This is a genomic window from Alkalihalobacillus sp. NPDC127517 (assembly GCF_050276055.1).
Classification (GTDB): Bacteria; Bacillota; Bacilli; order Bacillales; family Bacillaceae_D; genus Alkalicoccobacillus.
In genome coordinates this window covers 221,953-329,341 of the sequence record NZ_JBNNQX010000001.1, presented here as the reverse complement: position 1 = coordinate 329,341, position 107,389 = coordinate 221,953, and the positions used below count along the sequence as shown (strand labels likewise).

Genomic DNA, 107,389 nt, shown 5'->3' with positions numbered 1-107,389 from the left:
AAAAGCTGAAATGCGCAAAAATCCGGTCTCTATGCTCAAAAAAGCCAGAAATGCGCAAAACCCGAGGTCCTGTGCTCAAAAAAAGCTGAAATGCTCAAAATTCCGGGTCCTGTGCTCAAAAAAAGCTGAAATGCGCAAAAATCCGGTCTCTATGCTCAAAAAAGCCAGAAATGCGCAAAACCCGAGGTCCTGTGCTCAAAAAAAGCTGAAATGCTCGAAATCCCGGGTCCTATGCTCAAAAAAAGCTGAAATGCGCAAAACCCGACCCCCTCCGCTCAAAAAAAAGTAATACACACCCCCCAGCTCCTCCGCTCCAAAACAAAAAAACCTCCTCCCCACAAAGGAAGAAGGCCAACACTCATTAATTCGAAGTCACTTTTTCAAAGTACGTTTTCATTTCTGAACTCACTTGCTCAAGCTCATTAATGAGCTGACTAAAATCAGTAACGAGACCTGACTGTTCGTCAGAGGCTTGCTTAATTTTGCTTACACTCTTTACGAGAGCTTCCATGTGACTTTGGATATCTTCGAGAGATTCATTGATTTTACCGGTTGTTTTTGTCGTTTCGTCTGATAGCTTTCGAACTTCTCCTGCGACAACGGCAAATCCTGCTCCGGCTTCTCCAGCTCGAGCTGCTTCAATTGAAGCATTCAAGCCGAGTACCTTGGTTTGGCGTTGGATGTTTGTGATTTCTTCTGCGGATTCTACTGTTTGATCTGTCAAAGTTAAGGATTGAGTCGATTGGTGAGAAATCTGTTCACTTGATTGGGCTAATTGTTTTGAGTGATCGGCGACAACCTTTGAAGCCTCTTGAAGTCCATCAATGATCCCACCAATTGTATGCATATATTCATCAAGCTGTCGTTTTGATTCCAATGAACGAACCGCTGCGAATTGCCCAATCACTTGACCTGTTTCATCCTTAATCGGAAATGCACGCACAAATACAGGAACACCATAAACTTCCTTAGGCAAGGTTTCGGATGTGTATTCGCCAGCGAAAACCTTCTTTGCATTGGTATCATCCTTGGCTAGTGGACTTCCAACAGGTATATCTAAATCGATTTCTGTACTCGGAAGGAACGATAGAAACTTCTCTCGATCTGTAATCACAATTAAGATATCCTTCCCAAACACGGTTTGAATATCCTCTGCTGCATGTACTAAACTCTCTAATTGATTCAACTTACTTTCATCCTCTCATTGCCAAGCTACTTTACTTATCGACTTAATCTAAACAACATTTTTTGCACAAAATTTGACAATGAGCATTACTGTCTACTCAATATATAATCGAATCACTTAACTATGATTCTCCATCACAAGGTCAAATGTACTATTACTCTATACCCTGTTTTTGAAATTTTAATAGGCTAACTTATAAGAAAATCCACGTTTTTCCTAATCTACCTCAGGGAAAAGATTAATATCTTTAAAAAAGAGGTGAGACGATGAGACAGCTTTCCACAATTCACAAGGCTTTACTTGGTCTCTTACTAGTTATTCTCATCTTAGAATTAGTCGGGGTCATTTCATTTATAGGTGAGCCAATCATCCAGCATTCTATTCGTGCTGGTGTTATCCTCATGCTTATCTACCAACTCTTCATAGCCAAACAACAAGAAAAAAACCAATCTCACCAGTAACCAAGCTAGCTGCCACCCACCCGGGTGGTTGCTTTTTCTTGTGGTTGGACACGCTAACTTGGTAGGATACATAAGTACGTATTTTGACATTGGAGGATCAACCATGAGCAACGATATTTTCCGCATCGCGACAAAAGAGGATGCGCCTGCTTTTCTTGAATTAATGAATACAGCCTTTAAACCACTCGCCGACATGGGCATCGACTGGCCTTCCACTCGCGCAACGCTTGAGATGGTCACTGAAAATATAGAGAAATCGACAGCGGTTGTGCTTGAACGCGATGGTCGACTTGTATCAACGATTACAATCCGATTCCCTTGGGAGAGCACCACACCTGTTTCCGGTTATCCCTTTGTCTGGTGGTTTGCGACAGCTCCTGACTTAAGTGGTCAGGGCGTTGGCAACAAGCTGATGGACTATGTGGAGAACGAGCTCCTTATAAATACATTTAAGGTACCAGCCTACGTGCTCGGCACCTCAGGCCGCAAGCACCCGTGGCTGCTAGATATGTATAAGCGTAAGGGGTATGTGGATTACTTTAGTCATGAGAATGACAACGGGGATCTTGGTGTGTTGATGTACAAGGTGTTGATTCCGGAGCGATTTGATAAGGATGTTCTTGGAACGCCGCCGATGGGGAAATAATAAAAGAGTATTTAGCCAAACCGCACACCACTCGTGCGGTTTTTTAGTTGCAAAAGTACAGTGTTACTGTACTGTGTGAAAACGTTACAAGTGTGCATAGAATCAAGGTTTTCCAAATAAATAAGCACATTGGTAACTATGTAATATTGATACTTTCTTTTACAAACTGTACTAAATAAATAGTTACTTTTACATAGTTCTTTTGTATAATGGAAAAATGTGTTTATAAAATGGAAGGGGAGTGGATTGAAATGAGTACAAGCTGGAAAGAAAAGATGGAGGAAGGTCTCTCCAAGGTTCAAGGTGGGATTGATCAAGGAAAGCAGAAAATCCAAACCACTCAAGAAACGATGAAAATCAAACGTGAGATTCAAGAGCAGTCTCGATTAAAGGCAGAAGCCTTACTGAAATTAGGTCAATTAACGTACAAAAAGCTACGCGCAGGATCTATTCAAGATCGTGAATTACTTGATGCGAGCGCTGAAATCGTTGAGCAGGACACGTTCATCTACCAAAAAAATAAAGAACTCTCACTTCTGAACGAACAAGCAAAAGACGGGGCGGTTTGTGAATCATGTCAAAAAGTGAATGATGCGAATGCAGCGTTCTGCGGAGGCTGTGGCGCAGAAATGAAAAAGCAGGATCAACCTGAGGCAACAACTGTTACACCTTGTCCGACTTGCAAAACAGATATGCCTGAAGGGGCAAACTTCTGCCCATGCTGTGGAACGGCAACAACAAATTCAACAACCATCTAAGACGAGACGGAGGAAGCTATGTACTGTAAACAATGTGGAACAAAAAACGCGGCAGGTTCCTTGTACTGCCAACATGATGGAGTCGAATTAGAGGCTTCAGTGAAAGAAACAAAAACCCCTATATTAAGCGCGCAAAAAATGGCTCACTGTACAACATGCAGCCACTCGTTACCAACTGATGCTCTGTATTGCACACATTGCGGGATGTCGACGGAGACGGTTGAGTCAGTTAACACACAATCTCAGCCTGCGGATACACCAAATGCAGCTCCGGCACAACAACCATCAGAACCAATCTCATATGTAAAATTAGCGATTTATCCAGTTATTGCACTTATTATATTAAGCATTATTTCCGCTATGGTAGCAGGATTGTTTAATCAAATTCTAGCTGATGAACTGTTTGGGATGGGTAGCTTAGGAGTAAGTATTTTCTCATTTCTAGATATTCTTCTTATTCTTCATTTTGTGAGTACAGTGTTCAGTTTAGACGGTGGGTTTATAGATGTGTCTCTCGTCATGCAAGGAGGTTTTATCCTTTATCTAATCGTCCCAGCTCTTGTATTTACAGTGATCGGCTTGTTGTTAGGGAAGAAGAGTCGAGGAATCCTACCTGTGAAACTAACTCGCACAATCGTGATTCCAGCAGCAATCTATTCACTTCTCCTAGCTGTCCTTAGCTTATTTGCGTCCAGGTCGATTGAAGTGATGGATGGTGGATTTGTATCCGTGTCCGCGACAGCATCCTATGGATTTTTTAGTGCAATCATTCACGCCTTTGTCATCAGTGCGTTATTTATGCTCATTGGTTTAACGATCAGCCGTAAATTCTATGAATTTAGTTATCTAGCAGCGTTTAAACGTGCAATGATTCATTCTGCATTATGTGTTGCGTTACTCCTGGGAGTGGCTGGACTGACTACTGCTTCAGATAGCGGATCAAATGATGGGGCTGAAACGTTCGTAACAGCAACGCAACTAACGGCTTACTTCTGGCATGTTAGTCACTTTCTTACCATTTCAGCTGATGCCTATATAGATTATGAAAGCTATACGATTAGCTATAACGCGTTAACAGGAGCGAAGTCGTCAATCGGCGATGAATATGAAGAAGAAGAAATCAATGAATTAGCAGGAATGGCCAGAATCTTGTTTATCATTCCTCTTATTGCACATGGATTAGCAGGATTCTTATGGATCGCTAAGCAACAGGTCCCATTACGTCGTTCAATCGGTGCATATGCAATCTCGGCTGGACTCATTCATATGGCATTCATTTGGCTGTCCTCGATTAATATCTATTTCCTGGAATACACCGCAGTAATTGGAGCTTCTTCAATATTAGGCTTCATCTTTACTATGATTATTGCTGGAGCAGCTGCGTGGGCAGGATATCAAATCAAACAAAAATTCTTTGCATAAGAGTGGAGTGAGCTAATGAAGAAACTAGCAGCCCTAGGTTTCCTCTCTGTAAAGTAAAATAAATAAATATCAACCAGGAGTGAACACTATGCAAAAATGCCCTGAGTGTAATCAACTTAATAAAGATCAATCATTCTGCAGTAAATGCGGAACGAAATTACCAGAGCTCGTTACAACAAGTAAAGGCAAAACACCAATGAGCAAGAAAACAAAAATCATGGCAGCAACGGGTGTAGGTGTCGTTGTTTTGGCAACGGCCTTTGTTTTCACTGGGAAAGCCATGGCAGATAAAGAGAAAGTGCTAGATTCGTTTGTTGAGGCATTAAACGAAGGAAACGTATCAAAAGTGAAGAAGAATCTTGCTTCAAGTAACAAAGATTTAAAAGTGACGGATCAGCATGCAGAATCTTTGATTGCTTACATGAAGCAGGATGAGGGTGCTTTTGTAGGGCTAGAGGGTAAATGGGAAGCGGATGCTGGTATGTTATCAAAATGGGACTTAGAAAATGAGTACTATTATTACAGTTACTATGAGGACTTCCCAGTAACCTATGAAAAAGTAGGGAAAACGTGGTTATTCTTTGATAACTACGCGTTTGTTTTAGAAGCATCTCCGGTAATTGTGCGAAGCGAATCGCCTGATCTGACTCTCACGGTTGACGGTGAAGCAGTTGATTCAACGTATAAAGATAGTGAATACAATCTTGGCGAATACTTGCCTGGACTCTATAAGCTTGTAGGTAAAGTAGAGAATGATTTTGGAACAAATGAAAAAGAAGTAGAGCTTAATGTATATGACTCTACTACCCATTATATGGACTTTGATTTAAATACAGCCACATTTATCACAGACAACTATATCGCTGGGACGAAACTTATTTTTGAAGATATTGACAAAGAACTAGACGTGACATCTGGATACTTTGAGTTTGGTCCATTACTAACTGATGGAACCATATCCTATCACATTGAATCTGAGACACCGTTTGGGAAGTTGTCCAGTCCAGCTCTCACCATCGATGAATCAACATTTAGCGCAGCTTTGGCACCGGATGATGAATTAAAACAAGAATTGACGAGTGCTATCAGTGGCGCTCTATTGTCAAAGCGAACTGCTTACCAAGAACAAGATACAAATAAATTAGATTTTCTAAGTGGAGAGTCTTTAGAGGAAGCCAAGGATCAAATTGAATATTCCATTGATTACGAGCATTACTACGCGGGATATTTAAATCAAATCGGAATTGATTGGAATAATACAAGGCTATCTCCAGTGGGTACCATTTGGAAAGCAATTCTTCCAACCAAGATCGTCTGGGAACAGTCTTGGTATTATAAGGGAGACACACCGAATATTGAACCATTAGAAGAAGAAGTGGAATTTGAACTCATCTATAGTGAAGAAGGCTGGAAAGTAACATCAAAGACTGATGCAAGTTATGTTGAGTCAACAGAGACCTATAATTTTACTCGTGACGAGCAAAACGAGAGTTCATCAACAGAGGCCTCGATTACAGAAGGACAAAAGAACAAACTGTCAGAGAACGCGGCAAGTGCTTTAATTGAGAATTTTGGTTTTTACTATGCGAACGCTGTAAATTGGGGTGACGCAGATTATCTTGATGATGTTGGGACAACTGAATTCAAAAAATATATGGAAAAAGATATTCTTGATTTTTATAAAAAAGACATCTCTGAAAGCTTTGTAGAAGCAGAAGTAACAAGCAGGTCTGAAAACGAAGATGGAAGCTATACCATTCAAACAATAGAAGTCTATGAGATCTACCATCCAGAAAATGGTAACAGTGAGAAAACATTTACTGGAACATACAAAGCAATATATGACGAAAAGAACGAGACTTGGCTGTTGAATGAGCTAGTTAAAATCGATACAGTTAGTAGTGTGGATTTGTAATATAGAAGAGCGCATGGTTGGGGTCACTCAATCCATGTGCTTTTTTTCAATAAAAAGATTAAAAAACCCTTAAACATCCTCACGCCAAGTCCGATATAAACAAAGAACACGCCATAACAGGCTGTTACAATCAAACAACAAACCCAACACAAGGATGTGTCACGGGTCAAAACTCAAGGAGGAACTATCACATGATTATTAACCACAATCTATCCGCAATGAACGCGCACCGTCAAATGGGCGCAAACCAAGCAAACGGAGCAAAAGCTCAAGAAAAACTATCTTCAGGTCTTCGCATCAACCGTGCAGGGGATGACGCTGCAGGTCTTGCAATCTCTGAAAAAATGCGCGCTCAAGTACGTGGCTTGGATCAAGCTTCTCGTAACGCACAAGATGGTATCTCTCTAATTCAAACAGCTGAGGGAGCCCTTACTGAAACTCACAACATCCTTCAACGTATGCGTGAACTAGCAACTCAATCTTCAAATGATACAAACACTGAAGTAGATCGTAATGAAATCCAAAAAGAGTTAAGTCAATTAACAGATGAAATTGATCGTATTGCAAACTCTACTGAGTTCAACAATCAAAAACTTCTAAATGGTGAAAAAGAAGGACTAAAACCTGCTTCTGCTGGTACTCACTCAATTCAGAATAACAGTCAGGCTGATGTTAAATTAACTGTAGATGCAGATGATGATTTAGATTACACTGGAACGATAATTATCACTCGTAATGACAAAGCTGCAGATGCACCAGATGATGCTGCAGATGAGTTTACAGTTACTGTTCCAGATGGTTCTACTATTACTTTAAATGCAGATGCAACTGAAATTGTAGGTGTTAATGCTGGAGATAACGTTGCTATCTCAGGTCTTGCTAACATGGCAGTTGGAGAAAGCGTAACAATCAGCTTTAAGAAAGCTGAGGATGCTAAAACTGATCTTGGGGATTCTCTTTCTTTCCAAATCGGAGCTAATAGCGGTCAGAACATTAAGGTTGGTATCAATGACATGCGTGCAGAATCTCTTTCGCTAAGAAGTACTGATGGAGAAGCATTAGATGTTACTGATGGTGACAAAGCTACTGCAGCCATCACTACAATTAATAATGCTATCGAAACAGTTTCATCTGAGCGTTCTAAATTAGGTGCTGTACAAAATCGTCTTGAGCATACAATTTCTAACCTAAACAACACTTCTGAAAACTTACAAGCTGCTGAGTCTCGTGTACGTGACGTTGACATGGCGAAAGAAATCATGGAGTTCACTAAGAACAACATTCTTTCTCAAGCTTCTCAGTCTATGCTTGCTCAAGCAAACCAAGCTCCACAACAAGTTCTTCAACTTCTTGGATAATTTATCCTACTTATAAGACTTCGGTTCTTCCGGAGTCTTATTTCTTTATCTTGTATATCCTTATTTTTGCATTTTATGGAGATACTACTTCTTAAAGGAGTGTGTTCATTGAAACGAACAAGTGTGATGAATTTGGCATTGTCTGTTTCTTTTATGTTGTTAGCAGAGGAACGAACCTCTCGACATGGTGAGGCTATTGCGGAGTATATCAAGGGATACAGAGGATACACAGGTTTAAATGGAAAGCATGTGAAAGGATTAAAGGATGTTTCACAGATGAAAAGCAGTAGTCATCAAAATATCCTTCAACAAGCTGGTTTTTCGGCTGAAATCTTTAGTGAGGCTAAAACAAATGCAGATAACATTCTAAATAAGAATTCTAATCGTGTAAGAAGAACGGATGGTATAGGTTCCGTTAATCATACCTCCTTTGATCAATTAGCTGTGGATTTAAATGGCCAACCTCTACTAGATTCTAATGGCCAATGGCTCAATACTTCACAAATGAAATTTAGAGCGAGTGTGAAAACAAACGTTCAAAAATTAATAAGTAAAAAAGAGTTTGATAAATATAAAAAAGCGGAATTCTTGGATATCCCATCAGACCAGTTTGTAGAGAGCCTGGATTTACTTAAACAACGTAGACAGGACTTGGAAAATCAGATCTCGGTTCTAGAGAAACTCGATAAGCCAGAAGATCTTGCTAGTAAAAGAGAACAACTTGGTAGATATAAGTCAGTTGAAAGTCGTCTTAGAGACAGTAAAGTAACCAGAGATCAAGCCGAAAAACTTAGGAAACAGCCTTTAAAAGAGACGATAAAACAAGTAAGTCAAGTTTCGCATCAGGCCGCTTTCAAACAAGGAAGAGATTCTGCCATTATTGCCGCACTAACGTCTTTAGTTCATCAAACTATCCTGCTATCAAAACAAGAGAAACCGGATTATATTACGGCTGCAAAAGCTGTACTGAAGGAAGCTAGTTATGCATTTGGTACAGCCTACTCCGTTACATATGTAAGTTCTCTATTAAAAGGTTGGTTGACGGCTTCACAACATCAATTAGTTAAGTCTGTTTCAAAATCAAATGTAGTTACATCCTCCTTATTCGAACTTTCTAACTTGATCATTAAATATATTCGAACTCCTGAATATACGTTGAGAGACTTATTTCTTGATTTAAGCGACAAGACCATTGCAGGATTCATAGGTTCCTTTGCTAGTGGTGCAGCATCTCTTGTGTTATCAGCAGTCTTAGGGCCAATGGTTGCAGGGGCTGTGGGATTCTTTGTGGGAACGACTGTTTACTCTTGTGTAAAACAAATCATGAAAGAAGCATCCGACTCGACGCTACAATTAAAAGAGTTAGAGATTCGTGCTTACCAAGTGAAAACAGAACTAATTAAAAGGCAGAAAGCATTAAAAGAGATGTGTGACAAGTATTTAGCGGATAAAACAAATCGATTAATGGAATGTATTGATACAATATCTGAGTCAATGGAAAGTCCTGACCATGATCGTTTTATAAAAGGTTGGGAGAATCTTGCGGCCCAATTTCAGATTGAGCTTCAATACGTGAAACCGAAAGAATTTGATGAATTTATGAATGATTCTACACAATCATTTGTCTTATAAATTGGAGGGGAAAGCATGCCATTACCATTATTATTAGTGCCAGCAGCAATTACAGCGGCAGTTGGAATTGTAAAAGGTAAACAAGCAATAGACAGGACTAAAGAAAGTAAAGAAGTATTTGGTAGTGCAAACGACCTAATTGAAGAATGGAACACTAATGTTCATGCTTCCAGAGAAAGGGCCAATAATGAACTTGATGAATATGGGCGCTATAAAATGGAAGTCATCTCTACTTCTATTCGAGACTTTGTCGATGTGTTCAAACGGATAAAAAATATTGAACTAAATGATACATCACAAGGACTGGATGAGCTAAATATAGAAAGTGATTCAGAGGAACTATTAACTGAATTAGAATTTAGTGTAGTCCAACTTGCTAAAATACTTGGTGGTGGGATTGCTTCTGTTGGTTCTGGTGCAGCCGTTGCCTTTGGAGCCTACTCAGCAACAATGGCTTTAGGAACAGCATCAACTGGAGCTGCTATAACTGGATTAAGCGGAGTGGCAGCAACGAACGCAACATTAGCTTGGCTTGGAGGCGGAGCACTAGCAACAGGTGGAGCTGGAATAGCAGGAGGTACATTAGTATTGGGTGGATTAGTTCTCGGACCAGCATTAGCTGTCGCTGGAACCGTTCTCTCAGCTGCAGCTAAGAAAAGACTAAATGAAGCGAAGGCATCACTTGTTAAAGCGGAGACATTTAGAGAAGATGCTAAATTATTCATTATCAATCTAGATAACATTCAAGATCGAGTTGCAATTGTTCATGATACATTACTAAGTGTGAACAAACACTTTATTAAATACAATGAAAAAATGAAAGACATACTCTTTCAAAATGGACTTAACTGGGCAGATTATACTGCAGAACAAAAAGCGATTATCCATCGTACATTTTTAATGGCTCAAGTAGTGAAAGGTATTATTGACACACCTATCTTATCTGAAGATGGCGAACTGACTACTAAGTCTTTAGAAATCATAAAGTCTTCAAAGTTATCTGTTCAAGAAATTATGGACCAGCAAATGTCTTATTAATCTGAAATGAGAATAAACGTAACATCAAGAGTAGATAAACGAACTCTTGATGTTATTTTTTATGGTCTTAGAATTATTTCTCCGATTCCGAATCTTACTCTGCATAATTAAATATAACCTCTTATTCATACCTTATACTGTTATTGTTCTACCAAAACAACTTTTCTTCATGGATCGTCTTAGGTACATTTTGATCATGTCAAATTAATTAAAGAGGGTCTTATGTATGTTTCTCTTATAGGAAAAGACTTTATTTACAGTCTAGCAGGCTTTATAATGTCTCTTGTTTTAGCAATATACTGATGTTTCCAACACCACAATTGGTTTAATAAGGAATATACATAACTATTTTCTTGGAATACCTGTAACTATTTCTGAGCTCCATTCGTGGATTCAGTGTAGAGGGGGAGCAGCATGGATTTGGATCAGATCTACCTGGATTATTTTAATGATCTTTATCGTTATCTTTATTTCCTATCTAATGATCATCATCAGGCTGAGGATTTGGCGCATGAGACGTTTTATCGTGCTTTCTTAGAAATGAGGAGTTCAGACATAGATGAGGTGAGACCGTGGCTTTTTAAGGTTGGCTATCATGTTTTCATTGATGTCACGAGGCGTCATAAACGAATGGTTGTAAGTGATCATGTTACGAAGCGAATAACCGAAAAGATTGAAAACGGTTTATCTCCTGAGCAAGCCTTTTTACAAAAAGAAGGGCTTCACGAATTACTTCACTATCTTGAACAACTATCCACATATGAAAAACATGCCATCCTCTTATGCGACTTTCATCAATTAAAGGAGAGAGAAGCGGCAGAGATCCTAGATCTGAAACTGAACACGTTAAAAAGTCATATTTACCGTGGGAGAAGAAAAATGATTGAGATGATTGAAGGGAGCGAGCGGTGTGAAGGAAGATGATCAGAAATCAATGTATGAAAAGAAAATACATGAGGCTACTGCACAGTTTGAAGGGATGCCTGTAAACAAACAAAAGAGACTGATTAAGAAAGAGCGGCTTCGTGCCAACGTAACAAATGTAGTCAGAAGTATCAGTGTCCTTTTATTAATTCTTCCGCTTATGACGCTAGGTTCTTATATCTATTACGGGATCACTGATCGGGCTAACAATTATATTGAAGTTGCGTTGAACGCAATGTATTTAACAAAACCAAATACGGATGTCTTTAACATTGAAAGTCAAATCGGGATATTCACCATCGACCTAGACCTAGAGATGAGCAAACGAATTGGTCAATCAGATTATCACACTGGAGACTATTCATATGCCATGTCTTTTAATGAACTGATTGATGTGAAGGAACGAAGCTATGATAGGCAGCCAATAGAGGATATGCAAAAAAGCGGACCTACATTTATTCATTCGTATAAAGGCGGGATGATTGATTCACCTGGAGCAGAGATCCTTTTGAGTTTGCCAGACAGCTATGTGGCTGAAGTGCATATTTCCTTTGAGGACGTGTACTTAATTGAGGACGCGGGAAGCTTTCTACCAGATGGAGCTGAGCCTGTTTGGTTTGCGGTGGATACAGGGAGAGATGATTCGATTGAAGGAAGTAATGTTGTGAAGGTGCCTTTTGGTTTCCCAGTTTACACGATGGATTATTGGTCAACTGTATTTTCACAGGAAAACGATCGTTCCGAGGCATTTCTTCAAGCGTTGAAGTCGTTATCGGAACATCAAGACTTTACAGAGTCGTTATTTAGCTCTAACAAGTTATTGATTGATGAACGAATTGAGTATGTTGAAGAAAAGGGTGTTTTCGTTTATGGAGCGACGGTTACAGGTTCTGTAGAAGATCTAAGGGAATTAACCGATGTTGAACAGGTGCGGAATATTGAAGTGGGGGAGACTCATTATGGTGACCAGTAAGAGACATCGTGTTGCAGACGTTTTAGGATTTGGCGCGTTCTTAGTTGCCATCGTCAATCTGATATTAATAAACTTTGTTGTTCTTACGAGTACATCTGGGGGCTCGACTTTTATGTTCTATTCACCGGTTTATGGGTTGGTTCTTGGGATGGTATCACTGCTGTTTAAGAGGAGAAGGAATGTGTTTGCGATGTGGGGAATGTTTTTGTGTTTGTTTTTGATTGTGTTTACCTTTCTGATGTTTGGGTTATCTTGGACGATTAATCCGAGGATTTAGTGGGGGAACATAATTTGAAAAAGCGCATAGCGAAGGACATTTAGAACGGGACAAAACTTGATCTTGAGCTTGTTAATCAGACGATCGTCATTAAAAAAGCTAAGGAAAAAGAGACTTTAGACGAACGCTTACAAACATACGACTGTAAAAAAGAGCATAAGGAACGGGATTGGGGAAAACCGGAGGGGGAGGAAATGTGGTAATGATTGTAGCAGAGCTCTTATCTTACTAGATGAGAGGATTGTTCTTGCTAATGCTCAGAGGTATCTTGGTGTTTTCTCCAGTTTTCTTGGTAAGGAGCTCTAGCGCCTTGCTAACAGGGGGCGGATCTTGATAAGTGTGCGTGTGACCTTGGTATCGGACCTCACTTCTTGGTGGACCCCCTTAGTTTTCTTGCTAAAAAGAGCATATATCTTAGTAAAGGCTCTTGGATCTTAATTAACATGCCCTTTTCCTTAATAAGAGGTTTAAAGATCTTGAAAAGGCTCTTGTTTTTTAGATATCGGGGTCGTTCTTACTAATGCTCAGATGTATCTTGGTGATTTCTCCATTCCTCTTGGTATGGAGCTCGAGCTCCTTGCTAACAGGGGTCGGATCTTGATAAGTGTGCGCGCGATCTTGGTATCGGACCTCACTTCTTGGTGGACCCCCTCAGTTTTCTTGCTAAAAAGAGCATACATCTTGGTAAAGGCTCTTGGATCTTGATTAAAATGCGCTTTTCCTTAATAAGAGGTGTAAAGGTCTTGGTCATTGAGTTTATGAAATTTTCTTACTTCACCGCGCTAACGCTTTCATCCAGACCCCGCTTGATATTCGTACACCTTGTGTGTTGAACTGCCCAGATTCCTGTCGAATTATCTGTTGCAATCTCTGCTTCATCCCATTAAACTTAACTCTTATTCATTGAATTATCTGAATGTTAGGTTATCTGACATGCAATCATTGTGTTGCTGAGAGGGAGTGGATGGATGTTTAAGAGAGGGTTTGATCGAGCGCTTGTTGGAGTGGAGAAGGTAGGAAATCTCTTGCCACAGCCGATTACAATTTTTCTAATTTTGATTGGGTTGCTGCTTGCGATGTCGACTGCTTTTTCGCTAGCGGGGTTGTCAGTAACGAACCCGGCAACGGAAGAGGTTACCGAAATCCGCAGCTTGTTAAGCGGTGAAGGGATTACATTTATAACGAGTACGATGGTTCAGAACTTTACGGGGTTTGCACCTCTTGGGGTCGTGCTGACAATCATGCTTGGAATTGGGCTTGCAGAGCGCGTGGGGCTTTTGTCTGCGTTTATTAAGAAAGTCATGCTTGCAGCACCCGTTTGGCTTGTGCCGTATGCGATCTTTTTTATGGGGAATTTTGCAACAATTGCTGCGGATTCGGCGTTTTTGATTGTCCCGCCGCTTGCTGGAGTGATTTATTATTCGCTTGGTAGGCATCCGATTGCAGGAATCGTTACAGGATTTGTTGGTGTTTCATCTGGCTATGCGACGGGGGTCATCATCACGTCGAATGAGCCGCTACTTGCGGGAATTACAAATGAAGCGATGGCGGTGCTGAGTCTTGAGGGTACGGTGACGCCGATTAGTAACTACTTTTTTATGATTGCTGGAGCTGTGATTTGTACAATCATTGGTGGAACGATTACGCGAAAGATTACGGAACCGCGCTTAGGTGCCTATACTGGTGATGAGGTGGATTCGACGGAGCCTGTTTCTAAGGAGGAAACATCTGCTCTGAAGCTAACTGGACTGGTTGGGCTCGCGTACATTGCCATCCTTGTTATTGGTATGCTCGTTCCGAACAGTATTCTTTTAAATGAAGAAGGAGGATTAACTCCGTCTCCATTTTTAAATGGAATTGTCGTCTATCTCTTAATCTTGTTTGCATTAATAGGTTTGACTTATGGAATAAAGATGAAGAGGATTACTGGAATGAAAGATGTTGCGCACTATATGGGTGAAGCTGTCGGTAGTATGAAGAATTTTATCGTGCTGGTCTTTTTTATTGGACAGTTCACGGCGTTTTTCTCTTGGTCAGGAATTGGTCTCTGGGTTTCTGTTAATGGAACGAATTTGTTAGAGGCAATGAATTTCACAGGAATTGGACTTATTATTAGTTTTATTTTAATGACTGCCGTTTTAAATTTAGTGATTACGAGTGGTTCGGGTCAGTGGGCAATCTTTGCGCCGATTTTTATTCCAATGTTTATTCAGCTTGGGTATGATCCAGCGTTCACGCAAATGGCGTATCGAATTGGTGATTCTTCTACAAATATGATTACACCATTGTCCGCATATACGATGATTGTTTTAGAGTTTATGAGGAAATATCAGAAGGATGCAGGGCTTGGGTCACTGATTTCATTAACGTTGCCTTACTCTATATGTATCTTAATTGGAACGACATTATTGCTTGTTATGTTTTATCTATTTGGCATTCCGGTCGGTCCTGGTGCAGAAATTCGATTGTAAAAGTAGACAATATCCTTAATTTCCACTCGGATTGGGCGTAATCTATCCCTCTTTTCCTACTCTCCAATACTATACATAAGCTCCACATTTTTTAGTTTGAAGTAGGAGGGGAAGCAATGATCATTAACAAAATTGTTAATGGTGGATTCGAAACGGGTGTTCTTACCCCATGGGTATCCGTTAACGGATTCGTCACGTCTGCTTTTAGTCACACTGGCTTCTATGCCGTTCAATTACCACCAATTGTGGGAAGTAGTCTTTCTCAAAATGTACCAATTGAAGCTGGAGACAGTTTCGAGGTATTGGCTTCACTAGCAAGAACAACTGGATTACCATCTCCACAGGTTGTATTAACTGTACAATTCTTTGATGCAGCGTTTAATGCTGTAGGGGCAGCTACTTCGGTAGTCATTGAGACTTCTGGTCTGCCGGTTGTTGAAAATGAAACATGGTTAACCGTGTATGAAACAACACCAATCGCACCAGTGGGAGCAGTCTCAGCAACTATTATTTTCAGTATTGCTGCAACCGTAGTTGGTTCAGACATCGTGATTGACGATGTTGCCATGATTTCATCATCTTCTGGATTTATTCCAAGTGGCCCTCCAGGAACAGGAGCTACAGGCCCGACTGGTCCAACAGGTCCAACAGGTCCAACGGGAGTAACCGGCCCAACAGGAGCAACGGGAGCGACGGGACCTGCAGGAACAGGAGTAACCGGTCCAACGGGAGCAACAGGAGCAACAGGACCTACGGGGCCAACAGGAGCAACGGGAGCAACCGGTCCAGCAGGAACTGGGGCAGGAGTAACGGGAGCGACTGGTCCAACCGGTCCGACTGGAGCAACAGGAGCAACGGGAGCAACAGGTGAGGGAGTAACCGGCCCAACCGGAGCAACGGGACCTACCGGGGCGACTGGAGCGACTGGCCCAGCAGGAACTGGGGCAGGAGTAACGGGGGCAACAGGCCCGACTGGTCCAACCGGAGCAACAGGAGACCCAGGCCCGACCGGAGCAACGGGAGTAACCGGCCCGACGGGAGCAACCGGATTAACAGGACCTACGGGAGCAACAGGATTAACAGGACCTACGGGAGCAACAGGTGTAGGAGCAACGGGAGCAACGGGAGCAACGGGACCTACCGGGGCAACGGGAGCAACAGGCCCAGCAGGAACTGGAGCAGGAGTAACGGGAGCAACCGGTCCAACAGGTCCAACAGGCCCGACAGGTGAAACTGGACCTACTGGGTCAACAGGTCCAACTGGATTGACAGGAGTAACGGGAGCAACCGGACCTACTGGAGCAACAGGAGTAACAGGAGTAACGGGAGTAACTGGCCCGACCGGAGCAACAGGAGTAACGGGAGCGACTGGTCTTACTGGAGCAACAGGAGCGACTGGGGTAACTGGAGCAACCGGTCCGACAGGCTCTACGTTACAGCCATTCTTTAATAGTAATATGCAGCCGCAAACGGTTGCAGTTGGTGGAGTAGTAACAGGTCTGAACCCATTTGCATTATCGGGTGTCACGTATACTGCTGCAACGGGTACGTTCACGTTCGTCACAGCTGGTCTTTACTATATTAGTGTAACGATTAACACTGCGGCAACGACACCGGCTAACCCGGTATTCGCGTTAATAGTTAACGGTGGAGCAGTTCCAGTAGCACCTGGTACGAACTCAGATGCTGGTGGTGGTCAGTTAACGATTGTCCGTGTACAAAGTTACGCTGCGGGTGATTCTTTCACAATTAATAACTTATCGACATTCCCAGTAACCATTGTTAACGCACCAAACGAAATAAACAGTGCTGGACACGTAACGATCCATCGCTTTGCTGATGGTCCAGTGGGTCCAATTATTACAGGTTAATCATTTGTTTGAGGCACATCAACATTATGTTGGTGTGCTTTTTTATGTCATTTTGGCTTATTTCTTGGTAAAGGATGATTTGATCTTAATGAAGGTATAGAAGTTCTTAAGATCGTTACGGATTCTCTTGCTAATAGGGGTTGATTCTTATTAAAGGGACTTTATTTCTTGTTAATGGACCTTGTTTCTTAGTGGAGATGTCTGGGTGCTTGCTTAAATGCTTATTCTCCTTGCTAAATGTCTTTTGTTCTTAGTTAAAATTTAATTTTCCTTAATAAATCATGTGAACTTCTTGCTAACTCTCCTCGCAAGTCTTGTGTGTAAAAAACGAGAAATCGGGTATACATAAAGTGTATGACCAGTTATTCAACTTCAAAATGAAAGTGATTGGGGCGTGTAAAATGTTTAAGAGAATACTGGTAGCGACGGACGGATCACTGCATGCTAGAAAAGGGTTGGAAAAAGCAGTAAAAATGGTTGAACCATACAAGTCTGAGGTTCATATTGATCTTGTGTATTGTGTCGATGTAAAAGATAATTCTCAAATCCTCCGTTATAGTGATAATCGGGAAGCAGACGCGCTCTCCAAACGAATGGTAGCAGAGAGCATGGATTATCTGCATCATGAGGGTATTTCTTCATCTAGCTTTTATTTACGTGGAGAGCCGGCTCGAATGGTTCTACTTTATTTAAAGGAACATGATTATGACTGCTTGGTTGTTGGAAGTCGTGGAAGAAACGATCTACAGACCCTTGTACTCGGTAGTGTTAGTCACAAATTAGCGAAGCATGCAAAAATCCCTGTGCTCATTGCAAGGTAAATAGAATGCATCAGACCTCGTCTACAGGACCGAGGTTTTTTTGATGTCTAAGAAGTTTTCTGTCATACTCCCCCATCCTTTTATGATTACTGGTACAATAAGTAAGACTTAGATATAGAAAGAACGGTGATCGATTGAACGAACGTATAAAGTTGCTTTTAACAGTAGCGCTTCTATTTGGTGTTATAGGGCTAATTTTCTATTCAACATCTCAGCCATATTCGAACCAGGATATTAGACCTACTTTAAATAAGCTGCCTATTCATTGGTTAGAGGATACATTTTTAAACAAGATTTCATTTACATACGGGTATCAAGAGAGAAGTATTGAAGCGAATGGTGTTGCGGGATTTCTTGAGTTTTTTATACGTAAAGGCTCTCATCTAACCGTGTTTGCACTGGTTGGATTTCTAGCCACAAGGCTACTCGCTTTTTTTGTTCGCGTAAGAGTGGCCGCGCAGATTACATTCTTTACGGTACTGATTTATGCTAGTATTGATGAAACTAGGCAATATTTTAGCGCGGAGCGTCAGGGGTTAATTGGAGACGTAGTGATTGATACGATCGGTGGTTTGATAGGAATTCTATTGATGGTATGGTGGTTATCGAGAAAGAAAAGGGTGCGCAGTTCCTGAGTGGGACTGTGCTTTTTTCTGTTTGTTTTCCTAAAAGTGTAAAGGGATGAGCAAAAAACCGATAAAAAGGAAGACTGCATATTTTACATATGGTTAAAAAATCAAACATTTTATTTGATCTTTTTTCACATTTTTCTAACCAAATGCCAATTTCTGTAGTATAATTGGACTGGTTTCTAAGATATGCAACTTTATAACTACTAAACGGAAGGGGTTTGATATGAAAAAATTAATCAGTTTGTTTGTTGCTTTTTTGCTTTTGTTTAATCTTTTGTCACCCTATGCTGCGCTTGCAGAGTCTAACACGTCATTTGAGCCTAAAGAAATCGAGGAACCGATTGAGATTCAAGACGATACATATGAGCTTGAGCACGTGAATGCTTGTTTGTCTGACTTACTTAATCGAGACGAGATTAATAAGGACGATCTAGCAGACTTTCATCTAGATCAACTTGAATTGACAGAAGAGGAAGTATTGACTCTTAAAGACTGTTTATCTCTTCTATTATTAGAAGAAGAGGAAGCTGCAAACGAAGAAATGGCGACTGAAGAAGAAGCAGTGGAAGAAGCTGTTGTTGAAGAAGAAACAACAGAAGACGCTGTGACTGAAGAAGCAGTAGAAGAAGTTGTTGCTGAAGACGAAGCAACAGAAGACGCTGTGCCTGAAGAGGAAGCGGTGGAAGAGGTTGTTGCTGAAGAGGGAGCAGCGGAAGAAGCTGTGACTGAGGAAGTAGCAGAAGAGGTTGTGACTGAAGAAGAAACAGTAGAAGAAGCTGTGACTGAAGAGGAATCAACAGAAGAAGTTGTGGCTGAAGAAGAAGCCGAGGAAGAAGAGCTTGTTCTTGAAGAACTTGAAGAGAGCCCAATGATTATGTTCTCTACGCGAGTGATGGAAGAGCCTGTTAAGAAGTCTACAAGTCGATTGGGGCACCTTTACCGCAGTGCGACTGTTTACAAAGATTTAGATCAGTCAAGTACTTTAAAGCTTTCTGATCTACTTGACACGGTCTATTACATTAAGCAACAAGCTACTTATCAAGGTGAGACTTTCTATTTAATAAGTAAAGAACCAAGTGCTACAAAAGGAACTGTTGGATGGGTAAAGAGCTCTGATATTCGCTCCTATACTCACACGACCACTCATAAAAATAAAAGCACGTATTATGTAAATGGTTCAGGTAAGGCCTATACAAAAGCGTCAGGTGGTTCGAAAGATGAAGTTTACAGTAATCTTTCCAATCAAAAAGGCCAAGAATTTCATGTTCATTTAACTGAAAAAGCAGGAAATGATACATGGTTCCGTGGGACTCTAAATAACAAGACTGTTTGGATTAAGAGTTCAGATGTAAGTGAAAAAGCTGTAACTGGAAAGAAAACATCTACAAGTAGATTAGGACACCTATATCGCAGTGCAACTGTGTACAAAGATCTTGGAAGCTCAAGTAAATTGAACCTTTCAAATCTATTAGATACAGTTTATTACATCAAACAACAAGCCACATATAACGGCGATACCTACTACTTAATTAGCACGCAACCAAGTGCTACTAAAGGTACAGTAGGCTGGGTGAAAAGCTCTGATATTCGCTCATATGCTCATTCGACTACTAATAAAAATAAGACTACTCTATATGTAAAGGGTACGGGTAAAGCCTATACAAAAGCATGGGGTGGGTCAAAAGATGAAGCTTACAGTGATCTTACCAGTCATAAAGGTAAGAAGCTAGAAGTAAACTTAACTGAAAAAGTAGGAAATGATACGTGGTATCGAGGGAAGCTAGATAATCGTACTGTATTTATTAAGAGCAGTGACCTAAACGATAATAAAGTGACAGATAAAAAATCCACTAGTAGATTAGGTCATTTATACCGCAGTGCAACTGTTTATAAAGACCTTGGAAACTCAAGCACATTAAAGCTTTCTAATTTGTTGGATACTGTATATTATATTAAGCAACAGGCTCAATATAATGGAAATACGTATTACTTAATTAGTAAGAATCCAAGTACCACAAAAGGGACTGTTGGTTGGGTTAAAAGCTCAGACATCCGTTCTCATGCTCATACAACTACTGATAAAAAGAAACATACATTCTATGTAAATGGGACAGGGAAGTCTTATACAAAAGCATGGGGTGGATCAAAGGATCTGGTTTTCAATTTATCAAGCCATAAAAATAAAGAATTCGTCACCAACTTAACTGAAAAAGTAGGTAACGACACGTGGTATCGTGGTACGTTAAGTGGGAAAACTGCTTGGATTCATGCAAATGACCTTTCAGAAAAACTAGATACGAATTCGAACTACAACATCACCCTAGACCAAGCAGCTAACATGCAAGTTGGAGCAAATGCGCAGACTGACCGTTATACACAGTATGTGCACAAAGACTTCGTAACAAGAAGCGGAAACAATTATGTTGTTAATGCTTCTGCGCTAAACGTTCGCAGTGGCCCTGGAACAAACTATCCAGTGGTTGGACAATTAAAAAATGGTCAGCGCCTTTCTATTCGTAGTACAAGTGGCAGCTGGTATCGATTGTTCTGGGTAGATGCAACGAAAAAAGACATTGTGTACTACTTAGATCCTAAGAATTTCATTAATGATCCCATTCAGCAGTTCCAATTCCTTGATCTTGCGAAAACAAGTGGAGCAAGTGAAACGTCTCTTAACAACTACTTACGCGGAAAAGGAATTCTTGCTGGGCAAGGTAAAGCATTTATTGATGCTGGACGTATACATGGAATTAATGATGTGTACTTATTATCTCACGCACTACTTGAGACAGGGAATGGATCGTCTACCCTTGCAAAAGGCGTGAAATATAACGGCGTTACGGTTTATAACATGTACGGAATTGGTGCACTAGATAGTTGCCCAATTGATTGTGGTACAAAGTATGCATATGATCAAGGCTGGACTACACCATACAAATCTATCGTTGGTGGAGCAGCGTTCATTGGCAATAGCTATGTGAAATCTGGTCAAAACTCATTGTACAAAATGCGTTGGAATCCGGATGCAATGGTTCGAAATGGCCGTGCGACACACCAGTATGCAACAGATATTGGCTGGGCTTCTAAGCAGGTTCACAGCATGTACAATCTATACCAAGGAATCGGTTCTTACACATTGAACCTAGATGTCCCGGTATACAAATAATGTAGAAACTCCGACTTTGTGGTCGGAGTTTTTTTGTGCAATGGAAGTTGAGTCTTGGTAAAAAGATCATTCTTCTTGCTATCGGTATATAACGCGATGTAAATGTGTCTTGAGTGGATGTATTATAGGTAACGTTCTTAGATACGGTATGAATCTTCTTATTAACCGCTCAACTCTCCTTGTTTTGGCTTCTAATCTTCTTGCTAACGTACCCTCTCCGCCCAACTTGCATAAACTACGTCTAACGGATAAATGTAGGAGGGATCTTTTTATGAAAGGTGTGATCTTAGCGGGAGGTACGGGTTCGCGGCTGCTTCCGCTGACGGCGACAATCAATAAGCATATGCTGCCGGTTGGGCGGTACCCGATGATTATGCATGGGTTGGCCCGGTTAAAGGAGGCTGGGATTCTTGATGTGTTAGTGGTTGTCGGAAAGCGGGACGGAGCGCCAATCCTAGGCTTGCTTGGGAACGGGAAACGTTACGGGATGAACATAACATACCGAGTACAGGAGTCGCCTGGTGGAATTGCGGATGCGCTTCGGTTAGCAAGGGAATTTGTCGGGCGTGACCGGGTAACTGTTTTGCTTGGGGATAACTTGTTTATTGAGCCCATATTAAGTGCGGTACGCCACTTTCAGAACGAAGAGCATATTGATGCAATGGTGATGCTAAAAAAAGTGGACGATCCGGAACGATTTGGTGTGGCGACCATTGAAGACGGCATGATTACTTCTATTGATGAGAAGCCTTTGCTGGCTCAGTCAAATGACGTGGTGACTGGGCTCTACCTGTACCGGTCTTCTGTATTTGACATCATAGAAACATTACTTCCGTCAGCCAGAGGGGAGTTAGAAATTACAGATGTGAACGTGGCTTATCTTGCAAATAAAAGACTTGGTTATCAATATGTGCAGGGAGAATGGATTGACGCAGGGACTCATGAGTCTTTGGCCAAGGGGCATCAGCTTGCTGCGACGATTGATCTTGACCCGATACTAAGTCGAACCTATGAGGTTGTCTCAGTATGAAGGTGATTGAGCTTGAACTGGAGGGTGTAAAACTGATTGAGCCGACCGTTCATCTGGATGAACGTGGCTACTTTCTAGAAAGTTATCAACAGGTTGCCTGGAACAGCGCAGGGATTTCCACATCGTTTATTCAAGATAATCACTCTTACTCCGTTCAGTCTGGTGTGTTAAGAGGGCTTCATTTTCAATTGGGTGAAGCTGCGCAAACCAAGCTAATACGGGTTCTAACTGGGGCGATCTATGATGTAGTTGTGGATCTTCGGCCTTCTTCTACTACTTTTAAAAAATGGATTGCGGTTACACTGCGTGCAGAGAATCATCAGCAATTGCTTGTGCCAAAGGGTTTCGCGCATGGGTTTTGCACACTTTCTCCACATACACAGGTTTTTTATAAGGTGGATCAGCTGTATAATCGAGAAATGGAGCGCGGTGTGAATTGGGCGGACCCTGAGCTGTGTATAACATGGCCCACATCATCGCCAATTCTTTCAGAAAAGGATCAACAGCTACCGACGCTTTGTAAGGTGTTAGAGGAGGAAGGGATTGTATGAGGCTTTTAGTGACTGGTGGAGCCGGATTTATTGGCAGTCATTTTATCCGATATATACTGAGGGAATATCCAGACTATCATATCATTAATGTGGATGCATTAACGTATGCGGCAAACCTAGCGAATCTTTTGTCCATTGCGGATGTAGACAGATACCAATTTATCCATGTGGATATACGCAATTTGAGTAAAATGGAGCACATTCTCTCTACTAACAATATTGATGCGGTTGTGCATTTTGCCGCTGAGACGCATGTTGATCGAAGTATTCATGCACCTAGCACGTTTGTGGAGACCAATGTTCTTGGAACACAGAATTTGCTAGAATGTGCACGGGCGCATCACGTGAAAACCTTTGTGCACATCTCGACGGATGAGGTATATGGAACACTTGGGAGTGAGGGATTGTTTACAGAAGAAATACCTCTCGCGCCAAACAGTCCCTACGCGGCAAGCAAGGCAAGTGCTGACTTCTTCGTAAGGTCCTACTATGAAACATATGGTATGGATACGCGGATTACGCGGTGTTCCAACAATTATGGACCGAATCAATATCCGGAAAAGTTGATTCCAGTCGTCATTCATCAAGCATTAAAAGATGAGAAAATTCCTTTGTATGGTGATGGACAGAATGTTCGCGATTGGCTTCATGTGTATGATCATTGCACGGCTATTGACCGTGTTCTTCATAAAGGTAGCCCTGGATGTGTGTATAATATCGGTGCAAACAACGAATGGAACAACAAAGACCTTATAGAAGAAATTCTTACTCTTATGCAGGTTTCGAGAAGTCAGATCGAATCGGTACCTGACCGATTAGGGCATGACCTGAGATATGCGATTGATGCGTCGAAGATAAGAAATGAGCTGGGGTGGCAGCCGGTTTGTGATTTTCGTAACGGGTTAAAAGAAACAATTGATTGGTATGTCAGTCAAGAGTCAAACAAATAATATACATCGCAAAAAATCATGTAAATCCTTCTTTATTTGTTCAAACGACTCGATCTTCGGGTATGATATACAACAATAAGGAGGGATTCACGATGGTACAACAAAAAGGATTTGCCCGTGGATTGTTCTATGGCATTCTCATTAACATTCCACTTTGGGGCCTTATTATTGGAACAATCGACTGGATAGTTTCTTAAGAAAAGGTTAATGTTTACAAATGGTTAAAGGTTCGATAAGATAAAAGAAATAAGTGATAGGAGGTGGGTAGTATGAATCGTTCGATTGGGAGTGAGTCTGATTTCTTGGCATTTTTGTTGATTTGTCGGGCTCTATTTTCCGCAGCAGTTACCAAATTGGATCAGTCTGTCCAATTTACTAAGGTAACTGTATAGGAAATCCCAACGGAAGAGACATATGCCCACAGACGGTGAAGGTGGCAGAGACGCTCTGCCACCTTTTTTGGTATGCACATTTGTCTCTTTCTCACCTGGAAGGAGAGAGCAAGATGACTATTTTTTATATGAAGGATGTATCACAAACATACGGAGTACACGTGATTTTTGAACGTTTATCGCTTGAAATAAAGCAAGGAGAGCGAGTGGGTCTAGTCGGGCGAAATGGAGAAGGTAAAACAAGCCTCCTTCACATCATCGCAGGCATGAAGGAACCAGCAAGTGGATCAGTTGGTTGGAAAAAAGGAGCCACCAAAGGAGCGCTCGAACAGCAACCCGAGGTTAATAACAATCGAAGCTTACAGGAACAATTGAAGCAGGTATTTACAGATTTAATTGAAAAGGAAAAGGTTATGCGCCAATTGGAGGCACAGCTGCAAGAGCTTACCGATTCTAAAGCATTGGAGCGTTGTTTGGAGAAATACGGAACCCTCCAAGAGGAGTTCGCCGAACAAGGCGGCTATGAAATGGATGCGGATATTCGCAGAGTCAGTGCGGGTTTGGGCATTCAGTCGTTGCTTTTGAATCATTGGAATGAGTTAAGTGGTGGAGAGAAAACGAAGGCAGGTCTTGCCAGGCTTTTGTTAACGAAGCCTGATCTACTCCTACTTGATGAACCGACCAATCATCTTGATTTAAAAGCAACAGAGTGGTTAACTGACTGGGTCAATCAATATGCGGGAACGGTTGTTGTGATCTCGCATGACCGAGTATTTCTGGATGAGACGGTGACGCGAATCATTGAGATGGATAGCGGGGAATTATCCTTTTACGAGACGAATTATTCAGGATACGTGGTGGAGCGGGAGCAACGACTTCTCCTTGAATTCCAGCAGTATCAGGATCAACAGAAAAAGCTGAAGAAAATGCGCGAGACGATTAAGCGTTTAAAAGAGTGGGCCAATCGCGCTAACCCACCAAATGCCGGAATGCACCGCCAGGCAAAAAGTATGGAAAAGGCGATGAACCGGATTGAACGTGTGAAAAAGCCAGTAATGAATCGTAAGCAAGTCCAGCTTGATTTCGAGCAAGGAAGCAGGAGTGGAACAGACGTTGTTCAGCTTGAATCTGTTTCAAAATGCTTTGGTGATCGTGAATTGTTAAAAGACGTAAACCTCGCATTAACATATCAAGATCGGTTGGCGATTGTCGGAGAAAATGGGGCGGGTAAATCAACACTTTTTAAAATAATCTTAGAAGAGCATCGTCCTGATGTAGGTAGATGTAAAGTTGGAGCAAATGTCTCGATTGGTTATCTGTCTCAGCACGGGTTAGAAGGTGGAGGCGATCAACGAGTCATTGATGCCTTCCGAGATTATGTAGTAATGACTGAGGGTGAGGCACGAGCAGAGCTTGCCAAGTTTCTCTTCTATGGTCAGGATGTGTTTAAAAAGGTGCAAAGCTTAAGTGGGGGAGAGCGGATGAGGTTGCGCATGGCTCAGCTTATTCACGACCGTCACAATCTCCTTTTACTTGATGAGCCAACCAATCATCTAGACATTGATTCAAGAGAAGTGTTAGAAGATGCACTAGCTGAGTTTGAAGGAACGATTCTTTGTATTTCGCATGATCGCTACTTCTTAAATAAACTGTTTCCAAAAACAAGCTGGCTTGAGGATGGGCGTTTGACGATGTATGAAGGAAACTATGCATATAGTCGTGAGAAACGAGAGGAATTTCATTGAATAAAAGATTTTACTAAATGAGTATTATGTTTATAATAGGAGGAGATCAAAAAAGCAGTGAGGTGCTTAGATGGCAGTGACGATTCAGGATATCGCGAATAAAGTAGGAATGTCGATTGCTACAGTTTCCAGAGTGTTAAATCAAGATCCGAATCTTTCAGTGACCAAAAAAACACGCGAGAAGATTTACGAAGCAGCGGACCAGCTAGGGTATAAAAAGAAGGCTTTTAAACATTCGTTAAAGAAAATCGCCTTTATGTATTGGTTTACCGCTCGGGAAGAGCTAGAAGATGTCTATTTTCAAGAAATACGAGAAGGCATTCATGAGCAAGCTGAAGCACGGAGTATTAATTTAAAGCTCTATACGATTGAAGACGGCGTTGAAGCAGTTGATCCAGCAACAGAAGGAATTCTCGCTATTGGCCGATTCACGAAGGCTGAGCTTGATCACTTGTATAAGGTTGCACCAAATGTTGTATTCATTGATACATCGCCTGATGAAGAACGATTTGATTCGGTGAAGCCAAACCTCTCGCACATAATTGAGCGGATGGTTGAGTTTTATGTAGAGAATGAGCATCATTCTGTTGGGTTCATCGGTGGGGACGACTATGACATCGACCGAAACATGCGGCTACCGGACATCCGTGAGACAGCTTTTAGGCTCTATGCTGATCGGTTTAACGTGTTAGAGGATTCAGCCATTTTTATAGGGAACCGGTTTTCGGTGGAGCAGGGTTATAAGCTGATGCAGCAAGCAATCGACAAGCTCGGGGATAATCTCCCATCCGCCTTTTGTATTGCAAGTGATACTCTTGCAGTGGGCTGCCTCCAAGCACTGAACGAGCGAGGGTTCGACCTGCCCAGCCGGGTGAGTCTGTTTAGCATTAACGATAGTCATGTGTCGAAGTATGTATCGCCTCCCTTAACCACTTATCGCATTCATACAAATGTGTTGTGTGAAACGGCAATGGATTTAATGATGGAGCGGTTAGTCGATAAGCGCGCAATTGCAAAAACGGTATATATCTCTTCCACTCCTGTTTTTAGGAAAAGTACGATGGAACGAACGGAGCGACTGGAGAAAGGAGCTACCCTTTGAGGGTGGCTTCTTTTTTTATGTGCGCTGGGATGGGAGTGCGCGAGAAGAGTTGAAAGTGCGCGCCTCCCTCTTAACCAGACAACTAGTAAAATATTTTACTTAAACTATTTAATAAAATCTATTTACTATTTTATTAAAAGTTGATATTCTACATTTAGTAAGCGTTTTCTTTTTTTACTTTATAGAGACTTAAGGGGGATGCAAGATGAAGAAGAATAAATTTCTACATGTGAGTGCATTAACGGCTGTAGCAGTGGCTTTAACTGCGTGTGGTCCTGGTGAGGATGATGGGACATCTACTGAAACAACATCAACAGGTACAGATACATTAATTGTTTGGGAAGATATACAGAAGTCTGATGGAATTGCGGACGCGGTCGAACAGTTTGAGAAAGAGCATGATGTGGAGATTGAAGTGATTGAAAAGGGCTATGCGGGTCAGATTGAGGATCTACGATTAGATGGTCCATCAGGCAGTGGTCCTGATGTTATTACTGTACCTCATGATCAGATTGGAACTGCTGTTACAGAAGGCTTGCTTAAGGAGTTATCGGTTTCGGATGAGGTCAAAAGCACATTTACTGAGGAAACGATGCTTTCTCAAATGGTAGACGGAAAGGTTTATGGCCTTCCTAAGGCTGTTGAAACGTCCGTGCTTTTCTACAACAAGGAGCTTGTTGATGAGAGCAATCTTCCTGAAACGTTGGATGAGTGGCACGACTTTTCTACAGAAGTCACAAAGGATGGACAGTATGGCTTTCTTGCAAAATGGGATAGCATCTACTACGCGCAAAGTGTCATCGGGGGATATGGTGGCTATGTGTTTCCTCAGGAATCAGACGGTAGCTATGACGTGACGGACATTGGTTTAAATAATGAAGGCGCGGTTGAAGGTGGCGAATACATTAAGACGTTCTTTGAGGAAGGGCTTTTCCCAGCAGGAATTATTGGCGAGCAGGGAATTAATGTGTTGGATTCTTTGTTCACTGAACAAAAAGCAGCGGCTGTCGTTTCTGGCCCTTGGTCGTTTGGTCCATATGCAGAAGCTGGGGTTGATTATGGAGTTGCACCCCTTCCAAAGCTATCAAATGGGGAGAATATGAGTTCGTTCCTTGGAGTAAAGAGCTATAATGTATCTTCTTACTCAAAAAATCCTGATCTTGCTGAGGAGTTTGTTGAGTTCCTGACAAACTTCGAAAACTCGAAAAAGCGTTTTGAAATCACACAGGAGGTTCCACCAATCATTGAGTTAATGGAGGATCCGCTTGTGACAGATAACGAAAATGCAGCAGCGATGTCTGAGCAGAGCTTGTATGCAACACTTACACCTAACATTCCGGAGATGGCAGAAGTATGGACGCCGGTTGACAATGCACTAGGTTTAATTGCGACGGATCGAGGAGAAGTCAGTCAGGCATTTGATGAAGCAGTTGAAACCATTCATTCACAAATTGAAGCGAATCATTCGAGATAATGTAAGGGGTGGAGTAAGACGTAAGTGTTATCACTTACGTCTTCTTGCTCACATGAGACCAATATAAGAAGGTGTATGAATTGATCGAATATGAGGTTCAACGCGAGGTTTCAACCAAACATCGAAAACGAGCGCTGGCTCTGTCCGTCATTCCAGGATTCGGACAGTTTTATAATCGGCAAATCGCAAAAGGATCTGTATTTTTTGTTCTTGGTGTAGCTTTTATCATTGTGTTTAAAGATTTGTTTAACATGGGATTTTGGGGATTATTTACGCTGGGTGTTCAGACGCCTAGAGATAATTCCGTTTTCTTATTAGCAGAGGGTATTATTGCTGTGATTGTAGCGGCAATTGGTATTGCGATCTACTACTTTATGATGAAGGATGCGTACGTGAACGGCCGGAATCGTGATAAGGGCATTCCTCTAAACTCAGTTCGTGCGCAGTATCACCAGCTTTTAGATCAGGGATTCCCTTATTTAATGAGTACACCGGGCTTTTTCCTGCTGTTATTCACTGTTGTGTTTCCAATTTTATTTAGTTTTGCATTAGCCTTTACTAACTATGATCTCTATCATTCGCCTCCAGCGAATCTGTTTGATTGGGTTGGGCTGCAAAACTTTACAAACATATTTACCGTGGATATTTGGCGTTCTACATTCTTTGATGTACTCGGCTGGACCATTATCTGGACACTTGTTGCGACAACCTTGCAGTGTGCAGTTGGGATTTGGCTTGCCGTTCTAGTCAATCAGAAGGAAATCAAGCTTAAAAGCTTTTTCCGTACGATCTTAATCCTCCCATGGGCTGTTCCGGGATTTGTGACCATTTTAATCTTTGCAGGACTATTTAATGATACGTTTGGAGCCATTAATAATGATATTTTTGCGTTCATTGGAATCGATCCTAAGCCGTGGCTGACTGATCCATTTTGGAGTAAGGTAGCGCTGATCTTTATGCAAACCTGGCTCGGGTTTCCTTTTGTCTTCATTATGACCACGGGTGTGCTTCAATCGATCCCGCAGGACTTATATGAAGCGGCAACGATTGATGGAGCAGGTGTGATGAGTAAGTTTCGTTTGATTACGTTGCCACTTGTGTTGTATTCCATTGCACCGATTTTAATTACGCAGTATACGTTTAACTTCAACAATTTTAATATTATCTATCTCTTTAATGGTGGGGGTCCACCAGTTTCCGGATCAACTGCAGGTGGTACCGATATTCTTGTTTCGTGGATCTACAAACTGACCATGCAATCTTCTCAATATGCACTGGCTGCAGCGATTACGATCCTGCTATCAATCTTTGTCATTGCGATTGCTCTGTGGCAGTTTAAGCGCACGAATTCATTTAAAGAGGAGGATATGATGTAGCATGAATACTAAACAATCAACTAGGCTTCGTGTGAGTGCGACGTACGCAGTACTTGTCGTCGTTGTCATAGCGATTTTGTATCCTCTTCTTTGGGCAATTGGTGCATCCTTTAATCCAGGGAACAGCTTAATTAGTACGTCCATGATTCCAAAAAATCCAACGCTTGCACACTATGTGGAGCTGTTTACCTCTAATCGAATTCTCTATCTACAGTGGTATCTTAACTCAATGAAAATTGGGCTTGCTACGATGGCGTTGACGTTAGTCCTCGTTAGCTTTACAGGCTATGCGTTTTCTCGCTTTCGTTTTAAAGGAAGAAAAAATGGCTTGATACTGTTCTTGCTTTTGCAAATGATCCCGCAGTTCTCAGCACTCATCGCAATCTTTGTTCTTGCTCAAATGCTTGGTTTAATCAACAGTCACTTTTTGTTGATCCTGATCTATGCAGGCGGACAGATTCCGATGAACACTTATCTAATGAAGGGATATTTGGATTCGATTCCAAAGGATCTTGATGAGTCGGCTCGTATAGACGGAGCGGGTCACTTCAGAATTTTCCTTCAAATTATTATGCCGCTTGCAAAACCAATACTTGCGGTTGTAGCGATTAACTCGTTTACAGGTCCGTTAGGTGATTTTATATTAGCGAGCGTGATTGTTCGGACGCCTGAAATGTACACCTTGCCAATCGGATTATATAACTTAGTATCTGATCCAATGGGTGCAAGCTACACTACGTTTGCAGCGGGTGCGTTACTGATCGCGGTTCCTGTTACGATCTTATTCTTAGTTGTTCAAAAGCAGTTTGTCTCAGGTTTAACTCAAGGTGGAACAAAGGGTTAAAAGAGAATATAAAAAAGGGAAGTGATACGATGCGTTATCCACTTATACACAAGAACGTAAAAGGCTTTATGCATGGTGGAGATTATAATCCGGATCAATGGCTGCATATGCCGGAGATCATCGAGGAAGATTATCGCCTGATGAAGCTTGCGAATACAAATACATTTTCATTAAACATTTTCGGTTGGAGTGCCATAGAGCGTTCAGAGGGAGAATTTGATTTTGGTTGGTTAGATGACATTATGGACCGATTAGGGGAGGAAGGAAGCCATGTCATTCTAGCGACACCAAGTGGCGCACGTCCAGCTTGGATGTCACAGACATATCCGGAGGTTCTTCGTGTTGAGAAAAACCGCGTTCGTAACTTGCACGGTTTGCGTCATAATCATTGCTTTACGTCTCCTGTTTACCGGGAAAAAGTCCGGATTATGAATGAAAAACTGGCTGAACGCTATGCGAGTCACCCGGCGCTTATCATGTGGCATATTTCTAATGAATACGGGGGCGAGTGTCATTGTGATTTATGTCAGGATGCCTTTCGTACATGGTTGAAAAAGAAATATAATAATGATCTGGAACAATTGAATCAGGCTTGGTGGACTGGGTTTTGGAGTCATCGGTTTAATGACTGGTCACAGGTTGAATCTCCAGCTCCACATGGCGAGAGTATGGTCCACGGCATGAATTTGGATTGGCGCCGATTTGTTAGCGATCAAACGATTGATTTCTTTAAACAAGAGATCGTACCATTGCGAGCAGTGGACGCAAGTATTCCTGTTACCACAAACTTTATGGGGAATTACCCACATATGAGACCGTTTCTTGGAATTGACTATAACAAGTTTGCGAGTGAGATGGATGTGGTCACATGGGATGCGTATCCACCTTGGCATATTGAAGGGCAAACAACAACAAAACTAGCTTCGGACGTGGGGTTTGTTCATGACCTTTACCGTTCATTAAAAGACGGGCAGCCATTTTTGATTATGGAAAATACACCGAGTCTTGTAAACTGGCACGATATTAATAAACGAAAAGAAGATGGTGTACATGCCTTATCTGCGATCCAGTCTGTCGCACACGGTGCGGATTCGATTCTTTACTTCCAGTGGAGACAGGGACGCGGGGCATCTGAGAAATTCCACGGTGCGGTTGTTGACCATTCAGGACATGAGCATACACGGGTTTTCCAAGAGGTTTCTAAGCTTGGAGCAGAACTCGATCAAATTAAACCAATTGCAGGAACAAGCATTAAGCCCGAAGTAGCTGTGATTTTTGACTGGGAGAACCACTGGGCGATTGACGACGCTCAGGCGTTGAATAATGTAAACAAAAAGTATTCGGAACAGTGTCAGGCTCATTACCATAGCTTTTGGAAGCAGGGCATTCCGACGGATATTATTACGATGGATAAAGACTTTTCAACGTATAAGGTGCTTGTCGGTCCAATGCTTTATATGATTAGGCCAGGTGTTGCAGAGCGAATTGAAGCCTTTGTGAGGGCAGGCGGAACATTCATCGCAACATATTGGAGTGGTATTGTTGATGAAAATGATTTATGCTTTTTAGGAGGGTTTCCAGGTCCGCTAAAGAATCTATTAGGAGTGTGGGCTGAGGAGATTGATAGTCTATACCCGAATCATGATATTGTTCTCAAAAACAATAGCCAAACCTATAAAGTGACGGATTATTGTGAGCGTATTCATGCAGTTGATGCCGACGTACTCGCTCGTTTTGAATCAGGTGGGTATGATCAAAGACCTGCTGTTACGGTTAATAAAGTTGAAAATGGAAGGGCTTACTACATTGCCTCATCAAATGAACAACGCTTCTATGATGATTTTTATCAGGAACTGGCAAAAGAATTATCTTTATATCGTGTGTTGAACACAGAGATTCCAGAAGGAGTAAGCGTTCAAAAGCGTACCGATGGACAGACGGACTATGTGTTTATCATGAACTTTACGGAACAACAGCAAACGCTACAACTACCACTAGAAGAGACCTATACAAATATGCTCACTGATAAGAACGAGCATAGCACTCTTATAGTAGAACCTTATCAATATACGATCTTAAAAAAATAGAAAAAAGGACATGCGGGAGTATTGATTTACTCCTGCATTCTTTGAATTGATGAGAGGATTGATTTCATTGTCTGAGAAGGAACGAGTAGTGAAAGAGTTCAGTGAGCACTTTGATGGAAAAAAACCTGAGCGTATTTTCTTCGCGCCAGGACGCGTAAACTTAATTGGTGAACATACAGATTATAATGGAGGGTTTGTGTTTCCAGCAGCTCTAACACAAGGAACCTATATGGCTGTTACACAACGTACAGACGGGATCTTTAAGCTTGTCAGTCGCAACATGGAGAACCAGGTTGAATTTAGTAACAGTGATCTCTCATACAATGAATCTCACAAGTGGGGGAACTACATAAAAGGAATTCTTCACGCGTTTCAAGAGAGAGGCTACTCATTAAAGGGAGCGAATCTTTACGTATCGGGAAATATCCCAAATGGGGCAGGTTTGTCTTCATCAGCTTCCCTTGAAATGGTCACAGCCTATATGGTGTCTGAGCTGACTGGAGCGGGATTGTCCCGTGTGGAGCTGGCTAAACTGAGTCAGCTTGTTGAGAATCAGTACATGGGTGTCAACAGTGGAATTATGGACCAGTTTGCCGTTGGACTTGGTGAAAAAGATCATGCACTCTTTATTGATACGGCTACCCTTACTTATGAAAAAGTTCCTCTTGTTTTAGGTGATTATAAGGTGGTTGTCACAAATACCAATAAACGCAGAGAGCTTGCGGACTCCAAATACAATGAACGACGCGCGCAGTGTGAGGAAGGTTTAAGACAACTGAGAGAGCTTGGCCTTCAGATTGAATCATTAAGTGAGTGTTCAGAAACGGAATGGCACGCGCATAAAGATAAGATAGATGATCCAATCATCCGCAATCGTGTTTCTCATGTCCTATCAGAAAATAAGCGAGTGAAAGAAGCAGTACGCGTGTTAAAGAACGGTGACCTTGAAACGTTTGGAATGTTAATGGATCAATCACACACTTCGCTTGCCGAAGATTATGAGGTGACAGGAAAGGAACTTGATACCTTAGTCCATGTCCAACAACAAGTACCCGGATGCATTGGGTCAAGAATGACAGGTGCTGGTTTTGGCGGATGTACAGTTAGTCTAGTGCACGAGGATTCACTTGTTGCCTTTTTCCAAGACGTTGCTTCGAAATACGAGGAAGAGATTGGCCTGTCTCCTGAGTTTTACGTTAGTGATGCAGGGGCAGGCGTACATGAACTTACGTGATCGAAAGCGAGAGGAGAGTTTGTCTTGACGATTCATCAATCAATCGAACGCTTACTGACATTTGCTACAGAGAAAAATCTTCTAGGCGTTGGTGACCGGGAATATGCAAAAAATCGATTACTTGAAGTATTAGAGTTAGATGAAGCGAAACCTGAAGACGTTGCTTTTTCCGATGAGTGGACAGTGGATGAGATCCTCGCACCAATAACAGAATGGGCGATTGAAAAGGGCTTACTGGAAGATTCGGTGATTCAACGTGACTTGTTTGATACAAAGCTTATGGGTTGTTTGACCCCGTGGCCGAGCGCGGTGACAGCCTCTTTTTATGAAACATACAACTCGAGTGGGCCAGCTGAAGCAACAGCGGCTTTCTATGAGCTTTCCAAAGATACAAACTACATTCGCATGGACCGTGTGGCATTAAACGAATCTTGGACGTCGGCTCAGCCGTATGGAGAGCTTGAGGTGACGATTAATCTGTCTAAGCCTGAGCTTGATCCTAAGGATATTGCTAAAAGTCGGACCCTTGCAGCGAGCTCCTATCCTGATGGATTGCTTCATAAAGAAAATGTAGGCTATGCGGGTCGCTTGAATCACCCGGCTAGGCAAAACCTTCGCCAGGTTCCCATTGAACTTGGAGGAGAATCGTGGCTGATGCAGTTTTCACCTTATGTGTACTATCATCAGCACGCCATTGTTCTTTCTGAAGAGAAACGCCCGATGCAAATCACGCAGCAGACGTTTGGGCGGTTGCTTGAATTTGTAGAGAAGTTTCCACATTATTTTATAGGTTCCAATGCAGACCTACCGATCGTAGGAGGATCGATCTTAACCCATGATCATTATCAAGCGGGGCAATACGAATTTCCGATGGCACGAGCGGAGGAGCTTGATACCTTTACGATGCCTTACTATCCTGAAGTAAGAGCGAGCCTCTTAAAATGGCCGTTGTCTGTGATTCGTTTACAAGCGAGTGACCGTCACCGTCTGGAAGTAGCGGGTGCATATATCCTCGATCAATGGCGGAAGTATACAGATCTTGAAGCTGAGATTGATCAAGAAACAGACGGGGAGCCGCATAACACGATTACTCCGATTGCACGGCGCAGGGGAGAAGATTATGAGCTAGATTTGGTTCTACGTAACAATCGGACGACCGAAGAGCATCCACTCGGTTTGTTCCATCCTCATGCGGAAGTGCATCCGATTAAAAAGGAGAACATTGGATTAATCGAAGTCATGGGGCTAGCGATCCTGCCAGGACGTCTGAAGCAAGAGCTATTGCAGCTAGCTGAGATGGTAGGGGCTGAACAAGTGGATGAAAAGCTTGCTGAGCATCCGGAGCTTTCAAAACATGCAGCTTGGTTTGGAGAACTTATGAACAGACAGCCTTCTGTTTCAAAGGAAGAAGCGTTACCTCTATTAAAAGAGGAAGTCGGACAGATCTTCTCTCAAGCGATGAGCCACTGCGGTGTCTTCAAGCAAGACGAAGCAGGAGTGAAAGCCTTTAAACGATTTATTGCGAGTTTAGATGAATAAGATAAAACGAAAAACTGCCACCTTTAGAGGATGGCAGTTTTTTTGATGCTTCGGCTTCGCTCCCGTGCCGAGCGGAACGCAATCCTTTGGAGGGCGCTGAACTAAACCGGCTGCGCCAGGTTCATTTCACCCCTGCCCTTTTCTCCCTTAGGAGTCGTCCGCTCGTCCCATCCGCTTGGTATGGCGCGACATACTCGTTTAGAGGTGTAGAGAAGGGATTGATCATGAGCTTCGGCGGACGCTACCTGGATGGGGGCACGCTTTCCATGGGCGGGCGCTGAACTAAACCGGCTACGCCAGGTTCATTTCACCTCTGCCCTTTCTTCCCATAGGAGTCGGCCCCCATCCCGTCCGCTTGGTTTTTGCGAATTATTTTTAATACATGAATAGAGTTTAAAAATTAACTTATCTAATGTAAGTCTCCAAAAAAGGGATAATCGAATACTTCTCTGAGCTGAACAATGTATGTGTTTGAAGTAACTTCGTTAGATAATTGATCATTACCTAAGGATTCAGCATCCTGTCTTCATACTAACATTGAATCTTTCCTATTTGATCAGGATTAGCATTCGTTTCCATTGATGTGAATCTCGCATCATTCATCGCAGTATTCAACAACATCTCTTTCGCTTAAGTCAGAAGTCACTTTGATATAAGCTACGACTGTAAGGAGTCCGTCAAATGGCTATGACCCTTTTTTCAAAGGATAAAAATTAATGCACTGATTAAGTGAGAAGAGGTTGTATTCTTAATGAGGTGTTTCACGCTTATTGAAGTGACGATAGGAATTGAATGAACGTAACAAATGAAATGAATAAAACGGATAAAAAGGCAGGGATACTCAAAATAATATAAACTCTCCGTACTTTCCTATGTGGTATGTAAGGAATAACAAATAATGCTGAAAGAGCTGAAAAAAAGTAAATTAGAGGTGAATCTATACTTGTTATAAATGAAACGGATAAGAAGAAAATGTAGGATCCTACACCATAAAAGATTGCGATCCAACGTAACCATTCAATAAACATCAGCTTCATTTTTACTTCAACATCTTCTACTTCTTCAATCTCATCGTTTTCCTCGTTCATCGATTTTCTCCCTTACAATGTAGTACCTATATCGTATTCGAGGGCGCTAAATATTTCAATAAAATCCAAGTAACTCAAGCTTATCTGATGTTGACATAACTAAAACTCATTAAATCTCAAAACAAAGTGGACGGGATGGGGAGGCCGACTCCTATGGGAGGAAAGGGCAAAGGAGAAATGAACTAGGCGAAGCCAGTTTAGTTCACCGCCCGCCCATGGAAAGCGTGCCCCCCATCCCGGTAGCGGCGGCCGAAGCGCAAACTCCGAGCATAGGTTCTTTTGCCGTTAGGTTTAATGCGCGTCACGCTTTTTTAAAGGAGTAGAGTAGTAGGGAATCCGGCGAACGTTACAGAGCTTGGTAAGTAAAAATCAACTAAGAGAAGACGGAATCAACGAAGAGAGTGAAGAATCAACAAAGAGAGGACGGAATCAACAAACAGAAGATGAAATCAACAATCTAGGTCCAAAATAAAGTTACCTTTTTAAATCTACTCCTCAAAACTCCTCCACCCTCAAAACAAAGCGGGCTCCCATCCAGATAGCGTCCGCCGAAGCTCCAAATAAACTGCTTTGTAATTATCCTTTTATTTCCTTGAAAGCACTTAAAAAGTAAATTGTGTTAGATTATCTGACAGTGTTTTTCCTGTAGGTTTCTGTAGGATTTGTTAGTCATCTCTGTAGGATGCCATTAAGTAACTTTTTGTCATTATAAAAGGTTTGGGGGGGAGAGTATTGATCTCTTTTAAGAATGTGAACAAGTACTATGGTGATTTTCACGTGTTAAAGGACGTGAACATTGAGATCGAAAAAGGAGAAGTTGTGGTTGTCCTTGGTCCATCCGGATCCGGTAAAAGTACCATGCTTCGTTGTATTAATCGTCTTGAATTAATTACTGACGGGCAGCTTAATGTGAATGGGTTTGCTCTTCATGATAAAAAAGTCAATATTAATAAAATGCGCCGTGATATCGGTATGGTGTTCCAGCACTTTAACTTATATCCTCATAAAAAGATAATTGAGAATATTACGTTAGCTCCTAAAAAAGTGTTGAAAAAAACCGATCAAGAAGCCAAACAAACGGCGATGCAGTATCTTGAGAAAGTAGGTATTCCTGAAAAAGCAGAAGCCTATCCTTCACAGCTATCAGGTGGACAGCAGCAGCGTGTAGCGATTGCACGTGGACTTGCGATGAAGCCTCAGGTCATGCTGTTTGACGAGCCTACATCGGCACTAGATCCAGAAATGATCGGAGAAGTACTTGAAGTCATGAAAACATTGGCTAAAGAAGGTATGACCATGGTTGTGGTCACACACGAAATGGGCTTTGCCAAAGAAGTAGCGGATCGCATCATTTTTATGGATGAAGGACGCGTTGTAGAAGAAGCAACTCCGGCTGAGTTTTTCTCGAATCCACGTGAAGAACGTTCACGCAATTTCCTCAGTCGTTTATTACATTAATCTTACACATTGAGAGGGGTAATGAATATGAAAAAGTGGTTGATCGGTTCAGTAGCAGGTGCAATGGTACTCGCGTTAGCAGCATGTGGTGGAAACTCAAGGGAAGCTTCAGAAGAGGGCGATAGCACACTAGCTAAGATTGAAGATCGTGACAAGTTTGTAGTCGGTGTAAAATTCGATACAAATCTGTTTGGTTTAAAGGATCCAGCTTCTGGTGAAGTAAATGGATTTGATATTGATATCGCTAAAGCCATTGCTGGAGATATTTTAGGGGACGAAGAAAAAATTGAATTTGTGGAAGTTACATCTAAAACACGTATCCCACTTTTAAATAACGGTAAAATTGATGCCATCGTCGCAACAATGACAATTTCAGAAGAGCGTGCAAAAGAGGTTAACTTCTCTGATGTGTACTTTGAAGCGGGTCAGTCATTACTTGTTGAAAAAGGCAGTGACATCCAAAGCATTGATGATGTAGACGGTGATACGACAGTTCTTGCGGTAAAAGGGGCAACATCTGGAGCAAACTTACTTGAGCTGAAGCCAGACGCGACGGTTCTTGAGCTAGAAAACTACCAGGAAGCATTCCTTGCACTGAAAGCAGGACAAGGTCAAGCGCTAACGACAGATAACTCCATCCTTTATGGTATGGCTGAACAGGATGATAACTATGAGGTTGTTGGTGGAACATTCACTGATGAGCCATACGGAATTGCAATTAAAAAAGGCGATGAAGAGTTCACAGAGAAAGTAAACGAAGTCCTAGCGGATCTTAAAGAGTCCGGCGAATATGACGCGATTTATGAAGAGTGGATTGGGGAGTCTCCTGAGGGCGAATAAGACTTTTGAACAAGGTGAGAGTGTGAAGCTCTTACCTTGTTTATCAAGCGGGAGGTTTAAGTCATGATTAATTTTTCAATTCTCATTAATTACTTTGATATGTTTTTAGAAGGGTTTAAGATTACTCTTTTTGCTAGCTTTTTAGCATTGATCGGGAGCTTTGTGCTTGGTGCCATTATCGCGATTTTTCGAATTGCTCCGTTTAAGCCATTAAACATTGTAGGTGCGATCTATGTTGAATTTATTCGGAACATCCCGCTTTTACTCATTGTCTTTGTATTCTACATGGGCTTTCGTTTAGGAGGGTTTCAGGCAGGGACACTTGGGTTAATTGTTTACACGGCAGCCTTTATTGCGGAGGCCATTCGTGCAGGGATTAAGTCAATTGCAAAAGGGCAAATGGAAGCAGCGCGTTCATCAGGCCTAAACTACCTACAAGCGATGTGGCATATTATTTTACCGCAGGCTGTAAAAATGGTCATCCCGCCACTTGGTAACCAAACGTTAAACCTTGTTAAAAACTCGTCGATCCTCGGTGTGGTTGGGGGATTAGATCTTATGTATTATGGCGATTTAATTAATAGCCAGACATTTGCAGCATTTAGCACATATATTTTTGTTGGTCTCTTTTACTTGGTGTTAACGATTCCGCTTAGTTTTGGCGTTCGTTACCTAGAAAAAAGAGTATCAAGAAGCTACTAGGAGGGGAATAAATGAATTTTGGTGAAGCATTAACAGCATCCAATCTTAGCTATTTATTCGAGGGCTTCCTTGTTACTCTTCAAGTAGCTGGACTAGCTATTGTCTTTAGCTTTATAACAGGAATTATACTAGCCGTGATTCGTTATGCGAAAATACCGGTACTATCACAAATTGTGGCGGTCTGGGTTGATACCATTCGTAACCTGCCATTACTATTAATCTTATTCTTTATTTATTTTGCTTTGCCTGAAGTGGGAATCGACATGAGTGTGATCACTGCTGCAGTTATTGGTTTAACCGTATTTGAAGGAGCATTAATTTCGGAGATTGTCCGAAGTGGATTAAACTCCATTGATAAGGGCCAAATTGAAGCAGCACGTTCATCTGGACTATCCTATACTCGTACCTTGTGGCATATCATATTACCGCAAGCGTTAAGACGGATGGTTCCGCCAACGGTCAGTCAGTTTATTGCTTTACTTAAGGATACGTCGCTTGCGGTTGTTATTACACTCCCGGAGCTTATGCACCACGCGAGAATTCTTTATGGTGGGCAATCAAACATCGTCATTGAAGTACTATTCATTGTAGCGATGATGTACTTTATCGTAAATTACACCTTGTCTTTAATTGCTCGCAGATTCGAAGCAAAATACGTATAAAAAAAGGAGCCAAAGCCTTAGCTTTGAGCTCCTTTCATTTTCTCCTGGGTTTCCCAGAAGAGCACCTGAATGAATTTCTTTACGTTTATTTTCACACGACTTTGTTCGGCTTCTTTCTCAAGCTCCTGCATCCGCATGCGTACATCCTGAAAGTCAAAAAACAGTGGGGCGTAATACTCAAATCTTGGATTAGCATAGTCTGTTAAACCAACGGACGCCATATTGGATAATGCGGTTGTAACCGTTCGGCGAATTCGCTGTTCAATTGCTTTGCTTTCACGAACTGGGTCCACATCTGGCTCGCGTTCTTTGGCGAGTAACGAATACAACGTTTTTAACGGAGGGAAGGTAGGCAGCTTTAATTCAACTAACAGTTCGATGGCACCAAGCAAATCCTGTGAACCACGCTCGCCAAGCAGCCCCATATCCATTAATAGATTCTGAGCTGTATCTCGGGCAGAGTGACTTTTTGTTGATGGAAGCATCATCGGCTGTACCTGTTCTAAATTCGCAAGAGATTGACGGATCTGGAGAAGGGAGCGATCAACGGTGAACTGCATATTAATCCGGTTTAAGACCGACTCAACCTCGATCATATTAATCGGTTTATGAATAAAGAATTCAACCCCCATTTTGTAGGCTTCTCCAACCATATCCTTGTTATCAATCTGTGAAATCATCACAAACTTTCCATTATATCCTCTTGCTTTAAGCTCAGAAATCATTCCAATTCCGTCTAGTTCAGGCATCAGTAAATCAATTAGAACCATATGTGGATTTGTGCTCAGCACCAGTTCAATTCCCTCGGATCCACCAGAGGAACTTCCTACAACTGTGCCGAGCATCGCATCCTCAATAATTTGTTCGATCATCCGTCTGGTTGCTTTATGATCGTCAATAATACAGTACGAAATCATGATGAGTCCTCCTGTTTTAATCGATAGGTTGGAAGAGTAAGAACAAATTGTGCTCCTCCCGTTATCGGTGAGGTCACATCAATGGTTCCTTCAAATGACGCAGCAACATGTTTGACGTGCGAGAGACCTATTCCTGTAGAGGCTTCGCCGTTCATGTGATACTTTGTTGTATAACCTGCCTCAAATACAAAGTCAACATCCTGCTCCTTTATGCCCTGTCCGTCATCTGTGACGGTGAAAATCGTTTGATCATCCGTTTCCGAAACTTGAATATATACGGTCCCTAATTCAGAAATGGCTTCCACTGCATTAGAGGTAAGATTATTTAACACACTAAGTAAGGCTAAGTGCTGGTCGGTTTTATAATCTGTTAATAAGTCCGTTGTAAACTCAATCTCTTTATTTAACCACGTGCTGTATGATTGGTTTCCGAGTACCACATAGTGAACAACCTCAGACAAATCTAACGTAGTAAAGATTTTATTGTTATCATGCAGTTTCATTAGACCTGATGTCACGCGTTGCGCATCCTTTTTAATCTCATGAATATTTTCAGAAACAAAGAGGGCTTCTCTGGCCGGTATTGGTAGATTAAGGTCTTGGAGCTTTTGATACAAGCGATAACTCTTACCAGTAATGGATTCAATATCATTCATCATCTTTTTCATGTAGAAGCTTTCTCCATATAAAGTGGAGCTTACAGCTAACGTTTGTTCAAAGCGCTTCTGCTGCTCGGCATGAACTGCGTTTAATTGCTGCATCTTCAACCCACCATATAGTCCCAGCACAAAGTACACACGAATGGCTGCTACAACAACCAAGGTTAACCACTCTGTTGCAAGTAATAGGTTCGTCTGAAGGAAGAAGAATCTAGCGTTTATCTCAGCGATATTCGAAAGTACATCTACTCCGATAACGAAGAGACCGAATAAGAGGAGTTTTTTATCAGGGAGCTTCTTTGGAAGAAAGAACATCCCCATCCCAAAAACAAGATAATAAAAGAAAGCTGAAAAATGAATGTTCCATGCATCAAAGAACATGGAAGGATCATTAATGAACAGGCTACTAGTGAGTGTGCGGAAAATAACAACAACAAGTCCTGTCACCAAGCCAGTCCAGATATAAGGCAAATAAGGAAATAATAAAAGAAGCAAAAAGAATGCACTACTTCCAAGTCCAAAGCGAAATTCCGTACCAAAAGGAGCAATGCGTAGCTCGCCACAGATCGCTGTTGCTGCTGCAACAAATAAGATTGTTAACCAATGTACATTCTTAAACATATGTCACCTACTAAATACTAAATGGTAAAAGAGCATTTATACAGTATATCAAAAGTACTGAGTTTTAATCCGATTATTTATTTTGACCCGAGTAGAGGTTATCTGTTTCTTTTGTTATTATAACTTGATATTCTTAATATGGTAAGCGCTTACTTTTTTTAAATGGACTGTTGAGGAGTGGACAACAATGCAAGAATTAATGAACCTACACCGTGAGTTTGAGGCGACCTATAATGGCCATGCGCCAGAACGAATCTTCTTTGCACCTGGTCGTGTCAACTTGCTTGGTGAACATACAGATTACAATGGAGGATTTGTCTTCCCGGCAGCTCTTGAGCTTGGTACATATATGGCCATTCGGCTTCGAACAGATGGTGAATTTTATTTAACGAGTACAAACGTTGCAGAAAAAGTTGAGTTTAGTGGCAAGGAACTCAATTATGACGAAGCACACGGATGGGGAAATTATATTAAAGGTGTACTCGCCGCATTTAAGGAAGAAGGATTTCAACTGCCTGGTGCAGAGATCTTAGTCAAAGGTACCATTCCGAACGGAGCCGGGCTCTCATCATCTGCTTCGCTCGAAATGGTGACAGCCTACGCGGTTTCAGAAATAACGGGTGCTCATTGGCCGAAGGTTGAACTCGCGAAAGTATGTCAGGCTGTAGAAAATCATTTTATAGGTGTTAAAAGTGGGCTTATGGATCAATTCGCTGTAGGAATGGGGAAAAAAGATCAAGCCATATTTCTAAATACAGCAAGTCTTACGTATGACCATGTGCCACTTGCACTTGGAACCTATCAGATGGTGATCACCAATACAAACAAACAGCGAACACTTGCTGATTCTGCTTATAATGAACGGCGGAGTGAATGCGAGGGAGCCCTGCGTGTTCTTCAGGATGGGGGAGTGATGCTTGAAACCTTGAGTGATCTGACCACTGCTTCTTGGAATGAGTGTAGGGACTTTCTGGAGGATCATGTGCTCAGTAAACGAGTGAACCATGTTGTCATGGAAAACCAACGAGTGGTGGATGCGATAGATGTATTACGTTTGGGTGACTTAGATGCCTTTGGTGAGCTGATGAACGCTTCCCATCAATCACTTGCATCTGATTATGAAGTCACTGGACTTGAGCTTGATACGCTTGTGCGTATTCAACAGAACACACCGGGCTGCATTGGATCTCGTATGACAGGTGCAGGCTTTGGTGGTTGTACTGTAAGCCTTGTGCACGAAAATCACGTAACAGACTTTCGTGACTTAGTGGAGAAGCAGTATAAGGATGAGATCGGCTACATCCCTGAATTTTATGTAAGTCGAGCTGGTCATGGGGTACGGGAATTATAATGTGTTCGCTACGGGTCATGCGGGTATAGTATACGTGGAGGTGTGTTTCAATGAAGAAACGTACTGAACTTGAAGACCCAAACAATCTTGCGGCATATCAGGATGAGTTCTCAGAGGAGACTTTCTGGATGAAGGTTAGGAAGTACGCAAAGAAGGTTGGCGCAGCGGGGATTTATACTGTGTTCTTACTTTACTACACGTTTAGAAAACCGGATCTTCCCTTAAAGGCGAGGTCTACGATTCTTGGTGCACTTGGTTACTTTATTATGCCAATTGATTTCATTCCAGATATGACTCCGATCATCGGATACACGGATGATATGGTGGCATTAACGGGTGCACTTCTTTTAGTGGCTGCCTATATAGATGATTCAACAAAGGCTCAGGCACGAGCGCGGGTGCAAAAACTGCTTGGTCAGGATGTTCAGGAAGAGATTCAGTTTGTTGATGACAAGGTTGATCAAAAGTCTACCACTTCCTCGTAAGCCAAACCGTTTGCTAGGATAAAAGAAAGAGGTGGAGGATAATTGGAACAAGTGATTATTCTTATATTAGCTATAATTGTAGTCGTACAGTGGATTGTGATAAGAAATCTTCGCGCGAGCCACGCTGGTCACTCTTCTCACGCTGTGTCTGAAGAGAAAGGGCAGGCGATATCAGGAGATGTGGATTTAAATGATCGGTTACGCCAACTGCTACGTGAGGGACAAAAGATTAAGGCCATCAAAGAACTACGAACCGTTCACCGGATTTCTTTAGCTGAGGCAAAGCAATACGTTGACCAACTGGAACGGAATGGATAGAAAACTAGGCATTCAAACGAATGTCGAGTTTTTTTGTGAACAAGGGTCATGGTTGAAGCCATAAAAGCATACTGAGATTAGTGGTTTTATTCATCCGTCAATGATCTTACCCACTAATCTTAGTATATTTTATTTATTAATTAACAGTAACATTAATATTATTAAACGAAATCAATTAAAAACATCATTACAAAGAGCATCCCGAAAATTAGGATACTCTTTGTAATGATTAATTGCTATCTTCTCTACCTTCTTCTTCAATAGAGCCGTTTTTGCCTTCTTCTAAACGTATGCTATCACCAAAAGGTTCGCCTTCATAGATCCCAGAGAGAATTATACCCTCCTGTGAATTAAAATAAAGATAGACATATGTTAGTTCAGGTTCATCTTCAAAAACAACATTAATATCAAAGTCTCCTCTACTAGTAAACCAATTGGCACTTATATCTTCAATATTTTCAAGTGATCCTCCATTTTCTACAATGTGATCTTCTACTTGATTCATACGTTCATACCTTAAAAATGGGTTACCATTATACAAATAATAAAGAAATCCTAAAATAGTAACAACTGCTAGACCAACTACTAGAGTGAGCATTATCTTATTTTTCCATATCATTTTCCGTATCCTCCTATAAAAACGTTTTAACATGTTAATTCCAGAGGAAGGGTGAGAGTGAAAGAAAAAAACAACAAAGGCGAATTATAAAAAAATTTTCCGTGAAAAAGAAGGTGGATTATTAAGTTATCTTCTTTTTATTGTGAATGAAGGGAGTTATTGGGTCAATATATCCAATAAGTTAATAGATTTAAACATAATCAAATTAACAAGAACATTAACATTAATAAAACGATTTATGTTAATAGATAACAAGTATTATCACTAGCTGTAAGCAAGTTATAAAAAAACAGAGGAATAGATCATGATGGATGTTAAAGATCAAGCGGAGGAAATAAGAAATGCTTTAAAGGCAGAGTATCCAGATACTAAGTTCTCGCTAACGACAAAGCGTGGCGGTTTGGATGAGCGATTTCAATTAAATGGATGGACCTATCGAGTATCGAATCGGTTGAGCAGATCACCTCGCATTACAGAAAAGTTGATAAATGTGAATTCGGTGGAGATATATTAGTAGGTGGAAACACGTGCGTAAGAACTACGCAGGAATTAAGCGAGGAATTCCGTTATAAAATCTATTCAACATTACCGAAAGGCCATCTATTTACATCTAAGAAAAGCCCATAGTGAATATAGAAAAATTGGAAGTGTAACGAAACGTATCAAAACTTAAAATACCAAGAAGGCTGGGACATAACTAGTTTCTAATCTTAGTTAGTTTTTTTTGTGAACAAGGGTCATGGTTGATACCATAAAAGCACCATATACATACCATGAAGGAGGTTGGTTGGGAGGGAGTGTTATAAAGGTTCTATGGATTGCAAAGGATACATCTACGTATCTTGATCGTAATTATTTTTATCTTGAACAGGAGCTTGCAAGGAAAGTGGATCTTGTTACATGGAGACAATCTGGTCATATTCGCCAAATACTTAAGAGTTTGGCGTGGAAGCCTGATTTTATCTTAATCGTTCAAGATATTGGTCCTCGTTTTGAGCCGATCATTCACGGGTTACACGAGGTAGATATTTCTTCAGCGGTTTTTATAAACGACGTTCACAGATTTACAGAGGAAAGACGATCGTTTTTAAAAAAGCATCGTCATACGTTTTTGTTTAGTGTGACAAGGGATGCCTGCATGAAGACATACCCTGAATACGCCAATCGAATACAGTGGTTTCCTCACTTTGTTGAGCCATCCGTCTTTTATGATCGACAGTTTAAAAAGGAGATAGGTATCCTTTTACTTGGCCAAATTAGCGACGTGTATCCATTCAGGCAACATGTAGAGAACGTTTTTCACGCGCATCCCGAATTTGTGACGTCCCCACATCCAGGTTACAAACATTTCTCGCGTGCAAGCTCTGCACTGGTTGGACATTTCTACGCGCAACAACTCAATCAATCTAAGATTTTCCTAACCTGTCCCTCGATCTATGCCTATCCAGTAAAAAAATATTTTGAAGCTCTAGCGTGTAATACGCTGTTAGTCGCTCCTGCCTTCACGGAGCTTGAGGACCTAGGATTTATACCGGGTTTTCATTTTGCCGAAGCATCAGAGGACACCGTTCAATCGGTTGTTGAGTATTATCTTACTCATGAGAAAGAGCGTCAAACGATCGCGAAAAACGGGCACGATTTTATCCGCCACACACACACGACCTCGATACGAGCCAATCAGCTTATACAAAAAATGAAAGAGATCCAAGCGCACATACCCTAACGAATTGGAGGAGGGTCACATGACAAAAGTATGTATCCTTGTTCATACGCACTCTTTTTTAGATACTCGTATTTTTCAGAAGGAAGCTAAGTCACTTAAGAAAAACGGCTATGATGTCGTCATGATTGTACCTCGGATTAAGGGAAAGCTTTTTAAAGTGAACAAAGAGCCCTTTGAATCAGAACGCTTAGAGAAACGCTTTACCTATGAAGGCATTGAAATTGTCACTTATGATTTTGAAACGTTTAAACCAACTGTGGAGCATATGCATGAGCAGATTAAGGACCCGGCCATGCTTTTTACCAACCCGCTTGTTGAACTGGGGTTAAAGGAAAAAGCAGATGTATATCACGCGCATGAGGTTGGTTCATTATTTGCAGGTGTAGGCATTAAACGGAAGCTCGCACACACTGGGGTATCGGTTCCACTTATCTTTGATAGTCATGACTTAATTCCTGATCCGTTTGATCAAAACCCTCGACTAGTAGCTATGGGGAAATTACTCGATGATTTGTTAAAGGAAATCGACCATCTTATTACCGTCTCACCTTCCATTAAAGCCTACTATATTACAAAACAACCGCTTCTTCCGATCGATATCCTATATAACTCTCCACCACTAAATACAGATTACAAACCAAAGGCAAAAAATGCTGAGAAGCTGACAGTTGGATATGAGGGTCACATTGCGGATAAGAAAAAAGGAAGCAGTGATAAAATTTTTGAAATGACAGCAAATGCCGCGAAGGAAATCGATGAATTTACATTTAAAATCATCGGTGGTGTACTGCATCATCAGACGCTCGACATCCCGGAAGAAGTCAAAGGCCAAATTCACTTAACTGGATGGGTTCCATTTGAACAGATCGCTTCCGAGATGACCGACATTGATATCGGCTGGATCGACTTTGAAGACTTGAACCATTCGTTAAATCGATCGTATGCCTTGCCCAATAAGTTCTTTAGCTATTTAAACAATGGCATTCCAGTCATTGTGAACAAGCTACATGACATGGAACAATTCATTCAAACACACCAATGCGGAATTGTCTTAAACAAGCAGCATGCAACGGGCGCTGATTATGCAGAGGCGGTTTTATACCTACATCATAATCGAGATCTGCTTGAGCAAATGAGCGCAAATGCACGGGCAGTTGTGGAAAAACTATATAGCTGGGAGCAGATGGAGAAACGAATGCTCCAGATCTACCAAACGCTTTTGTCGAAGAAGTCTCCGAGCTTTTATCTTTAATTGAAAAAGGGTTCCGCTCCAGTGGGAACTCCGCACACGTGGGGTACGGCCTCAGCCTCTTACGCAGAAAACCACTGCTACAGAGTCTTCACCACGCACTGTTTCCATTGGAGTCTACGTTCCCACTTTCGCTAGAGTAGATGGATAAAAGAAGAGCCTGGGACAAAACTAAAAATCAATGAAAAATGGCGAATGATTCTACAATCGAATCATTCGCCATTCGTGTTTTGTTTTGAACAAGCGGAGGGAGACCCCGAGACTCCTATGGAACAGAACGCGGTGAAGACACTGTAGCGACGCTTTTCCCGCGGAGGGGGCTGAGGCCGTTCCCGTGGAAAGCGAGGGATTCTCCTGCAGCGGATTATTTGCTATGTTCGTGTTTTACTCGCTACATGAATGTTATGTCAACGCCTCTATTTTTCGTTATTGAATTATTTTAAATGCTTCTTAATCAGCTCACACATCTGCTTGGCTGATTGCCCGTCCCCGAAAAGTGGTGGGTGAGCGGTAGGAATTGTCACTTGCTTCACTGCTTGAATCATCGCTTGTTCATCGCTTGCATCAACTAGCTGATTCCAGCCCGTTCGAACAGTATCTGTCCATTCTGTTTCATCTCGTAATGTCACACACGGGACTTTAAGCATATACGCCTCTTTTTGAATCCCGCCTGAATCCGTTAAAATCGCTTTAGCCTGACTCATAAGCGAGAGCATATCAAAATAATGTAAGGGATTAATGAGGTGTATATTTTTTGCTTTAGCTAGTTTGAGCTCAGTTAGCATTTTTTTCGTTCTTGGGTGAAGAGGTAAAATCACAGGAAGGTCTAACTTGGCAAAAGCATTCATAATGGCTGTAAGTTTTTCTGGTGAGTCAGTATTTTCTGCGCGATGAATGGTGGCAGCATAATACTTCTTCGGTATAAGTCCGTGTTTAAGTAAAATAGTTGATTGTTTAATAGCTTCATACCTATGGTGAAGAACCGCATCATACATGATGTCGCCAGTGGTATAGACGCCTTTTTGAATGCCTTCTTTTGCAAGCTGATCAGCGGCTTCCTGTGATGGGCAAAAGAGTAATGTGGAGAGATGATCGGTTAGAAGCCGATTGATCTCCTCAGGCATACGCCTGTTAAAGCTCCTAAGTCCAGCTTCTACATGGATGATGGGAATATGTTGCTTTGAAGCAGCAAGACTTGCGGCGAGTGTGGAATTTGTATCGCCATAAACGAGTACCGCATCAGGTTTTTCTTTTAGTAGAATGGCTTCAATCTTAACAAGCATGGCTCCGGTTTGCTCTGCGTGTGTTCCAGACCCAACACCAAGATGGTAATGTGGTTTCTGCATCTGAAGCTGATCAAAAAAGATATCAGACATGTTGGCATCATAATGCTGGCCCGTATGAACCACAATCTCATTCAGATCAGGATCATTCTGAAAACAAAGCGATAGCATACATGCTTTAACAAACTGGGGGCGTGCCCCAATGACAGTGAGTATGTTCATAAGTTCCTCCTATCGAACGCACCAATTTGCTCTATTTATCATTCGATACTAAATAATATGTATCTAGCTTGTTCATGCCACGACGTTTGCTCGGGGTCTTGGGTAGGAAGTTAGAGGAGGATGGTTGCACGTGAGAGGAAAGGTTTGTTTTCTTGTTTCAGAACATCCATTTTTGGATGCAAGAATTTTTTACAAAGAGGCAAAAAGCCTGATGCGAAATGGGTTTGAGGTTACGTTAATTGTGCCAAGAAAGCAGGGTTTTTTGTTTGAACCAAGTGGACAACTGATAAAGGATGCGTTTTTAGAGTCGTCTTTTATGTATGACGGAATTCGGTTTGTCACCTATGAACAGGAGAGGTCTACAAAACCAATAGCCCATCAGCTCCATTACCTTCAAGCGGGTCAGGTTGATCCGTTTCCTTCCAAGTTAAGAGAGCTTGGAGAGAAGGAATGTGCTGATGTCTACCACGCGCACGAACGTAGCTCATGCTATGAGGCTATTATGATTAAGCGAAAGCTGAACGAAAAAGCAAGGCGTTGCCGAATTATTTATGATAGCCATGAGCTGGATTTGGACCCGCGAGATCGCTCCCTCAGCCGACTGAGACAACAGCAGCTTACGCAATTTTTAAAAGAAATGTATGAGACTGTTGATGCGGTGATTACTGTTTCAACGATGATTGAATCAGACATTCAACGATTATGTTCAAATGTTCGGACGCTCGTTTTGTATAATTCGCCATTTCTTTCTCCTTGGCAGAAAAGGGAGTGGACTGGGGCACCACTCGTATTAGGCTATGTTGGTGCAATGCATCGGCAGAAGGGGAGTATGGAAAAGCTTTATGAGATTCATCAGTTAACACGTGAGTGGAATCTTCATATTAAAGTCATCGGTGGTCCACCCGGTCAAATGGATTCAGAGCGAATGAGCTGGAGTGGCTGGGTACCGTTCGATGAGCTTCCATCTATGCTTGATACGGTTGATGTCGGGTGGATTGATGTGGATGTGTCTACATCACTTAATCGTGAGTATTCGTTACCTAACAAGCTGTTCAGCTATCTTGAACGTGGCATCCCACCTATTGTGAATCACTGTGTGCAGATGAAGCAGTTTCTTCAGGCGCACGACTGTGGGTTTGTTGTGGATGCAAAAGAAGCAAGCGCAGCAGAGTATGCTGCATTGCTTAAAAGGCTCAATGAGAATCGTAGGCTACTCCAAAGAATAGGGGAAAATGGCAGACGGGTAATGGAAACGCAATATAGCTGGGCGCACATGGAAAGCCACTTAGTCTCGTTGTACCAATCACTTCTACCTTAATTGAGACCTTTTAAATATTTTAAGAAACCATTCCACTTGGCATGGTTTTTTTGCGTGATGCTGTCTAAGTGGTTCCGGACATTGTAGAACGTCTGGTCCACGTAATGAAAAGGACCTTCCTCAAGCAGCTTATACATAACGGCAACATCCTCATATAGTCTTCCATCCGCGTATGTGAGCTCAGGAAAGCCACCAACCTTCTTTAGTGAAGAGGAGCGATATAACCGAGGGCCAAGCGGATGTCGATAGGCTAATAGCTCTTGCTTTGATCCAAGCTGTTGTCCCTTGGCAATATCCTTGTACTGTAGCTGATGGTCGGAGCTATTCCATCTTCTGAAATTTCCATAGAGAAGAGGTGAGTTCTCAGGCCAGGTTACTAGGCTCTCGTTTATTTTTGTGAATGCATCAGGATCCAGCCAATCGTCAGGATCAAGCTCTAAGATGAACGGAGTACAAATTTGAAGCAATCCGGCATTTAAGGCACGAGCCTTGCCACCGTTTTGTTTTAAAAAATGAATGTGAAGACTCGGGTGGTTCCATTCCTCAAGGTGCATCCTTGAGGAATCCGTCGACGCATCATCAATAACGATGATTTGCTCTGGAACAAATCTCCCTACCAAACATGAAGCAATGGCTGTATCCACTGTATCGCCATGATTGTAATGAGCGATCAGCACAGTCACTGGACAGGTTAGCTGTTCTTTCGGCCGTTCGTATGTTATCGCAAACTCCTGCTTTACACGCTCTGTGATGGGCATTCTTCCTTGAGATGAATTCTTTAACGGCTGAAAAGGCATGTCCTTTGGTAAATGGTTCAGCCAATAGGCAAGAAATGCTTCTTTAAACGGAATATAACGAGTCTCAGGAAAAGGGGAGCGAGTCCATGCTTGCTGTGAGAGCCAGACTTGTTCTGTGTTCCCGCGGACCATAACAGCTGAGTTTTCATCGTTTGAAGCATGCGCACCTGAGAAAAGGACTAAAGCCGAATGCGTTTCATGTTGAGATTGAAGAAGCTTATTCAGTTGTTGTCCAAGGTCTTCCGGCTTCACTTCTAAAAGGTGAATGTCGTGTGGAAGAGAGGGTACTTTTTCGAATGAAGTATGTACAAGCCAAATAGACAATGTCTGAATTGGTAAGGCGCGAATCGAAGCGATTGTTGTGAACACCGTATGAAAGGGAGGACGGTAAATAATCAGTATCAGCAGATGATCCAAAGTAAAGCCCTCCTTTTTGTAAGCAGGCAAGCATGGAATTTTGGAACCACAAGGACAATGAAACAAGCAATTTCTCTTCTTTTACATTTACTAAAGAAGATTGTGAAAGGAGGGAGAACATGTTTTTAATCCGTATGTGGTTCTTGCTTAAAACATTCTTCATCATCCTGCTTTGGCCATCGTCCATTGACAAAACGACCACTAGAAAAAGGTTATTGACCTTACTTGTTGGTGCAGATGTTGAAGTGCTTACAACGTTTGGGTATGTTTCTGGTCGTGTTGTGAGTGTGAAAAAGGATTATGTCGTTCTGATGGATTCGTTGGATACAGAAATTATTGTTCGGATCGCTAAGGTCGAATCGATTCGTACGTAATCGATCGAGAGGAGGTTAACTCAGTGTATAAGCCGTATTTTTATCAAGAACTTGCTAACAGACTTGATTCTCGTGTCGAGATTGCAACAGATACAAACTTTATCGTCGGTTTTATCGTGCGAGTCACACCTGAACTTGTGGTGATTAACGTGACGGATGGCTATGACACAGGGTCAGATCAATACGTGTTTATAGATGCCATTAATTATGTACGATTCCCGTAAAAATATGTAATTTTTAAGGGATTCCCTTCTCGCACCCATGTGGTATAATCCCCTTTATGAGTAAGCGGGAAGAAGTGTCATATACTATCAAATAATAGCGTCAAGGCCAGATTCCTGGGCGCTGTTTTTTCTATTGTTCGCTTACATAAGAAAGGATAATGTTTGCATGAAACGCATCTTAGAAGTGATCAAACAGGACTGGAGAAACATTAAAGGTACTCCAATTGTTATGCTTTTACTTATCGGGTTAATGATCTTACCCTCTTTATATGCATGGTTTAACTTAAAGGCAACATGGGATCCTTATGGAAATACATCAGAATTAGCCATTGCTGTTACAAATGAAGACGAAGGAGCTGAGGTTCGCGGCGAGCCCTTTAATGTGGGAGACGAGCTCGTCGATAAGCTAGCTGATAATGACAAACTTGGTTGGACATTTGTGTCAGAGGAGGAGGCAGAGCGTGGAGTCATTCACGGGGATTATTATGCGAGCATTCATATCCCATCTGACTTCTCAGAGAAAATTAGTAGTGTCCTGACAGACTCTCCGGAAAAACCGGAGCTTGATTATAGTGTAAACGAAAAAATCAATGCGATTGCACCTAAAATGACATCTGCTGGAGCTTCAACGATTGTTGAAGAGATTAACGAAAATTTTGTCCAGACAGCCACAGAAGCGATCTTTGATGAATTTAACGAGATTGGCGTACAGCTTGAACAAGAGCTGCCGACGATTCGAAATATCGAGAATCAAATCTTTGAATTAGAGAATCGATTACCTGAGATTAGTGAACTAGGTGATCAAGCAATACGACTTGAAGAAGCTCTTCCGGAAATTCGGAAGCAGGGACAAAAAATTGTAGAGCTTGAGGAGCGTATTCCTGAAATGAATGAAGCAGGAGATCAGATTCTAGAGCTAGAAGAACGCTTCCCGGACATTAAACAAGCTGGGGACCGAGTACTTGAGCTGCAACAACGAATTCCTGAAATTCAGCAGGCTGCAAACGCTGTTCAAGAAGTGGATAACCGTTTTGATGAAATTGCAACAGAACTAGATACAGCGCTTGAGCAAGTAGGGAAAGCGCAAGATGTTATCGGTCGGGCGCAGGCTGCACTTCCGATCGTAGAAGATGTAGCGGATCAAGGCTTAGATTATGTAAATCGATTCCAAGGCTTTTTAGATGAAAATGACGCAGCCTTTGCGGCGATTGCACCAGCTATTGAACAAAACCTACGTCTAGTAGAGCAAACAACCTCTGCTGCAGCTCAGCTTACAGGTGCGTTACGTGACGCCGAGCCATCAGAAGAAGCAATTCAAAGCGCATCAAATTTGAATGATCGACTAACTTCAGCCATCTCAATGCTTGATCAAACCATTAGCTTGTATCAAGAGCTAGAGGAATTCTTGCCGGGGAGTCCATTAGCAGATCAAATTGGTCAACTGCAATCTTTAAGAACGGAGCTTGTTTCAACACAAGAATCTGTGCAGCGTGTGCAAAGCGCACTTGAAAATGGAGAACAGCCTGCCGAGGATGCGTTGAACGAACTAGACAAACGAGCAAACGCAGCGAACGAACGCAGTTCAGCCGCTCGTTCTCGTTTTGAATCAGGTGGAGCTGATACGATTAACACAGCTCTTGGACAAATTCGTGAAACGGCACAAACCGCATCTGATAATCTAACAGAGGCGACGGAAATGCTGCCAAACGTAGAAGGAATCTTGAACGATGCAGCGGGTATTGCGGATTATGGACAAGAAGAGCTTCTGCAAATCCGCGAGGCGATGCCAGAGATTGGCGCTCGTGTGCATGAAGTCGCACAAGCAATTAATGAGGAATTGCCACGTGCCATTGATGCGATTAACAAGGCAAGTGACTTTGTGCAAAACGACCTTGGAAACGTAGAAGATCAAATTCACCGTGCAGCTGACTTTGTTCGTAATGATTTGCCAGGGGCAGAGGACCAGATTCGTAAGCTGTCAGATTTAGTTCAGAACCGTTTGCCAGAAGCGGAAGAATCCGTTCATAAGATTGCTGATGTGGTACGGAATCAACTTCCTGACATGGAGGAAGCGGTAAAGGATGCGGCAGATCGCATTCGTGATTTTGATGAAGATTACGATCTAGGGGAGATCATCGAGTTATTAAAAAATGACGTACAAGCAGAAAGTGAATTTTTCGCAGATCCGGTTGTGTTAAATGAGGACCGTAAATTCCCTATACCAAACTACGGATCAGCAAGCTCACCATTTTACACGTCTCTCGCACTATGGGTTGGAGCGTTATTGCTTGCTAACCTTTTAAGAGCTGATGTAGAAGATCCTGAAAATCGATATAATTTTGTCCATGTATACTTTGGACGTCTGGTTACGTTCCTTGTAGTGGGAGTGGGGCAAGGATTAATTGTGACACTCGGTAACATTTTTATCCTCGGTGCATATGTGGACTCAAAAATTCTCTATGTATTGTTCGGCATTCTCATCAGCCAAGTGTTCATGACTATTGTCTACACGCTCGTATCTGTATTTGGGAATATCGGTAAGGCACTCGGCATTATTTTAATGGTGCTGCAGCTATCTGGAGGAGGAGGAACCTTCCCTATCCAGGTTGCACCACAATTTTTCCAAATGATTAATCCTTTCCTTCCGTTTACCTATGCCATTGGCTTATTACGAGAAGCTGTGGGAGGAATTGTCCCGTCAATTGTCTGGACAAACATCGGATTCCTGTTTTTATTCTGGCTCGGCGCAATCGCGTTTGGCTTATTACTGAAAAAGCCATTACACAAACGAATCCAAGCCACAGCAGAAAAGTCAAAAGCAAGTGGAATGATTCAATAACAGTAAGGCGAAACAGGTGAGGTAAAACCTGTTTCGCCTTTTGTATATTCTCGTACTTTACCGATGAATTCGCTATACTAAAGAGAATGGGGGTTGATAAAAATGAAAGACATGCATATAACAGTTATCGCGCCTTACGAAGGACTTCAAAAAACAGTCAAACGCGTGATCCGAGATCAACAACCTTTCACATATAATGTGCACCTTGCTGATCTCGAAGAAGCTATCCCAATCATTCAAAAGGTAGATGATAAAACAGATCTCTATATTAGTCGCGGAGGAACAGCTAATGTCATTAAGGCTCATTCAAATAAGCAGGTCATTGAAATTCCGATCTCAGGCTATGACATCTTAAGAACGCTGTTATTAATTCAGGATGATAAGGAAGAAGCTGAGATCATTGCATTTGAAAACATTTCAAGTGATTTTAATGAAATTTCTCAGTTGCTTGGAATAGAAGTTCCTATCACGTCCATTCATTCTGCCGCTGAAGCTGAACCGGCCGTCATCAAAGCTAAAGCCTCAGGTCGGAGGGTTATTATTGGAGACACAGTCACAAACGATTTTGCACAGCGTTATGGAGTAGAAGGTATTTTAATCACATCGGGTGTAGAATCCGTTAAGCAAGCATTTGAACAGGCTGAGACCATCCGCCAAGTGCATCTTTTTCATGATGAAGAGAAGGAATTGTTTAAGGCATTAGCCACAGAGATGGATGAATCTTTTTTGGTGGTAAGAGACAAGGAAGTACGCTTTAAAAATAACTCTTTAAAAAGGCTGGAACATCAAATCAATGTGAAACATTTACTGGAACAGTTGTTTGAACAGCTAGAGAATGAAATCCTTCCAAATGAAGTGAACTATACGTTGTACGATGAGGAGAAACCTTACCAATTGAAAGTACAAGCATTAGGAATAAAAGAGTACTTCATCATCTCCATTCGAACAATCGAACAAATAATTCCGAGATCCTGTAGTAAGTTTCAAACGGATGGACTTACCTTCCCATTAGTTCTAGGAACAAAATCAGAATTGGTGAATCGGTTTGATCTATTGGTTGAGAGTAACGATCCAATTCTCATTCTGGCAGAAGAGGGATCTGGAGAACGCTGTGTCACAGAAGCGCTTATAGCGAACCGATTGGCATTGGAATGTGACTTGCGTAAACAGGTTGATGTGGACGAGCTATTCCAAACGCAGTTACCACTATTTTTGTCGCATCTTCATGCCTTACCTGAATCTAAGCAGAAAGAATGGATTGATGCTGCAACAAGAAACAAGGGACCGGTTGTTTTCTTTTCTGATAATGATGTAAACAAGGAATGGTTTAAAGGTAGGACCTTAGAATTGCCGGCACTGTCTGCAAGGCTTGAACAAGACCCGAGCTTTATACGTACGTTTATATCTCAAGCGAATAGCCGATTTGGCAAGCAAGTCATTGGACTAAAAAACACAGCAGCTGAAATCCAAGAATTATCTCACAGACATTCACTTGTATCGTTTAGAGACCTAATTTTTCAGGAAGTTGAGCAAACACAAGCTTCGCACATTAGTCTCGAAGTCAGTCAGCTAAATCATGAACAAGAGGGCGTTATATGTTTAGATCTAAGTAAAACCCTTGATGAAATGGAAAGTGAAATCATTCAACGAGTGTTAAAAGAGGAAGGGTTTAATCAATCTAAAACGGCTAAACGGCTTAATGTGAACCGAACAACAATCTGGAGAAAACTAAAATAGTGTTGCATTTAGCAACTTATTTTAGTTTTTTTATTGTTTTTTTAAAAGATAGGTGTATATTTATGACTGTAAACGTTTGCTTAATTATTTTCTAGAAAAAAGTATTGCAAAATAGAACAGAAAGTTGGTAAGCTGATGAGATTAAAGCAATCAATCGAGAAAATCCCTGGTGGAATGATGGTTGTTCCTCTTTTACTTGGAGCCCTTATTAATACGGTTATGCCACAAGCGTTACGAATTGGAAACTTTACGGAAGCGCTTTTTGTAAACGGTGCCTCAACACTAATTGCCTTATTTCTTCTATGTGCGGGATCTCAAATTAATGTAAAGAGTTTTGGTGTTTCTTTTGGAAAGGGTTTCACGCTGTTACTGATTAAATGGATTTTTGGAGGAGCTGTTGGTGCAATCATTTTCCTTTTGGCAGGCGGTGCAGAAGGACTATTTCTTGGACTTGCTCCTATCGCTGTTATTGCGGCAATGACGAATTCAAACGGTGGGTTATATGTTGCACTCGCAGGTCAGTATGGGAAAAGTGAAGATAAAGCAGCATACTCTGTGCTTGCGATGAATGATGGACCGTTGTTCACAATGTTAACGCTATCTGTGTTAGGAGCTGTTGGTCTTCAAGGTGGATTTTTTGAGGTTACAGCCTTCATAGGTGTCCTGTTACCAATTCTTATTGGTTTCATTTTAGGAAATATTGATGGAGATATGAGAACATTTCTTGGCAAGGGAGCGGATGTTCTTATTCCATTCTTTGCGTTCGCATTAGGCATGAACATTAGCTTCTCTTCCATCGTAGAAGGTGGCTTACCTGGAATTTTGCTTGGTGTCTTGGTAGTTTTAATAACGGGACTCACAGGATACTGGGCATTTAAAATCTTTAAATGGAACCCGCTTGTTGGAGCTGCAGAAGGGTCAACAGCAGGTAATGCCGTTGCCACTCCAGCCGCCGTCGCAACAGCAAGTACAGCTTTTGCGTACAACGTTGAGCTAGCTACGGTCCAAGTAGCAGCAAGTGTCGTAACAACGGCCATTTTACTTCCGATTTTTGTAGGCTTTTTAGCTAAACGATTAGAAAGGAAGCAAGGCCCTGTAACATCAGAGGAGTGAACATAATGAAAATCGCAATTATAGCGGATGATATAACAGGAGCAAATGATAGCGGGGTTCAGCTTGCCAAAAGCGGGCTGAAAACGGCTGTCTGGCTTAATAATGGACAACAACAAACGATTGAATCACTAGAAGCTGTAGTGATTGACACTGATAGTAGGGCGATGGGCGAGAGTGAAGCTAGAGAGTCCATAAAAGCATCCTTACACGTCTTAAAACCGTATAAACCGCAGCTTTTGTTTAAGAAGGTGGACTCGACTTTACGAGGAAATGTTGGAGCAGAGCTTGATGAGTTCATCAAGCTTAACCAACCAGACTATGTCCTTTTAACACCAAGTTTCCCGGAAAGCAGAAGAACAGTTAGTGAGGGGCTTTTATACGTTGATGGAACGCCAATTGGTGAAACGGAATTTGCGTTAAACGAGGCTGACCCGGTTAAGGACTCACGAATTGCTGATCATATTGGAAGGCAGTTTAAAGGAGAGCTTGTAGAGGTTCCAGAGGAATTATGGACAAAAAGTCCAAGTAAGATCGAGGCATGGCTCAAGCAGAATCAATCTAGAAAAGGGTGCGTGTTCATTTGTGATGCAACCAGCTCACACACATTAAAAATGATTGCCCGGTTTGCACAAGGATCCACAGATCAAATCCTTCTCGCAGGTTCGGCAGGTCTTTCCTCTGTATTAACGATCAAAAGTAATGGAGGGAAAAGCGAGGTTAAACGAACCCAACCAACGCAGCCACTTTTATATCTAATTGGAAGCATGAGTGATATCAGCCGTAAGCAGGTGCAGCACTTACTGAATCAGGAACAAGCTGTCGGTATAAAAATGGACGCATTAAAAGCAGTAGATGAAGATGAGTTTGTAAGAGCAACGGAGTTCGAAAGAGTGAACAAAGTGGCACATGCAACCCTAAAGGATCTGAAAATACCTGTTATTTATTCTGGTACAGAGCGACATGAAATTGATGTGGTTTATGCGTATGCCCAAGAGCATAACATTCCACTCTCTGTTATCAGTAAGCGTATTGTTGCACTACTTGCAGCGGTTGGGGAAAACCTTATTCAAACCAATTCATTTCAAGCGATCATCATGACCGGTGGGGATACAGCGAAGGCACTCTGTAAACGAATTGATATTAGTCAGCTTGATTTAATTGATGAGTTTGAAACTGGTATTCCAGTATCTATGTTTACGGGTTCGCTTGAAGGTACCTACGCGATCACAAAGGCAGGAGCATTTGGTACGGAGCAAACATTTAGCAAGATTTATCATTTTTTTATGGAGGGTGCGATAAGATGAAGAATCCAATTATCGGTATTACTATGGGGGATGCAGCAGGAGTTGGACCCGAAATTATCTCAAAGGCCTTTGCTTCCGGCGAACTTTTTCAAAGTGGTCGTCCACTAGTCATTGGAGATTACGAGCTGATGGAGCGTGCTGTCTCCATTACCAACACAGAATTAAACGTGGTTTCTGTGAAGGATCCAGAAGAATGTGTGTTTGAACCGGGAACGATTGAAGTAGTAGATCTTAAGCTTCTTCCTAAAGATCTTCCATTTGGTCAAGTAAGTGAAGAAGCTGGAAATGCAGCTTTTAGATTTGTGGAAAAAGCCATTGAACTAGCGAAAGAATCAAAGATCCATGCGATCTGTACGGCGCCACTTAACAAAGAAGCGATGCAAAAAGCAGGACACATGTATCCAGGTCACACAGAAATTCTAGCTGAGCTAACAGGAACGAAAGATTTCTCAATGATGCTTTCTGCGCCAACGTTAAAAGTCATTCATTTAACCACGCATGTAGGTTTACGAAAAGCGATTGATATGATCAATCCAGAGCGTACACATAAGGTTATCACACTTGCTGATGAAACATTAAAAAATGCAGGTGTACAAAATCCTCGAATTGCCGTGTGTGGAATCAATCCTCATGCTGGTGAAAACGGATTGTTTGGCGAAGGAGAAGAGGAAGAGAAATTGATTCCGGCCATCAAACAAGCGCAAAAGGAAGGGATTAATGTAGAGGGTCCTTATCCTGCTGACACGTTGTTTTTCCGCGCGGCACGTGGAGATTTTGACATGGTTGTAGCGTGCTATCATGATCAAGGGCACGTTCCAATTAAGGTTATGGGACTTGAAGCTGGAGTTAATATCACAGTGGGTCTTAAAGGTGGAATCATTCGTACATCGGTTGATCACGGAACCGCATTTGATATCGCAGGTAAGAATATTGCAGACGAGCGTAGCCTAATCGCAGCCTATAAGGATGCGGTAGAACTCGCTCCAACTTCTAAATAAAGAGAAGGGCAGCAAACATTGAGAAATGTTTGCTGCTTTTTTATATGGATCCAAACAGACCTCTCAATAATGGTTAGGTTTACAAAGTAAAAATCTGATAAACTGGATAGATTAGTTTTAGAGGAGTCGATCATGAATACGTATCTAGAGATGTTTATTCATTTACTTGAACGCGCGGCGTTGCTTTTAATTTGTTTGTACTTCCTGACGAAGATTCCGGGCTTTCGGGAGTTATTGCAAAAGGACAAGTTATCCTCACCGCGTGAATTAACTGTTGTTACGATTGTATTTTGTGCGTTTGCTTTATTTGGAACGTATTCTGGCATAGAAGTAGAAGGGTCCCTTGTTAATGTGCGGACGATTGCGATTGTTGCAGGTGGGATTCTATTTGGTCCGTGGGTTGGAATTATTACCGGTTTGGTCTCCGGCGTACACCGGTACGTGATCGACATAGGTGGAGTGACGGCCATCCCATGCTTAATTACCAGTATCACAGCAGGGATTATGGCTGGGATTGTCCATTTTAAAGTAAAGAAGAAAAACTGGTGGCTCGTTGGTATTGCGGTAGGGATGTTCTGTGAAATGCTTACCATGGGCTTAATCCTGCTTCTAGCTGAACCGTTTGAGCTTGGAGTAGAAATCGTGTCAATTATTGCGATTCCTATGATTCTTGGGGAAGTCAGCATCGGATTAATAATCCTGCTTGTATTAAATATTGAAGGAGAGAAGGACCGCGTAGCAGCCGAGCAATCCAAAATGGCGCTTGAGATTGCAAATAAAACCCTACCCTATTTTCGATCAATTAATCAGGATTCTCTTCACACGATCTGTCAGATTATTAAGGATGACATTGAAGCAGATGCGGTTGCTATTACGGATACGCATCATGTGCTTGCTTATGTTGGGTACGGAGAGGAACGGTATACGGCTGGAAGTAAAATAAACAGTGAGCTTACCAAGCAATCAATCCGAAGTGGAGAGATTACAATCCGTAATCAGGTGGCCGATCATCATACGCCACAAATTCAATGCCTGCTCATTATTCCATTTAAAGAGCATAATGAGGTCACTGGCTCTCTTAAGATTTACTATCAAAAAGCGAATAAAATTACGGATTCATTGCAGACCATGGCAATCGGACTCGCACAAATCATTTCTACATTAATGGAAATCTCACGTATCGAACAAATCCGTGCAGGAGCAGAACAAGCGGAATTGAAGGCCCTTCAAGCAACAATTAATCCACACTTTCTCTTTAATGCGCTCAATGCCATAGCTTCGACAACACGGACAGATCCGAAACATGCCAGGGAGCTAATTATTAATCTGTCAGGATATTTACGATATAATCTTGAACTGAATGACGAGATGATTGAAATCTCTCAGGCGATAGAGCAGGTACAAGACTACGTTGAAATCGAAAAAGCACGGTTTGGTAGTAGACTGAAGGTGCACTATGACATTGATCCGGTTGATGTTCGAATTCCTAGCTTATTAATTCAACCGTTAGTTGAAAATGCCATTAATCATGGGGTACAAAAAGGAAAACAGCAAGGAGAAGTCACCATCCGTGTGAAGGATCTAGGAGAAACGGTACGAATGACTGTGATGGATACAGGGGTTGGAATTAATCAAGAAGTGATTGACCAGCTTTATGCGGACAAGGTTTCAGCTAAATCGATTGGCCTTGCGAACGTGCATCAGCGAGTGAAGCTGATCTATGGGGAAGGCTTAGTGATTCGTAGGCAAAATCCTGGCACGTTAATCTATTTTGATGTAGCAAAAAGGAAGGATATCAAATGAAAGCAATTATCGTAGAAGACGAAATTCCTGCTCAAAAAGAGCTGCAGTACTTAATTGAAACACATAGTCAAATTGAAGTCCTGGCTTGTTTTGAAGATGGCATCGAGGTGCTGAAGTATTTGCAGGACCATGAACCGGATGCCATTTTTCTAGATATTAATATCCCCTCTCTTGATGGCATGATGCTCGCTGGTCATATTAGCAAATTTGAAACGAAACCAGCGATCATTTTTACAACAGCCTATAAGGAGCATGCAGCGAAAGCATTTGAACTTGAAGCCTTTGACTACATCTTAAAACCATATAGTGAAAAACGTGTAGCAGCGATGCTGTCAAAGCTGGAAACTCATTTTCTAAAGGGAATTGAGCAGGGTGCAAAACAGATCCCAACTAATGTGATCCAACGAATCAATGGCTGGAAAGACGATAAGATTTATGTCATTCCTGTAGAGGATATTTACTATGCGGAAGCCAATGAGAAGCAAACTCTTATCTATACAAAGGATGAGATGTATTCAGTCCCATCAACAATCTCTGTTTTTCAAACGGAGATGCCAGACGATTTGTTTTATCGCTGTCACCGTTCATATTCCGTGAATATCACAAAAATCCATGAAATTGTGCCATGGTTTCACAATACGTATCTTCTAAAATTCAATCAATTCAAAGCAGAGATTCCTGTAAGTCGTGGGAAGGCAAAAGAATTCAAACAGTTGATGCGATTATAGAAACCATTCATGCTTCGCTTTATGCAGTTCATTCCAATCTGCGTACGCCCTATTCATCCGGTGCTAGACTTTAGGTAGAGAGATCATGTTACTATCGGATGAAAAGAGGGGCGTAGAATGACTACAACAAAGACTAACCGACTATGGATCATTTTTGGAACCGTTCTCGTACAAATGGGACTAGGAACAATTTACACTTGGAGTTTATTTAATCAACCATTAGCCGAATTAAATGGCTGGAACTTAAATGCAGTGACTGTTACGTTTTCCATTACAAGCTTTGCCTTGGCTTTTGCAACATTATTCTCAAGCAAAATTCAAGAGAAGATCGGTATACGGAAGCTTTTAATCTTCTCAGGGCTCACCCTTGGTTTTGGGCTGATCTTAAGCTCGTTTGTCTCATCACTTTGGATGCTTTACATTCTTGCAGGGGTTGTTGTTGGATTTGCGAACGGTACGGCTTATATTTCGTCCTTATCAAATTTAATTAAGTGGTTTCCTGAACGCAAAGGACTTATATCTGGGATTTCAGTTGGAGCCTTTGGAACAGGTAGCTTTTTGTTCCGATATGTAAATGGTGCGTTTCTAGCATCATTTGGTGTCACGCAAACCTTTTTACTTTGGGGATTATGTGCGCTTGTTTTAATTGTTGGTGGAGCTTTCTTTGTAAAAGAAGCAAAAGCTGCAGCGGCTGTAGCGAGCGATAAACAGTTAAAAGACTATACCGTAAAAGACATGTTAAAAACAAAACAGTCTTATATGCTTTTTATTATCTTCTTCACAGCATGCATGAGTGGATTGTATTTAATTGGTGTTGTAAAGGACGCAGGGGAAAGTCTTGCAGGGCTTAGTCCAGAAACGGCGGCTAACGCCGTTGCATTAGTAGCGATCTTCAACACAACAGGTCGCGTTGTGCTCGGTGCCCTTTCAGATAAAATGGAACGTATGCACATCATTGCAGGAACACTACTAATGACGGCACTTGCTGTTGCCGTCCTAAGCTTTGCCGAGCTAAACTTTGGATTATTCTTTGCTTGTGTGGCAGTGATTGCCTTCAGCTTTGGTGGCAACATTACGATTTTCCCGGCGATTGTCTCCGATTACTTTGGCATGAAAAACCAAAGCCGTAACTACGGTGTCATTTATCAAGGCTTTGGAATTGGGGCTCTTGCAGGATCCATGATATTCACGATGATGGGTGGATTTGTCCCAACATTTATGATCATTGCAGGACTTTGCTTACTATCCTTTATCCTGGCGATTATCATTCGTAATCCAAGATTACACGTGGCAAAGGCCAAGGAAACAGAAGAACGTTATGAAGGACAAGTTGTGATTGATAACTAAAAATAAGAGCATTCCGCGTGTTGGGATGCTCTTATTTTGCGTTAAGGTACTAAGACATCGATTGCGGTTTCTACATCCTTTATATAAATACTAATGGTGTCTGTATCACTTGTATTGATCTGAAAAACTTGCAGTGAATCTTCGGGAGCTTGCTCGGACGTTTCCGTTAATTTTAGGATGTACGTATCGTCGGTCGTTTCAACAGTATAGTCAACTTCTTGTTGGGACTCAGGTTGATAAATTACATAAGGCTGGTTACGATCTTTCCCGTAAATAAGCTGTAAATTTCGAGTCAGATCAACTTTGTCTTCAATCTCTGAAGGAACATCAGATAACTTTGCAGCTACTAGTTCACTACCAGAACAACCGGTCAAGGCAATGCCAAGTATACAAAGGCTAATGATTAATTTTCTCACAAAACCACTTCCTTCTCTTTAGATGAGTTCTACCTATATACTGTATGTAGGTAGGAATGGTTTCAGTTTTATAATGGAGGTTGATTAGATGAGTCGTGTGATTTTAGGTAAAGAGTTAGAACAATGGAAAAAGGAATTTCCTCAACTGCAGCAATTAATAAAAACAAAGCCTATAACATGGTTTAACGAAAACAATACGAATGAAGAGCCAATCCATTTTACTATAGAAGAAGCAGAGCAACGCTTAAGGCGATTTGCTCCATTTTTAGCAAAAACATTTCCTGATACAAAAGCAAATCAAGGGTTCATTGAATCGCCTATTCAACGAATGACGTTTGCTGAGCAAGAAATTGAAAAACGCTTTTCTTTAGAAATTCCCGGTAAGCTCTGGCTTAAATGCGACCACCAACTCCCGATTTCAGGATCCATTAAAGCACGTGGTGGAATTTATGAAGTATTAGTGCACGCAGAAACACTAGCGATTCAACATGGACTGCTGGAGGAATCAGATGATTACTCAATACTGGCGAGTGAATCATTCCGTTCTTTTTTCTCTACTTACAAAATAGCTGTTGGTTCTACTGGGAACTTAGGGCTAAGTATTGGTGTCATGGGAGCGAAACTTGGGTTTCAGGTTACGGTTCATATGTCAGCAGATGCAAAGCAGTGGAAAAAAGATCTACTTCGGTCCAAAGGTGTAGAGGTGATTGAATACACTTCAGACTATAGCAAAGCGGTGGAAGAAGGAAGAAAACAGGCAGAAGCTGATCCACATATGCATTTTGTAGACGATGAGAATTCAACCACCCTTTTTGTTGGCTACGCAACAGCGGCGAAGCGACTTGCGGGTCAGCTCAGAGAACAAGGGATTGAAGTGAGTGCGGCGTGTCCTTTAATCGTCTACCTACCATGTGGAGTAGGCGGGGGGCCAGGTGGCGTCACGTATGGATTAAAGCGGGAGTTTGGCGAAAATGTCCATTGCTTTTTTGTTGAACCGACACATTCTCCGTGTATGGTGCTCGGAATGATGACGGGATACCATGACCGCGTATCTGTGCAAGACTTTGGAATTGACAATCAAACGATTGCTGATGGGCTAGCTGTTGGACGAGCCTCGGGGTTTGTTGGTAAGCTGATGGAGCCGCTCATCTCAGGTATCATGACGGTGGAGGATACAATGCTTTATAAGCTGCAAACGTTATTAGTAGATACAGAGAAGATTCAGCTTGAGCCATCGGCTGTTGCAGGACTAGCAGGGATGATTCAGCTGCAGAAGGACCATTCACCACCTAACTTTTCCAACGCTACACATTTAGTTTGGGCTACAGGTGGAAGTATGGTACCAGAAGAACAAATGCACCAAGATTACCAAAGAGGGAAAACGCTTTGGGAGAGGGATAAATGATCGTTAAACAAACGTTTATTTTAATGAAAAAACCCAATCTTTACAAAGCTTTAACCGAATTATCGTGGGGGACTGTGGTATAATCATGTGAAACTATGTGTTAAGGGGGCGTCAGCTTGAAACGAATCGGTATTGCGTTACTTGCTTTTGCTGGACTATCTCTTCTCATTCTTAATATTATTCAAAATTTAGACGGGCAGGCAGTTGCAGCAGACGATGAAGAATTAGCAGAAAAAATAGACCAATTGAATCCTGAGAATGGGGAAGTTAGTTATTTAGATTATTTACACTACTGGGCATTAACCCATGATCACGTTCAAATTGCAGTAATAGGAAGCAGCGTGACAAATGGAAAAGGGGCAAGCTCGACCTCGAAGAACTGGCCGAGTCTCATGCTACAATCCATTCAACAAACTCAAGCAGTACTAGAAAAAAGTAAAATTAGTAATTACGGAGTAAACGGAGCGACGATACAGAACCTGCTTGATAACGGAAGCTTCGAGCAAATGATTGAGGAAGAACCTAATTTTATCATTATTGAAAGTTCCATCTTAAATAGCCATAGAAAAAATGAACCATTAAAAAATACAAATGAGTCCATTCAGTTAGCAGTCGAGCAGATTGAGCAAGCACTACCAACAAGCAAAATCCTGCTCACATCACCAAACCCGGCTACAACAAAGCTTGATACAGATTACAATGATATCGGACTAAATTATCAAGAGTATCTTGAAAGTACGGAAGACTATATCCTCAGCCAAGGCTGGAACTACGCAGATATGTATGGCGCGATGTTAATTGATTTTGAAGAAGAAGGATTAACCCTTGAGCAGACATTAGCGGACGGTTTGCATCCAAATGATTTAGGATACAGAATTTGGGCTCGTCAGCTGATGCGTTATTTAGAAGAAGAACGAACGTTATAAGATTGAAACCACTGTCTCTGGAGGAGGCGGTGGTTTTTTGGGGATTAGGTTGACGTGGGGAGTGATGTGATAGAGGGGAGATTGAAGCGATAGGCCCTCGGATCGATGGGATAGAGGGAAGATTGAAGCGATGGGCTCTCGGATCGATGTGATAGAGGGGAGATTGAAGCGATAGGCCCTCGGATCCATGGGATAGAGGAAAGATTGAAGCGATAGGCCCTCGGATCGATGTGATAGAAGGAAGATTGAAGCGATAGGCCCCCGGATCGATGTGATAGAGGGAAGATTGAAGCGATAGCCCTCGGATCGATGTGATAGAGGGAAGATTGAAGCGATAGGCCCTCGGATCGATGTGATAGAGTCAAAATCAGAGCAAATTCCTCCGAATCGCCTCTCCAACACCACTCTCCACATAAAAAAGAACCGCGGTCTCCCCGCGGTTCTACTCATTCCTCACATTATTTTCCTTCCAACACTTCCACTGCTTCTTTAAGGGTCTCAGCTTGTCCAACATTTCCAGGAAACACGATGTATGCACATCCTGGGAACTTGCTCTCTGGACCAGTTTTCCATACAGGAATACCTGGTTTGATTTGACCAGCGACTTTTGCGCGTTTCACGGATAGTCCAACTGTACCAACGCTGCTAGATGTGATGCCACCTTTTGCGACGATGTAATTCGGTTGGACGGTTAGGTCGCTGACGATGCTAGTAACAGCATCGGAGATTTTCACAGCAAGCTGTAACTCTTCTTCTTGACGGTTATCACCAAGGTCTAGTCGCTCGCGGCGAGTGTAATAGACCACTGATTTTCCTGAGTTAATCAATTGTTCAATTGTTGTCCTTACTCGCTGAACTTCCTTGGCAAATGCATCCTCATTCAGTACGAGGTGGACGTCAAATTCAATGGCTTCCACTAGTCCGCTCGCAGTTAGTTCATTCAATTGCTCGGTTGTTTTTTGAACGTGAGATCCCACAACAATGAGCCCGCCATGGTTTGTCTCTTCTGTAATTAATTCTTCGCGTGTTAATAGTGCTTTATCAGCGACTCCTCCAATCACCTTTGTTAAGGCAGAGGCGCTCCGGCATAGAAATTGCTTACCTTCTTTTAATGCTTGGAGGAAGGCGGTAACAAAGACTTCAACATCTACATAATCTACTGCATTGACAATGATTTTTTGAAAATTGGTTGCAGCAAGCAGTTGATGTTTCACTGCTTCAACATCATTGGCTCGTAATGTCTCAAGCGTGATGTAGATCGAATCTTCCTTCTTGAATTCGCCTTTTGTTTTTTCTTCGACCCATTCTCCAAGATGAGAAGAGTGGAAGCCAAATGTACGATCTTTCGCAAATTCGGTTTCTCCGGCAGGTACGAGCTCGTCTCCGTACTGAACGTAATGAACGTTATCGATTGTTAGACGGCCTCCTTCCTTAAAGAAGGGGATGATGACTTCTCCATCAAAACGAGTAGATGAGGCGGCTTCAATTGAATCTTTTAACGTATTGGTCTCGAGTGGGTAGTGCCCACGAAGCGTAGAATCTCCTCGACTAATCAGTACATAAGGGACGTTTTCCTCTTCTGAAACAGCTTGTACTCTTTCTGCAATCTCAGTATGAGCCTTTGTTGTTTCTGCGGAAGTGAATCCACGTGAATTTGTCAGTAGGAAGAAGATTCGATTCTGTTCGCGAAATCCAGCTTGAATGGAGCTTTTTGTCCAATCAGTATAAACCGACACTCCGTGTACCGTCTGGATCCCAGTAGGATCATCATCAAGTACAACAATTTTATACGCGGAATTCGCAAGTTCTTTTGATAAAAGGTCTTGAACAACCTCTCTATTAATCGAAGGAATCTGATCTAATCGTTCTGAAGCTTTTAGGTTTTGCATGATTATTGCTCCTTTCTTTCTACAGTTACGTTTGCCATCTTCTCATAATGCTGAACAATACTGGCGTGATCCAAGGCTTCCTTTCCATCTGCTTTTAACGAATGGAAAATCTCAAGTAGTTGACTTGATAATGGCAGTGGCACGGACAATTCATGCGCGGTATTCATCACATTTGTCAGATCCTTTAAGTTAATGTCCACTCTTCCGCCCGCTTTAAAGTTACGATCCAGGATCATTGGAATCTTCGCATCCATCACGGTACTTCCAGCAAGTCCTCCACGGATAGCCTGGTACATTTTATCAATATCAATGCCAGCTTTAGAGGCAAGTGTTAGTGCCTCCGAGACAGCTGCAATATTTAAGTTTACAATAATTTGGTTTGCGAGTTTGGCCGTTGTTCCACATCCGCTGTCTCCAACTAATACAATGTCTGAACCCATCGCTTCTAGCACAGGTTTCACTTCTCCAAACTGGGCTTCTTCACCACCAACCATGATAGCGAGGGTTCCATCAATCGCTTTAGGTTCGCCGCCGCTTACAGGGGCATCTAGGAAATGAACACCTTTTGCTGCAGCGAGAATCGCCATTTCTTTCGAGTCCACAGGAGAAACCGAACTCATATCGACAATCACTAAGCCTTTTGATGCACCCTCCATCACACCGTTCTCGCCAAATACAGCCATTCGAACATGTTCGCCTTTAGGTAACATCGTAATAACGCAGTCGCTGTTTTGGGCAACGTCCTTACCTGAAGTGGCAGGTGTTGCGCCTTCAGTTACTAATTGATCAACAGCAGTTTGATTTAAGTCAAAAACCGTTACTTGGAATCCTTTTTGAAGTAAATTCCGTGCCATCGGGCTTCCCATAATACCTAGTCCAATAAATCCAACGCGTTTGTTCATATAGATCTCCATCCTTTTTTTAAAAAAATATATTTCTCTTTCTCTTTCTCTCTCGTTCAAAATCTTACAATCTACAATCCTGGTAAAAAGGATTGGAATAATGATAGGAAGTAAACAAAACCAAGTGCGGTAATCCCTGCAAGTAATCCTCCTAAGCTCCATACACGTAAGGTTTCGACCATTGATAAGCGGCCGAACTTACTAACTACCCAGAAACCAGAATCATTTGGTAGAGATAATCCAATTCCTCCTGCACAAATGGCAAGACCGAGTAGAACCGGTGAGGCACCAAGGTCAGCAGCCATCGGTCCAAGTATCGTTGATGTTGTGACTAACGCAACGGTTGCGCTTCCAAGAGAGGCACGTAAAATCTGTGCGAATAAAAACGCAAGTAGTAATGCTGGAAGATTAAGCCCTTGCATCATATCAATGATTAAATCACCAATTCCTGTTTCTTGAACGACCTTACCAAAAGCTCCACCTGCACCTGTAATTAAAAGAACCATTCCAGATGAATTAAACGCTTGTGTCATCACTGACTTTATGTCCTCTACCAAATATGGTTTAAGCACAAAGGTGGCAACGATTACACTAATCAGTAAAGCAATGTTTTTATCTCCAATTAAAGCAAAGAATGTAGGAAGGGCATGATCAGGGTTACTAGAAAATGCTAAGTTCATCACCGTGTTTGAAAGAATTAAGACGATGGGAAGAGCTAACATTCCAAAAGCAAGCCATGCAGGAATTGATTTAGAAGGCGCTTTCTTGTCGACTAATTCTATATCATCATTGACATCATCTAAACGATTCCCGGTAGGTATGCGCTTACCTATAAAACGTCCGTATAAAACACCACCAACTAATGTAGCGGGAATCGCCACTAGTAAACCGTAGATGAAGAATAAACCAATATCAGAGTTTGTTTGATCCGCAACAATCAGTGGACCTGGTGTTGGAATAATTAAACTATGAGATACGATCAGTCCAATTGATAGAATCGCTACAAAAGTTGCAATGGAAATCTTTGTTTTAATCGATAAGCTTTGAATCAGCTTGTTTAAGATAATGAATGCGGCATCAAAAAAGACGGGAATCGCAACAATCGTTGACGTAGCTGATAGAGCCACAGGAGAGCGCTTCACTCCAAAAGAACGAATAATGGAGTCTGCGATCTTTTCAATAGCCCCGGATGAAGCTAGCAATTGACCAAATATAATTCCAAGACCAATTAAGATCCCGACGCCAGTTAAGGTTCCACCGAACCCATCGGCAATCACTGTTGGAACTTCTTTCGTTGGAATAGAGGATACGAGTCCAATCCCAATTGCAACAACTAATAATGAGATAAAAGCGTCCCATTTAAATTTAATAATTAATAGAAATAACACAATCAAAGCAACGATAAAGCCAATAATTAATCCAGTTCCTGATAACATCATTCTTCACCCCAAGTTCGTATAATCATGTTGTAGTAGAGCGTTTTTCAAGGTTTGATTTATTTTTTCATGCGTGTGACGGCAAGTCTAGATTGGTTAACCCGACCTGAGAGCTTTTCGCCACCTAACGCAACTAGTCGTGTATACATCGTATCAATTAACGTGAGCTGCACAATCCTTGAAACCATGGCATCCGGCCGCTTGCTTGTTTCTGCTGCTTGAGTGAGTAGAAGATACGTTGCAAGACTTGCAAGTGTTGTGTTTCGATTGGAAGTAATAACAATAACCTGAGCTCCGTTGCTTTTAGCTATCTCAACGACATCAATAATGTCAACGGTTTCACCTGAGTGCGAAATAGCGATAACGACATCCTGGTCATTCATATGGCTCGCATATATCGCTTGATAGTGAGGATCTTTTACAGAAAGAGTCGTTTCACCTAAGCGCATAAATTTGTGTGCACCGTCTTCAGCAATGGTTCCTGATAGACCTTGTCCAAAGAAATACAACCGTTTTGCCTGCTGAAGAGCGAAGACGGCCTCTTCAATTGTAGATACGTTCATGGCATCCTTTGTCATTGTAAGCGCAGTTGAAATTTGATCTGAAATTTTATCAAACACAATATCTGCGTGATCACCAGCCTGTATGTCATTTGATTCGGATGTGGTTGTTTTTGATTCAGCTAATTCCTGAGCCAGAGCAACCTTTAATTCTTGGTAACTAGCATACCCGAGCTTACGATATAATCGCACCACACTTGGTTCACTCACATTACTTAGTAGAGATAACTCATTCATCGAAAGTAAGAATGGTTTATCATGCTGATTTAGTTGATGAATAATTTTTTGTTCTGATGCGGTAATGGAATTCTTTTTTTGTTCAATACGTTGTTGAAAACTGGACAACGCAACATCACCTCCGGCTTCGTAGTAATATTACTACAGTAAAATCGCTTACACAAGAGTTTTTGTTTGTTTTACTACATAAAATAAGTTGAATTATGTCGAATATAGCGTTACCATAAGGATTATTGTAATAAAACTACATCATTGGAGGGGTTATTATGTATGTTTCAACTAAAGAGCTATTAGCAAAAGCGGAGAAAGAAAACGCGGCTATTGCTGCTTTCAATTGTTACAACGCGGAAACAGTTCAAGCGGCCATTCGAGCAGCAGAACAAGCAGATCAAGGGGTATTAATTGCATACGGAGAGCGGTATAAAGACTACATGAATTTGGAAGCGTTTGCGGCATTTACACTGAAATCTGCAGAGCTTGCATCCGTTCCTGTTTCTCTTCATTTAGACCATAGTTATGAACTGGACACGATAATGCGAGCCATTCGCGCTGGATTTTCGTCGGTGATGTTTGATGGTTCGCCTCATTCATTAGAAGAAAATATTCGATTAACTAAGGAAGTGGTCGAGCTCGCACATGCTCATGGCGTTCATGTAGAAGCGGAGATTGGTTCAATGGAAAAGGGAGATTTTTCAGATGAAGAAGAGGGAGATGGGCGCTTAACGGATCCAACTGAGGCTGCTCGTTTTGTCTCAGAAACAGGTGTCGATTTCCTTGCTGCTTCGATTGGAACGGTTCACGGAATGTACAAAGGAGAGCCGAAGCTTCAATTTGATTTGCTTGAGGAAATTGCAGAGAAGGTTCAGATTCCATTAGTCTTACACGGTGGATCTGGCACGCCAGAAGATCAAGTATTAAAAGCAATTGATTATGGTATTCGGAAGATTAACGTGAACACAGAAATCTCATTAACAGCAGTAAGTACAATTGCAGACACGGTAAAAGAAAATCAACAAGTGCATTTAAGTACCCTAATGACTCATGCACAAGAACAAATGACGATCCATATGGAGAAAATTATTCGATTGTATCAAAATAAATAAACAGAAAACAAATTGTCACTTCATATATAGAAGCACTAAAAAGCAGCTTCGGTATAAGTAATCCGTCGCTGCTTTTATTTTTTATCATCTGCTTACGTTATATGTTCGTATGAATTCTAAAGTTTAAATTTATTCACAGAGTTTTGTAAGTCTCCTGCAATATTAGTTAAATAAGTTGACGCACTCGCAACTTCCTCCATTGAAGCACTCTGCTCTTCAGTTGCTGCTGCAACTTGTTGTGAATGGCTAGCTGCATCGGTAGCTAATTTTGATGCGACTTCGATTTTATCGACCATATCTGCTATGTGTTCTTTAACATATACAAATGATTGAGAAACCTCATCTATTTGAATGGAAACTTTATTTACAGATCCAGTAATTTCAGTGAATTCAATACCTGCGCGATCTACTAAACTCATACCACCATTCACTGCTGTAGTTACGTCACTAAATGTTTGAATGGAAAGGTTTATTTGACTGTTAATGCGTTCTGTCAGTTGTTTAATATGGCTAGCAGTTACTTGAGATCTTTCAGCTAGTTTCCTTACTTCAGAAGCAACAACAGCGAATCCTTTTCCTTGTTCTCCAGCTCGTGCTGCCTCTATTGATGCGTTTAAAGCCAACAAGCTAGTTTGCTCTGCAACTTCGGTAACTAATAAAATCATCTTGCTAATCTCTGTAGACTGACTTCCCAATTGTTCAATGACAGTTGAAACTTCACCCATCTTAGTTTCTATTAATTTCATTTGTGATAAGCTATCATTTACGATCTTAAGTCCATTCTCTGCTTTTTCGTTCGTTCGTTTAGAACTATGATCTACGTCACTTACGAGGTCTTGTATGGATTGAACTCTTTGTTCGATATTCTCAGCAGAACTTGTAGCCTGGTGAGTCTGCCTCATTTGGATCTCTGAACCAGCGGCCACTTCTTGAATGACCTGTGTAATTTCCTCGGCAGCTTGGTTCGTTTGGTCCGCTCCCGCTGATAACTGGTTAGAAGAAGAGGCTATTTGTTCGGATTTAATTACTACATCCTTAACAAGCGCACTAAGATTAAGCCTCATTTGTTCATAATACGTAGATAATTGACCAACTTCATCATTAACAGAATCTTGAAGTGAAATTGTAAGTGTGCCTTGACCAGCATTTTCTAGTGCATGACCAACTTGATTCAATCTTCTTTTTAATCGAGCTGTAAACCCGATTACAAAAAGTGTAGCAAGTACAACGCCTGATACGACAAGTATGCTCAAAGTAGATAGTATTGACGAGATGGTCTGATCTACTAATCGTTGAGAAACTCCTGTATACCACATCCCTATAATTTCTTCATCTTGATTTAGAATCGGTTTGTAAGCAGTTTGTGTCATCACTCCTGCCACATCGGCCTCTCCGAAATAGGTGTCTCCATCTTTAAGTACAGCTTGTACAACTTCATTTGAAGCTTGTGTTGAAACAGCCCGCTCTCCATTCACTTCAACATTCGTTGCAACTCTAGTATCATCTTGAAAAATAGTGACAGTACCTCCAGTCATCTCGGCGATTTGATCAACTAATTCAAAGTTATCATTCAGGACCGTTTCTCCCTTATAAAGGTTTCCATCTATAATTTGCCAATTTCCTGAAATCTCTTTGTCAATGGCATAGAAAGATAACAAAAGATCTGAATGAGCCTTTTCTAAGGCCATTTCTTTTATTCCGTCAGTAACCAATTTATATACAACTAGACCCAATACACTTCCAAAAACAACTAGCAGTGATAACACTAAAGCGTTAATCTTAAACGAAAGTCCTTTATTTTTGAATAATCCCATATCTTTTCTCCTCTAGTTCATTAGATATTCTACCTAAAAATATACCGACCAGAAATGAAAATATTTCACTATAAATTTTTTGAAAAAATGGAGATATAGAATACATAAAATTCTATGTTTAACTCAAGTGAAAGATAAGTGTAGGATCATCCTTTTTATGTATTATGTTTAGAGTGTGTGGTGCTACCTTAATAATTCTCAGGAAGGGTAACATACATAGGAAAGCAACTGACCATATTAGGTGAATTAAAGGGAAAGATATTTATGCATACTAAAAAGTCCTGTACATGTGCTTTAAAACGGATACAGGACTTAAAATAGGTATATCTGCTGCCTTGAATTTTTCCCGGAGCGCCATTGTGATACTTTCAGCTTTATATTTTCGTTAAGACAAAAACAAATAAGCCAATCCAATAACTATCAGTATCGAAATAGGAATGAGCAATAGATAAATCCAGGACAGGTTTCGAAAGCTTTTTTCACTACTGTAATTCTGGTCGACTATATTGACATAAACAATCGTAACAATAAGTCCAATGAAACAGATGAGACCGGTAAAAATAAGTAAGAACGTCATGTTGCCACTCCTTTTAATACAACTTCCTTCACTATAAGCGAAAAGGTGATTCAGTGTAAGCGCATAATCTTTTTTGTTTATGTATTGACACACCTTATGAACAGAACTATGATAAATATAATATCTGATATATCAGATAGATTTATTATTTCTTAGCTAAATAAGATATTTATAAGACGTTGACAGGTGCAGACTTCGTCGATAGTATTTGATATATCAGATATCATTGGAGGAGTCATCATGAAAAAGCAGATGGATACCGCGGACTTTTTTAGTTCAGGAGTTGAAAGTGTTAAATCCTTACGCGAAATTGCGGTAGAAAAAATCAAAGAGGCGATTGTTAGTGGATACTTTTTGCCTGGAGATCATTTAAAAGAACGTGAGCTATCTCAGTTAATGGGTATTAGCACAACACCGATTAAAGAGGCTTTTCGGATTCTTGGAAATGAAGGCTTTGTCCAGACCATTCCGCGAAAAGGAACCTATGTATCAGAATACGCCAATACGTCAATTGAGGAAATTCTATTGCTCCGTGCATCAATTGAAGGACTTTGTTGTCGATTAGCTGCTATGAAAATGAAGGACTCAGAGCTAGCGTTGTTAGAGGAACAAATTAACACAATGAAGGAACTAAAAGAAGACGAGGATGCAGAAGCGTTAGTGCAGCACAATACAGCCTTTCACGAGATGATTGTACACTATGCAGAGAATGCAATGATTAAGAACATGCTAAACAACGTGAAAGCATTTGACCAAGCCTTCCGAAAACGTGCTCTTTCCTATCAGAAAGAAATTATAGAGGGATATGAAGAGCATTCAGCGATTTTTCAAGCTATTAAAAGTCGAGATGGAGATCTTGCTGAGAAATTAATGAAGCAGCATATTTTACGAACAACAGAATTTATTCTGTCTCATCAAAAGGAACAATAGGGGCTTTGCTTCTATTAAATAAAATGATAACGCATACAAAAGGAGGACGACATGGATTATACAGCATTCGCCAAAAAGTTAGAGACGATTTCTGCGATTCCAATTACTGCTTTTCATGATGATTTTAGCGTGAACTGGGATGGGGTTAAGGAAAATATTGAGTTCTTAATGGAGAATAAACTTGAAGTCGTTGTGCCATGTGGAAACACAAGTGAGTTCTACGCTTTATCAATTGAAGAAGCAAAAGAAGAGACCAGGAGAGTCGTGGAGTATGTAAATGGTCGAGCACTCGTTGTTGCTGGTGTTGGATATGCTGTACCAACGGCCGTGGAACTTGGAAACTTCGCCAAAGATGCGGGTGCAGATGCGATTATGATTCATATGCCTGTCCATCCGTATATTACTTCTAAAGGAGCAGCTAATTACTTCCGCTCCATCATTGAGCAAGTTGATTTGCCAGCAATTGTTTATTTTAAAGATCCTAATGTATCAGATGATGTCTTAAAGGAACTTGCGTCTCTCGACAAACTTGTTGGTGTGAAATATGCAATCAATGACTTGCCACGCTTTACGAAACTTGTACGTGAAGTACCGGTCTCACATAACGTTGCTTGGATTTGTGGAACAGCTGAAAAGTGGGCGCCTTACTACTGGAATGCAGGAGCGGTTGGCTTTACTTCAGGATTAGTCAACATTCTGCCTAGTAAATCATTTGAGTTGCTAGAGGCGCTTAGAGCGAATAATACAGAAGCAGCTTGGGATGTATGGGAGCATGTGCTTCCATTTGAAGACTTACGTGCCAAATATAATAACGGGAATAATGTGGTTGTAATTAAAGAGGCGATGGAAGCAGTTGGTTTAACGGCTGGTAAAACACGTGAGCCTGTTGCAGCCTTAAATGAATCGGATCATGCAGAAGTCGAAGCATTACTTGAAACATGGGGTTTAAAAACAACTCAAAATTCATAAAGGATGGTGTGGAACATGTCAGAAGCAGTAACGTACAGCAATTTTATTAATGGTGAGTGGGTACAAGGGTCGTCCGGAGAAGTTGGAGAAAGTGTGAATCCGGCTCGTGCAAATGAAGTGGTCGGGCGGTTCCAAAAATCAACGGCGGAGGATCTGAATCAAGCCGTACAATCAGCTGCAATGGCTCTAAAGACTTGGCGTAAGCTAACCGGTGCTGCGCGTGGCGCGTATTTGTATAAAGTCGCTGATATCCTTGAAGCAAGAACAGATGAAGTAGCTGAGGTTATGACCAAAGAAATGGGTAAAACTCTTCCAGAGGCAAAAGGCGAAACTGCTCGTGGAGTAGCGATTCTAAGGTATTATGCTGGTGAGGGGTTGCGTAAGGTTGGAGATGTCATTCCTTCAACCGATGCTGACGCCTTTATGTTTACAACACGTAAGGCGCTTGGCGTTGTAGGTGTCATTACGCCTTGGAACTTCCCGGTAGCGATTCCGATTTGGAAGATGGCGCCAGCATTAATCTATGGGAACACGGTCGTTCTTAAACCAGCATCAGAGGCTTCTATTACAGCAGCTAAAGTTGTAGAATGCTTTGCTGAAGCTGGATTTCCTGAAGGAGTCGTAAACTATATTACTGGCTCGGGTGCCATTATTGGTCAAGGACTTGCTGATCACAAGCAAGTAGATGGCGTTACATTCACGGGTTCAGACGGTGTTGGGCAGCAGGTAGGCCAAGCTGTTCTTGCCAGAGGCGGAAAGTACCAGCTTGAAATGGGTGGAAAAAATCCTGTTATCGTAGCAGATGATGCGGACTTGGATTTGGCCGTAGATGCAACGATAAGTGGAGGACTGAAATCAACAGGACAAAAGTGTACAGCCACAAGCCGTGTCATTGTCGATCAAGCAGTCTATGAAACATTTAAAGATAAATTAGTCGCAAAAGTGAGTGAATTAAAAGTAGGGGACGGGCTCGACTCTGATACATGGATGGGACCAAGTGTCAGTAAAGGGCAGCTTGATACTGTACTTTCTTACATTGAGAAAGGGAAGGAAGAAGGAGCGAATCTTCTTTTTGGAGGTCGTCGCCTAGAGGATGGAGAGCTAGGAGACGGGTATTATGTAGAGCCTGCAATCTTTGGTGAAGTCGATACAAAGATGAGTATCGCTCAAGAAGAGATTTTTGGACCGGTCCTAGCTTTAATTAAAGTTGATGGTCTAGAACAAGCGATTGAAGTGGCAAACGATACGAAATTTGGTTTAAGTGCATCGATCTTTACAACAAACATAGCTCGGATGATGACATTCATCGAAGATATTGATGCAGGACTTGTCCGTATTAATGCGGAAAGTGCTGGAGTTGAACTGCAAGCACCATTTGGTGGAATGAAGCAATCAAGCTCGCACTCTCGTGAGCAAGGAACAGCTGCCATTGAATTCTTTACAGAAGTAAAAACCGTTTTTATCAAAGGATAAATGAGGGGGATATATAATGAAGATTTCAAAAGTAAAGCTTACTGCAGTTGGGGTTCCACGCCATACTGGATTTGTGAATAAACACGTAATTGTGCAGCTGGAGACAGATGAAGGAGCGGTGGGAATCGGCGAAATGTCCGATTTTTCTCATCTTCCTCGTTATTCAGTAGATATGAAAGATCTAGAAGCTACACTTGATTCCATTTTGATTGGTAAAAATCCGTTTGATACAGCAGATATCAATCGTGAGCTTGATCTGAATTTCCCGCAAGCGCTTTATTATTATGAAAAAGGGAGCTTTATCCGAAACGGTGTAGATACCGCTCTGTATGATGTGTGTTCAAAATTCTTAGGAGTGTCCATGTCTGATCTATTAGGCGGACGCCAACGTGAGAAAATTAAAGTGTGCTATCCTATTTTCCGCCATCGTTTTATGGATGAAGTGGATGAGAACATTGACATTGTAAGAAACAGACTTGAACAAGGATTTGATACGTTCCGCCTTTATGTTGGGAAAAACGTAGATGCAGACGAAGCCTTCCTGGATCGTGTCTATTCTGAATTTGCTGGCAAAGTAACAATCAAATCCTTAGATTTTAGCCATTTGCTAGATTGGAAGGATGCGCTCAGAGCCACCAAACGTCTTTCTAAATATCACTTTGAATTGGTAGAAAGTCCAGCGTTCTGGAATGACTTTGAAGGGTTAAGTCACTTTAGACTTCAATGTGAGTTTCCTGTAAGTGAACACGTATGGAGCCCAAGACAGCAATATGAAATGATTAAAAAGGATTCCGTTGATATCTTTAATATTGCTCCAGTGTTTATCGGTGGGCTGACAGCAGCTAGAAAAGCAGCGTATGCGGCTGAAGTGGCTGGAAAAAGCGTCCTAATTGGAACGACGCAAGAGCTTTCAATTGGAACATCTGCAATGGCTCACTTTGGAAGCGCTCTCCCACATTTGAATTATACATCTGACCCAACAGGTCCAGAGCTATATATTGATGATATTGTCACGGACAAAATTCAGTACGAGAATGGATTCCTCCGTCTACCAGACAGAAAGATTGCCGGAATCGGTGTAGATCTAGATTGGAATAAGATTGAGAAGTATCGAGTTCCTGATTTAAGCTGGGGTGATGTCTCTGTACACCAACTACAGGACAGAACATCCCAAACAAGAGGATAGGGAGGGAAACTCATGCGGAAGCACGGGGGTGTGGCAGTACTTGGAATGGGTCTTCTGTTCCTCGCTGCCTGTTCCTCTTCTGAAGGGAAACAGGCAACAGAGGCTGATATCGCCAACTATCCAAATCAAACAATTGAAATTTACGTACCAGCAAGTCCAGGTGGGCAAACGGATACTGCAGCCCGAGTCATGGCAAAGCATCTACCTAAATACCTAGGAGAAGACATGGTTGTGGTGAACCAGGCCACAGCTGGTGGTGCTCTCGCTTTTGAAAACGTTCGAGCCTCTGATAAGGCTGGATACAGTCTTCTTTTTAATCATCAGGCGCTTCACACGGGTCATGCAGTTGGGCAGCTTGAGTATAGTACCGAGGAATTAACGGCGATCGGTACATTCTCTTCCGTTAATCAAGTATTTGTAGTAAGTGCAAATTCTCCATACGAGACACTCGATGATTTAGTCACCTTTGCTAAGGATCATCCAAATGAAGTCATATATGGTTCACAAATAGGTGGGACCACTCACTTTATGGGGGAGCTTCTTGGAATTGAATCAGGATCTGAAATCAAAATTCTTGATGTAGGAAGTGAATCGGACCGGATGACCGGACTCTTAGGTGGGCAAATCGATGTGGCTGTTACCGGGGTCGGGAATGTGTTGAATTATATTGAGTCTGGTGACTTTAGAGCACTAGGAGTACTTGCGGCTGAGCGGGATGAACTTGCGCCTGAGCTACAGACAACAGTTGAACAAGGATATGATGTACAGTTTCCGATTGTTCATTCATTGTATGGTCCAGGTGACATGCCGCCTGAGATTGTTGAACAGTGGAATGAAGCGACTGAAAAGCTGGCACAAGATGAAGAATACCTGGATGAATTACAAAAAACTTTTCAAACGCACACATTAATGAATTCAGAAGAAGCGACTCAATTTGCTAAAGAAGAGCTAGAAAAAGCACAACTCATCGCTGATGAACTTTTTTCAGATAATCAATGATAAGGCGTGATCGGGATGAATCTTACACAAGAACGTTTGATGGGAATAACCATAACTCTAGTAGGTCTACTGATGTTTTTAAATACGTTAAACATGTCTTTCTTGATGCTGGTAGATGACCCTGGTCCGAAACTGTTACCTCAAATTGTTTCAATCGGTTTGATCGGATGTGGAGTTGGTCTCATTTTGTACAAAAACGAATCAGCCAAGAAAGTAACGTTTAAGTTAAACGATAATAGTAAACGGATGATTGTGAGTTTTATTGCACTTGTGATTTACGCGATTGTTTTCAATTTCTTGGGTTACCTCATTAGTACTTTTTTATTTCTGACTTTTCTGACTTGGTATTTAACGAAAGAGAAGAACAAAACGACAATTATAAAAAGTCTTATAAGCAGCACAATTGTAACCGTTATCATTTATGTTGTATTTTCTACCCTTCTAAATGTCATCTTACCCTCAGGTTTTCTGTAAAGGAGGAGCAAAATGGATGTATTAATCCAAAGTTTATCTGAAACATTAACTCCTTTTGTGATCCTTCTTATGGCACTAGGAGTGTTAATTGGCCTTATCTTTGGAACCATTCCGGGTCTTACCTCAACAATGGGAATGGCCCTATTTGTTCCGTTTACGTTTGGCATGGATCCTGTGCCTGGCATTGCCTTTTTAATATGCCTTCACTTAGGAGGTGTATCTGGTGGGCTTGTGGCTTCTACTCTATTAGGGATTCCTGGTACGCCTTCTTCCATTGCGACAACATTTGATGCATTTCCTATGTCTAAAAGTGGGGAACCCTTACGAGCACTAGGGATTGGAGTGATGGCATCCTTAATTGGAGGAGCCCTCAGTTTTATCGCGCTCATCACGATTTCTCCAGTGATTTCACGACTTGCCGTAAAAATGGGACCGTTTGAATTCTTTGCCCTTATCTTCTTTGCCTTATCACTCGTGGCCGTCTTATCTAAAGGGAGTATGCTAAAAGGAATTACGGCTGGTTTTCTGGGTCTGGCAGCTGGCCTTGTCGGATTTGCTCCAATTGACGGTCTGCAACGCTACACTTTAGGTATTCTTGAGCTTAAAGGCGGAGTTGAATTACTACCTTTAATCATGGGTCTTTTTGCCATCTCGCAGATCATGATTGAAATTTTAGGAGATTCTCAGAGTCAAAAAATTAACTTCAATGCAAAGGGCTTTGCTTTTTCGCTGAAGGAAATTATAAAGAATGGCTGGAACCTGCTACGATCTTCCGCCATAGGTATTGCATTTGGGATCCTACCTGGTCTTGGTAGTGGAACATCAAACCTTGTGGCCTACGCTCAAGCGAAGCAGGCATCAAAAAATGCTAACCAATTTGGAAAAGGGGCACCTGAAGGCATTTATGCATCAGAATCATCAAACTCTGCGAGTGTAGGTGGTTCACTTATTCCAATGTTGTCTTTAGGGATTCCAGGTGATACGGTTACCGCCATTTTGCTTGGGGGATTTATGATTCACGGGCTTCAGCCAGGACCACTCTTTTTCACTAGTAATCCACACATTGTTAATGTCGTCTTTATCGCCTTTTTTGTAGCACTAATCTTCGTTCTCCTTTATCAGCTCTTTGCCATGAAGTGGTTTACACGTGTATTAACCGTACCAAAGCATTATCTATTTCCAATTATTCTTGTATTAACCATTGTCGGCGCATACACAACTAACAGTTCAATCTTTGATATGTGGGTAATGATTTTCTTTGGAGTGATTGGTTTTTTCCTTGTTCGAAACGGCTTTCCGATAGCTCCAATGATCCTCGGATTTATTCTTGGACCATTACTCGAAACGTATATGAGAAGAGCGCTCATGACATCAGGAAATGCAGCTGATTTCTTCACAAACCCAATCTCCGCCATATTTATTCTGGCCGGAATTGCATGTGTGGCCTTTACCCTTATAGGTGAGATCAAAGATAAAAGAGGAAAGAATACAGAAAATACGCTTAATGTGTAAGCAAAAGATCGAAGAACTATATGTGAGAGGCCCAATGAATCTGTCAGGCTACAGATTCATTGGGTTTTTTCTACAGCGACAATGGAATAACTTTCTCTACCCCTTCATAAAATCTCTTGATTAAGCTTGTTTTTGGAGACATGTCGAAAAAAAGTTAGGTGATATTATTGTAATTTTTGCCTAATCGATTTATATTAGTTGTACGTACTAGTTTAATTAAGAACCGATCCGATCGAAAATGAAGTCGATAACGTCCGTATAAATGATAGCGCTATCATTTTGAGGATAACCAATTAGGGGGATGAGTTTTTATGAAAAAGCTGGGCTTAGTAGGGTTAGTTGTAGTCGGTGGACTTATGGTAACTGCATGTTCTGAGGGAAGCTCTGGTGGAGACGGTGGTGGTGAAGAAGAATTAACGGTTGGTATTTCCATGCCCACGCAATCTTCAGAGCGCTGGATTGCAGATGGGGACAACATGGTCAGCTACTTTGAAGAATTAGGGTATAAAACCGAGCTTCAGTATGCTGAGGATGTTGTTGAAAACCAAGTATCTCAAATTGAGAACATGATTACGTTAGGCGTGGATGCTTTAGTTATTGCTGCAGTTGATGGAGAAGCACTTACAAGTGTACTCGAAAGCGCTAATGCAGAAGAAATCCCAGTGATTTCATATGACCGGTTAATCATGAATTCCGAGCATGTTGATTACTATGCAACCTTTGATAATTTTGAGGTTGGCGTTATGCAAGGTCAGTACATTGTTGACCAGCTCGATTTAGAGAATGAAGCAGGTCCTTTTAACATTGAATTGTTTGCAGGTTCACCTGATGACAACAATGCTCATTTCTTCTTTAATGGTGCCATGTCTGTGCTTCAACCATATTTAGATGAAGGGAAATTAGTTGTGGGCAGTGGGCAAACTGATTTTAACCAAATTTCTATTTTACGATGGGACGGCGCAACAGCCCAAAGTCGAATGGATAATCTATTAAGCTCAAATTATGGTGGGGGTGAAGAATTACACGCTGTTTTAGCACCGGCAGATCTTCTAAGTATAGGCGTTCTTGCTTCCTTAAAAAGCGTAGGATACACATCAGATGATATGCCAATTATTACAGGTCAAGATGCAGATATCCCATCCGTTAATGCCATCATTGCTGGCGAACAGTCAATGACCGTGTTTAAAGATACAAGGGTCTTAGCTGAGAAAGCGGTCGAGATGACTGAGTCCGTTCTGAACAATGAGGAACCTGAGGTAAATGACACTGATACGTACGACAACAATGTAAAGGTTGTCCCATCATTCTTGGAGTCCCCTGTTGTAGTAGATATCGATAACTACGAAGAAATTCTAATTGAAAGTGACTATTACACAGAAGACCAGCTTAATTAACACCTACTCGTTGAGCGGTTCTAGCAAAGTAGAACCGCTCACTCAGAAAAGGGAGAGAGGGACATGTCCAACATTCTTCTAGATATGAAGAATATCACTAAGCAGTTTCCTGGTGTAAAAGCACTTGATCATGTGAATCTCCAAGTGAAACAAGGTGATATTCACGCCTTATGTGGTGAGAACGGAGCAGGTAAGTCGACATTAATGAAAGTATTAAGTGGTGTCTATGCGCACGGAAGCTATGAGGGTGACATTTATTTTCAAGACGAGCCTTGCCAGTTTAAGGACGTAAGACAGAGTGAGGAAAAAGGGATTGCGATCATCCACCAAGAGCTGGCTCTTATCTCCGAGCTTTCAATCTCTGAAAATATCTTTCTAGGAAATGAGCGCGGTCGTTACGGATTAATTGATTGGGATTTAACAAGTAAGGTAGCTGAAGAGCTGCTTAAACGAGTGAACCTGCTAGAACCCGTACAGACCAAGATTAAGCATATTGGTGTCGGGAAGCAACAGTTAGTGGAGATTGCCAAAGCTCTAGCAAAGGACGTTCGGCTTCTCATTTTAGATGAACCGACCGCTTCGCTTAATGAAACAGATAGCCAAAACTTATTAAGGCTTCTGCTCGAGCTTAAGCAAGAAGGAATTACCTCGATTATTATTTCACACAAGTTAAATGAAATTAAACAAATTGCCGATCAAGTGACCATTATTCGCGATGGGCAAACCATAGAAACACTTGATGTGAAAAAAGATGAAGTGAATGAGGATCGAATCATTCGCGGAATGGTGGGAAGAAGTCTTTCGAGCCGTTACCCTGAGTACTCAGGGGCACCTGGTGAAACCATTCTAGAGGTTAGGGATTGGAATGTTTTTCATCCGATTCAGCGTGAACGTCAGATCATCTTTGATGCTTCGTTTCATGTGAAGAGAGGGGAAATTGTTGGCATTGCAGGATTAATGGGGGCGGGGCGTACGGAACTCGCCATGAGTCTGTTTGGTGGATCGTACGGGTCCAAGATAAGTGGCGAGCTCCTTTTAAACAACGAACCTACTTCTTTTTCTTCAGTCAGTGAAGCCATTCAATCGGGATTAGCCTATGCAACAGAGGATCGGAAATCATATGGCCTCATTTTAATGAACGATGTAAAAGAGAACATTTCGCTCGCAAGCTTAAACAAATTGTCTAACAAAACCCTGATTAATGGAACAGAAGAAGTAAAAGTGGCAGAAGACTATCGAAAGAAAATGAACATCAAAACACCTTCCATCCAACAGGAAACAGGAAATTTGAGTGGTGGGAATCAACAGAAGGTCGTTTTAAGTAAATGGATTCTTTCTGATCCGGACGTTTTAATACTAGATGAACCGACACGAGGCATTGATGTGGGAGCAAAATATGAGATTTATACGATCATTCAAGAACTAGCTCAAAAAGGGAAGGGAATTCTCATCATTTCCTCGGAGTTACCAGAGTTAATCGGAATGTGTAGTCGAGTATATGCCATGAATAAAGGAAGAATCACTGGTGAGGTTCAAGGAGAATATTTAAACCAGGAGGATTTAATGAGGCTGATGACACGGGAGGTGGCTTTCCATGAAGACATTTCTGAAGATCGTCCAAACTAATATAAGGCAATATAGTATGACCTTTGCGTTGCTTCTTATTATGCTGCTGTTTCAAATTCTAACAGACGGCGTTCTTTTACAGCCTTTGAATATTACAAATCTAATCTTGCAAAATAGCTACATTCTCATTCTAGCTATTGGTATGGTATTAGTCATCATCACAGGACATATAGATCTCTCTGTTGGCTCAATTGCAGCGTTTATCGGTGCATTGTCTGCAATTCTGATGATTCAAATGAATATGGATCCTTTCTTTACCGTTATTCTTTGTTTGTTGATGGGTGCGATAGTTGGGGCATGGCAAGGATTTTGGGTTGCTTATGTGAAAATACCTGCCTTTATCGTAACGCTTGCCGGAATGTTAATCTTCCGGGGGATTACATTAATTATGCTTCAAGGACAATCCATTGCTCCTTTTCCTCCAGCTTTTCAACAATTAAGTGCTGGATTCCTACCAGATGTGTTTAATGGTTCTACTATTCACTTGTTATCACTGGTAATCGGAATCGTCTTGATTGGTATACTTGTCTTTCTTGAAGTACGAGCAAGAAGAAAACAAATAAAGAATGGGTTTGAGACGCTTCCCAGATCTTTGTTTCTTCTAAAAGTAGTTGGGATGGCAGCGGTCATTGGAGTTTTTACGTATATTCTAGCGGATTATCGTGGAATCCCGAATATTCTTATTCTCTTGATTGTACTTATTGCCTTTTATTCTTTTGTTATGAAAAAGACAGTTATCGGTCGTCACATCTATGCAGTAGGTGGCAACGAGAAGGCAGCCTCTCTATCTGGTATAAAAACAAAGCGTGTCACCTTTATGGTGTTTGTGAATATGGGAGTGCTCGCAGCCCTGTCAGGTTTGATCTTTGCGGCCAGACTTAATGCGGCCACGCCTCGAGCAGGAAACTTGTTTGAGCTTGATGCGATTGCGGCAAGTTTTATCGGAGGTGCATCCGCATATGGTGGTGTTGGATCGATCATTGGTGCGGTTATTGGTGGACTTGTAATGGGTGTCATGAATAATGGAATGTCCATTCTTGGATGGGGCATCGATTGGCAACAAGCGATCAAAGGTCTCGTTTTATTAGCGGCAGTAGCTTTTGACATTATGAATAAGAAGCGGTCGTAATCGCTTCTTATTAGACTCACTTGTACGTATAAGGATAGGAGGAGAAAGAGAATGCTGAATGATTTGAAACAACAAGTACTCGATGCTAATTTGGCACTGCCAAAGCATGGCATGGTTACATTCACATGGGGGAACGTGAGTGGAATTGATCGCGAAAGTGGACTGGTGGTGATTAAACCAAGTGGCGTTGAGTATGACGTATTAAAGAAGGAAGACTTAGTTGTTGTTGATCTAATGGGTCATGTGGTGGAGGGTGAATTGAATCCTTCATCGGATACACCTACCCATATAGTGTTGTATCGCGCCTTCCCTGAAATTGGTGGGATCGTGCATACTCATTCTCCTCATGCGACTAGCTGGGCCCAGGCAGGGAGGGGAATTCCAGCGTTTGGAACCACTCATGCAGACTATTTTTACGGAGAGATTCCATGCACGAGACCGATGACAGAAGCAGAAATAAAGGGTGCCTATGAAGCTGAGACGGGTAATGTCATTGTCGAGACATTTGCAGAAAAACGCTATGACCATATGCCTGGTGTGCTTGTCCATGCGCACGCTCCATTTGCCTGGGGAAAGAATGCGATGGAAGCTTTGCACAATGCAGTGGTGTTAGAAGAAACAGCAAAAATGGCAACGAACACACTCGCTCTTAACCCACATGCCACTCATATGCAGCAGGACCTTTTAGATAAACATTTTCTCAGAAAGCATGGAAAAGACGCTTACTATGGACAACGAAACTAAAGGAGGCAAACCAATGAGTACGTATACAATTGGATTGGATTTTGGAACGGAGTCAGGACGAGCTGTATTAGTGAATGTAGTAGACGGAACAGAAGTGAGTGAACATGTGACTCCATATCGTCACGGGGTCATTGATCGCACGCTGCCTTCAACCAATCAACCACTTGAATCAGAATGGGCGCTTCAGCACCCAAGCGACTATATCGAGGTATTAACAACTTCTGTGCCTGCTGTATTAAAGCAAGCTGGGGTGAGTGCGGAAGATGTGATTGGTGTAGGTATTGATTTTACTGCGTGTACAATGCTTCCAGTTGACGAGGCAGGAACACCCCTTTGTTTAATAGAGGAACTAAAGGACCGTCCTCATAGCTGGTTAAAGCTATGGAAGCATCACGCAGCACAGGATGAAGCAAATGAGATCAATCGGATTGCTGAGGAGCGCGGGGAAGCCTTCCTTGCACGCTACGGAGGGAAGATCTCATCTGAATGGATGATTGCAAAGATCTGGCAAGTATTAAATGAAGACCCAGAGATGTATGAGGAGGCTGACTTGTTCCTTGAAGCTACGGATTGGGTCATCGCACAAATGACAGGTTCAATTGTCCGTAACAGCTGCACAGCTGGATACAAAGCGATATGGCATAAGCAGGATGGCTTTCCGAGTGAGGACTTTTTTAAAGCGCTTGATCCGCGCATGGAAAAGGTGGCATCTACTAAACTTCGAGGAGAAATTGTTCCACTTGGTACAAGAGCGGGTGGACTAACGGAGAATATGGCTGCGCAAATGGGCTTAGTGCCAGGGACAGCTGTTGCAGTAGGGAATGTGGATGCGCATGCCGCAGCACCAGGTGTTGGCGTTGTTACTCCAGGTAAGCTGGTTATGGCAATGGGAACGTCCATCTGCCATGTTGTACTTGGTGAAGAAGAAAAAGAAGTGGAAGGCATGTGCGGTGTTGTTGAGGACGGAATTATCCCTGGATACTTTGGTTATGAAGCCGGTCAATCAGCGGTCGGAGATATTTTCGCTTGGTTTGTGCGACATGGGGTGTCCGAACAAGTTGAAAAAGCAGCGAAGGAAGCAGGAATGAATATCCACGCTTATCTGGAAGAAAAAGCAGCAGCATACGCCCCTGGAGAAACAGGCTTGCTCGCGCTTGACTGGTGGAATGGGAATCGGTCGGTTCTTGTAGATACGGAGTTAAGTGGATTAATCGTAGGGTTAACTCTCCATTCAAAACCAGAAGAGATTTACCGAACATTGCTCGAGTCCACAGCTTTTGGGACAAAGAAAATTATCGATGCCTTTCAATCAAATGGAATTGAAATAAACGAAGTGTACGCATGCGGCGGGCTACCACAGAAGAATAAATTGCTCATGCAGATCTATGCAGATGTAACAAATGTTGAAATTAAGGTTAGCGCAGCTTCACAAACACCTGCGCTCGGAGCTGCAATGTTCGCAGCAGTGGCAGCTGGAGCAGCTTATGGAGGGTATGACTCAATAACAGATGCTGCAACGTCCATGAGTCAGGTACGTGAAGAGACGTTTAAACCAATTCCTGAGAACGTCTCTACCTATGCCAAGCTTTATGAAGAGTACTCAACGCTTCATGATTACTTTGGTCGTGGAGAGAACGATGTGATGAAACGATTAAAAGCTTTAAAGGCCAAGAATGACTCAGCACCTACACCTACAAATAACTGAGGAGGAAAACAAGATGAAACAGCAAAAAACGATTGAGTACTGGTTTGTGACAGGGAGTCAGCATCTATACGGAGAGGAAGCGATTCAAGAGGTTCAGGATCACACCAGGCAAATGGTCGAAGCACTAAACGGAAGTAAGGCGATATCTTTTACCATTAAACTAAAAGAGGTCGCAACAAATCCTGAAGGTATTACTAAGCTTTGTGCGGACGCGAATGCAGACGATACATGTGGAGGAATCATTGCATGGATGCATACATTTTCTCCAGCAAAAATGTGGATTGCTGGACTAAACTTGTTAACGAAGCCGCTTCTTCACCTGCACACTCAATTTAACCGAGAGATCCCGTGGGATTCCATTGATATGGACTTCATGAATTTAAATCAATCTGCTCATGGTGATCGTGAATTTGGCTTTATAGGTGCAAGAATGAAGCTCCCACGAAAAGTGATCGCAGGATATTGGGCTGATGAACGCGTTCAGGAGAGAATGGGTACGTGGATGAAAACAACTGCAGCTGCCATTCAAAGCAAATCGATTCGTATTGCTCGCTTTGGAGATAACATGAACGAGGTAGCCGTAACAGAAGGAGACAAGGTTGAGGCTCAACTAACGTTTGGCTGGTCCGTACAAGGGTACGGCATTGGAGATCTTGTTAAAGTAGTGGAATCTGTTACAGATGATGAGGTTGAGCAGTTATATGAAGTGTATGAGCAGGAATACGAAATTGATCCGAGTGCTGATAAACAAGCTATTAAGGAGCAGGCACGTATTGAACTTGGTTTAAAACGTTTTCTGGAGGACGGAAACTTCGGAGGCTTTACAACAAACTTTGATACATTGCACGGGTTAAGTCAGCTTCCAGGTTTAGCTGTTCAACGATTAATGCAGCAAGGCTATGGATTTGGAGGAGAAGGAGATTGGAAAACAGCTGCTCTCGTGCGTTTGATGAAGCTAATGGCAGACAATGAACAAACATCGTTCATGGAGGATTACACCTATCATTTTGAAGAAGGAAACGAGATGATTCTCGGTTCCCATATGCTTGAGGTATGTCCAACAATCGCTTCAGGCAAACCAAAGATTGAAGTCCACCCTCTATCCATTGGAGGAAAATCTGATCCAGCACGTATGGTGTTTGACAGCATTGAAGGTGAAGCGCTTGTCGCATCTCTCATTCATTTAGGTGACCGATTCCGTTTGGTTATTAATGAAGTAACGGCTGTGGCATCAGAGCACGAGACTCCGTTACTTCCTGTGGCTAAGGTACTTTGGAAGCCAAAGCCTTCACTTGAAACCTCAGCCGAAGCCTGGATTCATGCTGGTGGCGCGCATCATACGGTCATGTCGTATAAGATCTCACCAGAGCAATTACTCGATTGGGCAAAGCTTGTTGGAATTGAGGCGGTTGTCATTAACGAGCATACAACCATCCAAGGCATTGAGAATGAACTGAAGTGGAATGAGCTAGCCTTTAGATTCAGCAGATAAGCGAATTGTTCCGATCAACAAAGTATGGTAGCCTATTCGTATAAGTGATCAGAGAATTGAGGTCAACCATATGCAGACAAAGTATAGCAAAATTATAGAAGTGGTAAAGTCACGTATTCTTGATGGCACCTATATTCCTCATAAAAAAATAGGATCAGAGAGTATGTTTATGAAGGAGTTTGGCGTAAGCCGTCACACGGTCCGAATTGCCATAGGGGACTTAGTAAAGGATGGTTGGCTTTACCGCTCTCAAGGTTCTGGTACATACTGTGCCGATCGAACCATTGAGAAATTAACTGTAAACAGTCCCAAAAATATTGCGATCATCACCACCTATATCTCGGATTATATTTTCCCTCTCATTATTCGTGGGGCAGAACCGTACTTAGCAGAAAAAGGGTACCAGGTTAGCTTATACAGTACGAATAATAATGTAGAAACCGAGAAAAAAGTGCTTGAAAGCATATTATCATTGGGAGTAGATGCGGCCATCATCGAGCCAACCAAAAGTGCTCGCTCGAATCCAAATATTAATTATTACTTCAGTCTTGAACGCGCTAACATTCCATATGTGATGATTAATGCATTTTATGATGAGCTTGATCCGCTTTGTCTCATTTTGGATGATGAAAAGGGTGGCTATCTGCAAACCGAGCATTTAATTAAACAAGGTCATTCAGATATCTTAGGCTTTTTCAAAACGGATGACCGTCAAGGGGCCAAACGAAAAAAAGGCTATATTAAAGCACATAGAGCCCACCAGCTTCCAATTTCACCGGATAATATCATCGATTATGATTCAGAAGAAAAGAAAGACAAACCAAAGGCTGAACTAGAACGCATTCTAAAAGAGCGTGCGATTAAACCAACAGGTCTTGTTGCCTACAACGACCAGCTTGTTGTGGATCTATTAGATGTCCTTCGTTCGCACGAATTGAGTGTGCCTGATGACATATCGATCGTTGGGTTTGATGACTCAAATCTAGCAACGGCAACAGAAGTTAAGCTCACAACCATTCAACATCCCAAGCTTGCAATGGGAGAAAAAGCAGCAGAAATGATCATCCAATTAATTGAAAATCAAAGGCTGCCACAACCAGAACCAATTGAATCCATTATCTATGAACCGAAACTGATTGAACGTCAATCAACTAAGGGAGTCCGCTGATGCGGGCTTTTTTTGTATAGGCGCGCTCATGGATAAATAAAGTCGCGCGAAAAGATGGAGGGCCGCGCGCAAGGTGAAGAAAGTCGCGCAAAAAAGGGGCAGGTCGCGCACGAAGTGAAGAAAGTCGCGCGAAAAAAGAGCAACCCGCTTACAAGGCATTCAAACTCGATTAACCAACCAGTCCCCAGCCATCTACCAATTGTAACTCCTCTCAATTCTACCTCTCTATCCATTTCATTCACCATTTTTTGAAACCAATCAACGCATTCACACGTACTACTTAATAAGAGAATTTAAAAAGAGGTTTGAAAAGAAAATATTGGTGAATAAAACAAAGTGAGGAAACACGCAAAAAATGAATTCATTGAGGTGAGGAGCATGTCGAGAAGGTCATCAGGCAGAGGTTCATCAAGTAGAGGTTCAAGTAGGGGTTCTTCGAGTCGAGGCTCGTCAAGTCGAGGCTCGTCAAGTCGAGGGTCATCCAGTCGGCGTCCATCTTCACGTCCATCCTCCAGAGGCACAAAGCGAATTACAACTGGAAGTAGTAGTAAAAGCTCAAGAGGGGGTATGTTTGGAGGGAATCGTGGCTATGGCGACGACCGATATGGTGGTGGATACCGACGTAGAGGCGGAGGCATGGGATGTGGCTGTACACTTATCATATTAGCTATCATTGCAGCATTCGTTGTTGTTGCTTATTTTTATATTCAAAACTCAAATTAATTGAAAAAGGAAGTTATCGCACATGTCCGAATATGAAGACGTAGAAACACAAGAAGTCACGAGGTATGATGGTCCGGTTTCTCCTTTAACAGAGCAACAACAAAGCACAACCGTGCTTGGAGCTCTGATCATGGTTGTAGGCACCATGCCTATAGCGATCGTTGGATTTATTCTATCAATTATTGCGTTAAAATGGATGAAAGATGTGGATCATCCTAGCTATGCACGTATTAAGGGAGTAACAAAAGTATTAGCTATTATTAGTATCATTCTACAGAGTTTAATGATTTTATTTTTCGTTGGGTATATCCTTCTTGTCATATTAGCGTTTAGCGCATTTTCCACATTCTAAAAAACCAGTGAGCCATGCGCTCACTGGTTTCTTCATTTTTATTCTGTGTTTTTGTCTTTCGTTTCTCCTAAGCTAATAACAGCCGGGATGAACAGTGGAAGGATCACTAGCCCAAACAGCATCAATCCACTTACAACAACCGTTCCGATTTGCATAAGTGATAACACACCAGACGGCATCATGGCTCCAAACGTTCCAGAGAGAATGATCGCAGCAGTGATAATAACAGAACCCATTTTCACCATCGACTTCATTAACCCTTCACGTACACCCAACTTCTTTTCCTCCTGATAGCGGTCGAATAAGAAGATCGAGTAATCCACCCCAAGGGCAACAAGCATCACAAATCCAAAGAATGGAACAGCCCAGCTTAATCCTGCATACCCCATGATGTGTACAAACACAAGCTCGGCAATGCCAAGAGAGGTATAGTAAGCGAGCAATAGACCAGCGATAATAACGATCGGCTGTGTCCATGAGCGAAGCAAAATCATCAATGTGATGAAGAGCCCAACCATAATGATTGTGACTGTACGAGTAAAGTCAGCCGACGAGATTTCTTCTAAGTCACTGTTAATACTCGATACACCAGCAAACTCAATCTGCATATCTTCTAGAGGAGTCCCCTGTACAAACTGGGCAACCGCTTCTTTGACTTCTCGTGTTGCGTCAATTCCTTCAATAGAGTACGGATCGGCTTTGAGATTCACATCAAGTGTCAGTCCCTTGCGATCTGAGAAGGTATACATGTCAATGACCTCTTCAAAGTCCTCATTTGTAAGTAGCTCATCTGGAATGTAGACGCCTGTGCCACGAACATAATCTGCAGAAGCAACTTCATTTGCGAATGTCGCAGATTCCTCTAAACCATTTCGAAGCTCTGCTACTCCATCTGAAATATCATCTACAGCATCAGCTAGTTGAACCAATCCTCCGGAAAGCTCACCTACTTGTGCACTTGCTCCTTCAAGCTCTGCAGCACCATTTGATAAACCTGTGCTTACTTGTGTAAGACCTTCTTGAATACCAGCTAACTGAGCAGCGGCCGTTTGTACGTCCTGTGTTTGTTGAAGCTGCTGAGAGATTCCACCAATTTGTTCGTTGAGTTGATCAAGCCCAGTTGCAGCCTCCGTTAACGAGCCGTTCGACTGCTCTCCAGTGCTTCCTGAGACCTGTTCGCTAATCTGGCGTAATTGGTCAGAAACTTGAGTTAATCCATCCTCAAGCTGGTCTGTGCCATCTACAGCTTCATCCAGTCCTTCTCCGAGCTGAGCTAGCTGATGATCTACGTACAGATCCTCAAGCTCTTCTCCAGCCGGGCGAGTAATCCCGATTACTTTATCAACCTCATCCATCCCTGCAACAAATCGTGATAAGGCTTCGATGTTGGCAAGAATGTTTGGAGTTACAAGGTCCTCTTCACTATTGATAACAACCTGAACCGGAAGCGCATTTCCAATTCCAAATCCAGATTCAATGACTCGTAGACCTTTTACAGAGTCCGCATCTGCACTAATTTCATCTACGTTATTAAACGAAATTTCATCATTATAAATGAAGATAAAAGGAATCGTAATCACAGCTACAATCATAAGGGAGACCACTGGTCTGAAGATTGACAGTTTGCCTAACCATCCCCATAGTTTATTATCCGCATGCGATCCCACTTTTTTAGATGGCCAGAATAACTTCTGCTTTAAGACCGCCATTAAAAATGGGACAAACGTATATAAAACAAGTAGTAATACAGCAATACCAACAGCGACACCAACAGCTGATTGATAGATAGTAAAGTCTGCAAATCCAATGGCTGCGAATCCGATAAATACAGCTAATCCACTAAAGAACAACGTTTTTCCGGCTGTACGATACGTGTTTAGGATTGCCGTTTGCGTATCATGACCAGCAGCCAATTCCTCTTTATAGCGACTGAGTAGTAAGATACAATAATCTGTTCCAATTCCAAACAGAACAGCCACTAAAAAGATTTGTGTATAATTGGAGATCGGAAAATCAAACCAGTCTGCTAAAAAAGAAACAATTGATTGACTGATCACATATGTAATTCCGACTGATAGCAAAGGGACAAGTGGCGTGACAACGGCTCTAAAGACAATAAGCAAGAGAACAAAGATCAGAATCACAGTAATCAGCTCTGTTTTTGCTAGGCCTTCTTGTGATGTGACGTCCACATCATGGTTTAAAAGTGCTTCTCCAGTGACATAGACATTGCCATTCTCAATCGATAGATCAGTTAGTTCATCTCCAATTGTAATGACGTCATCATTTGTTCCGTCAATCGTAATAGGGATCAAGGCAACACTCTCATCCTCAGACACCACTTGATCACGGATTTCATCTGATTCAAAAAGTGATAACACTTCAATTGGCGCATCAAATGACTGTTCCTCGATGTTATCGATTAAAGATTGAACAGCATCTTCATTCCCCGATAACGTATCGTCAAACTCAACGACAACACTAATCGTTTGTTCATTTTCCCCTGCTGCATCAAGAATAGCCGCAGCCTGACTGGAGCTATATGAATCGTCCAGCTGTACAGACCCTTTTTCCTCAACTAAATCAGCAAGTGGAGGTGCAGTGATAAATAATAAGACAGCTAGCACAAGAAGTGCGGCGGCTACTCCCCATTTAAAGCGTAAGATGGTTTTCATTCGTTCTCCTCACCTAAATCGTTATTTTTGATCTGGGTTCTCTGTTAATAATCGATCCTTTACCAGTCCCAGCATCTTGATAAAGTATGTTAAATCCTCCTCTTTAAAGTCACTAAAGAGGTTCCCAAAGTATTCGAGCATCAATTCTTGGCATGTTTGTATTTCTGCTTCTCCTTCAATCGTTAACTCGGCAAATTTCACTCTGAAATCCTCATCGGACTTTCTCAGAGTAATTAACCCAAGTTCTTCTAATTTCTTCAGACGTGTAGAGATCGCACTTTTATGCAACCCTTGAAACGAAGCAATTTGAGTGGAGTTCAAAGGACCTCTTGAAGCAAGAAGACTCAGTAAATCAATTTGCTCAACAGAGAGTACTTTAAGGTTTTTTGACGAGATCTCTTTAAAAAGCGTCTGCTGTCCATAGGATAAGATTTCAGAAAAAAGCGTAATGGCCTCAGAAAGCTTAGGCTTGTTCAAACTAGTTCACCCCTTAAACTAATATCTATGCAGATAGTTTACCCCCTATACTAAATAAAAAGCAAGAGAAACGTTTCTGGTCATTTAATGTCCATTTTAAAAGGCGAGTGTGGCTTTTCCTGGCTTGACGCGTATGCTAAACCAATTAAAGTAGAGGCAATACAACATGGGGATTATCACAAACGGTCGCGACATCTACCAACGAAATAAAATCGACTCACTAGGTATCACTTCATATATGGATGTCATCGTCACATCAGGTGAGCTAGGGATCAAAAAGCCTGACCCAGCTATATTCTTGTATGGGTTGGGAAAATTAAAGGTGGGTCCTGAACAAGCAATCTTTATTGGTGACGATCTCACTAAGGATATCGTACCGTCAAAAAGCTTAGGGATGCGAACGATTCTGATGGGTTCACATCAAGTAAACCCTGATATTGATACGAATTGCGCACATTTAGATGAGGTTGTGAAAGCTATAGAGAAGCTTAGTTAGTAAGGTTTTTTTACGAATTACTAAAAAGAGCACTCATACCTAAAAACTATCATAAGTTAAGTTGGGAAATTCCTTAAAAGTATATAAATGTAAGATGAGAATGAATATAATACATAGTGTGAAAGAAGGTGAGATAATGCAAACAACGTTAACTCCTCATGAAATTGTAGGGGCAAAACTCGTGGAATGGTACAGCTGTATCGTAGCGAGAGATATTGAACAAGCAAACGAGTTAAAAGAAGTAACAGATAGACTTATTACGAATATGGTAAGGAACGATAAAGTACTAATTCATCATAAATTAGTTAGCTTAAGGCACGAATTTATGATAAGAGGGAACTTAGATGAAAAATTATCGAACGAAGATGTAGATAAAATATTTGCTGAAGCAGATGCAACAGATGAACATCTAAAATATCTTTACTATTACATGACAGCGCAATTTGAGTGTTATAGTAGAAGATATCATTCTGCTACTAGACTTTATCATATAGCAGAGAGATATATACCTTGTATTAATAGCCCTTATGAAAAAGGAGAATTCTATTCAAGACTTGGCTTTTGTTATTATAGAATGGATGACTATACTAGGGCTGTTGAATATATTAAAAGGGCATTGGATATTTTTGATGCTGATAAAAAATATGAGGAACGATTCTTAAATTGCAATATGATATTAGCATATGTTGCTACTGAATTAAACCAGTATGCTAAAGCAGAATCATATTATAATTTAATTTATGAAAGATCTAAATTATTTCCAGAAACACACGCAATCATTTTAAGAGGTATTGGACTAAATAGAATAAGACAAAATAAATTAGAAGAAGCAAAATATTTTCTAAGTTTGTGTCTTGAGCAAGGTAACCATTTAAATGCAATTATTATGGCGCAAGCAACATATAATCTAGCAAACACCTTACATAGGCTTGGAGAAAGGACTGAGGCTAAGCAATTATTAGATCAAGCGGAAGAGAAGTCTTTAGAGTTAGGGTTAGGAGAACACATTGCTAAATGTATGATAACTAGAGGTTTGTATGAGAAAGAAGATCTAGATATGGTGAATGAAGGATTGGAATTATTAAAAGAGCAACAATTAACCTTTGAATACAACGAGATGGCTGAAGAGATTTCAATATATTTCGAAAAAAACAAAGAATTTCAAATCTCATTAGACTTTTTAAGAAAAGCGTACGGTTTACCAAAAAATCTAAAATTATTGGAGGATTAACATGAAAAAATTATCTTTAATACTAATCGTTTGCACAGTGGCATTGTATAGTGTTAGCTTAGAACCTACTTTTCTATTGTTAGATAAAGGTGGTATAGTTGGATAATTGATTGAAGCTGAACATTGCAAAACATAGATTACAAACGGTAATTGATTGGATAAGATCATTTCCCGTTTGTATTTTTTATATAGGATGTGCAAATGAAATTTCGCAAAGTAATTTTTGCATGCATCATTAGAAAAGGAGCCCCACCATGCCAACCTCATTCCGCACTCGCGCTGGCGCCGTCATTGTTAATGATCGAGCTCTCTTATTAATCGAATATCAAGATAAACATGGGATTCATTATAATCTTCCTGGTGGTGGAGTGGAGTCTGGTGAATCAATAAAGGATGCAGTAAAGAGAGAGGTGAAGGAAGAAGCCTGTATAGATGTGAGTGTTGGCGAGCTTATCACTGTGTACGAATATCTACCACAGCAAGCCTCATTCCGTTATGGTGATATTCCGTCACTTCAGTTATTCTTTCTTTGTGAGATGGCATCAGAACAAACCCCTTCTTTACCGAGTGAACCAGATCCATATCAAACGAATGTTGTCTGGGTTCCTCTTCACTCTTTACACACGGTCAGGCTATTACCAGATATTGCAGACATATTAATTAAGGTAATTGAAAACCAACGTTCCATTCCGTTCATCCAAGAATCATAACTCAACAATCCCTTCATATAAACCGATAAAAAGGAGGAAGGGATCAGGGATATTTGCTGAATCCTGGATGAGCACTTGGCCATGTTCATAGACCTTAATGTCTTAGAAGGTCTATTTTTTGTATGAACTGGGCATGAAAAAGGAGTAATGAATGATGATGAGGGAAGAAGCTCTTTCATTTGCTTCCTGTATTGCAAAGGCATTAGCTGAGGCGAAGGGTCACACTCATTTTCTGAAGACGTTTGCGAGTTTCATGAGACGTTATTCTAGAGATGAAGGATCTTTTGACACTGCCAGTGCGTTTCTTTACGAAGTGATTAGGGAGTACCAAGAGTATCTTTCAAATCTATGTGTAAGTATTGAACAGTTACGTGAGGGTGTGAAGGAGCACTTTTTTGTGAATGAAGAAGAGAAAATACTGTTAGTTGTTGAGATAAATGCTGTTTTATTCGCTTTAAGAAAAGTACATACATCCGTTGATAAAGCTGAATCCCCTTTAGTGTTACCAACTGTGGAAACGATCCTACAAGATACCCTCTCTTTTATACCAACGATCCCAACGGATTGGGTAGTTTCAAAAAAAGGGACGAGCCTTGTCGTTAAACAATTAGTCTTAAAAAAATCTTCTTAGTTGTTCAATTTATTGGTTATTGGCTATTTTTTCTATTTCATATTCGTTATTTTTATATTTACTCTTATGATCTTTTTTAGGTAAAATATAATAAGTGATAAACGAAGGGAGAATAGAACCATATTGTACACCGAGAGAGATGCATTAAAACAACGAATGGAACAAATCTTTGAAGAACGAAAAGCAAGTGCTGAAGAGTTTAACGTGATTTATACGCGTCTCCGTGAGCTTGACTTACGTGATGGAACGTCTGAATCGTCTTCTTATACTGAGATTAAACCGGAAGTTCTACCAAGAGATCAACAAAGACCGGTACGTGCTAAACGAGATATTATAGAACCATTTATTGTAAAAACATTAAAAAATTCTAATCTTTCTTTAAATGCTAAAGAAATTGGCGCTGAGCTAGAGCGTAATAATATTATCTATAATGAAAGTTCTCTCTATGTGATGTTAAATAAAATCGTAGAAGAAAACGAATATATTACAAAACCTTATCGTGGCCGTTATGCCTACGAAGGACCAAACGAGTAAGAGAAAACAGAAAGACGAATCCCCTATCGCGAGGATTCGTCTTTTCTTATGTCTTGCGTTTAAACATCCACTTGTTATAATAGAAAAATTTTGCTGGCATTCCACCGAGTTTGAGTAAGACTTTCGCATCCTTTTGCATACGAGGATTTGCCTTCACTTTAGAATCAGCAAGGTAAATGGCATACAGTCCACGTTTGATTAACAGGTGGAAGGAGGCATCAGGTAATTTTTTTAACCTGGAAGTCGCTTCCTGATCAAGTAGTTGCACTCTGTTCACAAGATCGTCCCGGTTCTCATAGTAATTGGTGAAATTCATTTCATCCTCAGCTCGGTCTTCTTCTTGGTCGATAAAGTAATCCAACATAATATGAAGTCCTTGCAGCCATGGAAAATAAGCTTCTTTGATTTGTTTCGACTCCTCTTTTGTGCGAATGCCTTTTGCTGCGTATGCAGCTAGACAATATAGTCCTAGGGTCGAGGCTGTCCCACATGCAAATTCATACCAACGCATGGAAGGAGCAAGATGTTTGTTTGTTTCATAGAAGTGCATTAAAAGTGGTTCTCGTAGGCTTTTTTCTACATGCTTATACACTTGAAAATCAATATAAAATTGAGATACTTCTTTCATGTCTTCTTGCATGTTAGCGAACCCAGGGAATGTTTTAATGGTTTCGCGGCAAGTCGTTACAAGTTTCTTTAAGTACCCTCCGTCGTCAAACGGCTGACGGTGTTCATAGTAATCATAAAAGGGCTCTCCTGGACTCAAACTGTCTAATAAGGCATGATGAATAGAGCGGAAATCGTCCTGGTTATGCCGATCGTTTTTATCACATAACGTGTCTAAATAATCACAAATGCTTTGATAAGCGACCATAAATTTGATATATGCATCCTGGTTCTCGCCAGCTAAAAAGCCGAGTATGCTGCCGCCTTCACAGTGGAAGGTCTTATCACTAATTGTCCAGGTTGCTTGTTCGCGTATTTCTTGATCAGGAATCTGGTTTCCGATCTCTTTCCAGTCCTTTAGATGCTGACGTGCTTTTGGTATCGTTTCTTTTGATGCTCGCAGAAGGATCTGAAGCGAATTCGAGGGAACTGTTGTACTCATGTGTAGAACTCCTTTTGAATAATGAACTCTCTTTAGTCTATCATCCATGATGAAGCAAAATAGCACAAGTAAAATGATACGTTGATCGTTAATTTCTTATTCTACTAAGAAAAGAGGAGAGCATATGAAGATCTATCTAAGTGGTTTTGGTGCTGTAAGTTGTGCTCTAATAGAGCTTATACTAAATAACCAAGTTGAATATAAGGCAAGGTATCAGTTAGATCTACAGGTTGTGGGAGTGATTGGACGAGAAGGGTTGCTAGAAGACCAGAACGGCTTGGACTTAGACGGGCTGCTTCAAAATGAGTCTGGTTCGAGAGGCGTATTAGCTTATGCAGAATCGAAAGGTATCTCTCTTCAAACAGATTTTATGTTTTCAGGCGATCTCTTAATTGAATGTACCCCTTCTCATCATGCTCATGGAGAACCTGGTTATACATATATGAAACAAGCGTTACATGACGGACTTGATGTAGTGACTGTTTCAAAGGGAGCGCTACTTCATCATTTCACAGAACTTATGGGATTGGCTGCGTCCAAAAACAAAACGATCAAATTCAGTGGGGCCGTAGCAGCTGCTTTGCCTACATACGATATGGCCGATTATTGTTTAGCAGGGACAACCATTACAGAGCTTGCAGCTGTACTAAATGGGACAAGTAACTTTGTTCTATCGCATATGATGGATTCGGGTGTGGCCCTCTCGGAATCGCTTCAAAGAGCTCAAGAATTAGGTATTGCTGAAGCCAATCCTGAACATGATATAGAAGGTTTCGACAGTGCGAGTAAATTAGTTATCCTTGCAAATAGCATGTTTGGAGGGGGATTTCATCTAGACGATGTCTCCATTCAAGGAATCACCAGTGTGACACAAGAGGACGTGGAGGATGCTACGCAAAAAGGATATGCGATTCGATTAGTGGCAAGAGCAACGCATGACGCCAAGCAGCTTGTTTTATCTGTGAAGCCAGAGTGGTTAATAAAGGATCATCCGTTAGCCACCGTTCATGGTACAAACAAAGGAATCATTTTTAACACACAGGAAATGGGCGAAATCATTGTATCAGGTGGAGCATCCAGCCCTGTAGGAGCAGCGAGCGCGGCACTAAAGGATATCATCAATTTAAAAAGGAAGAATAAGTAGTACTCCTCTTCAAGAAGCAGGTGATTATGAATTCATAATCATCTGCTTTTCTCGTTTTACTAGTTAATCATAAAATAATTAGCTGATGTTTACTTATTGGGCGGAAGTATAAAAAGTGCAGAGCTAGCAGCCACCAAAGGAATATCATATGTTTTTGCGAGCTTTATAAATTCAGACCAGGAAGAGCTTCTAGAAGCAGCAAGTACCTATCAACGATTATTTACCCATAGAACTAAGAAACCTGAATTCCTGCTGGCAATGGGAATCATCGTCTGTGACACTGATGAAGAAGCAAAGCGTATGAACAAGTATCCATACAGTTATAAAGTGTATGTCGATGATGGGCGTGCACTGAATATGAACTCCTATGAACGGGCAGTAGCATTTGGTGAATCAACTGGAATGAATTATTGGATTGATAAAAAAGAGTCAGGGCTCATTGCAGGATCAATCCAAACGGTTGAAAAAGAATTAGAGAAGCGCTTAGCTGGCTTAAAGATTGACGAGCTTATCATTCATTCTCCAATTACGGATTTTGATAAAAGAAACGAGACGTTAAGACAATTAAAGGATCTTTCTGTCTTTCAAACAGTAAGTATTGTATAAGACATCCTTCTCTTCTTTGTTGAAACTAGGTTTCGAAAAAGTGTCTACTAGCCAGGTGTCAGGACATACAGTATGATAAACGTACATTCTGATAACCATACTAATTATAGACAACCTAAACCAACAAAAAGGAGCACCACCCTCATGAGTGACACACAAATAGGCAGACGAGGATTATCAAGTATAGAAGAAAAGGTTCAAATGATTCCACTCGAGGAAGGGGCCATTTACTTAGTTGGACCGATTCAGCTTCCCGTTAATTTATATGGAGAAACTGTGACCTTCCAGTGGTACTGCTGGTTGCACTGTCAGGAGGTTACGGAGGATTTTGACCGGATGCTTGAAAAGCTCTCTGGTGATAATTTGGCCGAATTCCAACAATCAAGTGTGTTAACATATGGAGACTTTGCCTTTGACGAGGATGCTATTATTCGTATGCATTCGATTTGTCACACGGGTGATATTTTTGGCAGTAAGCGTTGTGATTGCGGCTTCCAATTAAAACAGTCAATGAAAATGATTGCCGAGCATGGTACAGGCGCATTATTCTATCTGGCTAACCATGAAGGACGAGGTATTGGGTTGTTCAGCAAGGCCATGGCTTACATCTTACAGGAAGAAGGTTTAGACACGGTTGAAGCGAACCACGCCCTTGGTTTCGTAGATGATTCTAGGAATTATGATGATGTTATCAAGGTTCTGCACACATTACGTTCAAAGCCTGTAACCTTAATGACGAATAATCCGAAGAAGGTAGAAGCTCTTAAGAATGCTGGACTTCCGCTTAAAGGAAGAATGCCTCTATGGGGTGATGTATCGGAGTTTAATAAAAAATACTTGGATACAAAAGTGAGTCGCTCAGGGCATCTGCGCGAGGATGAGCTTCCTCCGAATCTGTAAGAATGAACGAATATCCTTAGATTAAGGGTATTCGTTTTTTTATTTAGTAATCCGTTTGTGTGCTAGTGAGATGTTATAAAATCGCATCTTTATCCATTTGAGTTATACCATGTTAAACTAATGAAAGAGTGAACATTCATATTATTTGTTATGTTTCTAGAAAAGAGGGATTAACCACATGAGTAAAGTAAACGGGGAACGTATTTGGAACCGACTATTATCATTAGCAGAAATTGGAGCAACGAATGATGGAGGGGTAACAAGGTATTCCTATACTGATCTTGAAGCACAAGCGAACGAACGTGTTAGGTCTTTTATGGAGGAAGCAGGTCTTGAAACAGGGTACGATGCTGTAGGAAATCTGTATGGAGTGAAGAAAGGGAGAGCGAGTGAAACGATCTTAATTGGCTCGCATGTTGATAGTGTGCCAAATGGAGGAAACTTTGATGGTCCGCTTGGTGTGTTGGCTGGAATTGAAGTCCTTGAATCTTTGAATGAACAAGGGATTGAACTATCACATACGGTGAGGGTTATGGCGTTTAAAGATGAAGAGGGTTCTCGCTTTGGCTTAGGTATGATTGGAAGCCGGGCAGTCGCAGGTATCATAACAATGGACGAGCTTGAGATGAAGGATGCAGATGGAGTCAGTATTAAAGAAGCAATGAAACAACAAGGATATCAACCTGAGTCCATTACGGATGCTGCATTAGATAACGTACGAGCGTATATTGAGTTACATATTGAACAAGGAAAAATACTCGAACAAGCAGGTGTTGCAGCGGGTGTAGTTAGTGGCATAGCGGGTCCTTGTTGGCTTCGTTTGAAATGTACAGGTGAAGCTGGACATGCAGGATCAACGCCTATGAATCAACGCCGAGATGCCTTGGTGGGAGCCAGTTTAATTGTTGCGGAGATTGAACAAATTGCTCGATCCACTCCAGATCTAGTAGCTACAGTCGGTCAAATCCAAGTGAAGCCAGGTGGAACCAATGTGATTCCGGGATATAGTGAGTGGACACTCGACCTTAGACATGTACACGAGGATGTGAGAGATCACGCAGAAATGAAAATAAGGAAAGCCGCTGATCAGATAGCGAGTGAGCGCGGGCTTACCTTAGAAATTGAAGAACTACAACGAATTTCTCCTGCACCTTGTGCAGAGGTTATCCAAGAAACGATTAAAGAAAGCTTGGTAGAGGAAGGCATAGAGCCGGTGACGTTACCGAGTGGGGCGGGGCATGACGGTATGCAATTTACGGGGAAATGGCCAATGGGCATGATCTTTGCCCGCTCTAAAGCTGGAATTAGCCATAATCCAAAGGAATGGACAAGCAAGGAAGATGTGCAAACGTCAACGTCTGTCTTGTATCAAACAGTATGTACGTTAGATAAAAAAGAAGCATTATAATGGTAAAAAGGGCGATACCGCTGTGGGTAACGCCCTTTTTTAATCCTATATTTCTTTCCCTCTTCTTCTCCAAATCCGGTAAAAGCTATAAACCACAAGCAAAAACCCACCATAGTACAACCCAACGAACAATAAGTCACCTGGATTAGTAAGCAATGCATTGCCGACAGTGGCGAAAAGAATCATCGATGGAATTTTCCCTAATGTGGAAGCCAGCGCATAGACCCGGAGTGAGACATTGCTTAAAGCGAAATAAGCATTCGCCACAATCGATGGAATGACGGGAACCAATCTGCTTATAAAGATCGTCATAAATGCGTTTCGTTCGAAGATCTCAGTGAGTTTCTCTACCGATTTATAGCGCGAGAGCATACGTCTGCCCCAGTCTTTAAATCCGAACCGGATAGCGATAAACATCAGGATGGACGCAATAGAAGAGCCTACCCATGTCACAAAGCTCCCTAGTGCTGGTCCGAATATAACCCCGAGAATACCTCCAATAATAGGGTAAGGAATGACGGGGAATAGAGCAAATAAAGTTGCGGCCATAGTCGTGAGTATTAACGAACGCTGACCATAATCCTGCAACCAGTCAAGTAAGTTCAAGCGATATACGTACACAAGTACACCAATTAAAACAAAAAAACAAAGAACTGCGATTTTACGTTTCATAATTCACCTCATACATTTACATCCTTCTAGTGTAGCAGATCTTCCGTAGACTATTTATCTGTCTATGTGACATTCCCATGACGCAAGCGTGTTATAGGCGGGTGGAGAAGAGTATGGTATCCTTTATGGGTGAAAACTGAAAAAGCAGGTGACTTAAAGTGAAGACAAATCAGCCTAAGATCGTTGTCATAGGTAGTATAAATATGGATATGGTTACGCGAGCCGACCGTTTTCCCAAGAAGGGAGAAACGATTTCCGGAGGGAGCTTTGATCAGCTTCCGGGAGGAAAGGGAGCCAATCAGGCAGTGGCTTGTGCAAGACTTGGAGCATCCGTCAGCATGATTGGAGCAGTTGGGGATGATCCGACAGGAAGCGTGCTTCTCCAGCAGCTTCAAGACGAACAAATTAATACAGATTGGGTTCATGTGATGAACAATGAAACAACTGGAATCGCTCAAATTACAGTAGCTGAAGAGGATAATCAAATTATTATTGTTCCAGGGGCGAATTTTGCGATAACAAAAGCGCAAATAGATGCAGCCAAAAGTGTGATTGAAGCTGCGGATCTGGTTCTTATTCAGCTTG

95 protein-coding genes (1 of these 95 cut by a window edge) are annotated in these 107,389 nt (G+C 41.6%); 78 read left to right on the top strand and 17 right to left on the bottom strand.

Annotation, left to right across the window (positions count from 1 at the left end; translation table 11 throughout):
• On the top strand, nucleotides 1–289 hold a 289-nt coding region (locus tag ACQKKO_RS01490), incomplete at its 5' end, for a hypothetical protein (RefSeq protein WP_498643616.1).
• Nucleotides 290–361: 72 nt separating this feature from the next.
• On the opposite strand, the gene ACQKKO_RS01485 is transcribed toward ACQKKO_RS01490, so the two are convergent.
• Entirely contained in the window at nucleotides 362–1,186 is an 825-nt protein-coding gene (locus ACQKKO_RS01485) for a methyl-accepting chemotaxis protein (RefSeq protein WP_498643614.1), read from the bottom strand.
• A 266-nt stretch (nucleotides 1,187–1,452) separates the two neighbouring features.
• Here ACQKKO_RS01485 and ACQKKO_RS01480 point away from each other — a divergent pair, with 266 nt between their 5' ends.
• From ACQKKO_RS01480 to ACQKKO_RS01350, 27 genes are all read left to right on the top strand, one after another.
• Nucleotides 1,453–1,647: a hypothetical protein gene (locus ACQKKO_RS01480; protein WP_498643612.1), complete on the top strand. Its 195-nt coding sequence runs from the start codon at nucleotides 1,453–1,455 to the stop codon at nucleotides 1,645–1,647.
• A gap of 103 nt (nucleotides 1,648–1,750) precedes the next feature.
• Nucleotides 1,751–2,293: a GNAT family N-acetyltransferase gene (locus ACQKKO_RS01475; protein ID WP_498643610.1), complete on the top strand. Its 543-nt coding sequence runs from the start codon at nucleotides 1,751–1,753 to the stop codon at nucleotides 2,291–2,293.
• A 251-nt stretch (nucleotides 2,294–2,544) separates the two neighbouring features.
• Nucleotides 2,545–3,051, top strand: coding sequence for a zinc ribbon domain-containing protein (locus tag ACQKKO_RS01470; RefSeq protein ID WP_498643608.1), 507 nt, complete (start codon nucleotides 2,545–2,547; stop codon nucleotides 3,049–3,051).
• 18 nt (nucleotides 3,052–3,069) lie between these two features.
• Nucleotides 3,070–4,473 (top strand): zinc ribbon domain-containing protein, encoded by a 1,404-nt coding sequence (locus tag ACQKKO_RS01465; RefSeq protein WP_498643606.1) that lies wholly within the window; start codon nucleotides 3,070–3,072, stop codon nucleotides 4,471–4,473.
• A gap of 88 nt (nucleotides 4,474–4,561) precedes the next feature.
• Complete coding sequence (locus ACQKKO_RS01460) at nucleotides 4,562–6,388, top strand: TcaA second domain-containing protein (RefSeq protein WP_498643604.1); 1,827 nt, start codon at nucleotides 4,562–4,564, stop codon at nucleotides 6,386–6,388.
• 191 nt (nucleotides 6,389–6,579) lie between these two features.
• The gene (flgL, locus tag ACQKKO_RS01455) at nucleotides 6,580–7,746 is read left to right on the top strand and encodes a flagellar hook-associated protein FlgL (protein ID WP_498643602.1); all 1,167 of its coding nucleotides are present in this window, start codon (nucleotides 6,580–6,582) and stop codon (nucleotides 7,744–7,746) included.
• A gap of 108 nt (nucleotides 7,747–7,854) precedes the next feature.
• On the top strand, nucleotides 7,855–9,378 hold the full coding sequence (locus ACQKKO_RS01450) for a hypothetical protein (protein WP_498643600.1): 1,524 nt from the start codon (nucleotides 7,855–7,857) through the stop codon (nucleotides 9,376–9,378).
• A 15-nt stretch (nucleotides 9,379–9,393) separates the two neighbouring features.
• Nucleotides 9,394–10,416, top strand: coding sequence for a hypothetical protein (locus tag ACQKKO_RS01445; RefSeq protein WP_498643598.1), 1,023 nt, complete (start codon nucleotides 9,394–9,396; stop codon nucleotides 10,414–10,416).
• Between the two features lie 414 nt (nucleotides 10,417–10,830).
• Nucleotides 10,831–11,340 (top strand): sigma-70 family RNA polymerase sigma factor, encoded by a 510-nt coding sequence (locus ACQKKO_RS01440; protein ID WP_498643596.1) that lies wholly within the window; start codon nucleotides 10,831–10,833, stop codon nucleotides 11,338–11,340.
• Nucleotides 11,327–12,313, top strand: coding sequence for an anti sigma factor C-terminal domain-containing protein (locus ACQKKO_RS01435; protein WP_498643594.1), 987 nt, complete (start codon nucleotides 11,327–11,329; stop codon nucleotides 12,311–12,313). Before ACQKKO_RS01440 ends, ACQKKO_RS01435 begins: the two co-directional genes overlap by 14 nt.
• Nucleotides 12,300–12,590 carry a hypothetical protein gene (locus tag ACQKKO_RS01430; protein ID WP_498643592.1) on the top strand — a complete coding sequence of 97 codons (291 nt, stop codon included), beginning with the start codon at nucleotides 12,300–12,302 and terminating at the stop codon, nucleotides 12,588–12,590. The genes ACQKKO_RS01435 and ACQKKO_RS01430 overlap by 14 nt, the downstream gene beginning before the upstream one ends.
• Nucleotides 12,591–13,558: 968 nt before the next feature.
• Entirely contained in the window at nucleotides 13,559–15,061 is a 1,503-nt protein-coding gene (locus ACQKKO_RS01425; protein WP_498643590.1) for an AbgT family transporter, read from the top strand.
• Nucleotides 15,062–15,177: 116 nt separating this feature from the next.
• A complete protein-coding gene (locus ACQKKO_RS01420; RefSeq protein ID WP_498643588.1) occupies nucleotides 15,178–16,932 on the top strand; it encodes an NTTRR-F1 domain in 1,755 nt (584 codons plus the stop codon).
• Between the two features lie 401 nt (nucleotides 16,933–17,333).
• Entirely contained in the window at nucleotides 17,334–17,753 is a 420-nt protein-coding gene (locus ACQKKO_RS01415) for a universal stress protein (RefSeq protein WP_498643586.1), read from the top strand.
• Between the two features lie 134 nt (nucleotides 17,754–17,887).
• Complete coding sequence (locus ACQKKO_RS01410; protein WP_498643584.1) at nucleotides 17,888–18,388, top strand: VanZ family protein; 501 nt, start codon at nucleotides 17,888–17,890, stop codon at nucleotides 18,386–18,388.
• A 220-nt stretch (nucleotides 18,389–18,608) separates the two neighbouring features.
• On the top strand, nucleotides 18,609–21,551 hold the full coding sequence (locus tag ACQKKO_RS01405) for an N-acetylglucosaminidase (RefSeq protein ID WP_498643582.1): 2,943 nt from the start codon (nucleotides 18,609–18,611) through the stop codon (nucleotides 21,549–21,551).
• Nucleotides 21,552–21,822: 271 nt separating this feature from the next.
• Nucleotides 21,823–22,581: a sugar phosphate nucleotidyltransferase gene (locus ACQKKO_RS01400; RefSeq protein WP_498643580.1), complete on the top strand. Its 759-nt coding sequence runs from the start codon at nucleotides 21,823–21,825 to the stop codon at nucleotides 22,579–22,581.
• The gene (gene rfbC, locus ACQKKO_RS01395) at nucleotides 22,578–23,132 is read left to right on the top strand and encodes a dTDP-4-dehydrorhamnose 3,5-epimerase (protein ID WP_498643578.1); all 555 of its coding nucleotides are present in this window, start codon (nucleotides 22,578–22,580) and stop codon (nucleotides 23,130–23,132) included. Before ACQKKO_RS01400 ends, rfbC begins: the two co-directional genes overlap by 4 nt.
• Nucleotides 23,129–24,082: a dTDP-glucose 4,6-dehydratase gene (gene rfbB, locus ACQKKO_RS01390; RefSeq protein WP_498643577.1), complete on the top strand. Its 954-nt coding sequence runs from the start codon at nucleotides 23,129–23,131 to the stop codon at nucleotides 24,080–24,082. The genes rfbC and rfbB overlap by 4 nt, the downstream gene beginning before the upstream one ends.
• Nucleotides 24,083–24,587: 505 nt before the next feature.
• Entirely contained in the window at nucleotides 24,588–26,219 is a 1,632-nt protein-coding gene (gene abc-f, locus ACQKKO_RS01385) for a ribosomal protection-like ABC-F family protein (protein ID WP_498643575.1), read from the top strand.
• Nucleotides 26,220–26,289: 70 nt separating this feature from the next.
• The gene (locus tag ACQKKO_RS01380; RefSeq protein WP_498643573.1) at nucleotides 26,290–27,321 is read left to right on the top strand and encodes a LacI family DNA-binding transcriptional regulator; all 1,032 of its coding nucleotides are present in this window, start codon (nucleotides 26,290–26,292) and stop codon (nucleotides 27,319–27,321) included.
• Nucleotides 27,322–27,526: 205 nt separating this feature from the next.
• Nucleotides 27,527–28,795, top strand: a complete 1,269-nt coding sequence (gene ganS / locus ACQKKO_RS01375; RefSeq protein ID WP_498643571.1) for a galactooligosaccharide ABC transporter substrate-binding protein GanS — start codon at nucleotides 27,527–27,529, stop codon at nucleotides 28,793–28,795.
• A gap of 83 nt (nucleotides 28,796–28,878) precedes the next feature.
• Nucleotides 28,879–30,171: a carbohydrate ABC transporter permease gene (locus ACQKKO_RS01370; protein WP_498643783.1), complete on the top strand. Its 1,293-nt coding sequence runs from the start codon at nucleotides 28,879–28,881 to the stop codon at nucleotides 30,169–30,171.
• A gap of 1 nt (nucleotide 30,172) precedes the next feature.
• A complete protein-coding gene (gene ganQ, locus ACQKKO_RS01365; protein ID WP_498643570.1) occupies nucleotides 30,173–31,015 on the top strand; it encodes a galactooligosaccharide ABC transporter permease GanQ in 843 nt (280 codons plus the stop codon).
• Between the two features lie 29 nt (nucleotides 31,016–31,044).
• Nucleotides 31,045–33,102, top strand: coding sequence for a beta-galactosidase (locus ACQKKO_RS01360; RefSeq protein ID WP_498643568.1), 2,058 nt, complete (start codon nucleotides 31,045–31,047; stop codon nucleotides 33,100–33,102).
• A 49-nt stretch (nucleotides 33,103–33,151) separates the two neighbouring features.
• On the top strand, nucleotides 33,152–34,336 hold the full coding sequence (locus ACQKKO_RS01355; protein ID WP_498643566.1) for a galactokinase: 1,185 nt from the start codon (nucleotides 33,152–33,154) through the stop codon (nucleotides 34,334–34,336).
• Nucleotides 34,337–34,360: 24 nt separating this feature from the next.
• Nucleotides 34,361–35,875, top strand: coding sequence for a UDP-glucose--hexose-1-phosphate uridylyltransferase (locus ACQKKO_RS01350; RefSeq protein WP_498643564.1), 1,515 nt, complete (start codon nucleotides 34,361–34,363; stop codon nucleotides 35,873–35,875).
• A 767-nt stretch (nucleotides 35,876–36,642) separates the two neighbouring features.
• On the opposite strand, the gene ACQKKO_RS01345 is transcribed toward ACQKKO_RS01350, so the two are convergent.
• Nucleotides 36,643–36,963, bottom strand: a complete 321-nt coding sequence (locus tag ACQKKO_RS01345) for a hypothetical protein (RefSeq protein ID WP_498643562.1) — start codon at nucleotides 36,961–36,963, stop codon at nucleotides 36,643–36,645.
• 732 nt (nucleotides 36,964–37,695) lie between these two features.
• On the opposite strand from ACQKKO_RS01345, the gene ACQKKO_RS01340 reads away from it, so the two are divergent.
• The 4 genes from ACQKKO_RS01340 (at nucleotide 37,696) to ACQKKO_RS01325 (ending at nucleotide 40,625) form a co-directional block, all read left to right on the top strand.
• Nucleotides 37,696–38,421, top strand: a complete 726-nt coding sequence (locus ACQKKO_RS01340) for an amino acid ABC transporter ATP-binding protein (protein ID WP_498643560.1) — start codon at nucleotides 37,696–37,698, stop codon at nucleotides 38,419–38,421.
• A gap of 27 nt (nucleotides 38,422–38,448) precedes the next feature.
• Nucleotides 38,449–39,261: a transporter substrate-binding domain-containing protein gene (locus ACQKKO_RS01335; protein WP_498643558.1), complete on the top strand. Its 813-nt coding sequence runs from the start codon at nucleotides 38,449–38,451 to the stop codon at nucleotides 39,259–39,261.
• Nucleotides 39,262–39,324: 63 nt separating this feature from the next.
• On the top strand, nucleotides 39,325–39,963 hold the full coding sequence (locus tag ACQKKO_RS01330; protein WP_498643556.1) for an amino acid ABC transporter permease: 639 nt from the start codon (nucleotides 39,325–39,327) through the stop codon (nucleotides 39,961–39,963).
• A gap of 11 nt (nucleotides 39,964–39,974) precedes the next feature.
• Complete coding sequence (locus ACQKKO_RS01325) at nucleotides 39,975–40,625, top strand: amino acid ABC transporter permease (RefSeq protein ID WP_498643554.1); 651 nt, start codon at nucleotides 39,975–39,977, stop codon at nucleotides 40,623–40,625.
• 17 nt (nucleotides 40,626–40,642) lie between these two features.
• Here ACQKKO_RS01325 and ACQKKO_RS01320 read toward each other — a convergent pair whose 3' ends face one another.
• A complete protein-coding gene (locus ACQKKO_RS01320) occupies nucleotides 40,643–41,542 on the bottom strand; it encodes a response regulator (protein ID WP_498643552.1) in 900 nt (299 codons plus the stop codon).
• The gene (locus ACQKKO_RS01315) at nucleotides 41,539–42,822 is read right to left on the bottom strand and encodes a sensor histidine kinase (protein ID WP_498643550.1); all 1,284 of its coding nucleotides are present in this window, start codon (nucleotides 42,820–42,822) and stop codon (nucleotides 41,539–41,541) included. The genes ACQKKO_RS01320 and ACQKKO_RS01315 overlap by 4 nt, the downstream gene beginning before the upstream one ends.
• Nucleotides 42,823–43,009: 187 nt before the next feature.
• Between ACQKKO_RS01315 and ACQKKO_RS01310 the strand changes: the two genes are divergently transcribed.
• From ACQKKO_RS01310 to ACQKKO_RS01300, 3 genes are read left to right on the top strand one after another with little or no spacing between them, the layout of a single operon-like run.
• Entirely contained in the window at nucleotides 43,010–44,173 is a 1,164-nt protein-coding gene (locus ACQKKO_RS01310; RefSeq protein ID WP_498643548.1) for a galactokinase, read from the top strand.
• A 50-nt stretch (nucleotides 44,174–44,223) separates the two neighbouring features.
• Nucleotides 44,224–44,658 (top strand): YkvA family protein, encoded by a 435-nt coding sequence (locus ACQKKO_RS01305; RefSeq protein ID WP_498643546.1) that lies wholly within the window; start codon nucleotides 44,224–44,226, stop codon nucleotides 44,656–44,658.
• A 51-nt stretch (nucleotides 44,659–44,709) separates the two neighbouring features.
• A complete protein-coding gene (locus ACQKKO_RS01300) occupies nucleotides 44,710–44,976 on the top strand; it encodes a hypothetical protein (protein ID WP_498643781.1) in 267 nt (88 codons plus the stop codon).
• Between the two features lie 229 nt (nucleotides 44,977–45,205).
• Here the strand turns inward: ACQKKO_RS01300 and ACQKKO_RS01295 are convergent, their stop codons facing one another.
• Nucleotides 45,206–45,595, bottom strand: coding sequence for a DUF3139 domain-containing protein (locus ACQKKO_RS01295; RefSeq protein WP_498643544.1), 390 nt, complete (start codon nucleotides 45,593–45,595; stop codon nucleotides 45,206–45,208).
• Nucleotides 45,596–45,899: 304 nt separating this feature from the next.
• Between ACQKKO_RS01295 and ACQKKO_RS01290 the strand changes: the two genes are divergently transcribed.
• The 3 genes from ACQKKO_RS01290 (at nucleotide 45,900) to ACQKKO_RS01280 (ending at nucleotide 48,570) form a co-directional block, all read left to right on the top strand.
• The gene (locus ACQKKO_RS01290) at nucleotides 45,900–46,109 is read left to right on the top strand and encodes an LPD29 domain-containing protein (protein ID WP_498643542.1); all 210 of its coding nucleotides are present in this window, start codon (nucleotides 45,900–45,902) and stop codon (nucleotides 46,107–46,109) included.
• A gap of 273 nt (nucleotides 46,110–46,382) precedes the next feature.
• A complete protein-coding gene (locus ACQKKO_RS01285) occupies nucleotides 46,383–47,318 on the top strand; it encodes a glycosyltransferase family protein (protein ID WP_498643540.1) in 936 nt (311 codons plus the stop codon).
• A 19-nt stretch (nucleotides 47,319–47,337) separates the two neighbouring features.
• The gene (locus ACQKKO_RS01280) at nucleotides 47,338–48,570 is read left to right on the top strand and encodes a glycosyltransferase (RefSeq protein WP_498643538.1); all 1,233 of its coding nucleotides are present in this window, start codon (nucleotides 47,338–47,340) and stop codon (nucleotides 48,568–48,570) included.
• 431 nt (nucleotides 48,571–49,001) lie between these two features.
• Here ACQKKO_RS01280 and wecB read toward each other — a convergent pair whose 3' ends face one another.
• Nucleotides 49,002–50,072, bottom strand: coding sequence for a non-hydrolyzing UDP-N-acetylglucosamine 2-epimerase (gene wecB / locus ACQKKO_RS01275; RefSeq protein ID WP_498643536.1), 1,071 nt, complete (start codon nucleotides 50,070–50,072; stop codon nucleotides 49,002–49,004).
• A 130-nt stretch (nucleotides 50,073–50,202) separates the two neighbouring features.
• Between wecB and ACQKKO_RS01270 the strand changes: the two genes are divergently transcribed.
• Nucleotides 50,203–51,390 carry a glycosyltransferase gene (locus ACQKKO_RS01270; protein ID WP_498643534.1) on the top strand — a complete coding sequence of 396 codons (1,188 nt, stop codon included), beginning with the start codon at nucleotides 50,203–50,205 and terminating at the stop codon, nucleotides 51,388–51,390.
• Here the strand turns inward: ACQKKO_RS01270 and ACQKKO_RS01265 are convergent.
• Entirely contained in the window at nucleotides 51,387–52,604 is a 1,218-nt protein-coding gene (locus ACQKKO_RS01265; protein WP_498643532.1) for a glycosyltransferase family 2 protein, read from the bottom strand. The genes ACQKKO_RS01270 and ACQKKO_RS01265 overlap by 4 nt on opposite strands.
• 119 nt (nucleotides 52,605–52,723) lie before the next feature.
• On the opposite strand from ACQKKO_RS01265, the gene ACQKKO_RS01260 reads away from it, so the two are divergent.
• The 10 genes from ACQKKO_RS01260 (at nucleotide 52,724) to ACQKKO_RS01215 (ending at nucleotide 65,071) form a co-directional block, all read left to right on the top strand.
• Nucleotides 52,724–52,978, top strand: coding sequence for a DUF2642 domain-containing protein (locus tag ACQKKO_RS01260; RefSeq protein WP_498643530.1), 255 nt, complete (start codon nucleotides 52,724–52,726; stop codon nucleotides 52,976–52,978).
• A gap of 23 nt (nucleotides 52,979–53,001) precedes the next feature.
• On the top strand, nucleotides 53,002–53,202 hold the full coding sequence (locus ACQKKO_RS01255; protein ID WP_498643529.1) for a DUF2642 domain-containing protein: 201 nt from the start codon (nucleotides 53,002–53,004) through the stop codon (nucleotides 53,200–53,202).
• A gap of 166 nt (nucleotides 53,203–53,368) precedes the next feature.
• Entirely contained in the window at nucleotides 53,369–56,041 is a 2,673-nt protein-coding gene (locus tag ACQKKO_RS01250; RefSeq protein ID WP_498643527.1) for a YhgE/Pip domain-containing protein, read from the top strand.
• A 102-nt stretch (nucleotides 56,042–56,143) separates the two neighbouring features.
• A complete protein-coding gene (locus tag ACQKKO_RS01245; RefSeq protein ID WP_498643525.1) occupies nucleotides 56,144–57,778 on the top strand; it encodes a PrpR N-terminal domain-containing protein in 1,635 nt (544 codons plus the stop codon).
• A gap of 135 nt (nucleotides 57,779–57,913) precedes the next feature.
• Nucleotides 57,914–58,891 carry a 2-keto-3-deoxygluconate permease gene (locus ACQKKO_RS01240; protein ID WP_498643523.1) on the top strand — a complete coding sequence of 326 codons (978 nt, stop codon included), beginning with the start codon at nucleotides 57,914–57,916 and terminating at the stop codon, nucleotides 58,889–58,891.
• 5 nt (nucleotides 58,892–58,896) lie between these two features.
• Nucleotides 58,897–60,195, top strand: coding sequence for a four-carbon acid sugar kinase family protein (locus ACQKKO_RS01235; protein WP_498643521.1), 1,299 nt, complete (start codon nucleotides 58,897–58,899; stop codon nucleotides 60,193–60,195).
• A complete protein-coding gene (gene pdxA, locus ACQKKO_RS01230; RefSeq protein ID WP_498643519.1) occupies nucleotides 60,192–61,193 on the top strand; it encodes a 4-hydroxythreonine-4-phosphate dehydrogenase PdxA in 1,002 nt (333 codons plus the stop codon). Before ACQKKO_RS01235 ends, pdxA begins: the two co-directional genes overlap by 4 nt.
• Before the next feature lie 132 nt (nucleotides 61,194–61,325).
• A complete protein-coding gene (locus ACQKKO_RS01225) occupies nucleotides 61,326–62,996 on the top strand; it encodes a LytS/YhcK type 5TM receptor domain-containing protein (protein WP_498643517.1) in 1,671 nt (556 codons plus the stop codon).
• The gene (locus tag ACQKKO_RS01220) at nucleotides 62,993–63,724 is read left to right on the top strand and encodes a LytR/AlgR family response regulator transcription factor (RefSeq protein ID WP_498643515.1); all 732 of its coding nucleotides are present in this window, start codon (nucleotides 62,993–62,995) and stop codon (nucleotides 63,722–63,724) included. Before ACQKKO_RS01225 ends, ACQKKO_RS01220 begins: the two co-directional genes overlap by 4 nt.
• 117 nt (nucleotides 63,725–63,841) lie before the next feature.
• Nucleotides 63,842–65,071, top strand: coding sequence for an L-lactate MFS transporter (locus ACQKKO_RS01215; protein ID WP_498643513.1), 1,230 nt, complete (start codon nucleotides 63,842–63,844; stop codon nucleotides 65,069–65,071).
• 41 nt (nucleotides 65,072–65,112) lie between these two features.
• Here the strand turns inward: ACQKKO_RS01215 and ACQKKO_RS01210 are convergent, their stop codons facing one another.
• On the bottom strand, nucleotides 65,113–65,487 hold the full coding sequence (locus tag ACQKKO_RS01210; RefSeq protein WP_498643511.1) for a hypothetical protein: 375 nt from the start codon (nucleotides 65,485–65,487) through the stop codon (nucleotides 65,113–65,115).
• An 88-nt stretch (nucleotides 65,488–65,575) separates the two neighbouring features.
• On the opposite strand from ACQKKO_RS01210, the gene dsdA reads away from it, so the two are divergent.
• Nucleotides 65,576–66,892: a D-serine ammonia-lyase gene (gene dsdA, locus ACQKKO_RS01205; RefSeq protein ID WP_498643509.1), complete on the top strand. Its 1,317-nt coding sequence runs from the start codon at nucleotides 65,576–65,578 to the stop codon at nucleotides 66,890–66,892.
• Between the two features lie 116 nt (nucleotides 66,893–67,008).
• Nucleotides 67,009–67,818: an SGNH/GDSL hydrolase family protein gene (locus ACQKKO_RS01200; protein ID WP_498643507.1), complete on the top strand. Its 810-nt coding sequence runs from the start codon at nucleotides 67,009–67,011 to the stop codon at nucleotides 67,816–67,818.
• 458 nt (nucleotides 67,819–68,276) lie between these two features.
• On the opposite strand, the gene ACQKKO_RS01195 is transcribed toward ACQKKO_RS01200, so the two are convergent.
• From ACQKKO_RS01195 to ACQKKO_RS01180, 4 genes are all read right to left on the bottom strand, one after another.
• The gene (locus tag ACQKKO_RS01195) at nucleotides 68,277–69,707 is read right to left on the bottom strand and encodes a four-carbon acid sugar kinase family protein (protein WP_498643505.1); all 1,431 of its coding nucleotides are present in this window, start codon (nucleotides 69,705–69,707) and stop codon (nucleotides 68,277–68,279) included.
• Between the two features lie 2 nt (nucleotides 69,708–69,709).
• Nucleotides 69,710–70,609, bottom strand: coding sequence for a 2-hydroxy-3-oxopropionate reductase (garR, locus tag ACQKKO_RS01190; protein ID WP_498643503.1), 900 nt, complete (start codon nucleotides 70,607–70,609; stop codon nucleotides 69,710–69,712).
• A 71-nt stretch (nucleotides 70,610–70,680) separates the two neighbouring features.
• Nucleotides 70,681–72,048, bottom strand: a complete 1,368-nt coding sequence (locus ACQKKO_RS01185; protein ID WP_498643501.1) for a GntP family permease — start codon at nucleotides 72,046–72,048, stop codon at nucleotides 70,681–70,683.
• 56 nt (nucleotides 72,049–72,104) lie between these two features.
• Nucleotides 72,105–72,950 carry a MurR/RpiR family transcriptional regulator gene (locus tag ACQKKO_RS01180; protein ID WP_498643499.1) on the bottom strand — a complete coding sequence of 282 codons (846 nt, stop codon included), beginning with the start codon at nucleotides 72,948–72,950 and terminating at the stop codon, nucleotides 72,105–72,107.
• 158 nt (nucleotides 72,951–73,108) lie between these two features.
• On the opposite strand from ACQKKO_RS01180, the gene ACQKKO_RS01175 reads away from it, so the two are divergent.
• Entirely contained in the window at nucleotides 73,109–73,945 is an 837-nt protein-coding gene (locus ACQKKO_RS01175; RefSeq protein ID WP_498643497.1) for a class II fructose-bisphosphate aldolase, read from the top strand.
• Between the two features lie 116 nt (nucleotides 73,946–74,061).
• Here the strand turns inward: ACQKKO_RS01175 and ACQKKO_RS01170 are convergent, their stop codons facing one another.
• Nucleotides 74,062–75,759 (bottom strand): methyl-accepting chemotaxis protein, encoded by a 1,698-nt coding sequence (locus ACQKKO_RS01170; RefSeq protein WP_498643495.1) that lies wholly within the window; start codon nucleotides 75,757–75,759, stop codon nucleotides 74,062–74,064.
• A gap of 817 nt (nucleotides 75,760–76,576) precedes the next feature.
• Between ACQKKO_RS01170 and ACQKKO_RS01165 the strand changes: the two genes are divergently transcribed.
• From ACQKKO_RS01165 to ACQKKO_RS01090, 16 genes are all read left to right on the top strand, one after another.
• Nucleotides 76,577–77,266, top strand: a complete 690-nt coding sequence (locus tag ACQKKO_RS01165) for a GntR family transcriptional regulator (RefSeq protein WP_498643493.1) — start codon at nucleotides 76,577–76,579, stop codon at nucleotides 77,264–77,266.
• Between the two features lie 51 nt (nucleotides 77,267–77,317).
• Nucleotides 77,318–78,235, top strand: coding sequence for a dihydrodipicolinate synthase family protein (locus ACQKKO_RS01160; protein ID WP_498643491.1), 918 nt, complete (start codon nucleotides 77,318–77,320; stop codon nucleotides 78,233–78,235).
• Between the two features lie 15 nt (nucleotides 78,236–78,250).
• A complete protein-coding gene (gene gucD / locus ACQKKO_RS01155) occupies nucleotides 78,251–79,708 on the top strand; it encodes an alpha-ketoglutaric semialdehyde dehydrogenase GucD (protein ID WP_498643489.1) in 1,458 nt (485 codons plus the stop codon).
• 16 nt (nucleotides 79,709–79,724) lie between these two features.
• Nucleotides 79,725–80,894 carry a mandelate racemase/muconate lactonizing enzyme family protein gene (locus tag ACQKKO_RS01150; protein ID WP_498643487.1) on the top strand — a complete coding sequence of 390 codons (1,170 nt, stop codon included), beginning with the start codon at nucleotides 79,725–79,727 and terminating at the stop codon, nucleotides 80,892–80,894.
• 12 nt (nucleotides 80,895–80,906) lie between these two features.
• Nucleotides 80,907–81,893 (top strand): tripartite tricarboxylate transporter substrate binding protein, encoded by a 987-nt coding sequence (locus ACQKKO_RS01145; protein WP_498643485.1) that lies wholly within the window; start codon nucleotides 80,907–80,909, stop codon nucleotides 81,891–81,893.
• 15 nt (nucleotides 81,894–81,908) lie between these two features.
• Nucleotides 81,909–82,367, top strand: coding sequence for a tripartite tricarboxylate transporter TctB family protein (locus tag ACQKKO_RS01140; protein WP_498643483.1), 459 nt, complete (start codon nucleotides 81,909–81,911; stop codon nucleotides 82,365–82,367).
• Nucleotides 82,368–82,379: 12 nt separating this feature from the next.
• Nucleotides 82,380–83,879, top strand: a complete 1,500-nt coding sequence (locus ACQKKO_RS01135; protein WP_498643481.1) for a tripartite tricarboxylate transporter permease — start codon at nucleotides 82,380–82,382, stop codon at nucleotides 83,877–83,879.
• Nucleotides 83,880–84,190: 311 nt separating this feature from the next.
• Nucleotides 84,191–85,273, top strand: a complete 1,083-nt coding sequence (gene chvE / locus ACQKKO_RS01130) for a multiple monosaccharide ABC transporter substrate-binding protein (protein ID WP_498643479.1) — start codon at nucleotides 84,191–84,193, stop codon at nucleotides 85,271–85,273.
• 63 nt (nucleotides 85,274–85,336) lie between these two features.
• A complete protein-coding gene (gene mmsA, locus ACQKKO_RS01125; RefSeq protein WP_498643477.1) occupies nucleotides 85,337–86,899 on the top strand; it encodes a multiple monosaccharide ABC transporter ATP-binding protein in 1,563 nt (520 codons plus the stop codon).
• Nucleotides 86,868–88,028, top strand: a complete 1,161-nt coding sequence (gene mmsB, locus ACQKKO_RS01120; RefSeq protein WP_498643475.1) for a multiple monosaccharide ABC transporter permease — start codon at nucleotides 86,868–86,870, stop codon at nucleotides 88,026–88,028. The genes mmsA and mmsB overlap by 32 nt, the downstream gene beginning before the upstream one ends.
• Before the next feature lie 51 nt (nucleotides 88,029–88,079).
• Nucleotides 88,080–88,772, top strand: coding sequence for an L-ribulose-5-phosphate 4-epimerase (gene araD, locus ACQKKO_RS01115; protein ID WP_498643473.1), 693 nt, complete (start codon nucleotides 88,080–88,082; stop codon nucleotides 88,770–88,772).
• 13 nt (nucleotides 88,773–88,785) lie between these two features.
• Nucleotides 88,786–90,477, top strand: a complete 1,692-nt coding sequence (locus tag ACQKKO_RS01110; RefSeq protein ID WP_498643471.1) for a ribulokinase — start codon at nucleotides 88,786–88,788, stop codon at nucleotides 90,475–90,477.
• Between the two features lie 13 nt (nucleotides 90,478–90,490).
• Nucleotides 90,491–91,969 carry an L-arabinose isomerase gene (gene araA / locus ACQKKO_RS01105; protein WP_498643469.1) on the top strand — a complete coding sequence of 493 codons (1,479 nt, stop codon included), beginning with the start codon at nucleotides 90,491–90,493 and terminating at the stop codon, nucleotides 91,967–91,969.
• Nucleotides 91,970–92,039: 70 nt separating this feature from the next.
• Nucleotides 92,040–93,137 carry a substrate-binding domain-containing protein gene (locus ACQKKO_RS01100; RefSeq protein WP_498643467.1) on the top strand — a complete coding sequence of 366 codons (1,098 nt, stop codon included), beginning with the start codon at nucleotides 92,040–92,042 and terminating at the stop codon, nucleotides 93,135–93,137.
• Nucleotides 93,138–93,515: 378 nt separating this feature from the next.
• Nucleotides 93,516–93,860 (top strand): hypothetical protein, encoded by a 345-nt coding sequence (locus tag ACQKKO_RS01095; protein ID WP_498643465.1) that lies wholly within the window; start codon nucleotides 93,516–93,518, stop codon nucleotides 93,858–93,860.
• 22 nt (nucleotides 93,861–93,882) lie between these two features.
• Nucleotides 93,883–94,212 (top strand): hypothetical protein, encoded by a 330-nt coding sequence (locus ACQKKO_RS01090; protein ID WP_498643463.1) that lies wholly within the window; start codon nucleotides 93,883–93,885, stop codon nucleotides 94,210–94,212.
• Nucleotides 94,213–94,250: 38 nt separating this feature from the next.
• On the opposite strand, the gene ACQKKO_RS01085 is transcribed toward ACQKKO_RS01090, so the two are convergent.
• Both ACQKKO_RS01085 and ACQKKO_RS01080 read right to left on the bottom strand, forming a co-directional pair.
• Nucleotides 94,251–96,887, bottom strand: a complete 2,637-nt coding sequence (locus ACQKKO_RS01085) for an MMPL family transporter (protein ID WP_498643461.1) — start codon at nucleotides 96,885–96,887, stop codon at nucleotides 94,251–94,253.
• 21 nt (nucleotides 96,888–96,908) lie between these two features.
• On the bottom strand, nucleotides 96,909–97,364 hold the full coding sequence (locus ACQKKO_RS01080; RefSeq protein WP_498643459.1) for a MarR family winged helix-turn-helix transcriptional regulator: 456 nt from the start codon (nucleotides 97,362–97,364) through the stop codon (nucleotides 96,909–96,911).
• A 166-nt stretch (nucleotides 97,365–97,530) separates the two neighbouring features.
• Here ACQKKO_RS01080 and ACQKKO_RS01075 point away from each other — a divergent pair, with 166 nt between their 5' ends.
• From ACQKKO_RS01075 to ACQKKO_RS01055, 5 genes are all read left to right on the top strand, one after another.
• Nucleotides 97,531–97,860: an HAD family hydrolase gene (locus ACQKKO_RS01075; RefSeq protein WP_498643457.1), complete on the top strand. Its 330-nt coding sequence runs from the start codon at nucleotides 97,531–97,533 to the stop codon at nucleotides 97,858–97,860.
• Between the two features lie 136 nt (nucleotides 97,861–97,996).
• Complete coding sequence (locus ACQKKO_RS01070; RefSeq protein WP_498643455.1) at nucleotides 97,997–99,091, top strand: response regulator aspartate phosphatase; 1,095 nt, start codon at nucleotides 97,997–97,999, stop codon at nucleotides 99,089–99,091.
• A 254-nt stretch (nucleotides 99,092–99,345) separates the two neighbouring features.
• Entirely contained in the window at nucleotides 99,346–99,801 is a 456-nt protein-coding gene (locus tag ACQKKO_RS01065; RefSeq protein ID WP_498643453.1) for an NUDIX domain-containing protein, read from the top strand.
• Between the two features lie 154 nt (nucleotides 99,802–99,955).
• The gene (locus ACQKKO_RS01060) at nucleotides 99,956–100,432 is read left to right on the top strand and encodes a hypothetical protein (RefSeq protein WP_498643451.1); all 477 of its coding nucleotides are present in this window, start codon (nucleotides 99,956–99,958) and stop codon (nucleotides 100,430–100,432) included.
• A 123-nt stretch (nucleotides 100,433–100,555) separates the two neighbouring features.
• Nucleotides 100,556–100,966 (top strand): Rok-like winged helix domain-containing protein, encoded by a 411-nt coding sequence (locus tag ACQKKO_RS01055; RefSeq protein WP_498643449.1) that lies wholly within the window; start codon nucleotides 100,556–100,558, stop codon nucleotides 100,964–100,966.
• A gap of 46 nt (nucleotides 100,967–101,012) precedes the next feature.
• Here the strand turns inward: ACQKKO_RS01055 and ACQKKO_RS01050 are convergent, their stop codons facing one another.
• Nucleotides 101,013–102,074 (bottom strand): tetraprenyl-beta-curcumene synthase family protein, encoded by a 1,062-nt coding sequence (locus ACQKKO_RS01050; RefSeq protein WP_498643447.1) that lies wholly within the window; start codon nucleotides 102,072–102,074, stop codon nucleotides 101,013–101,015.
• Nucleotides 102,075–102,198: 124 nt separating this feature from the next.
• Here ACQKKO_RS01050 and ACQKKO_RS01045 point away from each other — a divergent pair, with 124 nt between their 5' ends.
• The 4 genes from ACQKKO_RS01045 (at nucleotide 102,199) to ACQKKO_RS01030 (ending at nucleotide 106,132) form a co-directional block, all read left to right on the top strand.
• The gene (locus ACQKKO_RS01045) at nucleotides 102,199–103,218 is read left to right on the top strand and encodes a homoserine dehydrogenase (protein ID WP_498643445.1); all 1,020 of its coding nucleotides are present in this window, start codon (nucleotides 102,199–102,201) and stop codon (nucleotides 103,216–103,218) included.
• Between the two features lie 96 nt (nucleotides 103,219–103,314).
• A complete protein-coding gene (locus ACQKKO_RS01040; protein WP_498643443.1) occupies nucleotides 103,315–103,824 on the top strand; it encodes an LLM class oxidoreductase in 510 nt (169 codons plus the stop codon).
• Between the two features lie 144 nt (nucleotides 103,825–103,968).
• Entirely contained in the window at nucleotides 103,969–104,724 is a 756-nt protein-coding gene (locus tag ACQKKO_RS01035) for a GTP cyclohydrolase II (protein WP_498643441.1), read from the top strand.
• Between the two features lie 178 nt (nucleotides 104,725–104,902).
• Nucleotides 104,903–106,132 (top strand): Zn-dependent hydrolase, encoded by a 1,230-nt coding sequence (locus tag ACQKKO_RS01030; RefSeq protein ID WP_498643439.1) that lies wholly within the window; start codon nucleotides 104,903–104,905, stop codon nucleotides 106,130–106,132.
• A 45-nt stretch (nucleotides 106,133–106,177) separates the two neighbouring features.
• Here the strand turns inward: ACQKKO_RS01030 and ACQKKO_RS01025 are convergent, their stop codons facing one another.
• The gene (locus ACQKKO_RS01025; protein ID WP_498643437.1) at nucleotides 106,178–106,804 is read right to left on the bottom strand and encodes a TVP38/TMEM64 family protein; all 627 of its coding nucleotides are present in this window, start codon (nucleotides 106,802–106,804) and stop codon (nucleotides 106,178–106,180) included.
• 158 nt (nucleotides 106,805–106,962) lie between these two features.
• On the opposite strand from ACQKKO_RS01025, the gene rbsK reads away from it, so the two are divergent.
• On the top strand, nucleotides 106,963–107,389 hold the beginning of the coding sequence (gene rbsK, locus ACQKKO_RS01020; RefSeq protein ID WP_498643435.1) for a ribokinase. Its footprint extends 482 nt past the window's final position; only the first 427 of its 909 coding nucleotides appear in the window; it begins with the start codon at nucleotides 106,963–106,965; the stop codon falls past the right edge of the window.

Excerpts from the sequence above, each read along its gene's own strand:
- ACQKKO_RS01325 (WP_498643554.1), top strand. The coding sequence starts at position 39,975 with ATGAATTTTGGTGAAGCATTAACAGCATCCAATCTTAGCTATTTATTC.
- ACQKKO_RS01240 (WP_498643523.1), top strand. The coding sequence starts at position 57,914 with ATGAGATTAAAGCAATCAATCGAGAAAATCCCTGGTGGAATGATGGTT.
- mmsA (WP_498643477.1), top strand. The coding sequence starts at position 85,337 with ATGTCCAACATTCTTCTAGATATGAAGAATATCACTAAGCAGTTTCCT.
- ganQ (WP_498643570.1), top strand. The coding sequence starts at position 30,173 with ATGAATACTAAACAATCAACTAGGCTTCGTGTGAGTGCGACGTACGCA.
- ACQKKO_RS01170 (WP_498643495.1), bottom strand. The coding sequence starts at position 75,759 with ATGGGATTATTCAAAAATAAAGGACTTTCGTTTAAGATTAACGCTTTA.
- ACQKKO_RS01360 (WP_498643568.1), top strand. The coding sequence starts at position 31,045 with ATGCGTTATCCACTTATACACAAGAACGTAAAAGGCTTTATGCATGGT.
- abc-f (WP_498643575.1), top strand. The coding sequence starts at position 24,588 with ATGACTATTTTTTATATGAAGGATGTATCACAAACATACGGAGTACAC.
- ACQKKO_RS01035 (WP_498643441.1), top strand. The coding sequence starts at position 103,969 with ATGAGTGACACACAAATAGGCAGACGAGGATTATCAAGTATAGAAGAA.
- ACQKKO_RS01480 (WP_498643612.1), top strand. The coding sequence starts at position 1,453 with ATGAGACAGCTTTCCACAATTCACAAGGCTTTACTTGGTCTCTTACTA.
- ACQKKO_RS01475 (WP_498643610.1), top strand. The coding sequence starts at position 1,751 with ATGAGCAACGATATTTTCCGCATCGCGACAAAAGAGGATGCGCCTGCT.
- ACQKKO_RS01065 (WP_498643453.1), top strand. The coding sequence starts at position 99,346 with ATGCCAACCTCATTCCGCACTCGCGCTGGCGCCGTCATTGTTAATGAT.
- ACQKKO_RS01195 (WP_498643505.1), bottom strand. The coding sequence starts at position 69,707 with ATGCAAAACCTAAAAGCTTCAGAACGATTAGATCAGATTCCTTCGATT.
- ACQKKO_RS01070 (WP_498643455.1), top strand. The coding sequence starts at position 97,997 with ATGCAAACAACGTTAACTCCTCATGAAATTGTAGGGGCAAAACTCGTG.
- flgL (WP_498643602.1), top strand. The coding sequence starts at position 6,580 with ATGATTATTAACCACAATCTATCCGCAATGAACGCGCACCGTCAAATG.
- ACQKKO_RS01280 (WP_498643538.1), top strand. The coding sequence starts at position 47,338 with ATGACAAAAGTATGTATCCTTGTTCATACGCACTCTTTTTTAGATACT.
- ganS (WP_498643571.1), top strand. The coding sequence starts at position 27,527 with ATGAAGAAGAATAAATTTCTACATGTGAGTGCATTAACGGCTGTAGCA.
- ACQKKO_RS01050 (WP_498643447.1), bottom strand. The coding sequence starts at position 102,074 with ATGAGTACAACAGTTCCCTCGAATTCGCTTCAGATCCTTCTGCGAGCA.
- ACQKKO_RS01405 (WP_498643582.1), top strand. The coding sequence starts at position 18,609 with ATGAAAAAATTAATCAGTTTGTTTGTTGCTTTTTTGCTTTTGTTTAAT.
- gucD (WP_498643489.1), top strand. The coding sequence starts at position 78,251 with ATGTCAGAAGCAGTAACGTACAGCAATTTTATTAATGGTGAGTGGGTA.
- ACQKKO_RS01310 (WP_498643548.1), top strand. The coding sequence starts at position 43,010 with ATGCAAGAATTAATGAACCTACACCGTGAGTTTGAGGCGACCTATAAT.
- wecB (WP_498643536.1), bottom strand. The coding sequence starts at position 50,072 with ATGAACATACTCACTGTCATTGGGGCACGCCCCCAGTTTGTTAAAGCA.
- ACQKKO_RS01135 (WP_498643481.1), top strand. The coding sequence starts at position 82,380 with ATGGATGTATTAATCCAAAGTTTATCTGAAACATTAACTCCTTTTGTG.
- ACQKKO_RS01025 (WP_498643437.1), bottom strand. The coding sequence starts at position 106,804 with ATGAAACGTAAAATCGCAGTTCTTTGTTTTTTTGTTTTAATTGGTGTA.
- ACQKKO_RS01355 (WP_498643566.1), top strand. The coding sequence starts at position 33,152 with ATGAGAGGATTGATTTCATTGTCTGAGAAGGAACGAGTAGTGAAAGAG.
- ACQKKO_RS01140 (WP_498643483.1), top strand. The coding sequence starts at position 81,909 with ATGAATCTTACACAAGAACGTTTGATGGGAATAACCATAACTCTAGTA.
- ACQKKO_RS01075 (WP_498643457.1), top strand. The coding sequence starts at position 97,531 with ATGGGGATTATCACAAACGGTCGCGACATCTACCAACGAAATAAAATC.
- ACQKKO_RS01225 (WP_498643517.1), top strand. The coding sequence starts at position 61,326 with ATGAATACGTATCTAGAGATGTTTATTCATTTACTTGAACGCGCGGCG.
- ACQKKO_RS01150 (WP_498643487.1), top strand. The coding sequence starts at position 79,725 with ATGAAGATTTCAAAAGTAAAGCTTACTGCAGTTGGGGTTCCACGCCAT.
- ACQKKO_RS01420 (WP_498643588.1), top strand. The coding sequence starts at position 15,178 with ATGATCATTAACAAAATTGTTAATGGTGGATTCGAAACGGGTGTTCTT.
- rfbB (WP_498643577.1), top strand. The coding sequence starts at position 23,129 with ATGAGGCTTTTAGTGACTGGTGGAGCCGGATTTATTGGCAGTCATTTT.
- ACQKKO_RS01215 (WP_498643513.1), top strand. The coding sequence starts at position 63,842 with ATGACTACAACAAAGACTAACCGACTATGGATCATTTTTGGAACCGTT.
- ACQKKO_RS01380 (WP_498643573.1), top strand. The coding sequence starts at position 26,290 with ATGGCAGTGACGATTCAGGATATCGCGAATAAAGTAGGAATGTCGATT.
- mmsB (WP_498643475.1), top strand. The coding sequence starts at position 86,868 with ATGAAGACATTTCTGAAGATCGTCCAAACTAATATAAGGCAATATAGT.
- ACQKKO_RS01465 (WP_498643606.1), top strand. The coding sequence starts at position 3,070 with ATGTACTGTAAACAATGTGGAACAAAAAACGCGGCAGGTTCCTTGTAC.
- ACQKKO_RS01110 (WP_498643471.1), top strand. The coding sequence starts at position 88,786 with ATGAGTACGTATACAATTGGATTGGATTTTGGAACGGAGTCAGGACGA.
- ACQKKO_RS01085 (WP_498643461.1), bottom strand. The coding sequence starts at position 96,887 with ATGAAAACCATCTTACGCTTTAAATGGGGAGTAGCCGCCGCACTTCTT.
- dsdA (WP_498643509.1), top strand. The coding sequence starts at position 65,576 with ATGAGTCGTGTGATTTTAGGTAAAGAGTTAGAACAATGGAAAAAGGAA.
- ACQKKO_RS01260 (WP_498643530.1), top strand. The coding sequence starts at position 52,724 with ATGTTTTTAATCCGTATGTGGTTCTTGCTTAAAACATTCTTCATCATC.
- ACQKKO_RS01090 (WP_498643463.1), top strand. The coding sequence starts at position 93,883 with ATGTCCGAATATGAAGACGTAGAAACACAAGAAGTCACGAGGTATGAT.
- ACQKKO_RS01165 (WP_498643493.1), top strand. The coding sequence starts at position 76,577 with ATGAAAAAGCAGATGGATACCGCGGACTTTTTTAGTTCAGGAGTTGAA.
- ACQKKO_RS01320 (WP_498643552.1), bottom strand. The coding sequence starts at position 41,542 with ATGATTTCGTACTGTATTATTGACGATCATAAAGCAACCAGACGGATG.
- ACQKKO_RS01245 (WP_498643525.1), top strand. The coding sequence starts at position 56,144 with ATGAAAGACATGCATATAACAGTTATCGCGCCTTACGAAGGACTTCAA.
- ACQKKO_RS01335 (WP_498643558.1), top strand. The coding sequence starts at position 38,449 with ATGAAAAAGTGGTTGATCGGTTCAGTAGCAGGTGCAATGGTACTCGCG.
- araA (WP_498643469.1), top strand. The coding sequence starts at position 90,491 with ATGAAACAGCAAAAAACGATTGAGTACTGGTTTGTGACAGGGAGTCAG.
- ACQKKO_RS01160 (WP_498643491.1), top strand. The coding sequence starts at position 77,318 with ATGGATTATACAGCATTCGCCAAAAAGTTAGAGACGATTTCTGCGATT.
- ACQKKO_RS01095 (WP_498643465.1), top strand. The coding sequence starts at position 93,516 with ATGTCGAGAAGGTCATCAGGCAGAGGTTCATCAAGTAGAGGTTCAAGT.
- ACQKKO_RS01030 (WP_498643439.1), top strand. The coding sequence starts at position 104,903 with ATGAGTAAAGTAAACGGGGAACGTATTTGGAACCGACTATTATCATTA.
- ACQKKO_RS01250 (WP_498643527.1), top strand. The coding sequence starts at position 53,369 with ATGAAACGCATCTTAGAAGTGATCAAACAGGACTGGAGAAACATTAAA.
- pdxA (WP_498643519.1), top strand. The coding sequence starts at position 60,192 with ATGAAGAATCCAATTATCGGTATTACTATGGGGGATGCAGCAGGAGTT.
- ACQKKO_RS01175 (WP_498643497.1), top strand. The coding sequence starts at position 73,109 with ATGTATGTTTCAACTAAAGAGCTATTAGCAAAAGCGGAGAAAGAAAAC.
- ACQKKO_RS01295 (WP_498643544.1), bottom strand. The coding sequence starts at position 45,595 with ATGATATGGAAAAATAAGATAATGCTCACTCTAGTAGTTGGTCTAGCA.
- ACQKKO_RS01425 (WP_498643590.1), top strand. The coding sequence starts at position 13,559 with ATGTTTAAGAGAGGGTTTGATCGAGCGCTTGTTGGAGTGGAGAAGGTA.
- ACQKKO_RS01330 (WP_498643556.1), top strand. The coding sequence starts at position 39,325 with ATGATTAATTTTTCAATTCTCATTAATTACTTTGATATGTTTTTAGAA.
- ACQKKO_RS01235 (WP_498643521.1), top strand. The coding sequence starts at position 58,897 with ATGAAAATCGCAATTATAGCGGATGATATAACAGGAGCAAATGATAGC.
- araD (WP_498643473.1), top strand. The coding sequence starts at position 88,080 with ATGCTGAATGATTTGAAACAACAAGTACTCGATGCTAATTTGGCACTG.
- garR (WP_498643503.1), bottom strand. The coding sequence starts at position 70,609 with ATGAACAAACGCGTTGGATTTATTGGACTAGGTATTATGGGAAGCCCG.
- rfbC (WP_498643578.1), top strand. The coding sequence starts at position 22,578 with ATGAAGGTGATTGAGCTTGAACTGGAGGGTGTAAAACTGATTGAGCCG.
- ACQKKO_RS01400 (WP_498643580.1), top strand. The coding sequence starts at position 21,823 with ATGAAAGGTGTGATCTTAGCGGGAGGTACGGGTTCGCGGCTGCTTCCG.
- ACQKKO_RS01045 (WP_498643445.1), top strand. The coding sequence starts at position 102,199 with ATGAAGATCTATCTAAGTGGTTTTGGTGCTGTAAGTTGTGCTCTAATA.
- ACQKKO_RS01315 (WP_498643550.1), bottom strand. The coding sequence starts at position 42,822 with ATGTTTAAGAATGTACATTGGTTAACAATCTTATTTGTTGCAGCAGCA.
- ACQKKO_RS01290 (WP_498643542.1), top strand. The coding sequence starts at position 45,900 with ATGATGGATGTTAAAGATCAAGCGGAGGAAATAAGAAATGCTTTAAAG.
- ACQKKO_RS01445 (WP_498643598.1), top strand. The coding sequence starts at position 9,394 with ATGCCATTACCATTATTATTAGTGCCAGCAGCAATTACAGCGGCAGTT.
- ACQKKO_RS01345 (WP_498643562.1), bottom strand. The coding sequence starts at position 36,963 with ATGAACGAGGAAAACGATGAGATTGAAGAAGTAGAAGATGTTGAAGTA.
- ACQKKO_RS01305 (WP_498643546.1), top strand. The coding sequence starts at position 44,224 with ATGAAGAAACGTACTGAACTTGAAGACCCAAACAATCTTGCGGCATAT.
- ACQKKO_RS01415 (WP_498643586.1), top strand. The coding sequence starts at position 17,334 with ATGTTTAAGAGAATACTGGTAGCGACGGACGGATCACTGCATGCTAGA.
- ACQKKO_RS01185 (WP_498643501.1), bottom strand. The coding sequence starts at position 72,048 with ATGATGTTATCAGGAACTGGATTAATTATTGGCTTTATCGTTGCTTTG.
- ACQKKO_RS01440 (WP_498643596.1), top strand. The coding sequence starts at position 10,831 with ATGGATTTGGATCAGATCTACCTGGATTATTTTAATGATCTTTATCGT.
- ACQKKO_RS01430 (WP_498643592.1), top strand. The coding sequence starts at position 12,300 with ATGGTGACCAGTAAGAGACATCGTGTTGCAGACGTTTTAGGATTTGGC.
- ACQKKO_RS01470 (WP_498643608.1), top strand. The coding sequence starts at position 2,545 with ATGAGTACAAGCTGGAAAGAAAAGATGGAGGAAGGTCTCTCCAAGGTT.
- chvE (WP_498643479.1), top strand. The coding sequence starts at position 84,191 with ATGAAAAAGCTGGGCTTAGTAGGGTTAGTTGTAGTCGGTGGACTTATG.
- ACQKKO_RS01220 (WP_498643515.1), top strand. The coding sequence starts at position 62,993 with ATGAAAGCAATTATCGTAGAAGACGAAATTCCTGCTCAAAAAGAGCTG.
- ACQKKO_RS01100 (WP_498643467.1), top strand. The coding sequence starts at position 92,040 with ATGCAGACAAAGTATAGCAAAATTATAGAAGTGGTAAAGTCACGTATT.
- ACQKKO_RS01060 (WP_498643451.1), top strand. The coding sequence starts at position 99,956 with ATGATGAGGGAAGAAGCTCTTTCATTTGCTTCCTGTATTGCAAAGGCA.
- ACQKKO_RS01145 (WP_498643485.1), top strand. The coding sequence starts at position 80,907 with ATGCGGAAGCACGGGGGTGTGGCAGTACTTGGAATGGGTCTTCTGTTC.
- ACQKKO_RS01460 (WP_498643604.1), top strand. The coding sequence starts at position 4,562 with ATGCAAAAATGCCCTGAGTGTAATCAACTTAATAAAGATCAATCATTC.